Raw genomic sequence first — 91,177 nt, 5'->3', positions numbered from 1 at the left:
AAGAGAGTACCCTAAAATAGTGAATCCGCTTTCATTGTTAGGGAGAAAAAAACTGCCCACAAATACTTGACTCAATCGTGCAAGGAGTTTCACTTGACAAGAAAATACCACAGTTTTAAAATTAGTATGTATATTTGACATTTTTTTCGAATATGAAACATGCCTTTGCGCTGTATATTGACCATGAACAATGTACCAGCCGACATGTGTAAAACATGACAGAAGTTCATAGCAAGAAGGAGGTGAATGCGATGGGTGGAACGGACAACATCATCTCCATTTTGCTTGGCCTAATCGTCGGTGTAGTTGTTGGTTATTTCATTCGAAAAATCCTTGCTGAACAAAAGATTGCTGGGGCGAAAAGTGCAGCGGAACAAATATTAGATGATGCTAAGCGCGAGGCGGAAGCATTAAAAAAGGAAGCCCTATTAGAAGCAAAGGATGAGATTCATAAACTTCGTACAGAAACGGAAATAGAACTTCGTGAACGAAGAAACGAATTGCAAAAACAAGAAAATCGTTTATTGCAAAAAGAAGAGAACCTCGATCGAAAAGATGAAACGCTAGATAAACGGGAAGCGGCATTAGAAAAGAAAGAGGAATCTCTGAACGAAAGACAACAACATATTGAAGAGATGGAAAGCAAAGTGGACGAGATGATACGTACACAGCAAGCTGAACTGGAGCGCATCTCGGGTCTCACTCGCGAAGAAGCAAAAGCTATTATTCTAGAGCGTGTCGAACAAGAATTAGCCCACGATATTGCCGTGATGATTAAAGAGCAAGAAACGCGGGCGAAAGAAGAAGCGGATAAAAAAGCGAAAGAAATTCTTTCCCTAGCGATTCAGCGTTGTGCGGCGGAACATGTGGCCGAAACAACCGTATCGGTTGTCAACTTACCAAACGATGAAATGAAAGGTCGCATTATCGGGCGTGAAGGTCGAAACATTCGCACGTTAGAGACGTTAACAGGTATTGATTTAATTATCGATGATACGCCAGAAGCGGTGATTTTATCTGGATTTGATCCAATTCGTCGCGAAACGGCTCGAATTGCCCTTGAAAAACTAGTTCAGGACGGACGTATTCATCCAGCGCGAATTGAAGAAATGGTGGAAAAGGCTCGGCGAGAAGTGGATGAACACATTCGTGAAATTGGTGAGCAAACATCTTTTGAAGTTGGAGTTCACGGGCTTCATCCAGATTTAATCAAGATATTAGGGCGTTTGAAGTTCCGTACAAGTTACGGACAAAACGTTCTTAAACATTCGATGGAAGTAGCTTATTTAGCCGGTCTTTTAGCAGCCGAATTAGGTGAGGATGAAACGCTTGCGAGACGTGCTGGTTTGCTTCATGATATCGGTAAAGCCGTCGACCATGAAGTTGAAGGTAGCCACGTAGAAATTGGGGTGGAATTAGCAACCAAATATAAAGAACACCCAGTCGTGATCAATAGTATTGCTTCCCACCATGGTGATACAGAACCAACGTCTATCATTGCTGTTCTTGTGGCCGCAGCCGATGCGTTGTCGGCAGCACGTCCAGGTGCACGTAGTGAGACGTTAGAGAATTACATTCGCCGTCTAGAAAAACTTGAAGAAATTTCTGAATCCTATGATGGCGTAGAAAAATCATATGCCATTCAAGCAGGTAGGGAAGTACGTATCATAGTAAAACCAGAGCAAATCGATGATCTTGAAGCACATCGTCTTGCTCGTGACATCCGTAAACGCATTGAAGAAGAACTTGATTATCCTGGTCATATTAAAGTTACAGTCATCCGTGAAACGAGAGCTGTTGAATACGCAAAATAAAACGGTGGATTTCCACCGTTTTATTTTATACATAGGCTCTACCCTAAAATAACTGTGGATAACTTTTACTGTTATTTCATTCATCGATGTGCCAATGGCAATAGGCATGAATGTCTGTTAAACGATACTGTTGATATTTATACATTACGCTTGTGGCGGACACTTTCCGCGGGCAAGCAGGAAGCCGCATCCTTCGCTACGCTCAAGTAAGGGTCTTGCGGCTTCTTGTTCCCGCTGGAGTCGCCTCCTTTCGCTTCATGTCTTGCTAAAAATCAACAATGACATATAACATAGCCTATACATAAATAGATGAGCATAGAGAAACTTGTTACAATTATGTTACAATAAAAAAGAAAAAAACTGTAGAAAGGGCATTTACATGAAAATTCTATTCGTCGGAGATGTGGTTGGATCTCCTGGCCGTGAGATGGTAAAAGAATATGTTCCACGATTAAAGGAAAAATATCGTCCTGATGTAACGGTCATCAATGGTGAAAATGCGGCAGGAGGACGTGGCATTACGGAAAAAATTTACCGACAATTATTAGACGTTGGAGCACACGTCATTACCCTTGGAAATCATGCTTGGGATAATAAAGAAATCTTTGAATTTATTGATGACGCTAAATATCTTGTACGTCCAGCAAATTTTCCTGAAGGAACACCAGGAGTAGGGATGCGATTTGTGAAAGTGAACGGAATAGAAGTAGCGGTCATCAATTTACAAGGGCGGACGTTTATGCCAGCTCTCAACGACCCATTTGTCGTAGCTGACAGGTTAGTTACCGTTGCTAAAGAACGAACACCAATTATTTTTGTTGATTTTCACGCGGAAGCAACGAGCGAAAAACAAGCGATGGGCTGGTACTTGGATGGAAAAGTGTCAGCGGTTATAGGAACGCATACGCATGTTCAAACGGCTGATAACCGTATTTTACCGAATGGAACCGCATATTTGACAGATGTGGGGATGACGGGTCCTTACGATGAGATATTAGGAATGGAACGTACAGCAGTTATACGGAAGTTTTTAACGAGCTTACCGGTTCGGTTTGAAGTACCGAAAGAAGGTCGCAGACAGCTTAGTGCTTGCCTCATTCATGTAGATGATAAAACGGGGAAGGCAACGCAAATCAACCGAATTTTAATTAACGACGACCATCCGTTTATTTCTGAATAAAAAAGGTTCCTCCAAAATTTTGTCCAAGCAGGCATATGTTCGGAGATGGGTGAATATAGTAGCAATGGAATCGTTTCTACCATATGTGTCACTCTTAATGGACATTCGGTATGGGGAAAATGACAAGGAGGAACAAAAATGGAAATATTAAAAGTTTCAGCAAAATCTAATCCGAATTCTGTAGCTGGTGCACTTGCCGGTGTTCTTCGTGAAAGGGGAGCTGCTGAGATTCAAGCGATTGGAGCTGGTGCCCTCAATCAAGCGGTTAAAGCGGTAGCCATTGCGAGAGGTTTTGTAGCTCCAAGTGGTGTAGATTTAATTTGTATTCCTGCTTTTACTGATATTCAAATTGAAGGGGAAGAACGTACCGCTATTAAATTGATCGTGGAACCGCGGTAGGTTACCCCTGACAGGTGCCTGTTTGCGGAATGCAAACAGGCATTTTTTAAGGTATTTTTTGTACTAGTTGATATATGTATTTCAAAAGGAATATAGCCATGTTGATGAATGGTTACAAAAACTTAGAAAGTAAAAAAATAGAGCAAATTGATTGAACTGGGAAGAGGGGAAAAGGATGACTACACAAACATACCCAATTTTTGACGCCCATTGTGATGTACTTTTTCAAATGTACAAAGATCCAACCTATCAATTTCACCAAGGAGAGCAGATGCATGTCACCTATCCTCAGCTTGTAGAAGCGGGGGCAAAAGTCCAATGTTTTGCTATATTCGTTCCCCATGATGTTCATCCACATGACCGATTTCAAATCGCGTTACAAATGGTGGATGATTTTTATGAAAAAGTGTTACGGCCGTGCCCAAACTTGAAACTTGTTCGATCAAAAGGTGATATCGAATCGTTACAGGATCATGAAATAGGAGCCATTTTAACGCTTGAAGGGTGCGAACCGATTGAAGAGGACCTCCTAAAATTAACCACACTCTTCCGGCTTGGGGTTCGTTCGGTTGGATTAACCTGGAACTGGGCCAATGCAGTGGCAGATGGAGCATTAGAACCCCGAGGGGCAGGACTAACGTCATTCGGCCGACAAGTGTTAGATGTTATGAATCAGTGGAACATATGGACAGATGTTTCTCATTTATGTGAACGAGCATTTTGGGATGTCATCGAAATCGCCAAGCATCCAGTGGCCACCCATTCCAATTGTGCAAGCATCACACCACATCCTCGGAATTTAAAAGACAGGCAAATTCGTGCTCTTATCGAAGCAGATGGTGTCATTGGTGTAACGTTTGTTCCTTATTTTTTACGAACAGATGGAAGAGCAACGATTGATGATGTGTTAAGACATGTAGAGTATATTTGTTCGCTTGGAGGAGAAAATCATCTCGGTTTTGGGTCGGACTTTGATGGCATCGATTCTCCGACTTTAGGCTTAGAATCGTATCGTTATTATGACCAATTGATAAACCAATTGCAAAAGTATTATTCTGAAAGTCAAGTGGTGAAATTTTTATATCAAAACTTTGTTGACCGATTTCCAGTCGAAGGTTTAGGTGTATAACTTTATTTTTATACGCGCAAATGTATTTTAATTAAATCTTAAAAGCCCGAATTTATGAAGGTTAAATATGAATTTGGAATAATTTTCTGTAAATTTATACACCTCTATTTTTTTATTTTCTAGAGATTTATAGAGAAAAATGATAAACTATGTCATAGAGTTTTTGTTTAGAAGAAAGGGTGTCGTACGATGCAACAACAGCTTTCATGGAAAGTTGGCGGGCAGCAAGGTGAAGGAATTGAAAGTACCGGCGAGATTTTTTCCCTTGCTTTAAATCGCTTAGGATATTACTTATATGGTTATCGTCACTTCTCGTCCCGTATTAAAGGGGGACATACGAATAATAAAATTCGTGTAAGTACAAAACCTGTTCGGGCGATTGCTGACGATTTAGATATATTAGTGGCCTTTGATCAAGAAACGATTGATGTGAACTATAAAGAATTGCACGATAAAGGGATCATTATAGCAGATGCCAAGTTTAACCCAGAAAAACCGGAGGACACAAACGTACGATTATTTTCCGTTCCATTTACCGAGATTGCAACTGAACTCGGCACATCGTTAATGAAAAACATGGTCGCAATCGGAGCTACATGTGCAGTATTAAATTTAAAAATTGATCATTTTAAAGATGTCGTTCAAGAAATTTTTGGACGAAAAGGCGATCAAGTGGTTCAAAAAAATATGGAAGCCATTAAAAAAGGTTTTGAAACGATGAAGGAGCTTATCGGTGACGATAAAACGTTCCAATTAGCGGAAGCTGATGGAAAAAAACGAATGTTTATGATCGGAAATGATGCAATTGCACTTGGAGCTTTAGCCGGCGGAGCTCGTTTAATGGCGGCTTATCCAATTACACCAGCATCAGAAATTATGGAATACTTAATTAAAAAGCTCCCTGATGTTGGTGGTACGGTCATTCAAACCGAGGACGAAATTGCCGCAGCGACAATGGCGATTGGTGCCAACTACGGTGGTATTCGTGCGTTTACTGCATCTGCAGGTCCTGGATTGTCATTAATGATGGAAGCCATCGGTTTATCTGGTATGACAGAAACGCCGTTAGTCATTGTTGATACACAACGAGGTGGTCCTTCGACGGGACTTCCAACAAAACAAGAACAATCCGATTTAATGGCGATGATTTACGGTACGCATGGGGAAATTCCGAAAATTGTCATTGCCCCAAGTACAGCCGAAGAGGCGTTTTATGATACCGTTGAGGCATTTAACTTAGCAGAAGAGTATCAGTGTCCAGTAATTGTTTTATCAGATTTGCAGCTTTCCTTAGGTAAACAAACGGTTGAACCGCTTGACTTCAGCAAAGTGGAAATTCGCCGTGGAAAACTTGTGCAAGATGAATCAGAGCTTCCAGAATTAGAAGCTAAACAATACTTTAAACGCTATGAACTGACGGAAGATGGAATTTCCCCACGGGTCCTACCTGGAATGAAAAACGGAATTCATCATGTAACAGGTGTGGAACATGATGAAACGGGTAAACCGTCAGAGGCATCGAAAAATCGACAAGAGCAAATGGAAAAACGAATGCGCAAATTAGCAAACGTAACAATACCAAACCCAATTGCGAAAAACGTAAAACACGAAGAACCTGATGTTTTATTTATCGGTTTTAACTCAACGCGCGGGGCAATTGAAGAAGCGATGGAACGTCTTGAACAAGAAGGTGTAAAAGTAAACCACGCTCATATTCGTCTCATCCATCCTTTCCCAACAGCAGAACTCGCGCCGCTCATGGAAAAAGCAAAACGAGTCGTGGTCGTAGAAAACAATGCGACTGGCCAATTAGCCAATATTATTAAAATGAATGTCGGCTATGCGCAAAAAATTCAATCCATCTTAAAATTCGATGGAACCCCATTCCTGCCGCATGAAATTCATCAACGTAGCAAGGAGTTGTTGTAGATGGCTACTTTTAAAGATTTTCGTAACAATGTGAAACCGAACTGGTGTCCAGGATGCGGCGACTTCTCTGTACAAGCGGCGATTCAACGTGCGGCAGCAAACGTTGGATTAGAGCCAGAACAACTCGCCGTTGTATCAGGGATTGGTTGTTCAGGCCGTATTTCCGGTTACATTCATTCATACGGCTTTCATGGTATTCACGGTCGGGCTTTACCGATTGCCCAAGGATTAAAAATGGCCAACAAAGAATTAACGGTCATTGCATCTGGTGGTGATGGTGACGGTTTTGCGATCGGTATGGGCCATACGATTCATGCGATTCGACGCAACATTGATATTACGTACATCGTCATGGACAACCAAATTTACGGATTAACGAAAGGGCAAACATCTCCGCGTTCGGCTGCCGGTTTTAAAACAAAATCAACACCGGCAGGATCTATTGAACCAGCTCTTGCCCCAATGGAAATGGCGTTAACAGCTGGTGCGACTTTCGTTGCCCAAAGCTTTTCTTCTGATTTAAAAGAATTAACGGCGCTTATTGAAGCAGGAATCAAGCATAAAGGATTTTCCATTATTAACGTGTTTAGTCCATGTGTGACTTACAACAAAGTCAATACGTATGAATGGTTTAAAGAAAACTTAACGAAATTAAGTGATATTGAAGGGTACGACCCATCCAATCGTGAAATGGCGATGCAAACACTCATGAAACACGATGGTTTAGTAACGGGCCTTATTTATCAAAACACGTCCCAACCGTCTTACCAAGAGCTTGTTAAAGGCTATGCTGAAGAGCCGTTAGCTAAAATGGACTTACAGCTTGACGAAAAGAAATTTGAAGAACTAGTGGCCGAATTTATGTAAGAAGAAGTGTCCCTTAAAAGGGGCACTTTTTTATTACAAGGACGTGGATTGGAATTTTTATTGTCTACTCTCTAACACTTATCAAAAATAGGCATTAAAGAGTGGACAACCGTTCAATCTAGAAGGAGAGCAGAGAATATATTACTTATATGGGACAAAACGCAAATCAAATGGGACAGATTGCTAAAAAAGAAGGAGAGAATGACATCGAAAAAGGGACTATCGTAGCAGGTGGTGGTTCTGAAGAAAGCGAACAGAGCGCTGAAGAAGAGGAACCTTCATAGATAAAAAGGAAAATAGGTTTATTATCAACCTTTACGAAAGCCTCCTCATCCTCAAAACAATGTGTTAACAGGTTTGGACCTACCTATTCTCCCAGGTTGATCAAAGTTAAACACCTATATATATCGAATAGTATTAGAGTGTGGACAACTATATTGCCGTGATAGGATGGCCATCATATTCAAGTGAGAATAGGAGAAAAAATGCTTGTGCCTGGACATCAAAACGACTATGATGATGAAAATGTAGAAAAAACTGCCTCCTTTAAATATAACTTAGAAGGTTTTTCCATTGAACTCAACATTTACATTAATATTTACAACAACAATGACAACAACAATAATCTTGCTAATCAAGGCGGCAAGGCTGGTGTTACACTATCAGCAATTGGCGGCGGACAGATTAGTGGAAAGCGTGGGACAAACGTAAGTCAAGGCGGACAGATCGCTAAAGAAGTCGAACCAAACGTAAATCAAACGGGACAGATGGCTAAAAAAGAGCGAGAAAGTAACAGCGAAGAAGGTATTGTGGTAGAGGATTCTGAAATTGGTGACAGCGGACGGAATACTGATGAAGACGGCGACCTCCGTAATTTTACTTAAGTCTTTTCACCATACCAAAAGTTCTATTAGTTTTCTTCTTCTAGCCATCACTTCCATCTCCTTCCCCTCAAATTTCGTTTAAAAGCTTTTAAATGATTAAGTGTAAAATTGTGGATTTTGTTGAACATGGCTCCTCTGCTTATGAGCTCCGTGAAAGGTATGTGATACAAAAGTAGATGATATGAATACTATTGGTGCGTAGGTTCATACAGCCTATAATAACACCGAATATGTCAATAATTTGAAAAAACCGTTTGCTTTTGGAGCAAACGGTTTTTTTAATCGGGAGAAAAAGTAACTTGACAAAAGAGTGGTAAAAAATACTTTTTCTCAAAAAAGGAGTCAATGCTCAAAAAGGAGAATGTATGTATTTGGAAAATAATCGAGGGGGTTATTATATGGCATGGGTGTATGTAATCATAGCTACTTTGGCTGGAGTTTGTTCAGCTACTCAAGCTCCCATTAATGGGGGACTTGGAAAGCGAATCGGGAGCTTAGAAGCGGCGTGGGTGTCTTTTTTCGTTGGGACGGTGATGTTAACATTGATTGTTTTGTTTTTTGGTAAAGGTGCTCTCGGTCAATTTTTACAAGTCCCTCGTTGGTTATTACTTGGCGGATTGTTAGGGACTGGCTTTGTTGTTTTTGTCATTATATCCGTACCTAAGCTAGGAGTAGCCACCACCATCATTGCGGTCATGAGCGGGCAAGTCATCTCTAGTATTCTCATTGACACATTCGGCTGGTTTGGCAGTCCGAAAATAGCATTTAACGGGTATCGAGTAGCGGGGGCTATTTGTTTGATCATGGCACTTTTATTTTTGTATCGTGGTACTCAGCCTTCATAAAAAGTGAACAATTCACGACAATACGGCTTCGATGATTGTCAAATGCCAACAGACATTTTATACTATATGGGAATTAAGCACATCATGTTTGAATCACTGGCTCATTGGTGATGATTAGTAGTATAGGTGGTTGTTTGATGATTTTCTAAAATTCGGGCGTGAAAAATGTTGACGAATATTATACAATAATATGACGGGCATATTTATGCCTGTTTAGTTTTGCATTAGAAAGGGGATTTTTCATGAACGAGAAACAACGTTTAGAATCACAACAAGTGAACCCTGTGAATCCATCGGACAAAAAATCCGAGAAGGATTACAGTAAATATTTTGAAAGAGTATATATTCCTCCATCCTTAAAAGATGCAAAAAAACGCGGGAAAGAAGAAGTCAAATATCATAAAGACTTCGAAATTCCTGAAGAATTTAGAGGGATGGGGAACGGGCGTAAATTCTACATCCGTACGTATGGTTGCCAAATGAACGAACACGATACGGAAGTCATGGCCGGTATTTTTATGGAGCTTGGCTATGAGCCAACTGACCGTCCAGAAGATGCGAACGTGATTTTATTAAACACGTGCGCCATCCGTGAAAATGCGGAAAATAAAGTGTTCGGTGAAATTGGCCACTTAAAACCATTAAAAATGGAAAATCCTGACCTTCTTCTTGGGGTTTGTGGATGCATGTCTCAAGAAGAGTCAGTGGTTAATAAAATTTTAAAACAATATCAATATGTGGACATGATTTTCGGTACGCACAACATTCACCGTCTTCCTTACATTTTAAATGAGGCCTACATGTCTAAGGAAATGGTCGTCGAAGTATGGTCAAAAGAAGGAGACGTAATTGAAAACTTACCGAAAGTACGTAAAGGAAACATTAAAGCATGGGTTAACATTATGTACGGATGCGATAAATTCTGTACGTACTGTATCGTCCCGTATACACGTGGTAAAGAGCGTAGCCGTCGTCCAGAAGACATTATCCAAGAAGTACGTCATTTAGCAGCTCAAGGTTATAAAGAAATCACCCTTCTTGGTCAAAACGTAAACGCGTATGGTAAAGACTTTGAAGATATGGAATACGGTTTAGGTGACTTAATGGATGAATTACGCAAAATCGATATCCCGCGAATTCGTTTCACAACGAGCCACCCACGTGACTTTGACGATCGTCTAATCGAAGTTTTAGCGAAACGCGGAAACTTAGTTGAGCACATTCACTTACCAGTTCAATCTGGATCTAGTGATATTTTAAAAATTATGGCTCGTAAATATACGCGTGAGCAATATTTAGAGCTCGTTCGTAAAATTAAAGAAGCGATTCCGGATGTAGCGTTAACGACTGACATTATCGTCGGCTTCCCGAATGAAACAGAAGAGCAATTCGAAGAAACGTTATCTTTATATCGTGAAGTAGAATTTGACTCTGCTTATACGTTCATTTACTCACCACGTGAAGGAACTCCTGCGGCGAAAATGAAAGATAACGTGCCAATGGAAGTAAAAAAAGAACGTCTGCAACGACTTAATAACCTTGTAAACGAAATTTCCGCGAAGAAAATGAAAGAATACGAAGGAAAAGTCGTCGAAGTTCTTGTGGAAGGTGAATCTAAAAATAATCCAGACATTTTAGCGGGTTACACTCGTAAAAATAAACTCGTTAACTTTAAAGGACCAAAATCAGCGATTGGTCAGCTGGTAAAAGTAAAAATTACAAAAGCGAAAACATGGACTCTTGACGGGGAAATGGTGGAAGAAGCAATCGAGGTGAAATAAAAATGGCCAAATATACAAAAGATGACATTATGGAGCGCGCCAAAGAGTTAGCGAAAATGATTGCCGAAACAGAAGAAGTTGACTTTTTTAAACGCGCGGAAGCACAAATTCACGAAAATCAAAAAGTACGTGAGCTAATTGCCAGTCTGAAAAGCTTACAAAAGCAAGCAGTGAACTTCCAGCATTACGGGAAAACAGAAGCGTTAAAAATGGTGGAAGAAAAAATTGAGAAAATCGAAAAGGAATTAGATGAACTGCCAATTGTTCAAGAATTTAAGCAATCGCAAGTGGAAGTAAACGATTTGCTACAAATTGTCGCTTCAACGATTTCAAATACTGTAACAGACGAAATCATTTTATCCACAGGTGGCGACCTTCTCCGTGGTGAAACAGGTGCCAAAGTAAAAAATAGCTACCCTGGTAGCTGCAGTTAATTTGTCATTCCCTCACAGAAAAGTCTGTGGGGGATTTTTTACAGGGTTCTGATAAACGATACTTTGATATTTATACATTCCGCTTGTGGGGGACGCTTTCCGCGGGCAAGCCGCAAGCCGCGCTCAAGTAAGGGTCTTGCGGCTTCTTGTTCCCGCTGGAGTCGCCGCCGTGTGAATCACTTGCTAAAAAACAACTTTGACATATAACATAGCAGCATTTTACAAAAAAATAGGGAAATCCTACTTTTTGTCAATAGATGGTCTTTTTTGTTATCGTATAGTGGTGAAGTTATTCATGGAGAGGAAGAACAGCATGAGTGATCGGAATAAAGGCGTTTTATTATTACTTTTATCTGCCTTTGGATTTGCGATGATGTCCGCCTTTGTCAAGTTATCAGGCGATTTACCGACCGTACAAAAAACGTTATTTCGAAATGCGATATCAGCTCTCGTCGCTTTTGGGATGGTGGTGTATCATCGCGAACGGCTTTTTGGAAAAAAAGAAAATCAACCACTGTTATTACTTCGCTCCATCCTTGGTATGCTCGGCATCTTGTTTTATTTTTATTCAATTGACCATTTAGTCCTGTCGGATGCGGATATGCTTAACAAGTTAAGTCCGTTTTTATTAATTATTTTTTCCGCTATATTTTTAAAGGAAAAAGCAAAACCTTTTCAAATGACGTCGATTATCATTGCCTTTCTCGGTACATTGTTTGTTATCAAACCGCAATTTAACGTGGATATTATCCCGTATGCAGCCGGAATTGCTTCATCCGTGTTTGCTGCTGGTGCGTATACGGTGTTACGTGCGCTAGGGAACAGGGAAAAATATTATACGATTGTCTTTTACTTTTCCTTTTTCACGACGATCATGATGCTGCCATTTGTTCTTTTTACGTACGTACCGATGACACTTGAGCAATGGATCTATCTCTTGTTAGCGGGAGTTTTTGCTACCCTTGGTCAATTTGGCATTACGATGGCTTATAAATTTGCTCCGGCAAAAGAAATATCTATCTTTTTTTATTCGAATATTGTTTTTTCCACGCTGTTAAGTATGTTTATTTTCGGTCAAACACCAGATCTATTCAGTATCATCGGCTATCTCATCATTTTTAGTGCTTCGCTTTATATGTTTGTAAAAAATAATGCGGAAGAAAAACAAGCGAAAGCAGCGTAAAATGTGTAAACACCTCCACTTCAAAAAAGATGGAGGTGTTTTTTGTACATAATTTTCTTTATAGATTAGTGAAGTTTTCCGAAAAAGGCGCATACAATGAATTATGACCGAATGTATGTCATTATCTTTAGGTTTCTTCATCGCACATTTGTCATTTGTCCCACATAAGATGATATGAAATTGAATGAGGAGGGTTCGCTCGATGGCAGATTACAGAGAGATTATTACAAAATCAATCGTCGCAAAAGGACGTAAATTCACGCAATCCAATCATACGATTAATCCACCCCATCCACCTTCGAGCATATTAGGCTGCTGGATTATTAATCATTCCTACCGTGCACGGAAACAAGGGAAAAAGGTGGAAATTGTTGGCCAATACGATATTAACGTCTGGTATTCTCATCATGACAACACGAAAACAAGCGTTGTCACTGAAACGGTGGATTATGCAGATGTAATCAAACTGAGATACCGTGATTCAGATGTCATTGATGACAAAGAAGTCGTTGCCCGTGTGATACAACAGCCTAACTGCGTCGAGGCGGAAATTGCCAAAGGAAACAAGATTGTTGTCAACGTAGAAAGAGAATTTTTAGCCGAAGTCATCGGTGAAACAAAAGTCGTCGTAAACATTACCCAAGGTAACTTTAGCGACGATGATGATTGGGATTTCGATGACGTCGATGACGACGAATTAGAAGAAGAAATTAACCCTGAGTTTTTAGAAAGTTCCAAAGAACGTTAACCGGCTAGGAAGGTAATCTTCCTAGTTTTTTTCTTGTTTGATAAATATAAAATATTAGATGGTAGCTGTCCCTTAGAGGGAGCATGAAAGAAGAAAAGATTGGTGATGGAAAATGTTAGAAAATAAATGTTATAATAAAAAATGTAGGAATTTTCCGTCATTCGAGGTGATACACATGAAAAAAAGAACACACGCGCTCGTCGTTGGGGGGACCGGCATGTTAGCGGACGTATGCTTGTGGCTTACAAACAACGGGTATCATGTTTCGGTTATCGGACGCAATGGAAAAAAACATCAGCGTCTGAACGAACGAGCGCCATATCCTGAGCGAATAACAAACCTTGTCGTTGATTATACGGACTATGAGTCGGTTAAAAATCAGCTCCGTCAAACAATGAACAAATATGGACCCATTAATTTAGTTGTGAGCTGGAGTCAATCGAATGACAATTTAGAAGTTATGAGTCAACTTATAGCAACTGAAACGGAGCAATGGCTTCTTTACCATGTAAAAGGGAGCCGACGGTATTTCCAGCAAGAAACGATTCATTTGCCGCCAAACTGTTTGTATCGTGAAGTGTATTTAGGCTTTGTGTTAGAAGGAAACCATTCTAGATGGCTGACTCATGAAGAAATCTCACAAGGCGTAATTCGTAGTTTGATAGAAGATCAAAAGAAGGCAATCGTTGGCACGCTAGAGCCTTATGAAAAGAGGCCGTCGTATTAAAAAATAGGAAAATGTATATAGCTCGACTTGTTGAAGCCGAGCTTGTTTCGTCTATTGCTTAGGTGCTTGTCCTGACACTTTATCCAATTTTTTCTCAATTCTATCCAATTGCTCTTTCCTTTTCTTTGATGAACGAACAAAAAATATAATTGCGGCGATAAACACGATAGGGATCAAAATTGTAAATAACAGATAAATGATGTCACCGATATACATTATCTTTTCACCTCGTTTTGGTATATTATACCATATCTATTATATTAAAAGAATGCTTGTTTATTAGGAACAAACGTTTAGAAAAAAGCCATTGGAAAAGAAACGAGATCGTATCACGATTTAAACGTTAACTTCCATTCCTTGTCAAATACGGTCTCAATGGTCTTTCGGAACGATGACACCGCATGAACACATCTTGCGACATTTGAAAATAACGACACCATTCATTTTCTGAAATGACTTTTTTTGCCTCCCTTCTAACTCCAAATAAAAAATATACATCATCCGTCTTTTTTACTTTCTCCCATAGCCTTGTGGCTTCTTACCTGTAGATATGAGCTCCGCCATTTCTGGGTAATATGTGTGAATTAGTTGATAAGATTCATCCGCAAGTACCCCTCCCTTATAGGCTTTTATCCGTTTTTCGATGTAGGGATTCGCTTGGATAAATTTATCTAGTTGGAAATATCGATCGTGACAGCCAAAGACGACGTACGGAATGTTGGCCATCACAATGGTCGTTAAACACATGATACAAGGCTCTAACGTTGTGTATAAGACGCAATCATATGAGTATTTTTTTAAAAAAGAGGCGCATTGATGCATCGCCATTACTTCCGCGTGGGCAATTTTACTGTCTAATGTGGAAAAGCGGTTCGAGCCTCGGGCGATGATACGATTTTCATGGACAATCACACATCCGATCGGACGGTCGCCCCGTTTCGCTGCTTCTTCGGCTTCTTTTAATGCTTCTTTCATAAATTTTTCGTGGTTCATTTCATGAAATACAACGGACATGGAAACTCTCCTCACATAAAAACGTAAAATTCAGACTTTTTTATTATGGCACAATTTTCCTTCAACGTCTATCCAATTTGTTTTTAAAGAGTGATAGAAAAAGTATGATATAATGTAAATTCGAGAGATGAGTACGTTAATAGAAAGGGTTAGACATATATGGCCAAATACACGCCGATGATTCAACAATACTTACAAATCAAGGCAGATTATCAAGATGCCTTTTTATTTTTTCGTTTAGGCGATTTTTACGAAATGTTTTTTGATGATGCAGTTAAAGCAGCTCAAGAACTGGAAATTACATTAACGAGCCGCGACGGTGGGGACGAACGGATTCCGATGTGTGGTGTCCCTTATCATTCGGCATCCAGCTATATTGAGCAGCTCATTGAAAAAGGATATAAAGTCGCAATTTGTGAACAAACCGAAGACCCAAAGCAAGCAAAAGGGGTCGTCAAACGGGAAGTCGTTCAACTCATCACCCCGGGAACGGTGATGGAAGGAAAAGGACTTGCCGACAAAGAAAACAACTTTATCGCGACAGTCAGTGATTTTTCGGACAACACGTACGGATTAGCGGCCATTGACTTAACGACCGGTGAGCATAAAGTCACATTGTTAAACGGTTCCTTTGACTTGGTATTAAATGAATTAGCTACACTAGGAGCGAAAGAAGTCGTTGTTGCCTCCTCGTTTGACGGAGAACTTCAGCGAGCAATGCGCGAGCGATCGGTAGTAACCATTTCGTTTGAAGACGACGAGTCCGTTCGCGACGCCTTTTCCCATTTGTTAACGCCGCTAACCCAAGACAAAATGCGCGTTACGGTTGCGCGACTATTAAACTATTTGTTCCGTACCCAAAAACGAAGCCTAGAACATTTACAAGAAGCAGCCCCATACCACATTCATCAATACATGAAAATCGATTATTTTTCGAAACGCAACTTAGAATTAACGGAAACAATTCGCACGAAAGGTAGGAAAGGTTCGCTTCTTTGGCTTTTAGATGACACGATGACCGCGATGGGCGGCCGTCTGTTAAAACAATGGATCGACCGTCCACTATTGGACCTTCAAGAAATTGAACGCCGCTTAACTTTAGTAGAAGCGTTGAAAGAGCATTATTTTGAGCGCCAAGATCTTCGCGAATTATTAAAAGAAGTGTACGATTTAGAACGGTTAGCTGGACGTGTCGCTTTTGGTAACGTCAACGCTCGGGACTTAGTGCAATTACGCCGTTCGCTACAGCAAATTCCAGCGATTCAATCCGTCCTTCGTCAACTTGGAAACGATGAGGCGGACAAGCTTGCAGATAACATGGATCCACTAGAAGAGATGACTGATCGTCTGGAACGTGCCCTAGTGGACCAACCACCGTTAAGCGTGAAAGAAGGGGGCATTATTCGCGAAGGATATCATCAAGAACTCGATACGTATCGCGATGCGAGCAAAAACGGGAAAAGCTGGATTGCGCAACTCGAACGTGAAGAACGCGAACGGACGGGGATTAAGTCATTAAAAATTGGGTACAACCGGGTATTCGGTTATTACATTGAAGTGACGAAAGCAAACTTGCACTTGTTAGAAGAAGGGCGTTATGAACGAAAACAAACGTTAACAAATGCCGAACGGTTTATTACACCAGAACTAAAAGAAAAAGAAGCGCTTATTTTACAAGCAGAAGAAAAAAGCATGCAGCTTGAATACGAGTTATTCGTGGAGTTACGTGAATATGTAAAACCGTTTATTCCACGCCTGCAGCAGTTGGCAAAAGTAGTAAGCGAAATCGACGTGTTGCAATGCTTTGCGACAGTCAGTGAAGAAAGACACTACGTTCGACCAACATTTAATGAAGAACGCCGTCTTGTCATCGAAGAAGGGCGTCACCCGGTAGTCGAAAAAGTGATGCGTTCCCAAGAATACGTTCCGAACGATTGTTATATGGACCGCGAGCGCGAAATGCTGTTAATTACGGGACCAAACATGTCGGGTAAAAGTACGTACATGCGTCAAATTGCCTTAACGGCGATTTTAGCTCAAATCGGTTGTTACGTTCCGGCTAAACGAGCGGATCTGCCGATTTTTGACCAAGTGTTTACCCGTATTGGGGCAGCTGATGACCTCATTTCCGGTCAAAGTACGTTTATGGTTGAAATGCTCGAAGCAAATAACGCAATCTCCAACGCCACCCAAAACAGTTTAATTCTATTTGACGAAATTGGACGCGGAACAAGCACGTACGATGGAATGGCACTAGCACAAGCGATGATCGAATACATTCATGAACATATCGGCGCGAAAACGTTATTCTCTACCCACTACCATGAATTAACGGTGTTAGAAAACGAATTAGACAAACTGAAAAACGTCCATGTCAGCGCCATCGAACAAAACGGAAAAGTCGTCTTTTTGCACAAAATTAAAGAAGGGGCAGCGGATAAAAGCTACGGCATTCATGTTGCCGAGCTAGCTCAACTTCCAGATCAAATCATTCAGCGGGCGAATGAACTTTTAGCAACATTTGAACAAGGGGAAAAACCTGTTGTTGAAAAAACAATTGATCAATCTCCGAAACGTGAAGCAGTAGAGACAACCGAACCGATCGAACAATTGTCGTTCTTTGACGAACCGGTCAAAAAAGAAAAACCGACGCTGTCGTCCAAAGAAAAACAAGTACTCGAAGCGATAAAGGCGCTCGATATATTAGACATGACACCGATGCAAGCGTTAAACACGCTTTACGAATTGCATAAGAAAATAAAATGACGTTTAATTTTTCAAAGATAGGGGGGACAGCATGGGAAAAATTAGACAGCTCGATGACGCGTTATCGAACAAAATTGCCGCCGGTGAGGTCGTCGAACGGCCGGCATCCGTGGTAAAAGAGTTGGTCGAAAATGCGATTGATGCGAATAGTACAATCGTCGAAATTGATGTGGAAGAAGCGGGATTGCAAAAAATTCGTGTTCTTGATAACGGGGACGGGATGGAGCCGGATGATGTGCTCCTTGCGTTTCAACGCCATGCCACCAGTAAAATCAAAGACGAAAACGATTTGTTTCGCATTCGGACGTTAGGGTTCCGCGGCGAAGCCTTGCCTAGTATCGCCTCCGTATCGTGTGTGGAAGTCAAAACGAGCACGGGGGAAGAAGCTGGGACCCACGTTCGGATCGAAGGAGGCAAGGTTGTTTTACATGAGCGGACGTCCAGTCGAAAAGGGACCGATTTTACGGTCACCGATTTGTTTTACAACACACCGGCGCGACTCAAATATATGAAAACGATTCATACGGAGCTCGGAAATATTACCGATGTGGTGAACCGGCTGGCTCTTGCTCATCCAGAAGTGTCCATCCGACTACGCCATAATGGCCGGACCCTCCTGCAAACTTCCGGAAACGGAGATGTACGGCAAGTTCTCGCTTCCATTTATGGGACAAACGTCGCTCGAAAAATGATTCCGATTGAAGCGAAATCTCTAGATTTTACCGTTAAAGGGTATATTACCTTGCCGGAAGTGACGCGTGCCTCCCGTAACTATATTTCAACGATGATTAACGGTCGCTTCATTAAAAATTATGGTCTTGCGAAAGCGGTGCAAGAAGGCTATCATACGTTATTACCAATCGGGCGGTATCCAATTGTTCTTCTTTCGATTGAAATGGATCCGATTTTAGTCGATGTGAACGTCCACCCATCCAAAATGGAAGTGCGGTTAAGTAAAGAGCAAGAGCTTTTTGAATTAGTAACCAAGACGATTCAACAAGCGTTAAAACAACAAGAACTTATTCCGTCGGTTACGTCAACAATTCGCAAACCGCAGCCGAAAACGGAACAAGCATCGTTTGACTTAGACCATTTACCGGATCGTTCACCAGTCAAAAGTGAACCGCCTAAGGAGAAAGAAGCGCCAGTCGTTCAAGAGACGAAGCCATTGTTTTCACCGATGACAAAAGAAGACGAAAGAAGCGAGACAGAGGAACATCTTGAGCCAATCATGACGGATTTTGCTGCCGAATCGATTGTTAGTCAAGAAGAACCTCTTTTACAAAAACAAGCAGCAGAAACAGAAAAAGAAGAGCCCAAAAGCTCTCGCGTTCCCCCGTTATATCCGATTGGACAAATGCACGCAACTTACATTTTAGCGCAAAACGAAAACGGTCTGTACATTATCGACCAACATGCCGCGCAAGAGCGGATTAAATACGAATACTACAGGGAAAAAGTCGGCCAAGTAACGAACGAATTACAAGAACTATTAGTTCCGCTAACGCTCGAATATTCGAACGACCAATACGTCAAGATCATGGAGCACCGCGAAGAACTTGAAAAAGTCGGCGTCTTTTTAGAACCGTTTGGACACCATAGTTTTATCGTCCGGTCGCATCCGCAATGGTTTCCTAAAGGGGAAGAACAGTCGATTATCGAAGAAATGATCGAACAAGTCCTGCAAATGAAAAAAGTGGACGTGAAAAAATTGCGTGAAGAAGCGGCCATTATGATGAGCTGTAAAGCTTCGATTAAAGCGAACCAATATTTACGTCCGGATGAAATTCAAGCGCTGCTCGATGAATTACGGCAATCGTCCGATCCGTTTACTTGTCCGCACGGTCGCCCGATTATCGTTCATTTCTCCACATATGAACTAGAAAAAATGTTTAAGCGTGTGATGTAATATAAACAACCGGCAGTTTCAGTTATTCCTGAAATTGTCGGTTTTTTTGTTGACATATAATTTTCAATCAACTGAAATAAGTTGAACATAATAACATTATGTCAAGCAAAATAAAAGTATAACATCTGTTAAGAAGGTAACACTACAATCGATAAGAGTTGAAAGGAGGCATCATCATGGGACGAACGAAAAAAGGGAACGCGAATGCTCAGCGTAACAACAACGCCAAACAAAAAAACGGCTCCCCCCAATTGAACACCTTTGAAGCAATCGAAACGGAACGCAGAAATCAAAATAATGAAGAGAATGATTAATGTAAGAACAATGACATACAAACGAGAATTGTTCTGATGTGCAAAAAATCAAAAAGCAGGGTAAATGCCCTGCTTATAACTAAAATTTTTCTCTTAATTGAATATATTTCTCATAAAGTTGGAGTTTTTCTCATAAAATCGAAATTTTTTCTCATAAATTGAAAGTTTTTGCTCATAAACTTGCATGTATTTCTCATAAAGCAGAGATTTTTCTCATGAACTTGAGTTATTTCTCATAAAGTAGAAGTTTTTGCTCATAAATTTGAATTTAGTTCTCATAAAGTAGAGATTTTTCTTATGAACTTGAGTTATTTCTCATAAAGTAGGAATTTTTGCTCATAACTTGGATTGATTACTCATAAAGTTGAAGTTTTTTCTCATAAACTTGAAATTATTTCTCATAAATCGAAAGTTTTTGCTCATAAACTTGCATGTATTTCTCATAAAGCAGAGATTTTTCTCATGAACTTGAGTTATTTCTCATAAAGTAGGAATTTTTGCTCATAACTTGGATTGATTACTCATAAAGTTGGAGTTTTTCTCATAAAATCGAAATTTTTTCTCATAAATCTGAAGTTTTTGCTCATAACTTGAATTAATTTCTCATAAACTTGAAATTTTTTCTCATAAATCGAAAGTTTTTGCTCATAAATTTGGATTGATTTCTCATAAAGCTGAGTTTTTCTCATAAACCTAAATATTTTTTCCTAAATCGAAAGGTATTGCTCATAAATTTAAATTGGTTTCTCATAAAGTAGTAGTTTTTTTCATAAAATCGAAATTTTTTCTCATAAATCAAAAGTTTTTTCTCATAATCTTGAAATCTTTTCTCCTATATCAAAAAATTTCCCATAACCCGAATAATTTGCTCATAAACCTGCTTTTAGCTTCTTTCCCCGACACTGAAATAACTTGCCATTAAGTTATTTTAAGCTCCGCCTTCACAAAGGATTTTTGTTCCCACACTCTCGTTCGCCAGCGCCAAAGCATGACGAGTCCGCGAATCCATTCGTCTATGATAAAGGCGATCCAAATCCCGATTAACCCAAGGCCAAACTCGATACCAAGGAAATAGGAAATGGGTACACCCAGTCCCCACATAGACAAGATTCCCATGTATACAGGAAGTTTCACATCTCCTGCTGCCCGTAACGCATTAATGATGACCAAGTTAAACGAGCGGCCTGGTTCTAAAATTATCGTTAATAATAAAAGTGTACCCCCGGTTTGAATAATGTGATCGTTCGAAGTGAAGATAGAAAAAAGCGTATCTGAAAACATGGATACACCAATCGCCATGGCAATAGCAACGATGATTGCAAGCTTTAAACTTTTTAAACACCGATCATACGCTTCTTGAAAAGCCTTAGCCCCAACTAAATGTCCGATGATAATTTGCGTTCCTTGACTAACCGCCACGCCAAATAAAAAAATAAACATCATGATATTTTGAGTATAGATTCTCGTTGTAATTGCTTCGGTACCCATCATCGTAATAAAGTACATAATGAGCATTTGGGATGAGGTGTACGATAAATGTTCTCCTGCGGATGGAATCCCGATTTTTAATAAGTTTTTCACATGGCGCACCGGTAAAGGGAACCATAGAGAGGGCCGGATTGACAAGCTCGTTCGTTTAAGGAGTAAAACAAACAGGACTCCCATTGCCAGCACACGGCTTACGGTCGTGGAAATGGCCACCCCTTGAACACCTAACACCGGAAACCCGAACGGTCCGAATATGAACAAGTAATTGCCAAGCACATTGAGCAGATTCATCCCAATCGTAATGTACATCGTATCTCGAGTATACCCATTGCTTTTTAAAATCGCTCCCATGGTCATAATCAGTGCCTGCACAAATGAGAAACCACCAACAATGAGTAAATACCCGTAAGCTTCAGCAAATAATTCTCTTGGTAGCTTCATCAACTGTAGAATGGATTCCCCAAAAACAATTAAACATACACTAAGAAGGAGTCCGAACAGTAAGTTTCCGACAATCGATACTCTAGAGACTTCTTCCGCTTCTTGATTTTCCTTAGCCCCTAAATGCTGAGCAACTAACACAGAAGTCCCCGTAGCAATAAAACCAAACATAACGATGATGACAAATAAAATTTGATTCGCAACTCCTACAGCTGCTACGGATTCGTCTGAGTATTGGCTTAACATTAACGTATCGGCGTTCCCCATCAGCATATGGAGCAAAATTTCAATGAAAATCGGCCACGTAATGGCAAACAAGGACAGGTTTTTTACGTTCTTCATGCTGTCCACTCCTTTTGATAATTCCGACGTGCAAACTATTCTCAGTGTACTTAGGAGTGCTTATAATAGAAAGAGATGGAAACGATATGATTTGGATTATTCCGACCTAAAAGGTGAGTGAAGATGGCGCTGATTGTGTTTACTGCTCCTCCATTTCCCACGTTCATTAAAGGGGGAGAAGCAACTTTTCTTAAGGGAAAAAAGCATTTTAAACGTACGTTTTCGGTGTTTGATCTGTTGTATGTCCAAAAAGGGACCTTATTTATGACGGAAAAAAACGAGTCATATATAGTAGCTGAAGGTGAATATATGATTCTTTTAGCAGAACGAGAACATTTTGGTCATCGACCGTGTACGGAAGATACCGATTTTATTTGGGTGCATTTTATGCTTGAACACGACTATCAAGTGGTAGAAGACAAAGAAATTAGTTGGGGAGATATTTTTGAAAAAGAGGCGACCTTTGTTGAACCAGCCCGATATCAAATGCACCTTCCTCAGTACGGAAAGCTTTCGCGAAAAGAAGTCGTGGAGAAGCTGTTAATACAATTAGTCCGACTGCCGGAAGAACAAACGGTCGATTATGCGTTAAAACAGCAAATGGTGTTCTATGAATTTTTACTCCAATTGCAAAAGCAGGCGCTTCATATTCCGAGTGCGTCTGAAAACGTCTGCGAACAAGTCATATCCTATATTCATAGGCATTATCAGCAGCCGATTCAAATGAAAGATGTATCTCGCCAATTACATTTTCATCCTGATTATATGACGCGATGTATGCAAAAGACGATGGGGATGAGCCCGATGCAATATCTAACATACTATCGCTTGTCCAAAGCAAAACGCCTACTTTCAACTACTAATCTGAAAATTTCCGCCATTGCCAAAGAAGTCGGGATCGAAGATGTGACGTATTTTTCCCGGCTGTTCAAAAAAACAGAAGGAATGACGCCGATGGAATACCGTAGACAAATGAGTCGGAGTAAGTTATAAAAGAGGAGCTTGTTATCAAGACTTCTGAGTTTGTAAGACATTCGAATATCCTAATTGAGAAAAGAGTTCTTCATGAAGGAAATATACTCGATCTTTGTTGTGACCTTTGGATGAGAGATGTAATTGTTTTAACAAATATTTGGCGTGATGACGGTCATGAAGAAGGAGAAAGGAACGCAATTGTTTATTCGTAATAGTCGGCTGAAACAGTAAAAAGTAATCGTACAATGCTTGAATATGCGCAGATTTAGAGGTTGTTAAACAATTGGAACAGTGCCATTTTCCAAAAATCCGCTTCATCGGTCCATGGCTACATTTTGGACAAATGACCCCTCGTAATATGTCTATGGAATCAATGTTATACAACGTTAAAATATTTACCCGGTAAGGAGTATGGTGCTTTAATAATAGCTTTTTCAATCGATTGAGGTTATCCAACGAAAACATTCTTTTTTTATACATTTTCGACCATTTTCCGATTTGTTCTAATATTCCTTCGTCAAGGATCATTCGTTTTTCATCGTAAAAACGGCTGTTTGAAGAAGATTTTAGTATAGTAGAGGAATTACTAATAACCGCTGCATATTCGATCGGAACGGGAGGAAGTTGGTGAAGGGCTAACCAACGTTCGAACTGAAGCTGTTGTCTTTTCACTTGTAATACGGGGTTTGGAAACCGTTCTTCTTTTTCATCATGAATCCGTATCATTTGTTGGAACTGGGAATCAAATTGGAGGGTACCGGAAATGTTTTTGACTTCGAGAATAGCACAAAAATAAGGGGAAACAATGAGGGTATCTAATTGAAAAAAAGCGATGTGATCGGTTAATCGTAAATCAAAAAACAAATCATAATCTTCGTGAGGTAGTAGTTTTAATTGGTAGTCTATCCGTTGTTCACCGCGAAAGCCAGCGATTCGTTTGGATAAATCTTCTTCAATGTCTAATCGCTTCGGATGATGTTTTACAAGTCTACGTAATAAAGCCGCATTTTGTTCTATACGTAGTGGAATACCTCTAGGTTTAATAATCAAACTTCATTCCTCCTTTCTACTTCTGATTTCGATATGATGATAAAAATTCCTTCAAATTTTTTATGAGAAACTACATCTTTTTAAAATTTGATATGAGCAAAATTTGGAAATCTTTCTCAAAGTTATGAGCAAAAATTCATTAGTTAGGAGCCAAATAAACGTAGAAGTTCTATCAAATTTTAAAAAATATTTTGTGGGAAAAAGTTTAATTTTATGAGCAAAATGTCTAATTATGAGTAAAAATTCCAAAATTATGGGAAAACTCCTCGAAGATATGAGAAAAATTTTATCATGTAGGAGCAAAAATACGAATTTATGAGCAAACCCAGCATCCAGTGAATTTCTATCAAATTTTAAAAAATATTTTGTGAGAAAAAGTTTAATTTTATGAGCAAAATGTCTAATTATGAGTAAAAAATCCAAATTTATGGGAAAACTCCGCGAAGATATGAGAAAAAATTTATCATGTAGGAGCAAAAATCGAATTTATGAGCAAAGCCCAGCATCCAGTGAATTTCTATCAAATTTAAAAAAAATATTTTGTGATAAAAAGATGAATTTTATGAGCAAACGTCAAAATTTCGAGCAAATATTTCATATTTATGGGAAAACTCCGCGAAGATATGAGAAAAATTTTATCATGTAGGAGCAAAAATACGAATTTATGAGCAAACCCAGCATCCAGTGAATTTCTATCAAATTTTAAAAAATATTTTGTGAGAAAAAGTTTAATTATGAGCAAAATGTCTAATTATGAGTAAAAATTCCAAATTTATGGGAAAACTCCGCGAAGATATGAGAAAAAATTTATCATGTAGGAGCAAAAATACGAATTTATGAGCAAAGCCCAGCATCCAAAGCAGCATTTCTATCAAATTGGGATAAAGATAAATATTATGAGCAAAACATCTAAATTACGAGCAAAAATTTTAACTTTATGGGAAACCTTCGCGAATTTATGAGAAAAAATTCATGATTTAGGAGCAAATATACGAATTAATGAGCAAAACGCAGCATCTAATGAGTTTCGCATCGAATTTTTGTGGGAAAAGTTGAACTTTATGAGTAAAACGTCTAAATTACGAGCAAAAATTTCAAATTTATGGGAAACCATCACGAAATTACGAGAAAAAATCGATCATTTAAGAGCAAAATACTCAAATATGAGCAAATCATCAATTTCCATATGTTCTCCCTTTTCATAAACTAATAAAACATTTGTCTGAAAAGGATTTCATGTGCTACAATCTCTTAAAATTTTACAGCAAAGGGGGTACATCAATGGGAATTCATAACTATTTTAAAAGTTTATCTGATTTAGAAGAATTATATCGCTGTCCAGGGAAGTTTAAATATCAAAGTCATTCTGTGGCGAGTCATTCGTTTAAAGTAACAAAAATCGCTCAGTTTTTAGGAACGGTCGAAGAACAAATGGGGCGTACGGTCGATTGGAAAGCGTTATATGAAAAAGCACTCAACCACGATTATCCAGAGTTGTTCACTGGAGATATTAAGACACCGGTCAAATATGCCTCCAACGAATTAAAAGAACTTTTTAACCAAGTGGAAAAACAAATGACGGAAAAGTTTATTTTAAAAGAGTTTCCGAAGGAGTATCAGGATGTATACTTCCGCCGCTTTACGGAAGCAAAAGACGACACGTTAGAAGGAAAAATTTTAGCGGTAGCGGATAAAATTGACTTGTTGTACGAGTCGTTTGGAGAAATTCAAAAAGGGAATCCAGAGCCGCTCTTTTTAGAAATGTACGAAGAGGCATTAGACACCATTTGCCAGTATGATGATTTACATTGTGTTCAATATTTCTTAAAAAATATTTTACCGGAGATGCTGGAAGAAGAAGGAATTCCTGCTATGAAACTATCCGAAATAACCGAAATGATTATCAATCGTCATGAAAAAGAATAAGGAGGTAAGGAAATGCCAATATTTAATCAACAAATACTACCCGCCGTCCGGTCGATGAAGGATTTTGACCTCCTTCTCCGGACGAACTATACATACGGCGTCTTTTTGGACATGCATGTAGGAATGGTAAAGAGCGTGTTTCAATACGCCAAACAAGCCAATAAACAAATGTTTTTACACATGGATTTGATCCATGGGCTTAAAAGTGACGAGTATGCAACCGAGTATGTTTGCCAAGAAATTAAGCCGTATGGGATCATTTCCACGAAAGGAAACGTCATTATAAAAGCAAAACAAAAGGGGGTTTACGCGATTCAACGTGCGTTTATTATCGACTCCTCAGCGATGGAAAAAAGCATTAAACTCGTCCAAAAAACCGAACCCCACTTTATCGAAGTCCTGCCTGGAGTGGTCCCGAAAGTTGTCCAAAAACTAAAACAAGAAACCGGCATCGATATTATTGCTGGTGGGCTGATTGAAACGGTGGAAGAAGTAGATGCCATTTTACAAGCCGGGGCCTGTGCAATCACGACATCCAACGTTGATTTATGGAAACACTTCGAACCAAATTATTAATTTATTTGAAAATTTTGGAGAAAGTATATTGACAACGCTTACAAAATCTACTAACATCATAGATAAGTTAATACATAGTGTTAGAGAAATGGAGACACACAGTTCCTTATGTAGAGTAGGATACGTGTGTCTCTTTTTTTAATCAAAGTAAAAAAGGAGGTCACTAACATGTCAGCATTTTTCGGAGAAATTGTCGGAACAGCTATTTTAATTATTTTAGGAGGAGGTGTTTGTGCCGGAGTTAGTTTAAAAAAATCGTTTGCGCATAATTCAGGATGGATCGTCATCACGTTTGGATGGGGACTTGGGGTAGCGGTTGCTGTCTATGCCGTTGGTCAAATCAGCGGCGCTCATATCAACCCAGCGGTGACCTTAGCTTTAGCGTTTACTGGGGATTTTCCATGGAGTGACGTACCAAACTATATTCTTGCGCAAATGATTGGTGCATTTATAGGTGCATGTATCGTCTTTTTACACTACTTCCCGCATTGGAAAGTGACCGATGATCCAGGAGCGAAGTTAGGAGTATTTTCTACAGGACCAGCGATTCCACATTATTTTTCCAACTTAATAAGCGAAATCATAGGTACATTTGTTTTAGTAGTCAGTATTTTAGCCATTGGTGCTAACGAATTTACCGAAGGTCTGAACCCATTAATCGTTGGATTCCTTATTGTGAGCATCGGATTATCGCTTGGAGGAACGACTGGATACGCGATTAACCCGGCACGTGATTTAGGTCCCCGCATTGCTCACTTTTTGCTTCCGATCCCTGGAAAAGGAAGCTCGAACTGGGGGTACGCTTGGGTACCAGTGGTTGGACCATTGTTAGGTGGTTCGTTTGGAGGTTTATTCTATAAAGCAATCTTTTTAGGTAAAATGGTTACACCATTCTGGGTGTTGCTTGTTACCATCGTATTGGTATTAATGCTTGCCTCTTTATTGGATAAGAAAGTAAGCGCTTCAACACACTCAAAACAAATCTCTGTGTAAGAAAGGAGTAGATTTGGATGGAAAAATATATTTTAGCTCTTGACCAAGGAACAACAAGCTCTCGGGCGATTTTGTTTAATCAAAAAGGGGAAGTGGTGCACATGGCCCAAAAAGAATTTACGCAACACTTCCCAAAGCCAGGTTGGGTCGAACATGATGCGAATGAAATTTGGGGTTCCATTTTAGCGGTCATGGCTTCTGTTCTTTCAGAAGTGAACGTTAAGCCGGAGCAAGTGGCAGCGATCGGGATTACCAACCAACGCGAAACAACCGTCGTTTGGGACAAACATACTGGGAAACCAGTATACAATGCGATCGTTTGGCAATCACGTCAAACAGCGGATATTTGTGACGAATTAAAAGAAAAAGGGTATGACGAACTGTTCCGCCAAAAAACGGGATTACTTATCGACGCGTACTTTTCGGGGACCAAAGTGAAATGGATTTTAGACAATGTCGAAGGCGCTCGGGAAAAAGCGGAAAACGGTGACCTTCTTTTCGGTACGATCGATACGTGGCTGATTTGGAAGCTTTCTGGCGGAAAAGCTCACGTGACCGATTATTCGAATGCTTCCCGGACGCTTATGTACAATATTTTTGACTTACAATGGGACGATGAACTGTTAGACATATTAAATGTGCCAAAATCGATGTTACCAGAAGTGCGTCCATCTTCAGAAGTGTATGGTACAACCATTCCGGAACACTTCTTCGGACAAAAAGTGCCAATTGCCGGAGCAGCCGGGGACCAACAAGCCGCACTGTTCGGTCAAGCATGCTTTGAAAAAGGAATGGCGAAAAACACGTATGGAACGGGTTGCTTTATGCTCATGAATACAGGGGAAAAAGCGGTCCGTTCGGATCATGGCTTATTAACAACATTAGCGTGGGGCATTGATGGAAAAGTGGAGTACGCCTTAGAGGGAAGTATTTTTGTGGCGGGTTCTGCGATTCAATGGCTTCGAGATGGTCTGCGCATGTTTAAAGAAGCTAAAGATAGTGAAATGTATGCAACTCGAGTGGAATCAACCGAGGGCGTCTATGTCGTTCCAGCGTTCGTCGGCCTTGGAACACCGTATTGGGATAGCGATGTACGCGGAGCAGTGTTTGGATTAACCCGCGGGACGAAAAAAGAACATTTCATTCGTGCCACCCTTGAATCATTAGCCTACCAAACGAAAGACGTGTTAACGGCCATGGAAAAAGACTCCGGGATTTCCTTAAAAGCGCTACGCGTCGACGGAGGGGCTGTAAAAAATAACTTCTTAATGCAATTCCAAAGCGACATCCTCAATGTACCGGTAGAGCGTCCAGTTGTAAACGAAACGACCGCTCTTGGGGCCGCGTATTTAGCTGGTCTTGCGGTTGGGTATTGGAACAACCGCGAAGAAATTGCGAGCCAATGGAATCTAGACCGCTCGTTTGAACCAACTATGAGTGAACAAGAGCGTACAAACCTTTACGAAGGATGGAAAAAAGCCGTTCGTGCAACCATGGCGTTTAAATAAGAAAGTTGTTTCCATTTCTACAAAAATATGTTATTATAAAAATAACAAGTTCATAGTTCGGTAAGAGACGAAGAGAGACCATTCGACATTATGGATGTAGTCATAATGTACGGTGGTCTCTTATTGCTTTTTTCCGAAACAAAGGAGGAACTAGCATGAAACGACAACCATTCAAAGAGCGTTTGCAACAAGAACGATTTGACCTGATCGTGATTGGTGGTGGGATCACTGGAGCAGGTATTGCATTAGATGCGGCTACTCGGGGGATGAAAGTGGCGCTTGTAGAGATGCAGGACTTTGCTGCCGGAACGTCCAGCCGTTCGACGAAGCTCGTCCACGGAGGCTTACGTTATTTAAAACAATTCGAAGTCAAAATGGTCGCTGAAGTCGGAAAAGAACGTGCCATTGTGTACGAAAACGGCCCGCATGTCACCACTCCAGAATGGATGCTGCTCCCGATTCATGAAGGGGGAACGTTCGGTAAGTGGAGTACCTCTCTTGGATTATTTGTTTACGATTATTTAGCAGGGGTGAAAAAATCCGAACGGCGTAAAATGCTGTCCCGAGAAGAAACGATTCAAAAAGAACCACTGCTCAAAAAAGAAGGACTCAAAGGCGGGGGCTACTATGTCGAATATCGAACCGATGACGCACGCCTAACGATTGAAGTGATAAAAAAAGCGGTGGAAAAAGGAGCAGTTTGTGTCAATTATACAAAAGCGGAAGAATTTATCTATGTCAACCAGCAAGTGAAAGGGATTCACGTTCGTGACGTGTTAACTGGCGAGACGTATGCGATTAAAGGGGATGTCGTTGTCAACGCCGCTGGACCGTGGGTGGATCGCGTTCGCAACAAAGACTATTCAAAAAATGGAAAAAAACTCCGTCTAACAAAAGGGATTCATTTAGTGATTGATCAATCGGTCTTCCCGCTCAAGCAAGCGATTTATTTTGATACACCAGATGGACGAATGATATTTGCGATTCCACGGGATGGAAAAACGTACGTCGGAACAACGGATACGTTTTATGACAATAACCCGGCCCATCCAAAAATGCTCGAGGAAGATCGAGCATACGTGTTAAACGCCATTCGCTACATGTTCCCTTCCGTTAACGTAACGGAACAAGATGTGGAATCGAGCTGGGCGGGCGTACGACCGCTCATATACGAAGAAGGAAAAGACCCGTCCGATATTTCCCGTAAAGACGAAATTTGGGAAGGAGAAAGCGGCTTAATCACCATTGCCGGAGGAAAATTAACGGGCTATCGGAAAATGGCCGAAACCGTAGTGGATATAGTAGCTAAACGATTAGAACAACAGGGACGTGCTCCGATTCCTCCATGTCAGACAAAGCGGTTGCCGATTTCCGGTGGAGAGGTTGGGGGCTCGGAAAACCTCCCGCATTTTATCGAACAAAAAGGAAAAGAAGCGATTCGTTATGGACTCACGGAAGAAGAAGGAAAGCAATTAGCGAAAATGTACGGTTCCAATGTCGACCACCTGTTCCGTATCGCCCAGTCTTATGAAGGAGGCAACCTTCCAGTTATGGTCTATGCCCAACTGAAGTACGCCTTAGAAGAAGAAATGGTTTGCAAGCCGGTCGACTTTTTCATCCGCCGAACCGGAGCTTTGTTTTTCAATATCCAATGGGTTCATCAATGGAAACAAGCCGTCATCGATGAAATGGATGCTTATTTTGGTTGGACACAAGATGAAAAACAAACGTACACGGACGAACTAGAACAAGAACTGACCGATGCCGTTATCCCAGTTGATTTGCAAAAAACAAAGGTTAATCGTTAATGGACGACGCTGGAACACTTCCAGCGTCTACTTTTTAATTTTAGAATAGATCGAATCTTCAAGAAAATTATGGTAATATTTAAATAGGCTATAAAATAAAAGTAATTGGGGGAGACGGATGAAAATAAATCAATATGTAGAAACATGGGATTTAGACGTCTTTTTTTTAGGTGGAAGTGATTCCGAAGAATTTAAGCAGTATTTAAAGGAACTGGAATCTCTGATGAATCGTTTTCGCGTCCATGCGGAGCAATGTCACGGAATGGAACAATTGCCGAGTCTATTAGACGAGTATAAAACGGTAGCAGCAAAGATACGCGAGGCTAGTGCATTTGTGAACTGTTTAAAGGCACAAAATACAGCCGATAAAAAAGCAAGCCAGCTCGGAAATACGGTTACTTCCCTTTATGCTGAATTGAATAACATTTTAACTCTCGTGGATCAAAAACTGGTTTCGATTCATGATTCTGAATGGGAACTAGGGCTTCAATGGGAAGAATTAAAGGAACTATCGTTTGTAATAAATGAAAGAAGAAGACGCGCCAAAGAAAAGCTTTCACTGGAAGAAGAAACGTTAATTCAGTCCTTATCGGTCGACGGCTATCATAGTTGGGGAGAAATGTACGCCGATATCGTCGCAAAAATGACGATTCCGTTTGAAGAAAACGGAAAAGTGGAACAGCTTTCGGTCGGCCAAGCGTCTAATAAATTTTCTCATCCCGACCGAACGGTACGAAAACAGGTAGCCGAAGAATGGGAAAAAGCGTGGGGAAATCAAGCCGACCTGTTCACGAGAACATTGAACCACCTTGGAGGTTATCGACTAGCTGTTTACAAAAAGCGTGGTTGGGAGGATGTCTTAAAAGAACCACTTGATCTGAACCGCATGGAAAAAGAAACGCTAGACATGATGTGGAAACAAATTGAACAATATAAAGCACCACTTGTGAGATATTTACAAAGAAAAGCGGAGTTACTTGGTATCGACCAAGTGGCTTGGTACGATTTAGACGCACCGGTCGGTAAGGTAAGCGGTAAGGTGTCTTACCAAGAAGGGGCGGAATTTATTATTAGGCATTTCGGTAAGTTTGGTAAAAAGTTACAAAACTTTACGGAACATGCATTTTTGGACCGGTGGATTGAAGCCGAAGACCGTCCAGGAAAAAGACCGGGTGGATTTTGTACAAGTTTTCCTGAAAGCGGGCAGTCTCGCATTTTCATGACGTATTCAGGGACTCCAGGGAACATTGCGACATTGGCGCATGAATTAGGTCATGCGTTCCACCAATATGCCATGAAGGGCGTTCATCCGTTAAATAGCTTTTATGCGATGAATGTCGCTGAAACAGCCTCTACGTTTGCTGAAATGATCGTGGCCGATGCATCCGTTCGTGAAGCTCGTACAAAAGAAGAAAAAGTAGCTCTACTTGAAGATAAATTGCAACGAAGTGTGGCGCTTCTCATGAACATCCATGCCCGGTTTCTATTTGAAACCGCCTTTTATGAGGAGCGGAAAAAAGGATGGGTCTCAACCGAACGCTTAAATGAACTGATGTACCAAGCCCAACAGCAAGCCTATAGTGGAGCTTTGGCCGAATATTATCCATACTTTTGGGCTTCCAAACTACACTTCCATATTACGGGGGTTCCGTTCTACAACTTCCCATATACGTTTGGGTACTTATTTTCACTCGGGATTTATGCAAGAGCATTAGAAGAGGGAACCGCCTTTGAAGACAAATACATTGCATTATTAAAAGATACGGGTTCCATGCAAGTGGAAGATCTAGCTTACAAACATTTACAAGTAGATTTAACGCAGAAAGATTTCTGGGAACATGGATTAAAGCTAATTGCCCAAGAGGTCGAAGAGTTTCTTGAATTAACAGAAGACATGATTTAATCGATATAAAACGAAATGCTAGTTCTACGCATACGGGAACTAGCATTTTTTTATAGAAGTATTTTTCTAAAAACGAATAGGTTTCTCATAAACTAATAGGTTTTCTCATAATCTAATAGATTTTCTCATAAACTAATAGGTTTTCTCATAAAAATTAAATTTTTTCCCATAAACGAATAATTATTTCTCATAAATCTGAAGTTTTTGATCATAAATCGGGAATTGTTTCTCATAATCAGGAGTAATTCCCATAAGCTTGAATTTTTCTCATAAAGCAGCAGTTTTCGCATAAAGAGAAGTTTTTTCATGTATCTGAACCTATAAACGGGAAATTTTTTTTCTTATAAAATTGCGTTTTTTCCCATGAACTGATATTTTTTCTCATAGAAATTTATTTTTTTCCCATAAATAAATAATTTTTTCTCATAAATTTGAAGTTTTTGCTCATAAATCGGGAATGTTTCTCATAAATTTGAAGTTTTTTCTCATAAATCGGGAATGTTTCTCATAAATTTGAAGTTTTTTCTCATAAATCGGGAATGTTTCTCATAAATTTGAAGTTTTTTCTCATAAATCGGGAATTGTTTCTCATAAAACAAAAGTATTTCTCATAACACTGAACTTTTCTCATAAACCTGCAATTTTTGCATGAATCCCATAAACCTGCAGTTTTTTCTATAAAGCAGATGTTTTTCTCATGAATGTGAATTTTTGCCCATAAATTTAAAATTTTTTCTCATAAATTTACGGTGTTTTCCCATAAACTTCCGATTTTTTCTCATAAATCAAAAAAATTTTCCCATAACCGATAAATTTGCTCTTAAAGAATTTTTTTCTTATGAAATATGCTTGATGACATGTTGGCGTGTAGGTTCAAAGCCTTGTTTTTTATAAAAATTGTTCGCTTCCACGTTAAATTCCCAATAATCGAGTTGAATGGACGATATTTGATGAGACTTGGCTATATGTTCTGCATGTTTTAATAAGGCTCGTCCATATCCTTTCCCTCGCTCATTTTCATTGACGCTCAGTTGGTGAACAAAGAGAGTTGATGAAGCATATTTAAACGGAGTTTCTTTTGATTGTTTCATTTCTACCCAGATGTAGCCAGCTGAGTGTCCGTCTTCATTTTCCACGACATAGAACAAATGATTCTCAATTTGAATGATTTCTTCGAAAAAAGCGGTCATCGCTGTTTCGTCATATGGCTTAAATACTTCTGGTGCTCTGGTGACATGCAAGTCGTGCACGGGCTTATTGAGGCGAGCTATTAAATGGGCATCCTTCGTTTCGTAGATCTTCATATTTGTCTCCCTTTCTTGTTTTCTATATTTTGAAAAATCTTGTATGAATTGTCACCTGTTTAAGGGCAATCATTTGAAACCATTTTAAAATCAATCGCATAAATGTATATTTTTAGCTATGATAGAAATAAATCGAACGAAAACAAGTGAAAGGAAGATCTTTTTGAACTTTTTACAAAAAATTCAACCCCATTTAACGAGTAATGATTTATTTGTTCAAAAATTCGTGTTGTACGCATTACAAGAATATCCGGAAGTGCCAGCTGAATGGACGACTCAACTTATTAATGAAGCGATCCATCATAAAGAAAAGGAATTGTATGTATTAATAGATATTAGAAACCATCCGCTCAATGATGAAGCTGCAAAGCTATTAATTGATGGAATCAATAAAACCGATAAAGTAAACACACATTTGTACCTCGAACTTATTAAGCAATTACCTCCTGAGGTTGTCGTAAAATATCAAGACGAACTAGGAAATATTCTTACAAAAGAAACAATCGAGTTTTATCGCCTGCTTGCAAATGGCAGTGAAGAAGAAGTGTGGGAAGAATATGGAGCCGTTTTAGGACAGTTGAATAATGAAGAAAGGTTTAACCAAAAGCTATACTCAAAGGCGAAACTGCTCATAAAAACCCTCGTCCAAAAAGAATGGATCCATGAAAAAGAAATCGATATGGTTTTACACGAAGAGTTAAATAATGAATGGTTTTCTGATAACGGAATCTTGATGGTGTATGCCATTGGCTTACTTCGGTTAGAAAAATACATTCCGGTATTGGCAAGCTTGTTGGTGCGCGATGAAGACATCTTGTTGGAGGAAGTTTCTGATGCGTTAACGGTCTTCGAATCGGATGATGTGGTTCGAGCAGTGGCCCCATACGCGATGAAACAAGAATCGGAAATATTTGCAATTTCTATATTAGGTAATACAAAAACTCCTTTGGCAGTGGATGTATTACGAAAAGTGTATTGGGAACAGGAAGATGAAGAAACGAAAGCGTTAGTGATTGAAGCCCTTTGTCATCAGCTTACGGATGAGGCAATGCCGGAAATAGAAGATTATATTCATCACGACTATCGTTCATTTCTCATTGAAGTAGAAGAATTACTTTATGGGTGGTTTAAAGTAATGGACAAGCATCACCCTCTTATGGAACATTGGAAACGAGTAGCATTAGAAAATGAGTTGCGTTTTCAAAAAAATCAGGGAGATTTATTATTGAACATGCCTTTTCGAAATACTGAAAAAGTCGGACGTAACGATCCTTGTCCGTGTGGAAGCGGAAAAAAATATAAAAAGTGCTGCTTGAAGTAATGGAACGTACGCTCTCTTTGAACAGAAGAGGGTGCATGTTTTTTTACTAAAAATTCACAAAAAATATTGTTCAAAAAACTCCATCTTTTCTTGTTCCATTAAAGGGCTGTTTGTTTTAGGCTAACAACGATTTCTTTAAATAAGTACATTCCCTAAACATAGTACATAGGATAATTTAATAAATCTGTGAAGGGAATGAGAAACATGTACTATGTTCCTTATATGTATCCATATCCTTATTATGTTACCGTACCTATGTATAACTATGGAAGACATCCTGTATACTGGACGATTCCTAATGAGATAGGGATACAATCGTCAAAGGGAAAAGATAAAATTAAGTTAAAAGATTATGGACCAGAACCGTTTGTAGTTAATATCAATGAGGCTACGAAGCAAAACAATACGTATCGTACCGCTTTATGGACAGGAAATCATTTGCAAGTTACATTGATGAGTCTCAATGTTGGCGAAGATATCGGTTTGGAAATTCACCCTCACGTTGATCAATTCTTACGTATTGAACAAGGTCAAGGGATTGTTCAAATGGGCAAGAGTAAAGATCATTTAAACTTTGAAAGAAAAGTGTATGATGACTCTGCTATTATGATACCTGCTGGAACATGGCACAATGTAACCAATACAGGTAATATCCCGCTAAAACTTTACTCAATCTATGCACCTCCAGAACATCCACGTGGTACTGTACATGTAACAAAAGCCGATGCCATGGCAGCTGAAGAATAAAAAGAAGAACGTGGTTTCAAAAATATACTATTAGAATTGCTCTTACAAAATTAGAGAACTATTTTGTAATTTTTTATAAGTTTGTTATTCAATTAACGGACGCCACCAATTGAAGATCCAGCTGCCATCATTGGTGGCTTTTTTTCTTATTGCACTAAAGGACCAGTTATCTTTAATAATGATGTTGGATTTTTATGGTAAATTAGATTCTTAGAAGTTCGGTAAAAAATTCCCACTTTTCGTACTTTTTGCCTGTTTTTTGAAAATGAAAAGGTTTTAATTTTTCCCCATTGAATAGTTAAAGGTGTCAAAAATATTCAATGGAGGTGCATTCATCTTGAATAAAAAAGCCTTACATATTGCATTATCAGGTGCTCTTTTAAGTACTGGGTTAACATTTGGAGTCGCTACTCATTCTGTAGGAGCTGTTGGCGAAGGACCAAACTACAACGGAAATGAAACCATTAAAAATGAACGATTGCATTCATATGAGGAAATGGTGAAGTTTTTAAAAAGGTTAGACAGTCAATCGGATGCGCTTACACTTGAAGTTTATGGACAATCTGTGAAAGGTCGCGATTTGTATCTTGCTAAATTCGGTAACAATGAAAACAATCCAACGATTTTATATTTAACGCAACAACATGGAAATGAAACACTGACTACTGAAGGGGCCTTAAAATTTATACAACACTTAACATCGAATAGTAAGCAGGTAAAAGAAATTTTAGACAATGTGAACATTTTAGTAGCACCGCGATTAAATGTAGATGGAGCTGAGGGGGATGTTAATTTCTCTTTAGACAATTATGTTGCCGGTACGCATACCCGATATAATGCCAACGGTGTTGATTTAAATCGTGACCATGTTGACCGAGAACAGCCTGAGACAAAAGCGTTACATGAAAATGTACTTCAAAAATATAAGATTGATTATATGATTGATCTTCATCATCAAGGAACACAGACGACACTAGGTGACAGTGATGAGCTAGTATCAGGCTCAATTCTTTATCCGACGAATGAAGAGGTTGATCCCGAAGTAGTTGAACGTTCGAAAAAGCTTGGTGCTGTTTTATACCACGAAATTGAAAAAAGAGGCTTTGGAACACTTTCCAAATATAATGGTGGTAGTGCCAATACGATAAGCCGTAATGGTCTAGCAACTGAATATGGAATTGCGACGTTGTTGTTTGAAATGAGGGGGATGGCTGATCATTATAACGAGTCATACGTATTAGGCCAAAAAAGTAACGGCTACTTAATTAAACAAGCGGTGATTGCACTGGAAGCAACGGCTAAAGCAATTGCTGATGGTTCGATTGAACACGCCGATACTTCCTTCTGGGATACACTCCCACTAAGTGGAAGTAAAGGTGGAGAATAAAAAGATGCAAAAAAACGTGAACAAACGGGTGAATGTTTGTTCACGTTTTTTGTGCGATCGGCATGGGAGTAATCTAGGGGGAATTCAGAACTTAGTGCTTTGAGAAAAATGACAAATCTTTAATCAAAAAATCATCCCTACTTTTGACACAAAAAGTAGGGATGATTGGTATTTTAATGGACTTAAGGATATGATATAGGCAATTTAATCAAGAAAAGCAACTGTTAGCATTCCCAACTTCTTTCTACATTGTTAGTTTTTTTCGTAATCATTCATAAGTTATTTTGTTGTTTTTAGATATTAAAAGAATTACGTTGGCTCAAATTCTTTCATATACCATAAAATCAACCGATATGAGCGCCTTTGGATAACTAAAAAGAGGAGTACCATACATCATTTATTAAACCGATAAAATGATAGAAACGAAGAATTAACAAAATGAATAATATATGGAAAGGCACAAGAAAAAATTTTTTCTCCGAATGAAAAAAATGAGCGTGCCATTTGATATTCAGGGGAATAGAAAGGAGAAATGATGTCGTTTTTAGGAATCATTTTAGTTGCTGTTGTGTTAGTTTTATTTTACAAAAACCGAGAAGAGGATGAACATTTACTTGGATTAAAGCTTATCGGATACTATATTCTGGGTATTTTTTACTTTAATGTTAATGGATTTGTCATCCCGTTAGGATTTATAATTAGCTTGTTTTTGAAGCCAGAAGAAAATAAAAGCATCAAGCGAGGGGCAAGTTTGTTTGGTTTAGTGATGATGATTGTTGGGTTTATATTTAATATGTGATGTAATTATATAAGTCAAGAAACCACACTGACATTCAAAACGTGCTCAGAATTCGTTCTGAGCGTTATTTTTTTGCTGTATTGTCTTATTAAAAAGATAAGTGGTCAATAATTAGGAAAAGAAAATCTTGAATTTTATTTGCAAAATACAAATAAATATGATATAACTAATCTAGAGGTGAAAACATGGAAAATTTTCGTGATTTGTTCCAAACCATGGAAAAGCGATTCGGACTTTTGAATAAAAATTGCTGCTCTTTAGATGACGTGGATATCTCATTAGTGCAAAGTCATATTTTATACGAGATCGACCGTTTGAAGCAGCCGTCCGTTCAAGAGCTTGCAAATGCGATGGCGATGGATATCACTACATTAAGCAGACAAATTCAAAAATTAGTGCAAATGGGATTGGTAAGAAAGACACCTTATCCGGAGGATCGTCGTATGTTTATTCTTTCTCTTACAGAGGAAGGAAACAAGGTGGCAACCAAAATCGATGCGGAAATAACCGCGTATTTGGAAGAAGTCTTCTCACATATGAGCGAATTTGAAAAAGAAACCGTTCTTCGTTCGATTCGTTTACTGAATGAGTGTATGGCTAAATCCAGTGTTTGTTGTCAACCGATGTATGGAGGCAAGTAAAGGAACTTGCCAATATTTACGAATAACATTTGCATATTGCAAATAAAATGAAAGGGAGAGAAACCACTTGAAAGATTTTATGATGACGTTTTTATCGATTAGCATCGAATTAACGGTTCTATTTGTTGGTGTTTCGTTTCTTATGTACTTGATTCAAGGGGTAATACCATATAAAAAAATGGAGAAATGGTTAAAGAACAATCATTCAATTTTTGGAGCGTTGATAGCGGTATTGTTTGCATTCATCACTCCATTTTGCTCCTGCTCCACCATCCCAATTGTTGTTCACTTGTTGAATCAAAAAATTCGATTTGCCATTGTCATGATATTTTTGTTTGCCTCGCCTGTACTAGACCCTACCATCTTAACATTAATGGCAGCCACATTAGGTTTAAAAGTAGCTGTGGCATACGCGATTATCACTGCCCTGTTTTCCATCCTCATTGGTTTTGCATTAGAAATCCTTGGGTTTGAAAAAGAAGTGAAAAACGTCATCGTGAAAGGTAAAGCCAAGTTACCTGAGCGACTCCATTTTCGCGCAGCACTACACGAAACAAGTCAGTTAATGAAATCCGTCTATCCGTTTTTACTCATCGGTGCAGCAATCGGCTCATTAATCCATGAGGTTGTTCCAACAGAATGGTTGATCACCTATTTAGGTGGTGAACAATGGTGGTTGGTTCCAATTGCAGCTATTATCGGAATACCTTTGTATATCCGCTTGTCTACGATGATTCCGATTTCCCATATGCTGATTTCTAAAGGTATGGCCATTGCCCCCGTCATGGCGTTAATGATCAGTTCAGCTGGAGCAAGTTTGCCAGAAGTTACGTTATTACAAAGCATATTTAAAAAGAAATTGGTGTTAGCCTTTGTCGTTTCGGTGATCACCATGTCTACGTTGTCCGGATGGTTATTTTACGTCATTTAAAGGAGGTGAGAATCATGTTCAAACGTCTATTTATAATAAAAGAAAACAACGATGCATGCTGTGATGTACAAATCGTTGAAGTGAATGACAAAGAACAACAAGAATCATGCTGTGAAGATAACTGCTGCGTTGAATGTTGCTAAGACAGAACGCTTAGGTAGAAAAATGGATATACCCCTGTCAAGTAGACACTAGAAAAAAGTGTCCTCTTCAGCTTTGGCAATAGTAGTTGGTCTCCCTGGAGCTTGTCAAGGAAAGGACTTAACAAAGCTTTAGGCAACCAACTAAGTAGTCTGTAAGCTGAAAAAGGAGTCAATCTAATCATCATTGATTTCTTAGGCAACTTTAGCTCGATTCTTAACTGGGCTAAGGTTGCCTAATTTTTTTTGAGTTCTTTTATGATGATAAAAGTAAATATATTTATCTACTGCTTAAATAAAATGGAATGGTTATTCCGTTAGGATTTATGATGAGCTTGTTTTGACACTTTTTTATTTTTTTAGGAATACACTGTTTACATCTTTAGGAAAATGAGGAGGTAAACCTTTAAATGTATTATCAATATTCATCTGACCCTTATATTGGATATAACCATTTTATTGATGACTTTTCACATGATGTAAACACCGTTGATAGGCAAGCTCCAACCTTTCCACCGCCTCAACAATTTGCCCAACAAATTCCTCAAACCTTTTTTTCTATTGTATTGCCGTCTAATCAAATCCGGGCTTCGATGTGTCAATGTTTAGGAAGATGGGGCTTACTCGGGTTAAGATTTCAAACTCCATTTGGGAGGGATATATGGTTTTTCCCTACAGAGATAAGACAAAATAGTGTTTCGGGATATACATGGCAAAATGGACGGAGCCAAAGAGCTCGCTATAACTATTCACAGATCAGAAACTTTATCTGTACTTAATTTAAATACACAAGAGCTTATAGCAACTGATTAAAAGCACTACATTTTCGTAGTGCTTTATTTTGGTTTTTTACTAATGAATTGCGATCTACAAATTAACGAAGTTTTATAATTATATCCATATTTACATGAATAGTCATTTTTTTTAGGGACAAATTATTACTGTATAATTTCCAGGAGAAAAATCTTTACCATGTTAAAGATATTTCGAACTACTGAATCCTGAGTTACATTGAGGAGAATACGGAAACTTTTATTGAACCGATCGACCTAGTTCGATGATATCGCGGTCCAATACCAATTTACTAGTACTGTGATTTATCGTTTCTGGCATACATATAGGTTTGTGGTTTCCCATTCACGAAAGCAAACCATCTAGTTAATCATCGATGAAAAATGAGGAGACATCCATATGAATAATAAAAAACCACAATTACCCAAACCGGTGATTTTACTGATCATAGATACATTGATGTCCTACCCGCTGGAAGTGGCTGTGCAAACCGGACGTGCTCCTGCCTTGCAATTTTTGATGGAAAAAGGTTGTTATATCTCCAATATGGTTAGTTCATTTCCGACAATGTCGGTAACCATTGACAGCAGTCTCTTGACGGGGACATATGCTGACCAACATCACATTCCTGGCTTAAACTGGTTTGATGAATCCCAAAAAAAGATGATTAATTATGGTACGGGATTTCGAGAAGCCTTTAAGTTAGGAATGCACCAGGTCATCTATAATATGTTATACCGACTGAATAACGAGCATTTGAACTGCGATGTTACCACAATCTATGAAGACTTGGCTGAAATGGGAATTCCGTCGGCCTCCATCAATTCCTTTGTATATCGCGGCAATACTCCTCAACGACTGCATGTTCCACGGTTACTTAGCACCATGACCCACCATCAGGATAGCGAGTTGACAACAAAGGCGACACCAATTTTCTCCCTAGGGGCTTTTTCAAAACTCCGGCCGTGGAGTAAAGTACCGCAAATAGCTGCCGGAAATTATAAATTTACAGCCCGAGAGCTGCGTTATTTAATCCGCAAGAACAAACTTCCGGGGTTTACTGTATGTATGTTTCAGGATCTGGACTTGCGTATTCATTTCAAAGGTCCAATGGATATAAAAGGAATCGCCCAAATTGACCGTGAAATCCAAAAAACATTGAATTTGTATCCTAGTTGGGAAGAAGCAGTTAATCGGAACGTATGGATGGTTATGGGAGATAACGGACATGCACCGATGGGTTTCAATTACAGTAAATTTATTATTGATTTACGTAAAATACTGAAAAAATATCGTATAGCTCGTCTAGAGCGCCCAATTCACGAAAAAGATCAGCTTGTACTTTGTGTCAACCAGCGTATGGCTTACATTTATGTATTAGATAGGGATTTACCTCTATCTGTTATTATCGAACGGCTAAGAAATGATGCACGTATTGATATTATTTCCTGGAAAGACGGGGACTACATTAACGTAGTTTCTGGCATAAGACCAGGTTCGTTACGGTATAACAAAGGTGGAGAATACACCGATATATATGAACAGACTTGGTCCATAGAAGGGAATACGGATCTTCTAGATTTGTACATTACGGATAAGGGTAAGGTGTTTTATGGAGATTATCCAGATGCATTAGCACGGCTGTATGGGGCATTACATTCTCATCCGGGCCGATTTATAGTGGTCAATGCCAAGCCTGGTTGTGAATTCAAAGCCCAATCCACACCATTTCACCTTGGCGGTTCAGCCCACGGTTCTTTACACAAACAGGAATCTCTTGTCCCGCTGGTGATTGCAGGAACCACGGCCACTCCAAAATTTCCACGTTTAGTAGATATGAAAGACTTTGTGCTTCAATTGTTTCGTCAACAATAAGAAAGGATCTGGTCTTTCAGTGATTGTTCACAATAAATAAGATCGTAACTGTTTTTATCGGATGGCGGTATTGAAGTAGGTATTTAAATGAAACAGGATCTGAATATTTCAATCGGTTCATTTATAGGAACCGACTTTATCTTTGTTTGTAAAAATAATAAAAAATGAGCGTATTAAGTATAAATTGGACACGACTAGTTTTGAATACTGGTCCAATTACAACGTTATCGTTCAACCTTTTTCTCTTCCAAATAAAACATATGAATAGATCGTTTCAAACCTGGGCCGAGTGAGGGATGTATTCATATTGGATGATTATTTATTTTTTGTCACAAACATACAGATGGAAGAGGGAAGCCAACCAATCATGATGATAAATTAATCAAAATTCTAATACCGTAAGCATTTTTGCAAATGCAGATGAAATTTTGAATAAACAGGATAACTAGCAGAGGTTCCATTTTTTGGTTTTGATGATTTGCCTTAGCTTGATAGGCACTGGCTTTGGACCCCGATTTCAGAAAAAAGTTGTTTACTCCTCTTTTAGTTATTTAGGGGAGTAATGACTAATAGCCACTTACACTCCCTTTTCGAGTGAACTAATTGAAAATGTTAATATATTAACAACTTTTTACAAGATTTGTAGTATAATACATGTATATACAACTAGCGGAGGTTGTTTTTTACGAAAATATTTCAGAATTATGTGAAAAATTAAAAAAGAGGTGAAGGCTATGAAACGCACATGGTGGAAAGAGGCGGTTGTGTACCAAATTTATTGGCGCAGTTTCTACGACACGAATGGTGATGGGTATGGGGATTTGCGTGGAGTGATTGAAAAGCTCGACTATATTAAAACATTAGGCGTGGATGCGATCTGGTTGAATCCGTTTTATGTGTCGCCCGATGCCGATAATGGGTATGACATTGCCGATTATTATTCCATCATGCCGAAAGCCGGGACGATGGAAGATTTCGAAGAGCTTCTTGAAAAAGCACATGGGCTTGGTCTGAAAGTGATTATGGATTTAGTCGTGAATCATACGAGTAACCAGCATCCGTGGTTTTTAGAATCCAAGTCTTCTAAAGACAATCCGAAACGAGATTGGTATATTTGGAGAGATGGAAAAGATGGCAAGCCCCCATCCAATTGGCGCTCGTATTTTACCCCATCGGCATGGGAGTATGACGAAACGACGGGACAATATTATTTCCATTCGTTTGCGGTGGAACAACCGGATTTAAACTGGGCGAACCCAGAAGTGCGAGAGGCGATATACAAAATGATGCGTTTTTGGTTAGATAAAGGAATTGATGGGTTCCGCCTAGATGCGATTGCGATGTTAGGGAAACCAAAGGAATTTAAAGACGTGGAAAATCCGGAATATATTAGCTACTTAGCGAACAATCCGGGTGTGCACGAATACTTACAAGAAATGAACGAAAAAGTGTTACGTCATTATGACATCATGACCGTCGGTGAAGTCGGTTTCGTTCATCCAGAAGAAGGATTAAAATATGTCGGCGAAGACCGGAACGAACTCCACACATTGTTCCATTTTGAAGTATGTGACGAAATGCCAAGCTGGGATCCGCTTCGGTTTAAAGCGATTCAAAAGCGATGGTACGATGGCCTATGGGGAAAAGGGTGGAACTCGCAATTTTTAAACAACCATGATCATACCCGCCAAGTGACTCGTTACGGAAATGACGGTGAATACCGCGTTCAGTCGGCCAAACTATTAGCCACATTAGTACATACGTTACCAGGAACTCCGTACATTTACCAAGGAGAAGAAATCGGCATGACCGGCGTCCGTTTTGACCGAATTGAAGATTACGATGATATCGCGACTCGTAATAAATATAAAGAACTTGTCGAAAACGGAATGGACCCGAAAGAAGCGTTAACCGAAGTCCAGCCATTGTCCCGCGATAATAGCCGTACGCCGATGCAGTGGGATGATTCAAAAAACGCTGGCTTCACCACAGGAAACCCATGGATCAAGGTTAATCCAAATTACAAAGACATCAATGTCAAACAAGCATTAAACGATCCGGACTCCGTTTTCTATTATTATCAAAAACTCATTCAGCTTCGGAAACAGCATCCGGTAATGGTCTACGGTGAATACGAGGATCTTAACCCAACCGATCCGCATGTCTTTTGTTATACGAGAAAGTTGGAAGAAGTCACATGGCTCATCTTACTGAACCATTGTGACAATGAAAATACGTATCCAATTCCAGCTCCGTTTGCAGGGAAAACAGCAGAAGTATTGTTAACGAACTATCCGAATGACAAACACCTACATTTGGATCAACTCACTCTTCGTCCGCATGAAGCGATGATTTTAGCCGTGAACCCCGCTTAATAGTGGGGTTTTTTAGTTTAGGGGCAGAAATTAAAATTTTGATTTTTCCCTAAATCGGGGATTTTGCTCATAAATTATGGTTTGTGCTCATAAGATACCGGTTATTGCTCATAAGTTATAGATTTTTTCTCATAAGTTAAGGAATTTTTCTCTTAAATTATAGAATTTTGCTCAAAAGATCCGGGTTTTGCTCTTAAATTTGGGTAGTGCTCAAAAGATCCGGGTTTTGCTCTTAAATTTGGGTAGTGCTCAAAAGTTACGGTTTTTGCTCATAATTTATGGATTATGCTCATAAGTTATATTTTTTTCCTATAAATTAAGGATTATTTCTCATAAGTTATAAATTTTTTCTCATAAATTTTAGATTTTTCCTCATAAGTGACGGGTTTTGCTCATTAATATGCATTTTGCTCATAAGTTATAGTTTTTTTTTCATAAATTATGTTTTTTTCTCATAAGTTAAAAATTTTTACTCATAAATTTTGGGTAATGCTCAAAACTTTAGGTTTTTGCTCATAAGTTATAGGTTTTTCTCATAAAAATTATGGATTTTTCTCAAAAGTTATAGTTTTTTTCTCATAAATTACAGATTTTTTCTCATCAATTATGGATTTTTCCTCATAAATGACGGATTATTGCTCATAAAATATTGATTTTTCCTCATAAGTGACGAGATTTTGCTCATAAATTATCGGTAATGCTCAATACTTTAAAGGTTATTGCTCATAAATTATAGCTTTGCTCATTGATTATGAATTTTTTCTCATAAGTAATCGATTCTTTCCCATAAATTAACGATTTTTTCTCACAAATTATAAATTTTTACTCATAATAGAAAAGATTTTACTCTTAAATAACGAAAATTTACTTATAAAATTGAATAGACGATTCCCTCTATTGTGGTACCGCACGTTTTTCAAAAATGGAAAATCGGCTGGGGTGACCGCTAACTTCGCGAGCGGCTTGACGTGCGTTTCGCAAATCCATTCGTCTTTAATTCCGCCATGGGTAAACATTTGTTTCGGCATAATATAAATCCAGCCATTATTCCAAAGCTCGCCCTCAAAAGGTTCAACGGAAAAATAGTAAAAACGTTTAATCCCTTTTTTCGTTGGTACCGTCAAACAAGCGTTACGCAATGAACCTTTATATTCACGTCGATTGATGCACGCAAAAAACATCGGCCAAATACCATCAGATGCCGCAAACACCGCTTTTACCGGTTTTCCGTTAAAAAGCAATTGTTCTTTCGGCTCGAAACGTTCAATATTACCGATGTTCGATCCATGTATCAAGACCTGTTTTTGTTCAATTAAATAATGCAAAAACATGTATTTCGGAAAAGGGCTCGTATATGGAATAACATCACCATGACCATGAACGATATACGTTTCATACAATCGCTCAAATTCTTCTATCGTTTCCGTCGGCAATTGTAGCTCATCCACTTCCAGCAATCGAAGCGTCTTGTACATCCACAACTTCCAAAGATTCGGTATTGCCATTAAGTTCCCTCCATAAAAAATGATTTAACATATTTATATGATGGTTTGGCCAAATTTTTCAGAAAAAAGAGGACAATCATCTCAACCGCCTATGGAAATTCAAAAAAATGTTAAATCGTGTTATAATTTTACGTGTAAAATTAAGAAAATTCAATCAATAGGAGTGGTTCCTTTGCGCTTCAAATTTTTGCTCCTGCAAAATGTGCTGTTAGCGTTCGGCATCATTTGTATTTATAAATTTATTTCATTAAAGGACTATTATGGATACATTAAAGAATGGAAGGAAAAGAGATTTCCCATCATTGCTGGCGATGGGGTAGGGCTAACGTTTCTTGGGGTTTCGTTACATGAAGACGGCTTTCACTGGACGGAGATCATGAGTGTGGCAAATGCATTTTTAGTAGTTGGCATGGTATTCGTTGGATTAGCAATCGGATTGCTTGTTTGGAAGGCGCGGACAATGAAAAGCTAATGGTTTCAAACGCCAGACCCATACTGGCGTTTTGATTTTTTCAAATCCGATACAGTTTGATATAATAGGCTAGTTCTTCATTGAACTTTCGGAAGGAGGATCCTGTTGTGGCTGAAATCAAAGCCAGTCAACGTTTACTTCGTTTAAAAGACATCCTGTTTCAGGAAACAGATGAACATCATGAACTGTCGATGAAGGAAATCATTGAAAAACTTCAGCTCGAATTTGGAGACAACATGGCGTTCGACCCTCGTGCCATCAAAAGAGACATTGATGCTTTAAATGAAGAAGGCTTTGAAGTGATGATCAATAAAGGACCACATGGAAAAGCATTGTATAGTCATCAAGACCGATTATTTGAAACGTATCAACTTCGATTAATTGTCGATGCGATATTATCCGCCCGGTTTATTACGGAAAAAGAAAAGAAACTGTTGATTCAAAAGGTCAAAAAGTTAACGAGTAAGCATATCGCCAAATCTTTACCGGACCCTCTTATTTTCCATCAATCCGTCAACATGGATTATAACTTAATTAAACTTAATATCGACCGCATTCATCAAGCTATTTCTGAACATCGGGTCTTGAAGTATCAATACGGGAAGTACAATGTAGAAAAGGAATTTGTTTATAATCGGGATGGTAGCTGGTACGAGGTGGAACCGTACGCGTTAATTTGGCAGCACGATTTCTATTATTTAATCGGAAAATATAAGCCAACGGAGGAGTTTCGCCATTATCGGTTAGACCGAATGCGAAATGTCGAAGTAACCGACGAAACGTTTCGGCGGGAACCAATTGATATCAAAAAGTATGTCGATCAAACGTTTCATATGTTTGCTGGAGAAGATCAATGGATAAAAATCCAGTTTCATCACGAATTAATCAATGTTGTTCTTGACCGGTTTGGATTAGAGGCCGACATAAAAAAAGTCGATGAAAAACATTTCCTGCTGACCACAAAAGCGAAAATCAGCTCAGGTCTTATTGGCTGGATTTTAACGTGGGGATCTAAAGCAAAAGTCCTTTCTCCCGACTGGTTAGTGGAAGAAGTAAAAAAAGAAATTACCCTTATGCATCAACAATATAACTAACAATATACGAAAAAATACATAAAATGATTCCCTTCAGGTGTGCCAAATTTGGCATACCTTTTTCATTACAATGAGGAGGAAAACAAAAACGAGGAGGAAACTTGTAAATGAAAAAAGCATTACTTACATTTATTTTTGCAGCCTTATCTCTTAGCTTGGCCGGTTGTGGGGAAGAAACTAGTACAACGGACGGAGCAAACGAAGCAGCTAGTGAAGTATCTGAATCAAAAGGTACCCTTCTTTCAGCGGATGAGTTTGAAAAAATGTTCTCTGATCCGAAAAAATACAAAGGTTCGAAAGTCGAATTTTACGGACGCATCTTCGTCGAACCGGAACGTGACAGTGACGGAACGTATTTACAAGTATTTGCGAATAACAACAGTGAGCGAAATACGATTATTATGATCGAAGACCCGAATGTAGATGTGGCCATGGACGATATTATTCATGTCAGAGGAACGGTAAAAGATGCATTTGAAGGAGAAAACGCCTTTGGCGGTGTGATTACTGCACCTATGATTCTTGCGGACTCTATTGAGAAAACCGATTACCAAACCGCATTCGCCCCAGCCAAACAAACAATCGAACTGAACGCAGAACAAAACCAACACGGCTATAAACTCACGGTTCAAAAAGTCGAACTTGCTGACCAAGAAACTCGCGTGTACGTCCAAGTCGCCAATGAAACCAACAACAAAATTTACTTTTACACATTTGACGCCAAACTCATCGCCAACGGTAAACAACTAGAAGAAGAAATGAACTACGATGCCAACTACCCGGAAGTCCAATCCGAACTACTTCCTGGCGTCACAACAGATGGCATCATCGTCTTCCCGGCTTTAGAAGAAGGAGTCTCCACCTTCCAGCTGTACTTTGAAGGCTCTTCTGACAATTGGGAGATCGACTTTGAGCCGTTTGTGTTTGATGTGGGGATGTAAAATAATGTGGAACGATCAAAATGTCAACTAACCTATGGCAATAATGGTCCGAGGATAACCCAAAGCCCGAGAATAATGGTGGGGATACGGAGGTATCCTCACTTTGAAAAATAGGAAATTAAGACTAAATAATATTGATAAAATATGGTAGAAGTTTTATTCTAAAACTATAAGCAAAAACATTTAACAAACGTTTTACTCACCATCTTTATTAGATAGAGTTTTGAAACCGTTTTCCGTTTCTCCTGCGGCTCCTTCAATAAGATGGGTTCTTTTACTCTCTTATAAAGAAGGACCGTCTCATATTTTCGCTCTTGACTAGCAAAAAAAAGAATAGATTGTAGAACGCATAGGGCTTAAAGAAAACGTATTGGAAGGAAGTGTGTCGTTCTCGATTTAGCAGCAGATGAAAAATTACTTAAAATGAGGTGAGTTTTTATTTTGAAGCAGCAGCAAAAATTGAAGAGTATGGTAGAAGACAATTTAGTTTTTGCTACGAAAGAAATAAAAATAAATACATTTGAGCAAAAAGTTTTAACGTCATTAGAAGATTTAATTTTGAATAAACATAAAGTTGTAGTTTGCTATCCTAATAAAGATTTTTTTCTTACATTAGCCTTACAGTTAGTTTTAAAAGACTATATAAAAAATTATAAGTATAAGGATAATTTTAAGAAAAGAACATCTGTCCTTTTGATAACTAATAAAAAAAGAGCTTTGGATCTTTTACAGAATCTTTATATTGAATCTTCAAAATTTATTAAAAATAGTCTTGAAAAACATAAGGTTTTTAGAGAGAGAGAGGGATTTTGTAATTTAGATGATGCCTACAATGCTCAATGTAACTGGAACCATATTCTCAATGTTTATTATAGTGGAAAGGTTCCGGAATTGATACCGTTTAATTTTCTTCTTCCTATTTCGATCGGTTATTTTAGTTTTAAACAATTGAGTCGAGGAACAAGAAATAAAATAGGGAGAAGAGACAATAAGCAAGGATCCGTATTGTACATCACTGACAATCTTAACGTATTAAAGAATTTGGATATAGACGTAGATTATGTTTTGATTGATTTTTCATCAATTAATAAATTTATGAAGTTTGCTAAACAAGAAGTTTTGTATTACTTTGATACTCCTTTCGATGATAGAATTGTTTATTTAATAAATGATTCTACTCAATTTTGGAATTTTGATGCAAAGTTATTGTCCCACATACCTAAAGAAAATATCAACGATAAAACGATTATAGGTAATAAAGAGTACTCAATTGGGGATCTCACAAAACAAAAAAATATTGAAAAAATCAATATCAATAATATTAAGTCAGAATTTGAAGATGAAATTTTTGAATCATTAGATTTACTAAACAAATTATCTAAGAAAAATTTTGATTCATATGACTTAAGAATTATTTCCTCGATATTATACAATGCAATAAGATTACCGATTAGTGCAATGCAATATGATCTTATTGCAGAGTTGGAAATAATATATGACCCGATTAATGAGCTAATTAATGAGTTGAGGGACAGTGAAAATCGTTATGAGGATGAAGATTTTGAGAGATTATTAGTATTAATTGAGGATATATTTAACAAAAAAGGTTTAGATAAGGAATCTCCCAAGTTTAGAGAAATTACAAAATTACTAATTAGTGAGATAAACAAAAATAGGAAAGTTGGTTTCATTATTACAAATAAAATAGTTTCTCTTGCTCTCAAAGAACAATTATCAAATATGTTTCGGTGTTCTATTAGTGATTTAGAATCAAAAGGAATTTATTTTTATGATAAAAAGAAAGTATTAAAAGGTATAGATTCTGTAGAATGTGATTGTTTAATTATTTATTCAGCTATTAATTTGGTTGACTTGCAAATACTCGAAAATTCAAAATACCAAAAAGCTGTAATTTATTTGTACAAAATTGAGATGCTTTTACTAGAAAACAAGCTAAAAAAATTAATGAATAGTATTAATCATGGTTCAAAGTTAATCGGTTCTACCGAATTAAATTCAATGTATCGGTATATTTATAATCGAATTAAGCAAATTACATTAAAAGATAATAGAAATAAAGATTTTATAAATGAAACTGAATTTATTATTCAGAATAAAGGGAACGTTATTTCTGCTCGTAAAAAACGAATGTATAAAGGAAAAAATGCGATAAAGGCAAAATTAATAGAGTTTAATGATGGGAGTTATATGTTTATTAATGGAGAATTTAAGGTAAGGGCATTGAATCGTCAAGCTAGAAAATACGAGTTGAGGGTATTTTCCGAATTAAAAAACGGTAATGAATTATTGTTTATTGATAATGATGTTAGACGAGAGTTGTTTGAAGTATTTATCAGAAATATGGATAAAAATGAAAACAGTATAAAATGTTACTATTTAATACAAAAGTGGCGACTTTTATATGAAGAACAATTTTATAATAACCGTCTTAATGATGAGCAATTATATAAGAAAATGAAAAATAATGGATGGGATAAAACAACGAAAGCCATATTAAAAAACTGGAGAAGCGGGTACAGCTATGGACCTAGGGATTTTGAGGATATAATTTGTTTAGGAAAAGTGCTGGCAATCGATGAATTTATTGAGAATGCGCAGCTATACTACAATGCTATGCAATATGTCAGAAAGGAACGGAGAAAAGCTGCACGCCTTTTGAATAACTACATTTTTGCTAGTAAATCAAACCGTGAAAAAAGTTTATCAACACTAGAAGCTTATAATTTATCAATTGAGCAGCTAGATGAAGCTATCAAAGTAAAAAGGATTAAGAATATTCACAAGAGAATCTACTATATAAAACCAAGTGAATTAGGGATTTTATTTGAGGATTAGAAGGAGGATAGCAATGGAAGCCAATAAATATAGGGAATTACGACGAATGATAGTAGAAGCTTTAAAAAGAGATTTAATAGGTCCAGATTATAACGAACAAGATATTTTAAATGAACCCCCAACACAAGCTTATTTAACGGGTATTTTACATCCTTTGGATAAAGAAGAGATAGAAGAAGACTGGGAGGAGCTTTCGGATTCGGCAATAAACGAGGAAGAAATTAATCAAAATGATAACTCTATGGCAGACGAAGCGGTTGAAAAAAATATTCAAAACCGCACCAAGAAGTTGAAAAAACAATCTACTATGGGAATTAGATTTTATACTAAACGAGAAGAGGCAGACTTTAACGTATTAATACGTTGGGGAAAATATGAGAAAAAAGAAGAAATTATTCAAGATGGACGTAAGAAAGTATTATACGTTCGGGATACAAAAGAGGAAAAAATTCCTTTTAATTATTTTATGTTAGATAATGGGAAAAAGGAATTTCTAGTTGCGGAACATCTAAAGCTCATTATTATTTGTAGAAATATTAAGAACACAAATAACCTTCTTTTCAGTGTTTTTTTGAGAAACACAAGTACAAATAAAGGAGATGCATTTTTTCAAGTAGAACTTGAAATATTCAATAAAGAAGGTAGAGCAATTTTTATTGCAGAGAATATTGCACGTTCTAATTTATCAGGACAACCATTTGAAGAGTTCATTTACCGGAATAAACCGACTTTTGCTAAAGGATTTGGGTGTGCTGCGAGCTGGGAAGCCAAAAATGAGAAACAAGCATATAGATTGAAGACGGAGTTTATTCCTACGCATGAAGTTAGTAAAATGCAAACAGAATTACCACATAGCCAAAAATATGGGGCTATCCCTGAAAATTTTCTTTCCATCAAATATTTTTCAGAGGAAACAAATCAACAAGAAGTAATTGCTCGATTAAACAACTTAGCGGATCGTTATGAAGAATGGATAAACAGTTTATTGTTGCATGAAGTTGCAGAGAAAGACGAAGCTAAGCAGAATATAAAAGATTGCATTTTTGCGTTACATAGAATTCGCAATGGAATCCAACTTTTGAATGACCAAAAGGTTTTTGATGCATTTATGTTCATGAACAAAGTAATGCATATTCAAAGTGCGATGAAGGCGTTTTCGAAAAATAAAACAAGTCTAGAAGAGGAAATGCAGAAAGAGCATTTTAATTGGCGACCTTTCCAAATCGCTTTTATTCTTCTTAATTTACAGGGAATTGTAAACCCACAATCAAAAGAACGGGAAATTGTTGACTTGCTATGGTTCCCTACAGGCGGAGGAAAAACAGAAGCCTACTTAGGATTAGCAGCGTTTCTTTTAGGATATAGACGGTTAAGTGCTGAAAAGGAACAAAATTTTGAAAAAGATGGCGGGGTAACTATTTTCATTAGATATACGCTTCGCTTGTTAACAACTCAACAGCGAGATCGCTTGCTTCGAATGATTTGCGCTTGTGAATATATTCGTCAAGCAGACCCAGAAAAAAGATTTGGGAGAAGTGAATATTCAGTAGGATTTTGGGTTGGTGGACAGGTCACAGCTAATAATTTAAAAGACTTAAAGGTTTCTAACTATAGAGATAGTAAGAGCGTAGTGTCAGAATACGGCCGCTTAAAAAAGCAAATTATCAATTGTCCTTGTTGTGGAGCCAGTAAGAGTGAGTTGATTTGTAAAATATTGCCAAGTGAAGATCCTGATATCGAAAAAGAAGGGTTTAGGATTTACTGTGGAAATCCACAATGTCATTTCTCCAATACTCACATTCCAGTTTACTTAATTGATGAAGAAATTTACAGAAAACTACCTACTGTAGTAATTTCTACAGTTGATAAATTTGCCCGATTACCTTGGGATGAAAAGACAGCTGCTTTATTTGGCAAAGTAGACCGATATTGTGAGCGATGTGGTTATTTAGCAAAAGGCGAAGAACATCCTAGTTCACATAGAAATCCAAAGGCGAGTGTTTATCCAGTAAAACCTTTTTATCCTCCGGAATTAATTATTCAAGATGAGCTTCACTTAATTACAGGGCCATTGGGTTCAATATACGGTGGTTATGAAACGGCGATTGAGGAGCTGTGTAGCAACCTTTTAGAAAATGGTGAGAAAATAAAACCAAAGTACGTTGTAGCTACTGCAACCATTCAAAATGCCGCTGAACAAATCAAACGTCTATATGCTAGAAAAGAAATGAAGCAATTTCCACCATCAGGTTTAGAAGTAGAAGATTCGTTTTTTGCAAAAGAAATTCCAATCGAAGAAGAACCGTTTAGATTGTATAGCGGGGTATGTGTGTCTGGTCATTCTATGAAGACGGTTTTAGTACGTGTGTATGCTGTTCTCCTTCAATTTACAGAAAACTTAAAAGATGACCCAGAACATTCAAAATTTCTTGATACTTATCGCACATTGATTGGTTATTTCAATAGTATACGAGAACTTGGTGGTACCGTTCGGTTATTGGACGACGACATAAAGAAAAGATTACAAATTATCACTAACAAATATAAATTCCCTTCTCAACGTTATATCAAAAAATACCGAGAGTTAACATCACGTATTCCTTCGTACAAAATTCCTGAAGTTTTAGGAGAGTTAGAAAGGGAAATGGGGAACGAAGAACTTGATGTTGTTTTAGCAACTAACATGATTGCAGTTGGTATGGACGTTGATAGACTTGGTTTAATGGTAGTCACAGGGCAACCTAAACAAACATCAGAATATATACAAGCATCGAGCCGCGTAGGAAGAAAATTTCCTGGATTAGTAATCACTGTCTATAATCCATATCGTCCAAGAGATATGTCCCACTACCAAAATTTCAAAGGGTACCATGGCCGTTTATATCATCATGTTGAAGGAACAACAGCTACTCCTTATGCATCACGAGCAAGAGATCGATTTTTACATGCGATCACCGTTGCTTTACTTCGATTAGATAATCCGGAACTAGCCGGAAATAGAAGTGCAAAAAACATAAAATACACGGATCTTTCAAATATAAGAAAAATAATCGAGGAAAGAACTTTAATTGTAGAGAGAAAGAATGTAGATGATACGTTAAGTGAATTAAATCAGTTTTTGGATAGCTGGATTAAAGATAGTGAACTTCAAACAGATCTCGAATACCATTTTTCTACTTTAAGTAAACAAGCAATTAGAAATGCTATAAACAAAAATCGTTTACTTAGAAGATATTCAGAGAGAGAGTTACGTAAGGCAGAAAAACCTACACTCGATTCAATGAGAGAGATCGAAACGACAAGTGGTTTAAAGCTCTATGATAGGGAATGGTGGTTAAAATGAAAAATAAAGTTGGAGAAATCCGACCAGGGCAATTAATTACCACTTTTGGCCCTGGTGCTATTATAGACTCAGTGAATGATTCTTTAATGATTTTAGATATTCGATATTGGGATAGAGCAAAAGATATTATTTATGATAAAAATCTTGCAAACTTTTTAGGTAAACATTATTTTAAGAAAGTACCTGCAACGGGTGGAATGGCTGATTTGCCAGTAATCCCATTTCCTTTTTACCATGAGTGTAGCAATATTAAATGTAGGCATCTGTTTGATATAAGAGATAATTTTGGTGGTAGTGATTATCGGGAAAAAATTAGAGAATATTTAGAGAAAGGACCAAGATGTCCTTCTTGCAATTGGAGAGCACATCCTGCAAGGTTTGTCATATCATGCGAGGACAACCATTTAGAGGATTTTCCATGGAAATGGTGGGCACATGGAAAAGAGCCTAAAGAATGTAATGGAAGATTAACTTTATCAAGTGCTGGGGATTCATCAGGTTTAGAGTCACTAAGTGTAAAATGCTCGTGCATGGATAGTGGGAAATCTTTACGAGGTGCTTTAGATCCAAAATCATTTAAAGGGTATAAATGTAAAGGGTCACATCCACATAAACTTGAATTTAATGACGGGTGTGGTAAAGATGTTATACCGCTTCAACGTGGTGCGTCCAACGTTTATTTTGCAGCGGTTAGAAGCGCTATTTCATTCTCGGAGAATTCAGATTTTAGGAGAACGTTTATCGATCATCGGAAGGAGCTTATTGCAAGGGAAGAAGATTATGGTATAGACGGATTAAAAAAATACTATGATAGATATTTAACGAATTGTGGATTTGATGACTTTAAACAATTTTATAATGAATGGATAAGATTCAAAGGAAATGAGAATAACGAAAAACTGAATTATAAGCAAATTAAAGAATTTGAATACGAAAGGTTTACTAGTTATAAAGATAAAATTAAAATCCCAAAAGAGAACCCAGAATTTGAGGCGGAAGTACAGCCTGTTCCGAAAGAGTTACAACGTTATTTTAGTAAGATTGTTCAAGTGCATAGGTTAAAAGAAATTATGGTTTTGCTAGGTTTTATGCGTAATGATAGCCCTGAACCAGAAGTTAAAAATCCAAAAATTGTATGGTTAGAATCCGGAACTGAAGAAAAATGTTTGCCTGCAGTTGAAACATTCGGGGAAGGAATATTTATCGAATTTAATCGTGAAACGGTTAATAATTGGCTGCAGTCTGTGGAAGAACAGTCGAAAAAATTTAGTGTCGTATATGATAAATGGCTAAAAAAGAAGGGATGGGCAAAGTTAGAAGATCGTAATGCGTTATATGTGATGATGCATACATTATCTCATCTTCTTATCAAACAGTTATCTTTGAAATCTGGTTATTCATCTGTAGCAATTAAAGAGAGAATATATTGTAGTGAAACAATGGCCGGAATTTTGTTATACACGGGGAGTGCAGACCAAGAAGGAACTTTAGGTGGGTTAGTTGAGATGGGGAGTATCGATAAGTTTAGAGAAATTTTAAACGAAGCATTAGAAGAAGCGCTATTTTGCACAAATGATCCAGTTTGTTCCTCTTTAGAGGTAGACGAAGAAAATGACTTAAATGGTTCAGCGTGCTTCGCATGTTCTATGATTTCGGAAACTTCTTGTGAAGCAGGTAACCGTTTATTAGACCGATCTTTAGTTGTACCTCTTCAAGATAGTGTAATTAAACCTTACTTTGATGAGTTGATATGAAATGTTCAATGAAAAATTATTATTTAAATTGAATGTGTTATATCAAAAGTTGGAAGAAGATATTTTATCTAGTATCGGTAGTCCTAAAGATATCGAGCTAGATTCCAATATAATGCGATATAAGAATATATTCCATGACTTATTTCCAAATTTGAGCTTTGATGAGATAAGAAAACTGCTGTTGCTTTTAAAGTTGGTTAGTGATAGAAGTAAAGAAAACTTGCACAGGGTAGAAATCGTATCTTCTGGAATAGCAAACATGAATCTACCAGTGCGTGAAACCGTTGGTGTTATCAGACAGATTTTATTTGAGGCATCGCATTATATTTTTATGACGGGATACGCTATATCTTCCTATTTTCACCAGTTAGTTGATTTACTAAGGCATAAGGGAACACAAGGAGTAACGATTGAAATATTTATAGAGAACAATCATAATGAAAATCTAAAACATTTGTTAGAACACCTAAATATTGAAAATTTAAAGGTTTATAAATATAATAATTCAAGTCGTTACTCCGCTTTGCATGCAAAAACAATTGTAGTAGATTATAGGGTTGCTTTTATAACTTCAGCCAACTTATCTTACAATGGTATGATGAATAATATTGAAATTGGCGCTTTAATTGAAGGAAAACAGGTGGAAAATATAAATAAAATCTTTGAAGAACTAAAAAATCGTGGTTTTTTTGAATCTATAAACTAGTTAAGAGGAGATCAATATGATAGTAATTGATCTTTTTACAGGGGCAGGTGGGTTAAGTGAAGGATTCCATGAGGAAGGCTATAAAATTGTGGCTCAAGTTGAAAAAGAAAAATGGGCCTGTGAAACTCTAAAAACCCGGCTGATATATCATTTTTTAAAACAAAACAATGATTTAGACCTTTATTTTGGCTTTTTAAGAAAATCTTTTAATTACAAGACTTTAGATCAAGATCGAACGATGATTTTTAAGAAATATCCTGAATTAAAAGAAAAAATAGATTATGAAATTCTAAATCGAAAATTTGGAAATCCTGCAAATGACCGTCAAGCGACTTCATCATCTAATATCATTAAAGAGATATACGCATCTTTAAAATATAATAAATCAACAAGTGTCGATTTAATTATTGGAGGACCACCGTGTCAAGCATATTCAGTTATTGGAAGAAGTCGCTTAAAGGAAGCTGCCAATAGAGATTCGAGGAACTATTTATTTTATCACTATTTAAACATTGTGGAAGAGTTCCAGCCGAGAGTTTTTGTGTTTGAGAATGTGCCTGGTATTTTGACAGCCAAGAATGGAGAAATATTCTCTATAATTCAGGAAGAGTTTGATAACATCGGCTACAAAATTTTATCTGGAATTCATCCGGAGCATAAAGATAATATTATTGATTTTTCTAATTACGGAGTTTTCCAGAGAAGGAACAGAGTAATATTATTTGGGTTTAGGACAGAATTAAACTATTCTTATCCAGACTTTTCTCGTTTTACAGAAGATTGGGGTGAAGAAAAAAATACGCGAAATGTTATTGGAGATTTACCACCTTTACTACCTAGACAAGGAGAAGATTTGAAACTAATAGAATATCCATCACAAAATGATAGAGAGCTATCTGAGTATCAGAAAAAAATGCGAGAAAACAGCATAGGAATTATAAATCATAAGGCAAGACCTATTCAAGAACGTGATCGAGAAATTTATAGAATAGCTATCGAGTATTCAAATCAAGGTATTCAATTGAAGTATAATGAATTACCTGAAAATCTAAAAACTCATCGAAATCAAGAATCTTTTTTGGATCGGTTTAAAGTGCATAATTGGAATGCAATGCCTCATACTATCGTAGCCCATATTGCTAAAGATGGGCATTATAATGTTCACCCGGATATTGAGCAAGCACGATCGTTGACTGTACGAGAAGCAGCAAGAATTCAAGGATTTCCAGATAATTATAAATTCGAAGGGCCTAGAACAGCGCAATTTGTACAAGTAGGAAATGCTGTTCCCCCTATTATGTCAAGAGTCATTGCAAAAGCAATTAAGTCTTTGCTTATTAATAGTAATAATTAAGTAAGATATGAAAGATGCCAAAGTAAGGCATCTTTCATATTTAACTTCATTCAAAAGTGACTGTCACCGCGCGAAGTGAGCTTAATTCATCCTGATTGTTTATTGTAAATTTAACTCTCCAAAATATTGCTTGTAAAGTTGATCAGCATAGTGATCTGTCATCCCAGCGATGTAATCACATACAACACGCTTTTTTGGTTCACCTTTTCGAATTAACGTTCGATATTCAGGCGGAAGTAGTCTTTCATATTTATCATCGTTTAAAAGCTCAAATAAGTGATTGACCATCTGTGCTCCTCTTATTTCATACAATGCTACACTTGGTTTTTCGATAAGAATGTTCCTCACAGCATTTTTTAATCCATCCATTAACTTTTCTTTTGTTCGTAAACCTAATCCATATTTAAAAGAGGTTCCTTTCTTTTGGCGTTGTTTTTCAGTTAACTCGACTACACCAATGTCTTTTATAAATGTATCGATTAATGTTGAAGTAATCGATTTAAATGCAGCATCACCGAACGTCTCACCGCAGTTTTTATATGCTTGTTGCAATAATTCTTGGAACTCCCTTCTTAATTCTTCACTTTCAAGTTGCCCTAATACAGCATTTATTGATAAAATTCCTGATTTCAATCCATCTTCAAGGTCATGACTGGAATATGCGATGTCATCTGCAAGTTCCATTATTTGTGCTTCAATTGTTTGAACTTTCATTTCTCCATTATCTTCTAAATTCTGCTTATTTTCTCCATAAAGAAATTTTTGTTGTTCAATTTGCTCATCTGTTGTGTTATAAACTCCATATTTAACGACTGAGTATAAAGCGGCTTTTGTTAAATTGAGTCCATCGTAGTGTGAACTTTTCTTTTCTAATTTGCAAAGAATACGAAGTGTTTGTGCATTTCCTTCAAATCCACCATCGTCTTTCATTAATTTATTTAACTCTTTTTCTGCATAATGGCCGAACGGTGGATTGCCTATATCATGAGCTAAGCATGCCATTGCAACCAATGCCGAGTTTACTTTGACACCTTCATGTTCTATTTTTCTAGAAATGGTTGTCCCAATTTGGCTCACTTCAAGTGAATGAGTAAGACGAGTACGATAGTAATCACTAATTTGAGTGCCAAGAAGTTGCATCTTTCCTTGTAATCTTCGGAATGAAGAAGAATGAAGAACACGGGCATAATCTCTTTGAAACGGATCTCGCCAACCATCTTTTTCATCTTGCTTAGTAGAGATAAATAAATCATCATATTGACGAAATGTATGAAGTTCATTTTGATTACTTGCTATTTCTTGTCCTTCATTGATCAACTTTGAAATGTCAATCTTGAATGAGCTCATATTTTACTTCCTCCAATCACTTAATATTTACTACAATTTTACAAAAATTAATGATTATTGTTAATATTGTTAAAAATAAAGGAGTTAATTATATGGATTCTGTCGATATACTCTTTATATTTGACTTGTGATCTGTAGTTCTGGCTTAAGTTACTACTGAGTTGTCTTTATGAGTTTTATATATTGAACGAATTCCTTATATAAAACTAACTTTTTGAACAAAATAATTGAGTTGCAGGAATTTTGTCATTTTATAGCGAATATTGTAACTAATAGCATTTGTTGCTTTAGTGAAAAACATAGAATGTAGTTAAAATTCAAAAAGTATAAAAAGGTGATCACATTGAAACTATTTACTCCTAGTGAAATACCATTAAGCTATTTTTATTTCGGATATAAAAAAGCAAGACATTATGTGTTAAGAGAAACTAGTTTTTGTGACTATTTAGATTTGGAGAATTTTGAGCGTGACCTTGACCAAAATATTAAATCAATACAGGAAGATTTTAAAAAATATAATGAGGAAGGTTCAATAAGTGAGTTTGATCGTTATAAATTACAACAAGCTATTCTTTATTGGTATCCAAAATCATGGGATGAGGATCGAAATCCGCGACTACGGCCAAAAGCTTTATTTAAGTTTCGGGATCAAGTAGCATGGGCTACAGTTGTTTTAGCATTATCGGAATGGTTTGATACTAATCCTTCTATGAAGGAGTTAATCTCTCTAGAAGATAAAGGAAAAAGACAATCGTTAGAATGGATGGTACCATGGAGTTTTAATAACCGCTTGAAGAGAATCCATCAATATGATTATGAAAAAAAGGAATTTCAGCGGGGATATATTCACTATAATGGGTCCAGTCTGTATGAAAGTTATCAATGGGGTCTTAGACAATTAAACAGTCAATTGAAACAAGCTTTTTTAAAAATTATTGAAAAACATGGGGTAGCATATCAAGGAAAAGCCGATATTCAAGAATTTTATCCCACATTAAATAAAGAGTATATTATAGAAATGTTCAAAAAACGATTGACCACTCTTGTGGAAAATGGAGTTTTAAAAAGCAAGGAAGGTTGGATACAACTATTATCGGATTTGTTAAATTATAAATTTGAATGTCCAGATATTGAAGTATTAAAAGGATATAAGCAAGCAGAGAAATCCTATTTCCTGCAATATGCCGAAAAAATAATGAGAAATAAAAAAGATGACTTGAATGAAGAAAATGCTCTTGAAAAACTAACAGAGTATTTAAACAATACTCTACCTTTAGATTTAATTTCATCAGGATTTTTATCTAACTGTGTATTGACTGAATATTTGGATAATGAAATTAAAAAATTTATCGAAACAAGTGCACTAGAAGAAAAAATAGAAACTTATATTTTTCGTTATACAGACGATATTACGGTTATTTCTTCAAATGATAAATTTATCTCAGAAGTCATTAAAAAAATAAGAGAATGCCTTAATAATATTGGTTTAAATCTTTCTGAAGAAAAAACGTTACCTGCTAATGAAGCAGAAATTCTAGAAATGATAAATAAGAAAATTCAAAACCACTTATCTCCACAGCAAAAAGATATTAAAAGCGATGTACTCAAAGCAATAAAGAATGAATATGAAAAGTTCAAGCAAGAGCCTATTAAGATTACAAAAAATGATATTTTACCTGGTTCTACAGCGATGATAGAAAAGTTGTCCCAAGTATCAGAAATGCAGTTGCAGTCTATGGACAATGAAGAGTTAGAAGAATTTATTTATGAAATGTTACACTTATTGGATGTACAGTTTGATTCAAATGAGATAAAAGATGAAACAAAAGTCGCTTTTGCATCATGGAGAATAAAAAATGGATTAAAAGAAGCATTAAATAGGGCTTTGAATATTGAAAAATATTCACCAGATATATCTCTGCAAAGAGCTTTTAAGAGATATCCATATAAGCTGTCACTTTATGAAATTTATACCCTTTATTTAATTGACTGTATTATAAAGGGAAATAACAGTAAATCTCATTTTAAGGCTTTAGAAGATTTTTTACAGTCTCTAAGTTTCAATACTCAGGAAAATTTGGGGTTGTTTTACGGACCTTTCATAAGAACAAAGGTGCTTCTTACAATTTCAAATGAGTGGAGACACATATCTATTTCATACAGGGGAAGATTACGAAATATTATTAATGATGCAGTTCAAACATGGTATGATTCACAGGAAATCCTTTGGTTCGAGAAATATTCCATTTATTGGTGTTTTAGTATATGTCAAATCAGAACCAATCCTAAGTTAAATATCGATTATTATAAAGCATTCAGTACAGTTTATTCATCATTAGAGTATTTGCGAAAGATTTATTTATTAAGTAATGATTTTTACTATCATTTAATAGAGAAAGAAAAGGAAAACAGTTCAATTCATCAAATGGCCAATATATCGGACGATATCCTCTATTATTTGAGCAAGTTATTTTATAAAGGACTTTATTACAATCACAAAAATCATAAATTGGAATTTTCCGTATTTGAAGAAATGTGGTATCAGTCGATTTGGGATTTAATCAGTGATATTAAAAAAGAACAAGACAGCTCTTTACAATTCGATAAATTAATTTATAAATATCAAATATGGATCAGTTGGGCAAAGATTGATTCGGCTAAAATACCTGAAAAAGGCCTCGATTTTATTGCGAAATATCCAATTGAACTAAATGACTTATCCAAAAAAGTTATGATAGATGTTTTATCCATACTAAATAAATTAATTAAATTCTATTTCCAGAAACCAAAAGACGCAGCTGTTTTCTTTAATTGGATTAACAAGAGTTTAGAAAAAAGTTCTATATCTGATAACGCATTTTTACATTATCTACTAGATCGTTTTCGTAATTTCAGCTTGATTCAAGCTAACATGGCTATTGATGGTTCATTGGCAATTAAAATGCCGGATTTTGTATCTGATTTCAATGATAAAGAGAAAAATTCCAAAGCTTTAATCCCATTGCATGACTGGATATTTTATATCAATAACACAAACTATAATGACGCTGCAAACTACTTGCGTTCATTATCTGAGTATGAAATTGTAACGATATTAAAACGAATATTTTTTGATGAGAAAAAGGAAAATGAAAAAAAAGAAAACGAAAAAACAGGAAAAATAAAAAATCCTATTTACCTTTTAACAAAAGGGGTTACAATTGAAAACTGGAAAAAATTCAGACAATGGGAACGGTGTAGCAATAGCAGGAAGGATATAGAGATTTTGAATGAGAAATTTGTAGTTGACGTGACATTTATAAACCAAGAGTTTAATAAATTATATCACTATCCCGCTTATGATATTATTACTAGCGATTATTCAAATGAAGAAACAGAAAATCAAGGGGAAAATTACATAATTTCTATGACATTATTTTCGATGTTAAAAGGCAATGCAATTGACTCGAGTTATTTAAAACCATTTTATATTTATAGTTGGAAAGATTTACAGACGTATTTTAACCAAGCAAATTTCCCATCGACAACTATAGCATCTTTGTTGGTCAATACACTAAACTATCACAGAAAATTTTATGAAAGTTACTACGATGTATACGATCAATCAAATCTACCTTATAGAAAATTGGGGGATAAACCAATTGATGGTCGTAAATCTTATCAGCGGATAATAGAAACCTATTTAGAGGAATCAGAAAAAAATTTATTATATTGGAAAAATGGGCTTATTGAAGTAATTGAAATCGATGTTGATGTGATCGCGAGAGATGGTGAAGGAGTTTGAAAGATACAATTAAAGTTACGATTGCTCAATACACAGATGGAAGTAAAACAAAAGAAGAGTTTTCAAAATTATTTGATCATGACAATGGAATGAAATATTTGAGACCAGAAAACCAACTAGATAAATTTTATAAGGGAGTTCGTATTGCAAAACAAGATGGGGCTGACTTTCTTGTGTTTCCCGAATTATTTATTCCAAATGAATATGTTTATAAACATATAATGAACGAATGTGAAAGTTCTAAAATTGTTATAATTGGGGGACTTGAATGGGTATATAAGGGCTCTATAAATGGAAGAAAGATGATTGAAAATCAGGCTTTGGTGGCAATTCCGAGTACACTTAATAAAAATGGCCAGACTTTCAATGAAAGAGCAACTATCATAAAAATACCTAAACTGTTTCCAGCCCCCGCCGAAAAAGAATTTTTAGGTAAAGCAGGCTATAAGTTTCAACATGGTAATCGAATATATCTTTTTAAAAGTGAAAAATTAGGAAATTGGGCGGTTCTAATTTGCGTAGATTACTTAAACTTACCTATTCAAAGGCTACTCCAAACCAAGATACAGACTTTGTTTATCGTTGCTTACAATAAAGATATTGATTATTTTCATTCACTATCTGATTCATTGCACCGAATCTTGTATTGTAATGTAATTGTTTGTAATATGGGGAACTATGGCGGATCTCATGCTTTTGTGCCATTTCGTAAACGTTATAAAAGGAATGTTTATAAGAATATAGGTAATCACGTAAATGCTGCGGTTACAATCGAGTTACCATTAAAACTGATAGCGGATGCTCAAAAAGCACCATCTGATCAAGTTAGTAAAGAACTGGTTTCTCGACCGCCTGATTATGGTCTAGCTTATGAGTGGGGAAAGTAAAAATGTAACAAGAGAAATTCAAAGGTTGAGATTGGAACAAATATGAATTTCATAAAAACAAAGAGAGAGATGGATTAATTTATGCCGCCTGAGATAATAAGTTGTTTATGACAGAAGCTATCGACGCTTCTGTTTTTTGTTTTTTAACACATTTCGACAACATTTTTCATCAAATTTAGCTATGATGAAAAGAGAAATCTTTTAGTATTGTTAAAAATTATCAGTTTCAAGATGAGGGGAGAGAAGCCATTTGCAAGAAGCTTTATATGAAGGTAAGTTTTTTCATCTAAAAACTTACCTTGATACAGTAGAGGATAGAAAAGCTGAATTAGACAGACTTAAAAAGAGAGCCGATAAAGGCGCATTTCAATGTCCTTATTGCAATGATACATTGATTTTGAAATCTGGCAATATTCGAGAGGAACATTTTTCACACCGTCATTCCCGTTCCTGTGAAATTTCTGAGGCGAGTGAAACCTATCATCAGCAAGTCAAACGCGAGTCTAAATCACATTCTGTTATGAAGGAAATTATATACAATGAACTAAAAGGTCAAGAGAAAACCAATGAAAATATGCAAGTAGACTATGGGTATATCGCGAAAGGAAAAGAAAAATGGCGTTATTACCCAGATATTATTGTGAAAAATACAGATGAAGAAATAGCCATTACTATTCTAACTAATGTAACAGCTAATAAAGATGAGAAACTCGTTAGACAAATACGAAATCGTAATCGTTACTATCAAAATAAAGGAATGCAGACGATATGGTTTGTTGAAGATGCGGAAATGTCTGTAGATATGAATCATCACGTCATTCATTTATGGGAAGCAGAGTTGGATATTGCTATAAAAACGGAAGAGGATTGGAAATGGGAGAATGTATTAAACCATTTGCCAATTGAAGAGCCGCTGTTTAAGTTGTTTAATTATCACCATCGTAAGTCCCCGCAATCATTTGATGTTCGCAGTTTATATTATGTACACTCCACAGAAACAGAAATCGTTTTTACTGTTCATCGTTTTATTGTCGATGAAATGAAATATCCGTTTCGAGCTTTTGCGCTAAATGAAGGTTATCAAATGAGTATGTCAAAAGCACTTCTCACAAAACAAACGATTCAATTAAGCGACCCGGAATATGAGGAAAAAAATCGGGAGTTTTTTAAAGAAATCGTCAAACAAAAAGTATTGGAAAAGAAAGAGCAGGCCAAAAAAGAAAGTATTACTGGTGAACAGCAACACTTGGTTACATCTTCATACACTCCCACACAGGCAGCAAGAAAACCCTCTTTTCAAAAATTAAACAGCAGCGAACAGGAAATGTTACCATTACTTGACGAATCATTGCAAAAAGCCATTTTTGATTATGTGCAATCAGTAAGCGTCATTTCAGCTAAAGAGCTTAGTGTGTATTTAGTATACGAATACGGTGCTCCAAGTGAAACTTTTTTAACAGGGAGATATAAAATATATGGAGATGTTTGCATGTTCCTTGATTATTTAGCAGAGCGAGGCATGATCCAGTTCTTACGAAAGGAAGGGGTTCATGATCGGATTTATGGTAGTTGTTGGAACGGTGCAGCAAAACAGTGAAAAGTTTTGGAGAGTTATCAAATGAAAGAATTAAAAGCACAGTTACTATCAGTGGTTAGATTAACAGGAACCGTCTTTCCGAGGATCAAATACAAATATTGGACAGAGGAGTTCCACATAAGCCAGCTGGTTTGCCACGTGGTAAAATGGGGATTTACTCCTTTGTTTATAAGGATGAATTTTTAAAAATTGGAAAGGTTGGCCCGAATAGTAATGCAAGGTTTAGACGCCAGCATTATGTTCCAACAAGTTCCCAAAGAAATTTAGCGAAATCCATTTTGAATGATCCAGACTTTAAATGTTTTAATCTAACTGAGGATATTGTTGGGGATTGGATTAAACAGAATATAAGAAGAATTGACTTTATTATAGATGCATCGTTAGGAATCTTTGTACTAAATCTAATTGAGGCATTTTTGCATCTAAAATTTAAACCAAAATACGAAGGATATAAAAGTCAAAGGTAGCTTGTCTGAAATAACATATATAAATACACATCTAATGTGCAGTATTTTTAGTGGAAGATTCAGTAGGGTTGGGAGGATAAATTGATGGATTTATATAGTCAGTCATTGCAATCGTTGAGATATTATCTTGATTCTAGTAATGTCATTCATGTTATAGACAGCTACCGAAAGAAGAAAGAAAGCGGTGTTTGTAATAGCAAAGACAAAACTTATTGGTATTCCATTTCTTATCCGGTCATTTTAAACAGATTCGAACAAACACGAGGTTCAACCGCACTTGAGGCATGGATCGAAAGAGTTGGATTAATATCTTCATGGATTTCGTCGATTTCTGCTCCGAAACTTAATGGACATGCGATTGAGGATTTGGTTTACTTAGAAAATAAATTTTATAAGCTGAAACTTGAGGAAGTAAGAGTTGAAAGCTATTTGGGTGATATAGGTACCATCCATCATGGTGAGATGATTTTTGAAGCCGATGGTGAACGACCACCAGTATTAATAAAAAATTTCCTTCAAATGGCAGAATAATCAAGAAATAGGGTGAAAGCTATTGTAGATAAAGGTAAAGTCAAGTTTTCATGCAATCTTTGGGATTTTATGTAGAATCAGTTTCTAGCCATATATTGCTGATACTGAGAGAACAGTAGATCAGTTAGATAGAGAGGAAAACTAAGTGGGTATCAAAATAAAAATTCCCGTTCGAGTTGTAACGTTTCGCTCGGAGGAGTTAGACAAGTGGAGAAACGGTGAAAGAGAGAATTGCAAAGATTCTTATTGTAGAAAACTGCCTGGAACAAAAGGGTTCGGTGACAATCGGCAAGGTAAATATCCTGTTGCTGAAGAAGTGTTTCGAAAACATTTTGGAGATGAGCGATATGAACAAGGACGGCAGTTTTATCGCCTTTTTTCTCCTTATGTTCACGTTCAAGAACCTGATTTGATGATTTATCGTCCTGACTTTTCTGAAGTGCGGTTTGCAGAAGTGAAGAGAATGGATACGAACGATCGTTTAAATGAGGCGCAAATAAGGGGATTAGCTGTGCTGAAGTCATTGTATGGGTGTGAGGTAGATATTTTTTATGTTGTTGAAGAAGGAAAAGATGTACCGGAACGTTCAGTTATTTGGGAGTTTTAAAATTAGATGAACGTATTACAAAACGTATACGTATATGTATAAATGCATATAAAAAGTCATTATCTTAAGATGTGATCAAATTTTACTTATGTGATCAAATGTCTGCAAACTGGCCAAGAAGTATGGTTGTAGGGGAGAGTATAGACTACATAGTAAATAGAGGGAAATTATGGAGAATCCTAAAAAATTACAACGAACTGTAGATTGGAAACTAGTAAGTAGAGAGGGTCTAGATCTTTCTACTAATTCTGATTATGAGTTCCATAAAGATGTGATGGAAGAGAAGAATGAAAACGACAACAAAGATAATGATGGGGGCGAAAAAGCGTAAAAAATGCGGTAAATCAGTTGATGAGTATGGACTATATAACTGAAGATTGATTTTTCGACATATATATACAAAGCATTTAGACTGTTCCTTTGTCTAATTTTTGTCGATTTTTCAATCTGAACTCATATAGTATGCGAGGTGTGTTTGGTTATTTAGGAGTGCATAATTTGGCGGTATATTTATGTGTAATATGAGCCCTTCTACGATTAGGAGAGCTCAAAAAATAATAATATACTGAAAGGAGTTTCTATCTGATCATGACTTGTAGTAGTGAATATTTTGAAAGGTTCAAACAAATAGCCGACACTGTTATACCTTATGAAATAAGATTAATGACGCATTATAATAATGGTTGGGAAGATTGTATTGATATGAGAGGACAAAATCTAAAGATCACGATAACAGATGAAGCTTCCCAGTTTGATTTTTACATAAAAATTTCTGATGAACGAGGATTAAGTGTAAAAATCCCTTGTGAAGGAGTTGAAATAATTAACGAATTTAAAAACAAGGATAATGTAATTATTGAGATTTATTTTTTTATTTATGAAGGATTTGCTCAATTAACTATTAAAGGAAGAGAGATATTCATAACTAATACTGATAAAGAAATAGAGTACAACAAATTAATTGACCAAGCAAAAAACTGTATAATTTGTGAAGCGATGAAACATGAAAAAGCTGTTTTAGGTTATGAGAATGGAAATCTTGATGCCGACGTCATGTTTATTGCTGAAGCTCCTGGCTCAAGGGGTGCCAACCTTACTCGAATCCCTTTACATGGAGATGCTACAGGTGATAATTTTGAGAAACTTTTATCCGCAACAAGATGGATACGGTCGGATATTTATATAACCAATGCTGTTCTGTGCTGCCCAACTGATGAGAAAGGAATAGTCAGAAAACCAAGCAAACAGGAAATAAAGAATTGTCATTCATATCTTGCTAGAATCATAGAATTAGTAAACCCTAAAGTGATTGTCACATTAGGTAAAACCGCCTTAGAAGCATTAAAGGAAATTGAACCACACCAATTGGTATTAAATAAAGATGTAGCTACATTTTCAAAATGGAATGGCCGATTTGTCTATCCGCTCTATCATCCAAGCCCTCAAGTCATAAATACTAAGACTAGAACATTCGAACAACAAAGAACGGATTTTAAACAACTAGAGTATAATTATCGTTTCAGAATTTTAAAAGGGTTAGAACCGATAAAATTTAAAAGTAAAGAAGCAGAATAACTCCGAACAAGACGAAGATGGTAGCTAAACAGTGCATATCATACCCATAGTTTTGTCGAAGATTGCTAGAAACAGAGAGCCATGACGGGTTCTCTTTCTTATTTGTCGGAAAATTCTGTTTGGACCCTTAATTTTTTCCCTCTATTACAACGTATTTATGTGAAGTAACAACACACATACGCTGTTTACATACAACTGTTGAGAAAATTAAACAAAAACACGAAGTGCAAAAAGAGTACGCCGAAAAATAATCGGTGCCTGGCACACCCCGAAGTGTGTCGAAGATTGTTAGAATATCAGAAAAAGAGAGTCCGTAATTCCAAAAAATCACTCGGCTCTCTTCTTGTCTTTATTCAGAAAATTCTGTTTGAATACTTGGTTTTTCCCCCTTCATTCCGCTTTAATAAAATCGTATCCACCTATCTCCTCTCAAAAATTTCCCCGAAAGGATGGTCTCCAATGACAGAAGAATACCTCGATTTGAAAATGGATTTTATGTTTAAGTAGCTGTTCGGCCACCCAAGCCGAAAGCGAATTACGATCGCGTTTTTGAACGGGATTTTAAACCACACGGGCGGCCATCGGATTGTCGATGTGCAATATGAAAACACCGAGCTTCCAAAAGAGACGGTATTGATTTGTACATTAATTATACGGGAAACAAAAAGGGAAAATCATGAATAAGATTGACAACATTGTCGGCATTTATTCGTGTGATGTGCTGTCTTTCAATTCGCTGAATAAGGCAATCCAACGGCAAATTGAGCGAGATGGAATAATGATTTATGAGAAGTCCCTATCTTGAATTAAGTCTTTGCTTAAATAACATGCTCGGACGGCGCCCATCTGCACCGTCCGCTTTACTGTTCATAAAAAAGAATCGCTTTCGTGAACTCGGTAAAGTCGATTAGATGGTGATCAAGTATTTTTTGCAAAATTGTCAAATTAATCTCCTGGTAGTCGTGAATGGCGATATTTCTAAATCCGACCATCGCTTTCATTTTTTGTGAAAGAAAAGGAGTGATGATGCCGTGCTTTTCTAAAAGAGAAAAAGCGTCTCGACTGTTTTGGGGGAGGCCTAGCTTTTTCTGTGCGACCATGTTCATCGCCAGGTCGATGCTTGCTTCACATGCTCGTTGGAGATTTAAGATAATGGAGTCTTGCTTCGTGTAGTATTCTAAATTGGTTCGGGTTGTTCTCATATTCTTCGTGAATGCGCTTTATGCACCGCTCGATCACGCTAATTTTATTTAAAATGACATCATTTTTCATAAACCGACCCGCTTTCATTAATGTTTCGCAAGATTTCCGTGCGTTCTTCATTCAATTTTGCGTACATCTTCAAGGCTCTCCATTCATATTCTGCTTTTTTCTGTTCATTTGGACAATAGATGACTTTGCCGTTACTGACCACTTGCGCCTGAAACACAGTGCTTGCTTGTTTGAGGTCCACAAGATCGACGTCCCGGTGCAGTCTTGATGCCAATTCTTGCGCAACCATAAATCGTTCATAATGATCCAATTGTTTTTGGTCGCTGAGAAAAGCGATATCAATGTCGCTGTCTTGATGAACATGTCCTGCAACCGTTGATCCAAACAAATAAATCAAATATGGGGACACCGTTTCGGTCAACACTTCAATAATGATTGGCTCGATCTGTTCAGTCAACACCGTCCCTCTTTTCTTTGCCGCAATCCTGGCCATTTTCTTTCATTATATTACTTTTTATTTCCTGCCTCAAACTTTGGTAAAACTATAGTTTAACGAAAAATTCTCCTCAAGTTTTTGGCTTAAAAGTGAGAGCCCCTTAGCCTGGTGTTTCATAACTGGGATCGATGCCTGGTGTATAAGATAATAATGTCGAAAGGTTTTTCTTGACATAAAAAAAAGCCCCCAGCTTACTTCTTGTTGTAAGATAGAGATACCTGACAGAAAACCTCAGATTCCTACAATCCATAAATGGAGGAAGAAGTAATATGGGGTTAAAAAAATATAATAAACATTTTAAATATCCAAGGAAAGAAAGGTAGTTAATTCAGTTCTCAATTGAGGGATATACCCGTGGTGCTAGATAAAATGAGAAGAGCATAAAAATAGCCCTTGCATGAAGGATCTCCTTTAAAATGAAAGTGCTACCAAACATTCTAAAGGAGAAATCCCATGTAAGAGCATTTTCATTTTACAACAGACGAAGCGAAAATTCAAAAACAATATGTAGCGATTTTGTTCTTTTCTTTGTATCTGGACAATTGTCTTTGATTCAGATGTATTTTCAACGCCGAAATCGCCATTTTTTGAAGCAAGAAGATGAGGTCATCATCGCCGTCCATGTTCTTGGAAAGTTGTTAGGTTTTACATCCGAACGAGCTTGGCACCGATTTGTGATTGGAAACTTATTTTCGAAAGATTTATTTCCTGAACGCTCTCGATATAACCGTCGCTGTCGAGATCTTGGCTTTGCCATCAAATGGATACGACATCAACTAGCCAAACGCGGACAACATCATGCTTATGCAGTAGTGGACAGCTTACCCATTGAACTCTGCTACCACGCACGAATGTATCGTGTCAAACGGTTTCAAGGAATCGCCGATATTGGGTATTGTGCATCCCAAAAGATGGCTTACTATGGGTTGAAGCTTCATCTTCAGATCACCGACCAAGCGCTTCCGATGGGATATGTCGTCACCGAAGCATCCTACCACGACCGGACAGCTGCAGAAACCGTGATGACCCAACTTCCTCATCTGTACGCACTTGGTGACAAAGGATATGTGAGCCAAGACTTGCAAAAGAAGCTGTATGATGAATACAAGATCGCTTTTGGGACGCCCGTTTGAAAAACCAGAAGATCCACCAATCGAAAGCATGGAAACGGTGGATGAAACGAAAGCGCAAAGTCATTGAAACCGTGTTTTCAGTTCTTATTGATCAGTACCGGATCAAGGAGATTTGAGCCAACTCTGTTTCTGGATTTGAATCAGCTTTGGATGGCATTTTACTCGCTTATTCACTCGTGATTCTTAGGCTAGTTGAGCGTTAAAGTTCAACTAGCACCACGGGTATCTATAATTCTAGATATTTATATTTTTTTATGTTATTATATAGATGATTCTGGATATTTATAAATATAAGGTATTGAGGAGTGATGATGAACCGATTTGATAAGCATAAAGGATATTCCCGCATGTTTAAAGAAAACCATCTGACCCTCGGGTTGTTCTTTCCTATAGAATCATACGAGGGCAGCATTCCGGGGAGTCATCAGAACATTACAACAAGCAGTAAATAGGGAGAAACAAACGGAAAGAATGATTTATCACTCGGCTCGAATTGGTCATATTTTTAAGCGCTTACATATATGTGAAGGAGGTGATGATAAAACTGCTGCTGGTATGAACATGACATCAAGGAAGAACAATCATCCGATGTCATGACGAAATTATTCTATCAGTTAAAGTAGAAGCCTATAAAGATAAGAATCAAACAGAGAGGAGACAATCAAACATGATCCGTGATATTGATTTACAATCCATCCAAGAAGTAAGAGACTACCTTGAACAAGCGAAAGAAGCACAAAAAATCATCGCAAAGATGACACAAAGTGAAATCGACCGGATTGTTGAAAGCATGGCAAATGCGGCAAAACAAGAAGCGGAACGCTTAGCAGCTATGGCAGTAGAAGAGACTGGTTTTGGTAATGTTAAGGATAAGACGGTGAAAAATCTTTTCGCTGCTAATGACGTTTACAACTCTATCAAAGATGTGAAAACGGTTGGGGTAATTCGTCGCGATGAAGAAAATCGCGTATGGGAAGTTGCTCAACCTGTAGGGATCGTTGCAGGAATCGTCCCATCCACCAATCCTACTTCAACAGCCATCTTTAAAGCGTTAATCGCCGTCAAAGCAAGAAATGCCATTATTTTCAGCCCTCATCCGGCTGCTGCAAAATGTACGGCGGAAGCAGCAAGAATCGTGCAAGAAGCAGCAGAGCGCGCAGGGGCTCCAAAGGGGTTGATTTCTTGCATCACGCAACCAACAATGGCTGCAACAAACGAGTTAATGAAACATAAATTGACAGACGTCATTCTAGCAACGGGAGGTCCTGGTTTGGTGAAAGCGGCTTACAGTTCTGGAAAGCCTGCATACGGAGTAGGACCTGGAAACGTACCAGTCTATATCCATGAAAGTGCCAATATCGCAAAAGCTGTTCAACTAATCATCCAAAGTAAAACTTTTGACTATGGAACAATCTGTGCTTCCGAACAAGCTCTTTTAGTTGATGGGTCTATTAAAGAAAAAGTTGTTGCTGAGTTAAAACAACAAGGCGCTTACTTCTTGAATGAAGATGAAAAACAAAAAGTGGCATCCATCATTATGGTAAACGGCGCGTTAAATGCGAAGATCGTTGGAAAAGCGCCTCAAGTAATTGCGGAAATGGCTGGAATTGAGGTTCCGTCCAACGTGAAGGTGCTTGTTGCTGAAGAAACAGGAGTGGGTAAAGAATATCCATTCTCCATTGAAAAATTGTCTCCAATTCTAGCATTCTATACAGTGAAAGATAGGGAAGAAGCAAGCGAGCTTGCACAAAAACTGCTTGAAGTGGGAGGACTCGGTCACACAGTTGGAATTCACGCTGAAGACGAAAAAGTGATCGAAGCGTATACAATCGATAAACCAACAGGACGTATTATTGTAAATGCTGGTACAACATTTGGTGCAATTGGTGCTACAGTGAATGTAAAACCATCCTTGACACTTGGATGCGGTGCAATCGGTAACAACGTTACATCTGACAACGTTACAGTAACTCATTTGTTCAACATTAAACGTGTTGCATTTGGAGTTCGCGAGATGCCACAACAAGATGTAAGCAAAGAAGCTGTACTAACTAAGTAAGAAAGAAGGAAAACAATAATTACACTACAAACCCAGCGATAAGCTGGGTTTTTTATATTTATGAGCAATGATTACATTCAAAAATCGTCTATATAAGGATTTCGCTTTTCCATTACTAGTTCCCTAATATTTTTGCCATTTTTTCTCCTCCATATTCGTTTTTAGATTTGCACCTAATTTTTTGGCAACTTCTAAACGGTTATCGTCTAAATCAACCATAATAATCTCTGCAGGTGAATAAAACTGAGCTGTTAATAGCGCCGCCATGCCTACGGGACCAGCTCCGATAATTGCGACTGTTTGTCCAGGTTGAACTTTACCGTTTAACACACCAATTTCAAATCCTGTCGGAAGAATGTCACTAAGCATAACGAGAGCTTCTTCATCTACGCCTTCCGGAATTGGATAAAGGCTGTTGTCTGCGTATGGAATTCTTACATACTCTGCTTGAGTTCCATCAATTAAGTGTCCTAAAAAAATAAAACCGGAACAATTAATTACACATCGCTTTGCTTTTGCAGACATTATGAAAGCGTATGAGGTATTTGGCAACGCTGCAAAAGAAAAAGCATTAAAAGTCATTATTTCCAACGACTAAGTTTTCTTTTATTCAAAAACTCCATCCATTATTGACCTTTAGAACCTGTATCATTGCCTAATATACAATGATACGGGTTCTTTTTCCGACTTAGTGCCTGTCACCGCCCGGGTTAAGAACCAGCAGAGAAGCATGTCCGACCTCCCTCTTATGGATAGGTTGAACGAAGGAGTGTAGGAGCAAATGACTCTGTAAGACATTGGAAGGATAGGCCGCCATGAGAGAAATAGAGAGCTGAAGGGGCGATCATAGGAAGAACGCCCTCCATCATTTAAAAAAATAAGGTTATGGAGTTTTTCCCCTTGTATTATCCCCCTATATATAAGTTTTGCAACACGTTCAGTTTGCTTAAATCTCAGCAACGATATTCCGTTCCTCGTTGTTCTCCAGTTTATTGTTTCCTTTTCTCTAGGTTTACGATGGCAAAACGGAGATTTTTTTGGGAGAATCTACATTTCAACGAAGCGGATAACGATGTTCTTAAGCGGTTACATTAAGCATGCGGAAGGCGATGATAAAAACGCAACAGATGAAACTGCTGCTGTTACGTCAAGAAAGTAAGCCTTGCGTGGAGTATCGTCTAGGGAATACTCGGGATTGCAGCCGCAATTCTCGAAGCGGTCACCCTAGAGCGACAAATAAATAATCGCTTTCAAAGCTGACAAGTGTTAGCTGAAGTATTCCAAAAAAAGAGCGTAATAGCTGATCTTTCTGAAGTTAGCAGAATAATCATCCGATGTCATAGCGAAATCGTTCTATTCAGTTATAGAAACTTGTGTAGGATCAAACAACTATCAGTTAGAAAGGTGGTAATCAAACGTGATACGTGATATTGATTTGCAATCCATCCAGGAAGTAAGAGACTACCTTGAACAAGCTAAATCAGCGCAAAAAATCCTCCAAAAGATGACGCAAAGCCAGATTGACCAGATTGTTGAGAGCATGGTGAATGCGGCAAGAGAGGAAGCGGAACGATTGGCGGTTATGGCAGTAGAAGAGACTGGTTTTGGCAATGTTCCTGATAAGGTGGTAAAAAATTTGTTCGCCGCCAATGACGTTTACAACGCTATCAAAGATATGAAAACGGTTGGGGTAATTCGTCGCGATGAACAAAATCGCGTATGGGAAGTCGCTCATCCTGTAGGGATCGTCGCTGGAATCGTTCCATCTACAAATCCTACTTCAACAGCAATTTTTAAAGCATTGATTGCAGTGAAGGCAAGAAATGCCATTGTTTTTAGCCCGCATCCGTCGGCGGCAAAATGCACAGCGGAAGCGGCAAAAATCATGCAAGAAGCGGCAGAGCGTGCTGGAGCTCCAAAGGGTCTAATTTCTTGCATCAAACAACCGACATTGCCTGCGACGAATGAGTTAATGAAACATAAATTAACCGACGTCATTCTCGCAACAGGCGGTCCTGGTATGGTGAAAGCGGCTTACAGTTCTGGAAAGCCGGCATACGGCGTAGGACCTGGAAACGTACCGATCTATATTCATGAAAGCGCCAATATTCCAACTACCGTCCGGAAAATTATGGAAAGCAAGACTTTTGACAACGGAACAATCTGTGCTTCCGAACAAGCTCTTGTCGTTGATCAATCCATCAAAGAACGGGTCGTTTCCGAGTTCAAAGAGCAAGGTACTTACTTTTTGAATGAGGAGGAAAAACAAAAGGTAGCTTCCATCATCATGGTAAACGGGGCGTTAAATGCGAAGATCGTTGGAAAATCGCCTCAAGTGATTGCGGAAATGGCTGGACTTGAGATTCCATCCGATACGAAGTTGCTCATTGCCGAAGAAACGAACGTGGGCAAAGAATATCCATTCTCAATCGAAAAATTGTCTCCGATTCTGGCCTTTTATACCGTGAAGGATTGGCATGAAGGAAGCGATGTTTGCGTAAAACTGCTGGAATTGGGTGGACTGGGCCACACATTAGGAATTCACGCTGAAGACGAAAAGATCATCGAAGCGTTCGCCATCGATAAACCGGTTGCACGTATTATTATAAATTCCGGTACGACGTTTGGCGGAATCGGTGCCACTACGGCAATTCAGCCATCCTTGACATTGGGATGCGGTTCTTTTGGTAATAACATTACTTCTGACAATATTGGACCTCAGCATTTGCTTAATATTAAACGCGTGGCATATGGAATCCGCGAGATGCAGAAACCCAACACCCAATTGAAAGAGGAAAACGTACTAACCTAGAGCACTCTAGCAAAGTTTGTGAGCCAATATCATTCTGAGAATAGGAAAGTAATAGTCAAGGGACTGACCCATAAGTGTCTAATCTCACGTGCATTTCACAATATATAGTTCGTTTATTCAATGTTATGTCCTATATATTGTGTTGCAGGGCTGACACTTTGCTTTTGGGTCAGTTTCATTTTTTGACCAATTGTTACATTCAAAAATCGTTTAGTATTAGGTATTTCGCTAAATTCACGCCGTATGAATCACATTATGGTGACTTTGGCTGTTATATCTGTCGTTTTCATCCTTTTAACGCTATGAGAGGAATGTTAAATATATGCCGGAAATTAACATGTTGTTATAGTTATAGAAAAATAGCCGAGAAAAACTGATTGCTGACACTCGGGATGAATCGGCTATTTTTCTATTTCTATCATTGATACTGCAATGCGGAAAATCCGGCTTTTATTTGAGATTTTAATTGCAGTATATGACAAAAAATTGAAAGAAGGTGTAATGGCGGCAGCGTTAGCTTTTTCAGGATTCTTGGCAACAATTACAACGCATCAGCAGCTATTGCAAATTAACTATTATTAAAGGGGTTCATACTTATGATAATCGGGCACACGCAACAGGTGCATGTAGTGATCAATATGTAACAGGATACTATTTTGCGTTACAGTCTGAATACAGATTGGATTATGGTTTAGTTAATATCGTTGAATACGATGGTCAGCAATTCGAGTTATCTTTCCCTTCTAAACATGTTTTGCTGACTGTTCATTTAGTAGAACAAGGGGAAATAGGTTGGGTACAGGAAAATAGTCAATGGGTATATTACAACCCGACAACAGGAAAGAAACATATTGGTTGGTTACTTGACTCATACACAAAAAAGATATTGTATATTTTGGGATGATGTGCTAACCTGTTCGTATATGAACTGCACACCTTATTTTAATCAAGGAATCGGTTTAAATTTATGTTAGTTGATTTACTTAAGTACAGTAATGTAATATAAAAATACGATTGAATTGACAAACTTGGAGGTAGAAATGGAACTTTTAGAAGTTTTTAAAGCCTTGTCCAATGAAACGAGGTTACAGATTGTACAGTGGTTAAAAAATCCTGAAGTCCACTTTCCAAAACCGCAACACGGGGATATACACAAAGACGGAGTTTGTGTGAGCGACATTCAAAAAAAAGTTGGATTGTCGCAATCGACCGTGTCTCTTTACCTATCCATGTTGCAAAATGCTGGATTGATAAAAGCAAAACGAGTTGGGCAATGGACTTATTATAAAAGGGATGAGGAGAACATCCAAAAATTGCTCGAATTGTTATCTAGAGATTTATAGATCAAAATTCTCACTTACCGCTTAGAGCGGAAGCATCATTACAATTTTGGTCTTGAATCTCTTTCGTTTTTATATTATATATCGATAATTCTGGATATTTATAAATATAGATGATAAGAAATTGTGATGAACTAGTTTGGTAAACATACATGTAAGATATTGACTCGGTTTAAAGAAAACGCTCTGATTCCCGGATTGTTCTTTCCGATAGAATCATACGAGGACAGCATTCGGGAGATGAAAAGAGCAGAAGAGCTAAATTTTGCTGCATTGTTCGTCAGGGATGTGCCGTTACATGCCCCTTATTTCGGGGATGTGGGCCAAATTCATACTGAGCAGTTTAAATCATTTAGTCAATCTCTATATGTAGATTTGACGGAGGATCCAAATCATCCGCCAGTCCCTATTCATTTAGGATTCCGAATCGGGCGTAATCCGCTTATTGAATTTATTGAAAGTCTTAAAATCGCGGGTGTCAACCATGTGATTATCAACTTAAAATATGGCCAACGCCCTGTTGAAGAAGTGATTGAAGAATTAGGAGAAGAAGTTGTTCCGCATTTTCCTGCATTGACTGGCAAGTGACTTAGTGGTAAATATTTGAGAAGAGAAGAATTCGGGACATGAATGCATGTAATTACGCATACCCGGAATCAAAATTGTTTAACGGCGCTGAAGGGTTTAGAAGTTTCTGTTGGGCACAAAGTGAAAATGTTGAAAAGTTTGAAATGGCGGTCGGAGGAACGCACTATAGATCGCATCATTAACCCTGAGATCGCAATTGGCGGTCTTAGGGTTGTTTTACGAGATAAGATCTAGCGGTTTTGATGCGAGCCGAATGAATTCTCGCAAGATTTAAATTATAAGGGAATATGTGTGTGTCTTAAAAGACAGCAGCTTCAATCATAGAGGAAGAAGCATATTCATTAAAGCCTATAAATACAAGGAAACAATGAACAGAAACCTGTATGCCAATCGGTTGGAGCAAAACTTTCAAGCAATGGCTCCGAATAAAGTATGATTCATATATCACCAGTACATGAGGTTATCTAAAACAGGAGGGAGAAAAATGGCAAAAGTAAAAACAAATGCGATGCGTGTCCTTGATAAGAACATGATTCCTTACAATGTCATTACTTACGACAGTCAGGATGGAAAAATCGATGGCATATCTGTTGCTCAAAAAATTGGGAAAGACCTTCAATTCGTATATAAAACATTAGTAACACAAGGAAACAGCGGAAACATTTATGTGTTTGTCATCCCCGTAGAAACGGAACTGGATTTGAAAAAAGCTGCGCAAATAACGGGGGAGAAAAATATCGCGCTAGTGCCGATGACAGATATAAAAAAGTTGACAGGCTATATCCGCGGAGGGTGTTCGCCGCTAGGCATGAAAAAGCTTTATCCGACCGTTATTGATTCTAGTGCTTCTCAATTTGAGCATATCGTCGTCAGCGGCGGCAAAATCGGTGTGCTAATTGAACTTAGCGTGGAAGATTTACAAAGCGTAACAGAAGCTGTACTGCAAGAAGTAGTAAAGTAAAGCATTTAAAAAAATTCAGGCATATTTATATGAAAACATGGTATATTTTATTTGTCATATAAAGAAAGAACTATGCAGTAAAGGGCGTTTTACGATGAATATTGTTGTTATTGATGATCACCAAAACACAATAAAACTCATAAAACAAATGCTCGACATGAAAGGATACAAAAATGTAACAACGTTTGTTGAAGTGGAAGAGGCGTTACAGTATTTAGGATTGGGTCAAAAAGGGAAGCAGCACTCCACTCCTAACGAAGTCGATATCATTTTGACGGATATTCTGATGCCGAAAATGACAGGTATCGAGCTTTGCCGTTTAATCAAGCAGCACCCGATTTTTCGTCATGTTCCTGTTTTAATGATGACAGCATATGATAATGAACAACTTTTACAAGAAGCGTTACAGGCAGGAGCATTTGATTATATTCGGAAGCCGTTTACAGTTGGATGTACGATTACAGCAGGCAATGAAGCATAAAAAAATCATCGATGATAAAGCTAGAAGCAGAAGAGGCAGTTGTCTATCAAATTAGTAAATATGCTACGTTTGTAAAAGAGAATGGCCGCTTTATGGTGGCAGCGTTTCAGTTTAAAAAAGACGTTATACCTGTCTTGAATAAACTTGGTTACGAACACAAAATTATTAATTATGACAAAGCAAATCAACTCTTTATAGAAAACGAAAATAATCCCAAGCTTTTCGAACGGAAAATGAAAACTCTAACTCCACATAACACTTATAAGAAAAATCCGACATAACCTGGCTTTCAAGGCGAAGAGCGTGTAGTCATTTCTAACTTGTTTAATGAATTAGATACATGCTTAAGGACTATGTAAAACGAGGATATAATCTAAACTTCATCGGATTAGATATTCGAAAAAAGGATGAACATCGTTTATTGTTTGAATCTCCCACTTCATCTGGCGATAGATTTGTCATTTATACACGTCCACGTGAGATGAATATCATTGATATTCAATATGTACCTGATTTTAGTTTTACTACAGGTCATACAACAAAACGCAAAGAAGATTTTAAAGCTTATGTAGATGCACATGAAAAGGAAATCGCTAGCTTATTTGGATTTGATAGATTTTATTTGAAAACACCAAGAAATGTTCTTGAGCTCGGGGACCATTTGGACCATCGTAAACAAGCATGGAAAGGATTAAGTTATCGAATTGTTTCGCCGATTGAAGAATGGTCTAAACCTGATTTTCCTCAGTTTGTAGCAATGAAATTCATTTCGTTTGTTGAAACATTGCTGCCACGTTTAAAGGAATTTGAATACTAATAAAGACTCAGAAACTAAGTACCATCAGGAAAGAGAGATATATTGGTAAGTACAGCAACTCTTAGTCAGCTTTCGATTATATAACTAATTGCAATTTAGAACAATATACTAATCTGAAGTATAGATAAGAATCGCACCTAATACCACACCCCATTGTCCATAGTACACTAAGTCTTTTCCCCAAATACTTAAATAAGTTGGGTCTATGTCAGCAATGGCAGCATTTAGACCAGATAAACCATTTACCGAGAAGAAAGCCATAATCCCAATTCCTAAAACTCCCAAAACCATGATAATTCCTTGAAAAAAATCGGTCCAAACGACTGCTAAATATCCGCCAGACACGGTATATAAAATAATCACACTTACGCCTATAATTAGACATACCTCATATGGAAAACCGGTCAGCATCGTTAATGTTTTTCCTGAGGCGATAAATTGTGCGAAAACATAAGCCATTAAAAAAATGATTGATATGATAGAACCTACCACGCGGATAGCTAGGCTTTCAAATCTTTTTTCAAGATATTCAATCGGGGAAAGTGCACCTAATAATTCTGAGAGCCTTCTCATTCTTTTTCCTAATACCGATAGATTGATAATAGAGCCGCCGGCATCACCAATTGCATACCATAATGCATACCATCCTTGTTGAAAAGCTAAAGCAGGGCCTCCCATAAACATATAGCCACTCATCGAGGTGCTTTGCATGGTTAATGCTGTCACTGCTGGTCCGATACTGCGCCCGCCTAATAAATAATTATCGATCGATTTGGATGCTTTTCGGGAAAACCAAACACCTATAAATAACAAGACAAAAAAATAGATAATAAAAATAATTAGAATCGATGCCTGTCACCACCCGAAAAATCAAAATAAATTCGTTACGATGGTGTATTCCCCCATCTTTTTAAAAAATGACAATAACGTTTGCGACAAAATGACATTTACTTTTCGTTGAACCTTATTTGAAAGCGCTTTAATATGAAAACAGGAAAGTTAGTATAGTAAAAAAGGAGGATGACAATAAATGGTTCACGAAAAGGACAATCAATCAAGTGTACGTGTTAAAATACAACGATTTGGCAGTTATTTAAGCGGAATGATTATGCCTAATATTGGGGCGTTTATTGCATGGGGCTTTATTACTGCGTTGTTTATTCCGACAGGCTGGATCCCGAATGAAGCATTTGCTAAGCTTGTCGGTCCGATGATTACGTACTTATTGCCATTGTTAATCGGGTATACAGGCGGTAAGATGATTTATGATGTTCGCGGAGGCGTCGTCGGTGCGACAGCGACGATGGGGGTTATTGTCGGTGCTGATATTCCGATGTTCCTCGGTGCGATGATTATGGGACCGCTCGGCGGTTACTTGATCAAGAAATTTGACCAGCTCATCCATGGAAAAGTCAAACAAGGTTTTGAAATGCTAGTCAACAACTTCTCTGCCGGAATCATCGGCGGGATTTTAACGCTAGTAGCATTTAAAGGAATCGGACCAGTCGTTTTAGGACTGAACAAAACGTTAGCTGCTGGTGTTGAGTTCATTGTTAATCACAAAATTTTACCGTTAGCGAATATCTTTATTGAACCTGCGAAAGTCTTATTTTTAAATAACGCAATCAACCACGGAATTTTGAGTCCGCTTGGAATCGAGCAAGCGGCGGAAACAGGGAAATCGATTTTATTCCTATTAGAAACAAACCCTGGTCCGGGTCTTGGTATTTTGCTTGCTTATTGGTTGTTCGGAAGAGGCAATGCCAAACAATCGGCTCCTGGTGCGGTAATCATTCATTTCCTTGGCGGTATTCACGAAATTTACTTCCCATACATCTTAATGAAACCGATCTTAATTTTAGCGGCGATCGCTGGGGGCGTAAGCGGCGTATTAACGTTTACACTGTTCGATGCAGGACTTGTAGCGGTTCCATCTCCGGGAAGTATTTTCGCCTTGTTAGCGATGACGCCTAAAGGAAACCATCTTGGCGTATTGGCAGGGGTAATTGTGGCAGCAGCAGTATCCTTCCTTGTCGCATCTATTTTCTTAAAAGCTGCAAAAAATAATGAAGAAGAGGAAGACTTGAGCAAGGCGACAGAAAAAATGCAGCAATTAAAAGGGAAAAAGAGTGAGGTTGCGTCTGCGCTGCAAACAGAAACAGCCATTCCAACCAAAGTGAAGAAAATTGTGTTTGCATGTGATGCTGGAATGGGTTCAAGCGCTATGGGAGCTTCGATTTTACGAAATAAAGTACAAAAAGCCGGATTGGATATTGAAGTCACAAATATAGCGATCAACCAGCTTCCGGAAGATGCGGATATTGTCATTACGCATAAAAATTTAACAGAGCGCGCGAAGGAAAAAAGACCGAACGCTTATCACGTTTCGGTTGAAAACTTCCTCAATAGTCCAAAATATGACGAGTTAATTAACAGTTTAAAAGAAAAGAACGAATAGAGAGCAGCCCCCACTTGTTGGGGGTACATGTTATTTAAAAATGGCAACATATAAATGGATGAAAATGAATTTTCTATTTGTTGTCATAAACCAATGATCAATCTAAAATTTCCATTGAAAGGGCAAAATGGTTGCTCGAATGGGACGGGTGAAGAAGCGATGTATATATCTGCAAGAGAAAGAAAAATCCTCGATATGTTGTTGGTTCATGATCAGGGAATTCCGGTAAGGGAGCTTGCGGAGCAGCTGAATGTAAGTAACCGCACGGTTCACCGGGATTTAAAAGGGGTAGAGCGCATTTTAGAAGAATTTCATTTGCAGCTTATCAAAAAATCAGGCTTTGGCATCCAAATAGCTGGAGATGATCACAACAAAAAAGAGCTGCAAATGCATCTTTTCCACTTGTCCCATACTGAATACACGCCGGAAGAGCGCCAAACCATTGTCCTGATCACTTTATTGGAGGCGACCGAGCCTGTTAAGCTTTTAGCTCTTGCCAATGATTTAAACGTCACCGTCGCAACCATTAGCCATGATTTAGATAAAATCAGCGAAACCCTTGAAAAATACGGGCTTTCTCTTATTCGAAAAAGAGGATACGGGGTCGAAATTGAGGGTTCTGAATCGGCGAAACGCAGGATGATGAGCGAGTTATTATTCCATCATTTCGGCGAATATGAATTTCTTTCATTCATGAAAGAATCGATTCAAAAAAGATCAGCGGAAACGCTCAATACCGTGACGGAGAAACTCCTCGGACTCGTTGATCAGAAAACGTTAGTAACGATTGAAAAGCAAATTGAAGAAATCCAAGACGAGCTTCCTTTTACGATTGCGGACAGCTCGTATGTAGCCTTAGTTGTCCACCTTGCCTTGGCGGTGGAGCGGATTATTCAAGGGGAATCGATCAATTTTGATCCGCAATACTTACAAACGATCCGCGGAACGAAGGAATTCGAAATGGCCGAAAAAATTGCCCGATCGCTGGAACATGCCTTCCGAATCACGATACCGGATGAAGAAATTGGTTATATTACGATGCATTTAATGGGGGCGAAACTTCGGGACCGTCAAGGCTACATGTTAGAGGAAGCAAGCTTTGAAGTGGGAATCAAAGCCCAAGAATTGATTCGCTTTGTCAGCGATGAACTGAACGTAGATTTAACGAACAACGATCCTTTATTTCAGGATTTAGTCGTTCATTTAAAACCGGCGATTTACCGCATTGAACATAACATGGGGATTGCCAATCCGCTTTTATCAAAAATCGTTCAAGACTATCCTGAGCTTTTTTCAATGTTAGAAAAAGGCGTCAAAAAAGTATTCCCTGATCTGACGGTCCCAAAGGAAGAAATCGGTTATTTAGTTTTGCACTTTGCCTCCGCTCTTTTACGAGAAAGGAAAGGGATCCACGCCTTAGTCATCTGTTCAAGCGGGTTAGGCACGGCCAAAATCTTAGCAACGAGATTAAAAAAAGAAATTCCGGATATTGTACGCATTCAGCATACATCTGTCCTGGAATTAAAAGATGTGGATGCGGATCAATTTGATCTCATTGTCTCGACTGTGCCGCTTAACAAGTTTACGGGTCATTATTTTGTCGTGAGCCCGATCCTTCAAGATACGGAAATTTCAACGATTAAAAAGTTCCTTGAAAATCGACGAGTGAAAGCTCCAAAGGAACAAGACCAACAACGGACGGAAGGTGCTGAGAGAGTTGTTGAAAAGCTCAGCTCCGTTCAAAAAATGAGCGAAACCATCGTCCATATCTTGAAAGGGTTTACTTTACAAAAATTAGAGGCTGAATCTGTCCAGGATGCCCTGGCTGAAGCGTGCCGACAGCTGTATCAAAAAGAGGTTATCAGCGATCAGGAACAGGTTCTGACGTATTTGATTAACAGGGAAAAAATAGGGGGATTAGGCATACCGGATACTCCCTTTGCTTTGTACCATACAAGGAGTCCGGCGATTACGGTTCCTTCCTTTACCATCTATACGTTAGCGAAATGGCAAACGGTAACCGGCATGCATCAAGAGGAGATGAAGATGAACACGATCTTGCTTCTCTTAGCACCGGAATCTGCGCCTCAAGAGATGCTGTCGGTGTTAAGCCACATAAGTTCATTAATTATTAAAGATGAGGAGAGCATCGCTGTATTTTCATCAGGAAGTTATGAAAAGATTTATTCATTTTTAAGCTACCAGCTGGAGAAATATTTTTACGAACAAATTCAACATCATAAGGAGTGAATCAGCATGTCAATGGCAGTATTGAAAAAAGAAAATATTGTATTGCGTGCAAACGCTGCAGATAAAACAGAAGCGATCCGTTTAACGGGAAACATTTTAGTCGAACAAGGGTATGTGGAACCTTCTTATGTTGATAAAATGTTCGAACGGGAAGAACTGACATCCACGTATATGGGGAACTTTGTTGCGATTCCTCATGGTACGGAGGATGCGAGAAGCCTCGTCAAGCATGCGGGCATTTCTGTCGTCCAAGTACCGGACGGGGTAGATTTCGGCGACGGAAATATCGCAAAAATTTTAATTGGAATTGCCGGAAAAGACAATGAACACTTAGAAATTCTTTCGAAGATTGCGATTGTTTGTTCAGAGGAAGAAAATATTCAAAAACTCATCGAAGCAGCAAGCGAAGAGGATATCATCCGCCTTTTAAGCGAGGTGAACTAACATGTTGGCTGTCCATTTTGGTGCAGGAAATATTGGGAGAGGATTTATTGGCAGCTTGCTTTCCCAATCAAGTTATGAGGTCGTTTTTGTCGATGTCAATGAGGAAGTTGTCCACCTGTTAAATGAGAGAAAAGAATACCGGGTTCTCATCGCGGATGAATCCGGCAAAGAGGAAATCATTCGAAACGTATCCGCTGTGAATAGCCAAACAGAAAATGACAAAGTCATTCATTATTTAACAGAAGCAGATTTAGTAACAACAGCGGTTGGACCGAATATTTTGCCGATCATCTCATCTACCTTAGCGGAAGGACTTCGCAAAAGACTATCCGTCAATCAAAAACCGTTAAATATTATTGCTTGTGAAAATATGATCGGCGGAACGACCTTCCTGAAGGAAAAAGTGTTTGAAAAAATTTCAGATGAAGAAAAAAGTTTATTCGAAAGAAACTATGGTTTTCTGGATTGCGCCGTCGACCGCATCGTTCCGAACCAAAAAAACAGCGATCCGCTGGCTGTCACCGTTGAGCCGTTTTTTGAATGGGTGGTCGAACAAAAGGATGTTGTTGGGGACATGCCAAACGTGAGAGGCATGCAGCTTGTGGATGATTTATTGCCTTATATTGAAAGAAAGCTTTTTACCGTCAATACCGGGCATGCGATGGCTGCTTACTTAGGATATAACAAAAAGCTTCAAACGATTAAAGAAGCGATGGATGATAAGGAAATTTACTTTGATGTACAACAGGCATTAAACGAATCAGGTGCTGTACTCGTGAAAAGGTACGGCTTTAATGAAAATGAACATAAGAAATATATAGAAAAAATTATTCATAGATTTACAAATCCATCTATTTCAGATGAAATCGTCAGAGTCGCCCGTTCACCGATTCGCAAAGTAGGAGCGAATGACCGCTTAATGAAACCGGCCAAGCAATATTACGAATTATTCAATGAGGTTCCGGCCGGTTTGACAAAAGGAATTGCTGCACTCTTATTGTTTGATTATCAAGAGGATCCTGAAGCAATCGAACTGCAAGAAACAATAATGAAAGCTGGCATCGAGGGAGCCCTATCTCAATATGCGCAATTAGAAAAAGACCATCCTCTTGCCGATGCGATTATTAAATATGTTGAAGGGTTAAGAGAAACAAAGTAAATGGGATCAGTTTGTGTTTAGTAAGAAGGAATCAGAGGCAAAACACTCTGGTTCCTTTTTCGTTTCTCATATTTTCATATTGTCTTAGAAACGCCGAAATATCATTTCCTTATGTTGTGGGGAGACAGCAGTTGTTTATGTGAAGGAGAATTTATTTTCATCACGAATTTCATAATTTTGATGATCCTAAAGTAGAAGCAATTTTAAAAGGAGATATCCATTTATGATTGTTAATGGTGTTAAAAAGCTTGTCACATCAACCTTTAGAGGACTTTTTATTGGTGCCATGAGTGGTGCCGAGATTGGTGCCAAAATGATGCCATTCGATTTATAGGTAGAACCTGTCAAGGATCAGTAATGACTGGCTTAAACAAGCGAACAGCCGCAATTACCATCATTTCTTCCCAAAAGCCTACTTAGAGAAGAAAGGTGAGGATTCTTTTTATATTAATCATGTTGTCAATATCACCATTGTCGACGCTTTCTTAAATAAAATTAAGATAAAAGCAAAATCACCGTCCAAATATATGAAAGCGTTTATGGAGCATAATGAATCTCTTGAGGAAACAATGAATACGCACCTTATAGACGATTTAGATGCATTTGGAATTTGGGACGATGATTACGATAAGTTCTTTGATATGCGAGCGGAGAAGATTAGTAACGAATTAAGTAAGAGGATTATTCCTAATACGAAAATGATAAAAAGTTAATCTAATTATCATATTATTAACAAAGGAAGTCTTTTAGAACTAAGTTTTTTGTTGTATTAGTTGGATATGGATTTATAATTGTAGTAAGTGGTATTTTTGAGAAATATACCTTTTATTACTATAATTTGTTAATATTTAATTGCTGTGTTGTATTTTTTAACTACTAGTAGATAGACAATACTTAAAGGGTATAACCATTTATTACTTATTTTAACTCGGGGAGATTTGTATGGAAGAATTAAAAAGTAGGTATAAAGAATTGAATCAAAAAAGTGATAACTTAAAACAAGCATCAATATCTTTAATTAGTGAATTTTATAATCTATCCTCTTCATTTGAAGAAGCAGGAAATCTATACTTATCTGCTGAATCTTTGAAAAGAGCAGCTTTGATGCAAAAAGAATTAAGAGCAGTCGATGAGGTAGAAATAAGGACTGCAGCTGTATATTTTGAAGAAGCCTCAATGAAATATTACTCAATTAACTATTATGGTGATGCAGCAAAATGCGTACAAGAAGCAGCTACTATATACCTAGAAATTAAAGACTATAAACAAGCATATAAATGCTATGGATTAGCAAAAAATTACTATGGCGACTCAGGAGATTACGACAATTGCGGTAGAGCATATTTTAATGAAATGGATTATAAAAGAATATATTATTTGAATTTGCTGAGGAGTTCAAAGAAAAATTGGTTTCCGTCATTAGTTAAATACCTTAAATATGAAATCTTCAAGGTAACAACAAATTACGGAGAAAGCATTTTTAGATTAATAGTTAATAGTACGTTCATTATACTATTTTTTAGTTTGATATATTTTTTACTCCAAGATGTTAAAATACCTGATAATAACAGCGAAAATAATTTTTATGAGACACCAAGTTATTCATTAGAATACTTTATTTTGTGTCTAAAATTCAGTTTATCTTTGTTTTCTGGGTATAGTACTACACCTTATCTTTTAAATAAATATAATTTTCTTACTTCTATTGAAGTTTTACTTGGGAATCTAATGTTGGCACTGTTTATTGCGATTGTATTAAGGAAAGTTAGTAGGAGGTAGTCATGACTATAGATCATATAACAAGAATAGTAAATATGTTTTCAAAGAGGGAAATAGAAAGTATAAAAAGTGATTTAGATTTAAATGATTTTGATGATGTAACTTTAGATATGACTAATGTAATTGAGAATATTAAAAGAAATACAGAATACGAAACCACATTACTTGAAAAATATAAATACGTATTTAAGCCTTTTAGTTCACATATATATACTTATAATAACTTGAATATTGAATCGATTGACAATATTGAATTCGGGGATTGGATTATTACGAATAGAGACGATAGAGGAGATAAACATTACTTCTTTGTTGAGAAAGATTATACAACCAAAAGAATAAATGCCGGCTGGGATTACATTAATGTACAGGTAAAACAAGTCGGGATCATTGTAATACATAAAGATATTAACGTATTAGAAGTCCGTTCAAATATTATGGTTAAAAATCAGCTTGAAAGACAGCTTTCTAGATCCTTTGAGAACTTGTCATCACTTAGTATTGACCGTTCATATTATACAGCGATCCTTGAAGAACTAAATGCTAAAGAGTTTTCGATAATGTGGGAAACTGATGGTGCTGATGTAAAAAGAGCTCAATTAGAAGGAGAAAATATTAGTGTAAGAAATGGAGCAATCATTCATATTAAGGATGAACAAGGGGAAATTGTGACTATTGACCTTGGCACTGAAGGAAGTCCTGAAACAGTTTGGTCAACACTTTCTGATTATGATGCAAAAATTTTATTATCTTCAAAAGGGAATTTACGTTTATCAAAATTAATAACAGAAAAAGAAATTAATAAGATAATACTTAAAATCATTTCTGCAGTTAAGGGACTACCATTATCTCAAAATTCAAAACTTAATATCGAAAATCCTCAGTCCTTTATAGAACTATTCAAAGAATTTTGTGATGGTACCAAAAAAAATGTTTTAAAAAGATTTTCTAAAAGATATTTTGGCTTTAGAACTTCGTTGTCAGCTGAGGATACTGAAATTGTATTAAATTATCTTTGTGAACAAGGATTTTTATCCTTGAATTACGAATTATATTGTGAGAATGGACATTTTGTAACAACTTTAAATGATTTAAAAGAGCAAGAAAAAGAATTAATATGCGA

General features: G+C 37.5%; 71 protein-coding genes and 4 pseudogenes (1 of these 75 running past the window's edge). 64 read left to right on the top strand and 11 right to left on the bottom strand.

Annotation, left to right across the window (positions count from 1 at the left end; translation table 11 throughout):
* Positions 1-251 precede the first annotated feature (251 nt).
* The 13 genes from rny to H0Z31_07010 all read left to right on the top strand — a co-directional run bounded on the left by rny (position 252) and on the right by H0Z31_07010 (position 13,920).
* The gene (rny, locus tag H0Z31_07070) at positions 252-1,814 is read left to right on the top strand and encodes a ribonuclease Y (protein MBO8177197.1); all 1,563 of its coding nucleotides are present in this window, start codon (positions 252-254) and stop codon (positions 1,812-1,814) included.
* A gap of 379 nt (positions 1,815-2,193) precedes the next feature.
* Positions 2,194-2,994, top strand: a complete 801-nt coding sequence (locus H0Z31_07065; GenBank protein MBO8177196.1) for a TIGR00282 family metallophosphoesterase — start codon at positions 2,194-2,196, stop codon at positions 2,992-2,994.
* Between the two features lie 138 nt (positions 2,995-3,132).
* Complete coding sequence (gene spoVS, locus H0Z31_07060; protein ID MBO8177195.1) at positions 3,133-3,393, top strand: stage V sporulation protein SpoVS; 261 nt, start codon at positions 3,133-3,135, stop codon at positions 3,391-3,393.
* Positions 3,394-3,568: 175 nt separating this feature from the next.
* Positions 3,569-4,522, top strand: coding sequence for a dipeptidase (locus H0Z31_07055; protein MBO8177194.1), 954 nt, complete (start codon positions 3,569-3,571; stop codon positions 4,520-4,522).
* A gap of 189 nt (positions 4,523-4,711) precedes the next feature.
* Positions 4,712-6,451, top strand: a complete 1,740-nt coding sequence (locus tag H0Z31_07050; protein MBO8177193.1) for a 2-oxoacid:acceptor oxidoreductase subunit alpha — start codon at positions 4,712-4,714, stop codon at positions 6,449-6,451.
* Entirely contained in the window at positions 6,452-7,318 is an 867-nt protein-coding gene (locus tag H0Z31_07045) for a 2-oxoacid:ferredoxin oxidoreductase subunit beta (protein ID MBO8177192.1), read from the top strand.
* Positions 7,319-7,809: 491 nt separating this feature from the next.
* On the top strand, positions 7,810-8,202 hold the full coding sequence (locus H0Z31_07040) for a hypothetical protein (GenBank protein MBO8177191.1): 393 nt from the start codon (positions 7,810-7,812) through the stop codon (positions 8,200-8,202).
* A gap of 398 nt (positions 8,203-8,600) precedes the next feature.
* The gene (locus tag H0Z31_07035; protein ID MBO8177190.1) at positions 8,601-9,047 is read left to right on the top strand and encodes a DMT family transporter; all 447 of its coding nucleotides are present in this window, start codon (positions 8,601-8,603) and stop codon (positions 9,045-9,047) included.
* 242 nt (positions 9,048-9,289) lie between these two features.
* Complete coding sequence (miaB, locus tag H0Z31_07030) at positions 9,290-10,828, top strand: tRNA (N6-isopentenyl adenosine(37)-C2)-methylthiotransferase MiaB (GenBank protein ID MBO8177189.1); 1,539 nt, start codon at positions 9,290-9,292, stop codon at positions 10,826-10,828.
* 2 nt (positions 10,829-10,830) lie between these two features.
* The gene (locus tag H0Z31_07025) at positions 10,831-11,262 is read left to right on the top strand and encodes a RicAFT regulatory complex protein RicA family protein (protein ID MBO8177188.1); all 432 of its coding nucleotides are present in this window, start codon (positions 10,831-10,833) and stop codon (positions 11,260-11,262) included.
* A 313-nt stretch (positions 11,263-11,575) separates the two neighbouring features.
* On the top strand, positions 11,576-12,445 hold the full coding sequence (locus H0Z31_07020) for a DMT family transporter (GenBank protein ID MBO8177187.1): 870 nt from the start codon (positions 11,576-11,578) through the stop codon (positions 12,443-12,445).
* A 202-nt stretch (positions 12,446-12,647) separates the two neighbouring features.
* The gene (cotE, locus tag H0Z31_07015) at positions 12,648-13,193 is read left to right on the top strand and encodes an outer spore coat protein CotE (protein ID MBO8177186.1); all 546 of its coding nucleotides are present in this window, start codon (positions 12,648-12,650) and stop codon (positions 13,191-13,193) included.
* Positions 13,194-13,368: 175 nt separating this feature from the next.
* Positions 13,369-13,920: a short-chain dehydrogenase gene (locus tag H0Z31_07010; protein MBO8177185.1), complete on the top strand. Its 552-nt coding sequence runs from the start codon at positions 13,369-13,371 to the stop codon at positions 13,918-13,920.
* A 51-nt stretch (positions 13,921-13,971) separates the two neighbouring features.
* Here the strand turns inward: H0Z31_07010 and H0Z31_07005 are convergent, their stop codons facing one another.
* On the bottom strand, positions 13,972-14,136 hold the full coding sequence (locus H0Z31_07005; protein ID MBO8177184.1) for a DUF4083 family protein: 165 nt from the start codon (positions 14,134-14,136) through the stop codon (positions 13,972-13,974).
* 294 nt (positions 14,137-14,430) lie between these two features.
* Positions 14,431-14,934 (bottom strand): nucleoside deaminase, encoded by a 504-nt coding sequence (locus tag H0Z31_07000; protein MBO8177183.1) that lies wholly within the window; start codon positions 14,932-14,934, stop codon positions 14,431-14,433.
* Between the two features lie 159 nt (positions 14,935-15,093).
* Between H0Z31_07000 and mutS the strand changes: the two genes are divergently transcribed.
* From mutS to H0Z31_06985, 3 genes are all read left to right on the top strand, one after another.
* Positions 15,094-17,700, top strand: coding sequence for a DNA mismatch repair protein MutS (gene mutS / locus H0Z31_06995; GenBank protein ID MBO8177182.1), 2,607 nt, complete (start codon positions 15,094-15,096; stop codon positions 17,698-17,700).
* Between the two features lie 31 nt (positions 17,701-17,731).
* Positions 17,732-19,609 carry a DNA mismatch repair endonuclease MutL gene (gene mutL / locus H0Z31_06990; GenBank protein ID MBO8177181.1) on the top strand — a complete coding sequence of 626 codons (1,878 nt, stop codon included), beginning with the start codon at positions 17,732-17,734 and terminating at the stop codon, positions 19,607-19,609.
* A 176-nt stretch (positions 19,610-19,785) separates the two neighbouring features.
* Positions 19,786-19,923, top strand: coding sequence for a hypothetical protein (locus H0Z31_06985; protein MBO8177180.1), 138 nt, complete (start codon positions 19,786-19,788; stop codon positions 19,921-19,923).
* A gap of 918 nt (positions 19,924-20,841) precedes the next feature.
* Here the strand turns inward: H0Z31_06985 and H0Z31_06980 are convergent.
* The gene (locus tag H0Z31_06980; protein ID MBO8177179.1) at positions 20,842-22,194 is read right to left on the bottom strand and encodes an MATE family efflux transporter; all 1,353 of its coding nucleotides are present in this window, start codon (positions 22,192-22,194) and stop codon (positions 20,842-20,844) included.
* 123 nt (positions 22,195-22,317) lie between these two features.
* Here H0Z31_06980 and H0Z31_06975 point away from each other — a divergent pair, with 123 nt between their 5' ends.
* The gene (locus H0Z31_06975; protein ID MBO8177178.1) at positions 22,318-23,187 is read left to right on the top strand and encodes a helix-turn-helix transcriptional regulator; all 870 of its coding nucleotides are present in this window, start codon (positions 22,318-22,320) and stop codon (positions 23,185-23,187) included.
* Positions 23,188-23,202: 15 nt separating this feature from the next.
* On the opposite strand, the gene H0Z31_06970 is transcribed toward H0Z31_06975, so the two are convergent.
* The gene (locus tag H0Z31_06970) at positions 23,203-24,219 is read right to left on the bottom strand and encodes an NERD domain-containing protein (protein MBO8177177.1); all 1,017 of its coding nucleotides are present in this window, start codon (positions 24,217-24,219) and stop codon (positions 23,203-23,205) included.
* Positions 24,220-25,500: 1,281 nt separating this feature from the next.
* Between H0Z31_06970 and H0Z31_06965 the strand changes: the two genes are divergently transcribed.
* The 6 genes from H0Z31_06965 (at position 25,501) to H0Z31_06940 (ending at position 32,933) form a co-directional block, all read left to right on the top strand.
* Positions 25,501-26,145 carry an HD domain-containing protein gene (locus tag H0Z31_06965; protein ID MBO8177176.1) on the top strand — a complete coding sequence of 215 codons (645 nt, stop codon included), beginning with the start codon at positions 25,501-25,503 and terminating at the stop codon, positions 26,143-26,145.
* 12 nt (positions 26,146-26,157) lie between these two features.
* Positions 26,158-26,721, top strand: coding sequence for a glycerol-3-phosphate responsive antiterminator (locus H0Z31_06960; protein ID MBO8177175.1), 564 nt, complete (start codon positions 26,158-26,160; stop codon positions 26,719-26,721).
* Between the two features lie 168 nt (positions 26,722-26,889).
* Entirely contained in the window at positions 26,890-27,714 is an 825-nt protein-coding gene (locus tag H0Z31_06955; protein MBO8177174.1) for an aquaporin family protein, read from the top strand.
* Between the two features lie 17 nt (positions 27,715-27,731).
* On the top strand, positions 27,732-29,222 hold the full coding sequence (gene glpK / locus H0Z31_06950; GenBank protein ID MBO8177173.1) for a glycerol kinase GlpK: 1,491 nt from the start codon (positions 27,732-27,734) through the stop codon (positions 29,220-29,222).
* A gap of 155 nt (positions 29,223-29,377) precedes the next feature.
* Complete coding sequence (locus H0Z31_06945) at positions 29,378-31,030, top strand: glycerol-3-phosphate dehydrogenase/oxidase (protein MBO8177172.1); 1,653 nt, start codon at positions 29,378-29,380, stop codon at positions 31,028-31,030.
* A 118-nt stretch (positions 31,031-31,148) separates the two neighbouring features.
* Entirely contained in the window at positions 31,149-32,933 is a 1,785-nt protein-coding gene (locus H0Z31_06940; protein ID MBO8177171.1) for a M3 family oligoendopeptidase, read from the top strand.
* 836 nt (positions 32,934-33,769) lie between these two features.
* On the opposite strand, the gene H0Z31_06935 is transcribed toward H0Z31_06940, so the two are convergent.
* Positions 33,770-34,237 carry a GNAT family N-acetyltransferase gene (locus H0Z31_06935; protein ID MBO8177170.1) on the bottom strand — a complete coding sequence of 156 codons (468 nt, stop codon included), beginning with the start codon at positions 34,235-34,237 and terminating at the stop codon, positions 33,770-33,772.
* Between the two features lie 163 nt (positions 34,238-34,400).
* On the opposite strand from H0Z31_06935, the gene H0Z31_06930 reads away from it, so the two are divergent.
* From H0Z31_06930 to H0Z31_06890, 9 genes are all read left to right on the top strand, one after another.
* Positions 34,401-35,558 (top strand): SEC-C domain-containing protein, encoded by a 1,158-nt coding sequence (locus H0Z31_06930; protein MBO8177169.1) that lies wholly within the window; start codon positions 34,401-34,403, stop codon positions 35,556-35,558.
* Positions 35,559-35,762: 204 nt separating this feature from the next.
* Positions 35,763-36,305 carry a cupin domain-containing protein gene (locus H0Z31_06925; protein ID MBO8177168.1) on the top strand — a complete coding sequence of 181 codons (543 nt, stop codon included), beginning with the start codon at positions 35,763-35,765 and terminating at the stop codon, positions 36,303-36,305.
* A 337-nt stretch (positions 36,306-36,642) separates the two neighbouring features.
* Complete coding sequence (locus tag H0Z31_06920) at positions 36,643-37,692, top strand: carboxypeptidase (protein MBO8177167.1); 1,050 nt, start codon at positions 36,643-36,645, stop codon at positions 37,690-37,692.
* 532 nt (positions 37,693-38,224) lie between these two features.
* Positions 38,225-38,491 carry a hypothetical protein gene (locus H0Z31_06915; protein ID MBO8177166.1) on the top strand — a complete coding sequence of 89 codons (267 nt, stop codon included), beginning with the start codon at positions 38,225-38,227 and terminating at the stop codon, positions 38,489-38,491.
* Between the two features lie 185 nt (positions 38,492-38,676).
* Positions 38,677-39,132 carry a MarR family transcriptional regulator gene (locus tag H0Z31_06910; GenBank protein ID MBO8177165.1) on the top strand — a complete coding sequence of 152 codons (456 nt, stop codon included), beginning with the start codon at positions 38,677-38,679 and terminating at the stop codon, positions 39,130-39,132.
* Positions 39,133-39,211: 79 nt separating this feature from the next.
* Positions 39,212-40,063, top strand: a complete 852-nt coding sequence (locus H0Z31_06905) for a permease (protein MBO8177164.1) — start codon at positions 39,212-39,214, stop codon at positions 40,061-40,063.
* A 550-nt stretch (positions 40,064-40,613) separates the two neighbouring features.
* Positions 40,614-40,982, top strand: coding sequence for a hypothetical protein (locus H0Z31_06900; protein MBO8177163.1), 369 nt, complete (start codon positions 40,614-40,616; stop codon positions 40,980-40,982).
* Between the two features lie 412 nt (positions 40,983-41,394).
* A complete protein-coding gene (locus H0Z31_06895; GenBank protein ID MBO8177162.1) occupies positions 41,395-42,870 on the top strand; it encodes an alkaline phosphatase family protein in 1,476 nt (491 codons plus the stop codon).
* 734 nt (positions 42,871-43,604) lie between these two features.
* Positions 43,605-45,245: an alpha-glucosidase gene (locus H0Z31_06890; protein ID MBO8177161.1), complete on the top strand. Its 1,641-nt coding sequence runs from the start codon at positions 43,605-43,607 to the stop codon at positions 45,243-45,245.
* Between the two features lie 812 nt (positions 45,246-46,057).
* Here H0Z31_06890 and H0Z31_06885 read toward each other — a convergent pair.
* Positions 46,058-46,750, bottom strand: a complete 693-nt coding sequence (locus tag H0Z31_06885) for a hypothetical protein (protein ID MBO8177160.1) — start codon at positions 46,748-46,750, stop codon at positions 46,058-46,060.
* Positions 46,751-46,922: 172 nt separating this feature from the next.
* On the opposite strand from H0Z31_06885, the gene H0Z31_06880 reads away from it, so the two are divergent.
* The 8 genes from H0Z31_06880 (at position 46,923) to H0Z31_06845 (ending at position 59,270) form a co-directional block, all read left to right on the top strand.
* The gene (locus H0Z31_06880) at positions 46,923-47,222 is read left to right on the top strand and encodes a hypothetical protein (GenBank protein ID MBO8177159.1); all 300 of its coding nucleotides are present in this window, start codon (positions 46,923-46,925) and stop codon (positions 47,220-47,222) included.
* Between the two features lie 191 nt (positions 47,223-47,413).
* Positions 47,414-48,316 carry a WYL domain-containing protein gene (locus H0Z31_06875; GenBank protein MBO8177158.1) on the top strand — a complete coding sequence of 301 codons (903 nt, stop codon included), beginning with the start codon at positions 47,414-47,416 and terminating at the stop codon, positions 48,314-48,316.
* Between the two features lie 107 nt (positions 48,317-48,423).
* On the top strand, positions 48,424-49,257 hold the full coding sequence (locus H0Z31_06870) for a DUF4352 domain-containing protein (protein MBO8177157.1): 834 nt from the start codon (positions 48,424-48,426) through the stop codon (positions 49,255-49,257).
* Between the two features lie 468 nt (positions 49,258-49,725).
* Entirely contained in the window at positions 49,726-52,113 is a 2,388-nt protein-coding gene (locus H0Z31_06865; GenBank protein MBO8177156.1) for a hypothetical protein, read from the top strand.
* Positions 52,114-52,126: 13 nt separating this feature from the next.
* Complete coding sequence (locus H0Z31_06860; GenBank protein ID MBO8177155.1) at positions 52,127-55,456, top strand: DNA helicase; 3,330 nt, start codon at positions 52,127-52,129, stop codon at positions 55,454-55,456.
* A complete protein-coding gene (locus H0Z31_06855) occupies positions 55,453-57,210 on the top strand; it encodes a DUF1998 domain-containing protein (GenBank protein ID MBO8177154.1) in 1,758 nt (585 codons plus the stop codon). The genes H0Z31_06860 and H0Z31_06855 overlap by 4 nt, the downstream gene beginning before the upstream one ends.
* A 1-nt stretch (position 57,211) precedes the next feature.
* Positions 57,212-57,916 (top strand): hypothetical protein, encoded by a 705-nt coding sequence (locus H0Z31_06850; protein MBO8177153.1) that lies wholly within the window; start codon positions 57,212-57,214, stop codon positions 57,914-57,916.
* A 16-nt stretch (positions 57,917-57,932) separates the two neighbouring features.
* Positions 57,933-59,270, top strand: a complete 1,338-nt coding sequence (locus tag H0Z31_06845; protein MBO8177152.1) for a DNA cytosine methyltransferase — start codon at positions 57,933-57,935, stop codon at positions 59,268-59,270.
* 99 nt (positions 59,271-59,369) lie between these two features.
* Here H0Z31_06845 and dgt read toward each other — a convergent pair whose 3' ends face one another.
* Positions 59,370-60,617 (bottom strand): dNTP triphosphohydrolase, encoded by a 1,248-nt coding sequence (dgt, locus tag H0Z31_06840; protein ID MBO8177151.1) that lies wholly within the window; start codon positions 60,615-60,617, stop codon positions 59,370-59,372.
* A 343-nt stretch (positions 60,618-60,960) separates the two neighbouring features.
* Here dgt and H0Z31_06835 point away from each other — a divergent pair, with 343 nt between their 5' ends.
* The 8 genes from H0Z31_06835 (at position 60,961) to H0Z31_06800 (ending at position 70,065) form a co-directional block, all read left to right on the top strand.
* On the top strand, positions 60,961-64,401 hold the full coding sequence (locus H0Z31_06835; GenBank protein ID MBO8177150.1) for a hypothetical protein: 3,441 nt from the start codon (positions 60,961-60,963) through the stop codon (positions 64,399-64,401).
* The gene (locus tag H0Z31_06830) at positions 64,398-65,288 is read left to right on the top strand and encodes a hypothetical protein (GenBank protein MBO8177149.1); all 891 of its coding nucleotides are present in this window, start codon (positions 64,398-64,400) and stop codon (positions 65,286-65,288) included. The genes H0Z31_06835 and H0Z31_06830 overlap by 4 nt, the downstream gene beginning before the upstream one ends.
* A gap of 250 nt (positions 65,289-65,538) precedes the next feature.
* Complete coding sequence (locus tag H0Z31_06825; protein MBO8177148.1) at positions 65,539-66,885, top strand: DUF3895 domain-containing protein; 1,347 nt, start codon at positions 65,539-65,541, stop codon at positions 66,883-66,885.
* A gap of 98 nt (positions 66,886-66,983) precedes the next feature.
* On the top strand, positions 66,984-67,352 hold the full coding sequence (locus H0Z31_06820; GenBank protein ID MBO8177147.1) for a hypothetical protein: 369 nt from the start codon (positions 66,984-66,986) through the stop codon (positions 67,350-67,352).
* Between the two features lie 84 nt (positions 67,353-67,436).
* Entirely contained in the window at positions 67,437-67,883 is a 447-nt protein-coding gene (locus H0Z31_06815) for a hypothetical protein (protein ID MBO8177146.1), read from the top strand.
* A gap of 145 nt (positions 67,884-68,028) precedes the next feature.
* Positions 68,029-68,490: a hypothetical protein gene (locus H0Z31_06810; GenBank protein ID MBO8177145.1), complete on the top strand. Its 462-nt coding sequence runs from the start codon at positions 68,029-68,031 to the stop codon at positions 68,488-68,490.
* A 169-nt stretch (positions 68,491-68,659) separates the two neighbouring features.
* A complete protein-coding gene (locus tag H0Z31_06805) occupies positions 68,660-68,821 on the top strand; it encodes a hypothetical protein (GenBank protein MBO8177144.1) in 162 nt (53 codons plus the stop codon).
* Positions 68,822-69,078: 257 nt separating this feature from the next.
* A complete protein-coding gene (locus tag H0Z31_06800) occupies positions 69,079-70,065 on the top strand; it encodes a uracil-DNA glycosylase (GenBank protein ID MBO8177143.1) in 987 nt (328 codons plus the stop codon).
* An 860-nt stretch (positions 70,066-70,925) separates the two neighbouring features.
* Here the strand turns inward: H0Z31_06800 and H0Z31_06795 are convergent.
* Together H0Z31_06795 and H0Z31_06790 are read right to left on the bottom strand one after the other, a co-directional pair.
* Positions 70,926-71,337: pseudogene (locus H0Z31_06795) on the bottom strand (DUF86 domain-containing protein).
* Positions 71,327-71,734 carry a nucleotidyltransferase domain-containing protein gene (locus tag H0Z31_06790; GenBank protein ID MBO8177142.1) on the bottom strand — a complete coding sequence of 136 codons (408 nt, stop codon included), beginning with the start codon at positions 71,732-71,734 and terminating at the stop codon, positions 71,327-71,329. The pseudogene H0Z31_06795 and the gene H0Z31_06790 overlap by 11 nt, the downstream one beginning before the upstream one ends.
* Before the next feature lie 492 nt (positions 71,735-72,226).
* Between H0Z31_06790 and H0Z31_06785 the strand changes: the two are divergent.
* Both H0Z31_06785 and H0Z31_06780 read left to right on the top strand, forming a co-directional pair.
* Positions 72,227-73,109, top strand: a pseudogene (locus tag H0Z31_06785) (IS982 family transposase).
* A gap of 464 nt (positions 73,110-73,573) precedes the next feature.
* Positions 73,574-74,965, top strand: a complete 1,392-nt coding sequence (locus H0Z31_06780) for an acetaldehyde dehydrogenase (acetylating) (protein ID MBO8177141.1) — start codon at positions 73,574-73,576, stop codon at positions 74,963-74,965.
* A 168-nt stretch (positions 74,966-75,133) separates the two neighbouring features.
* On the opposite strand, the pseudogene H0Z31_06775 reads toward H0Z31_06780, so the two are convergent.
* A pseudogene (locus tag H0Z31_06775) lies at positions 75,134-75,439 on the bottom strand (alcohol dehydrogenase).
* Between the two features lie 943 nt (positions 75,440-76,382).
* Here H0Z31_06775 and H0Z31_06770 point away from each other — a divergent pair.
* The 7 genes from H0Z31_06770 (at position 76,383) to H0Z31_06740 (ending at position 81,964) form a co-directional block, all read left to right on the top strand.
* Complete coding sequence (locus tag H0Z31_06770) at positions 76,383-77,777, top strand: acetaldehyde dehydrogenase (acetylating) (GenBank protein MBO8177140.1); 1,395 nt, start codon at positions 76,383-76,385, stop codon at positions 77,775-77,777.
* Between the two features lie 1,040 nt (positions 77,778-78,817).
* On the top strand, positions 78,818-79,120 hold the full coding sequence (locus H0Z31_06765) for a helix-turn-helix transcriptional regulator (protein ID MBO8177139.1): 303 nt from the start codon (positions 78,818-78,820) through the stop codon (positions 79,118-79,120).
* A 156-nt stretch (positions 79,121-79,276) separates the two neighbouring features.
* Complete coding sequence (locus tag H0Z31_06760) at positions 79,277-79,705, top strand: hypothetical protein (GenBank protein MBO8177138.1); 429 nt, start codon at positions 79,277-79,279, stop codon at positions 79,703-79,705.
* A 484-nt stretch (positions 79,706-80,189) separates the two neighbouring features.
* Positions 80,190-80,666, top strand: coding sequence for a Cys-tRNA(Pro) deacylase (ybaK, locus tag H0Z31_06755; protein MBO8177137.1), 477 nt, complete (start codon positions 80,190-80,192; stop codon positions 80,664-80,666).
* Between the two features lie 94 nt (positions 80,667-80,760).
* A complete protein-coding gene (locus tag H0Z31_06750; protein MBO8177136.1) occupies positions 80,761-81,147 on the top strand; it encodes a response regulator in 387 nt (128 codons plus the stop codon).
* Between the two features lie 11 nt (positions 81,148-81,158).
* Positions 81,159-81,428 carry a hypothetical protein gene (locus tag H0Z31_06745; protein ID MBO8177135.1) on the top strand — a complete coding sequence of 90 codons (270 nt, stop codon included), beginning with the start codon at positions 81,159-81,161 and terminating at the stop codon, positions 81,426-81,428.
* Positions 81,429-81,487: 59 nt separating this feature from the next.
* The gene (locus H0Z31_06740; protein MBO8177134.1) at positions 81,488-81,964 is read left to right on the top strand and encodes a hypothetical protein; all 477 of its coding nucleotides are present in this window, start codon (positions 81,488-81,490) and stop codon (positions 81,962-81,964) included.
* 117 nt (positions 81,965-82,081) lie between these two features.
* On the opposite strand, the pseudogene H0Z31_06735 reads toward H0Z31_06740, so the two are convergent.
* Positions 82,082-82,810, bottom strand: a pseudogene (locus tag H0Z31_06735) (sodium/proline symporter).
* Positions 82,811-82,994: 184 nt separating this feature from the next.
* Between H0Z31_06735 and H0Z31_06730 the strand changes: the two are divergent.
* From H0Z31_06730 to H0Z31_06700, 7 genes are all read left to right on the top strand, one after another.
* Complete coding sequence (locus H0Z31_06730) at positions 82,995-84,422, top strand: PTS mannitol transporter subunit IICB (protein ID MBO8177133.1); 1,428 nt, start codon at positions 82,995-82,997, stop codon at positions 84,420-84,422.
* Positions 84,423-84,581: 159 nt separating this feature from the next.
* Positions 84,582-86,672 carry a BglG family transcription antiterminator gene (locus tag H0Z31_06725; GenBank protein ID MBO8177132.1) on the top strand — a complete coding sequence of 697 codons (2,091 nt, stop codon included), beginning with the start codon at positions 84,582-84,584 and terminating at the stop codon, positions 86,670-86,672.
* Positions 86,673-86,678: 6 nt separating this feature from the next.
* Positions 86,679-87,116, top strand: coding sequence for a PTS sugar transporter subunit IIA (locus H0Z31_06720; GenBank protein MBO8177131.1), 438 nt, complete (start codon positions 86,679-86,681; stop codon positions 87,114-87,116).
* A 1-nt stretch (position 87,117) separates the two neighbouring features.
* On the top strand, positions 87,118-88,275 hold the full coding sequence (locus tag H0Z31_06715; GenBank protein MBO8177130.1) for a mannitol-1-phosphate 5-dehydrogenase: 1,158 nt from the start codon (positions 87,118-87,120) through the stop codon (positions 88,273-88,275).
* Positions 88,276-88,844: 569 nt separating this feature from the next.
* Positions 88,845-88,988 (top strand): hypothetical protein, encoded by a 144-nt coding sequence (locus tag H0Z31_06710; GenBank protein ID MBO8177129.1) that lies wholly within the window; start codon positions 88,845-88,847, stop codon positions 88,986-88,988.
* Positions 88,989-89,217: 229 nt separating this feature from the next.
* On the top strand, positions 89,218-90,054 hold the full coding sequence (locus H0Z31_06705; GenBank protein MBO8177128.1) for a hypothetical protein: 837 nt from the start codon (positions 89,218-89,220) through the stop codon (positions 90,052-90,054).
* Positions 90,055-90,056: 2 nt separating this feature from the next.
* Positions 90,057-91,177: the 5' portion of a hypothetical protein gene (locus H0Z31_06700; protein MBO8177127.1), read on the top strand. Its footprint extends 364 nt past the window's final position; the window shows 1,121 of its 1,485 coding nt (coding positions 1-1,121); its start codon is at positions 90,057-90,059; its stop codon lies beyond the right edge, outside the window.

This window comes from Bacillus sp. (in: firmicutes) (assembly GCA_017656295.1).
In the GTDB taxonomy this organism is placed as follows: Bacteria; Bacillota; Bacilli; order Bacillales; family JACDOC01; genus JACDOC01.
This window is presented reverse-complemented; position numbering and strand designations above follow the sequence as displayed.

What these genes read in the sequence shown, in the direction of transcription:
- rny (MBO8177197.1), top strand. Translation starts at nt 252, where the DNA reads ATGGGTGGAACGGACAACATCATCTCCATTTTGCTTGGCCTAATCGTC.
- H0Z31_07065 (MBO8177196.1), top strand. Translation starts at nt 2,194, where the DNA reads ATGAAAATTCTATTCGTCGGAGATGTGGTTGGATCTCCTGGCCGTGAG.
- spoVS (MBO8177195.1), top strand. Translation starts at nt 3,133, where the DNA reads ATGGAAATATTAAAAGTTTCAGCAAAATCTAATCCGAATTCTGTAGCT.
- H0Z31_07055 (MBO8177194.1), top strand. Translation starts at nt 3,569, where the DNA reads ATGACTACACAAACATACCCAATTTTTGACGCCCATTGTGATGTACTT.
- H0Z31_07050 (MBO8177193.1), top strand. Translation starts at nt 4,712, where the DNA reads ATGCAACAACAGCTTTCATGGAAAGTTGGCGGGCAGCAAGGTGAAGGA.
- H0Z31_07045 (MBO8177192.1), top strand. Translation starts at nt 6,452, where the DNA reads ATGGCTACTTTTAAAGATTTTCGTAACAATGTGAAACCGAACTGGTGT.
- H0Z31_07035 (MBO8177190.1), top strand. Translation starts at nt 8,601, where the DNA reads ATGGCATGGGTGTATGTAATCATAGCTACTTTGGCTGGAGTTTGTTCA.
- miaB (MBO8177189.1), top strand. Translation starts at nt 9,290, where the DNA reads ATGAACGAGAAACAACGTTTAGAATCACAACAAGTGAACCCTGTGAAT.
- H0Z31_07025 (MBO8177188.1), top strand. Translation starts at nt 10,831, where the DNA reads ATGGCCAAATATACAAAAGATGACATTATGGAGCGCGCCAAAGAGTTA.
- H0Z31_07020 (MBO8177187.1), top strand. Translation starts at nt 11,576, where the DNA reads ATGAGTGATCGGAATAAAGGCGTTTTATTATTACTTTTATCTGCCTTT.
- cotE (MBO8177186.1), top strand. Translation starts at nt 12,648, where the DNA reads ATGGCAGATTACAGAGAGATTATTACAAAATCAATCGTCGCAAAAGGA.
- H0Z31_07010 (MBO8177185.1), top strand. Translation starts at nt 13,369, where the DNA reads ATGAAAAAAAGAACACACGCGCTCGTCGTTGGGGGGACCGGCATGTTA.
- H0Z31_07005 (MBO8177184.1), bottom strand. Translation starts at nt 14,136, where the DNA reads ATGTATATCGGTGACATCATTTATCTGTTATTTACAATTTTGATCCCT.
- H0Z31_07000 (MBO8177183.1), bottom strand. Translation starts at nt 14,934, where the DNA reads ATGTCCGTTGTATTTCATGAAATGAACCACGAAAAATTTATGAAAGAA.
- mutS (MBO8177182.1), top strand. Translation starts at nt 15,094, where the DNA reads ATGGCCAAATACACGCCGATGATTCAACAATACTTACAAATCAAGGCA.
- mutL (MBO8177181.1), top strand. Translation starts at nt 17,732, where the DNA reads ATGGGAAAAATTAGACAGCTCGATGACGCGTTATCGAACAAAATTGCC.
- H0Z31_06985 (MBO8177180.1), top strand. Translation starts at nt 19,786, where the DNA reads ATGGGACGAACGAAAAAAGGGAACGCGAATGCTCAGCGTAACAACAAC.
- H0Z31_06980 (MBO8177179.1), bottom strand. Translation starts at nt 22,194, where the DNA reads ATGAAGAACGTAAAAAACCTGTCCTTGTTTGCCATTACGTGGCCGATT.
- H0Z31_06975 (MBO8177178.1), top strand. Translation starts at nt 22,318, where the DNA reads ATGGCGCTGATTGTGTTTACTGCTCCTCCATTTCCCACGTTCATTAAA.
- H0Z31_06965 (MBO8177176.1), top strand. Translation starts at nt 25,501, where the DNA reads ATGGGAATTCATAACTATTTTAAAAGTTTATCTGATTTAGAAGAATTA.
- H0Z31_06960 (MBO8177175.1), top strand. Translation starts at nt 26,158, where the DNA reads ATGCCAATATTTAATCAACAAATACTACCCGCCGTCCGGTCGATGAAG.
- H0Z31_06955 (MBO8177174.1), top strand. Translation starts at nt 26,890, where the DNA reads ATGTCAGCATTTTTCGGAGAAATTGTCGGAACAGCTATTTTAATTATT.
- glpK (MBO8177173.1), top strand. Translation starts at nt 27,732, where the DNA reads ATGGAAAAATATATTTTAGCTCTTGACCAAGGAACAACAAGCTCTCGG.
- H0Z31_06945 (MBO8177172.1), top strand. Translation starts at nt 29,378, where the DNA reads ATGAAACGACAACCATTCAAAGAGCGTTTGCAACAAGAACGATTTGAC.
- H0Z31_06940 (MBO8177171.1), top strand. Translation starts at nt 31,149, where the DNA reads ATGAAAATAAATCAATATGTAGAAACATGGGATTTAGACGTCTTTTTT.
- H0Z31_06935 (MBO8177170.1), bottom strand. Translation starts at nt 34,237, where the DNA reads ATGAAGATCTACGAAACGAAGGATGCCCATTTAATAGCTCGCCTCAAT.
- H0Z31_06925 (MBO8177168.1), top strand. Translation starts at nt 35,763, where the DNA reads ATGTACTATGTTCCTTATATGTATCCATATCCTTATTATGTTACCGTA.
- H0Z31_06915 (MBO8177166.1), top strand. Translation starts at nt 38,225, where the DNA reads ATGATGTCGTTTTTAGGAATCATTTTAGTTGCTGTTGTGTTAGTTTTA.
- H0Z31_06910 (MBO8177165.1), top strand. Translation starts at nt 38,677, where the DNA reads ATGGAAAATTTTCGTGATTTGTTCCAAACCATGGAAAAGCGATTCGGA.
- H0Z31_06905 (MBO8177164.1), top strand. Translation starts at nt 39,212, where the DNA reads ATGATGACGTTTTTATCGATTAGCATCGAATTAACGGTTCTATTTGTT.
- H0Z31_06900 (MBO8177163.1), top strand. Translation starts at nt 40,614, where the DNA reads ATGTATTATCAATATTCATCTGACCCTTATATTGGATATAACCATTTT.
- H0Z31_06895 (MBO8177162.1), top strand. Translation starts at nt 41,395, where the DNA reads ATGAATAATAAAAAACCACAATTACCCAAACCGGTGATTTTACTGATC.
- H0Z31_06890 (MBO8177161.1), top strand. Translation starts at nt 43,605, where the DNA reads ATGAAACGCACATGGTGGAAAGAGGCGGTTGTGTACCAAATTTATTGG.
- H0Z31_06885 (MBO8177160.1), bottom strand. Translation starts at nt 46,750, where the DNA reads ATGGCAATACCGAATCTTTGGAAGTTGTGGATGTACAAGACGCTTCGA.
- H0Z31_06875 (MBO8177158.1), top strand. Translation starts at nt 47,414, where the DNA reads ATGAAGGAAATCATTGAAAAACTTCAGCTCGAATTTGGAGACAACATG.
- H0Z31_06870 (MBO8177157.1), top strand. Translation starts at nt 48,424, where the DNA reads ATGAAAAAAGCATTACTTACATTTATTTTTGCAGCCTTATCTCTTAGC.
- H0Z31_06865 (MBO8177156.1), top strand. Translation starts at nt 49,726, where the DNA reads ATGGTAGAAGACAATTTAGTTTTTGCTACGAAAGAAATAAAAATAAAT.
- H0Z31_06860 (MBO8177155.1), top strand. Translation starts at nt 52,127, where the DNA reads ATGGAAGCCAATAAATATAGGGAATTACGACGAATGATAGTAGAAGCT.
- H0Z31_06855 (MBO8177154.1), top strand. Translation starts at nt 55,453, where the DNA reads ATGAAAAATAAAGTTGGAGAAATCCGACCAGGGCAATTAATTACCACT.
- H0Z31_06850 (MBO8177153.1), top strand. Translation starts at nt 57,212, where the DNA reads ATGTTCAATGAAAAATTATTATTTAAATTGAATGTGTTATATCAAAAG.
- H0Z31_06845 (MBO8177152.1), top strand. Translation starts at nt 57,933, where the DNA reads ATGATAGTAATTGATCTTTTTACAGGGGCAGGTGGGTTAAGTGAAGGA.
- dgt (MBO8177151.1), bottom strand. Translation starts at nt 60,617, where the DNA reads ATGAGCTCATTCAAGATTGACATTTCAAAGTTGATCAATGAAGGACAA.
- H0Z31_06815 (MBO8177146.1), top strand. Translation starts at nt 67,437, where the DNA reads ATGGATTTATATAGTCAGTCATTGCAATCGTTGAGATATTATCTTGAT.
- H0Z31_06805 (MBO8177144.1), top strand. Translation starts at nt 68,660, where the DNA reads ATGGAGAATCCTAAAAAATTACAACGAACTGTAGATTGGAAACTAGTA.
- H0Z31_06800 (MBO8177143.1), top strand. Translation starts at nt 69,079, where the DNA reads ATGACTTGTAGTAGTGAATATTTTGAAAGGTTCAAACAAATAGCCGAC.
- H0Z31_06780 (MBO8177141.1), top strand. Translation starts at nt 73,574, where the DNA reads ATGATCCGTGATATTGATTTACAATCCATCCAAGAAGTAAGAGACTAC.
- H0Z31_06765 (MBO8177139.1), top strand. Translation starts at nt 78,818, where the DNA reads ATGGAACTTTTAGAAGTTTTTAAAGCCTTGTCCAATGAAACGAGGTTA.
- ybaK (MBO8177137.1), top strand. Translation starts at nt 80,190, where the DNA reads ATGGCAAAAGTAAAAACAAATGCGATGCGTGTCCTTGATAAGAACATG.
- H0Z31_06750 (MBO8177136.1), top strand. Translation starts at nt 80,761, where the DNA reads ATGAATATTGTTGTTATTGATGATCACCAAAACACAATAAAACTCATA.
- H0Z31_06745 (MBO8177135.1), top strand. Translation starts at nt 81,159, where the DNA reads ATGATAAAGCTAGAAGCAGAAGAGGCAGTTGTCTATCAAATTAGTAAA.
- H0Z31_06740 (MBO8177134.1), top strand. Translation starts at nt 81,488, where the DNA reads ATGCTTAAGGACTATGTAAAACGAGGATATAATCTAAACTTCATCGGA.
- H0Z31_06730 (MBO8177133.1), top strand. Translation starts at nt 82,995, where the DNA reads ATGGTTCACGAAAAGGACAATCAATCAAGTGTACGTGTTAAAATACAA.
- H0Z31_06725 (MBO8177132.1), top strand. Translation starts at nt 84,582, where the DNA reads ATGTATATATCTGCAAGAGAAAGAAAAATCCTCGATATGTTGTTGGTT.
- H0Z31_06720 (MBO8177131.1), top strand. Translation starts at nt 86,679, where the DNA reads ATGTCAATGGCAGTATTGAAAAAAGAAAATATTGTATTGCGTGCAAAC.
- H0Z31_06715 (MBO8177130.1), top strand. Translation starts at nt 87,118, where the DNA reads ATGTTGGCTGTCCATTTTGGTGCAGGAAATATTGGGAGAGGATTTATT.
- H0Z31_06710 (MBO8177129.1), top strand. Translation starts at nt 88,845, where the DNA reads ATGAATACGCACCTTATAGACGATTTAGATGCATTTGGAATTTGGGAC.
- H0Z31_06705 (MBO8177128.1), top strand. Translation starts at nt 89,218, where the DNA reads ATGGAAGAATTAAAAAGTAGGTATAAAGAATTGAATCAAAAAAGTGAT.